Origin of the sequence: Atopobium sp. oral taxon 810 str. F0209 (assembly GCF_000466405.1) — a bacterium.
Taxonomy (GTDB): Bacteria; Actinomycetota; Coriobacteriia; order Coriobacteriales; family Atopobiaceae; genus Olegusella.
Map to the genome: position 1 here is coordinate 56,847 of NZ_KE952935.1, position 111,204 is coordinate 168,050.

The following is a 111,204-nucleotide window of genomic DNA, read 5'->3' on the forward strand; positions in this document are numbered from 1 at the left end:
TGGCAAGCAGGGCCGTGCTGCTTGAAAGAATGCGTGGCCTTTGACATGCGATTGCGGAAATAGACCGAAGATTCAAAAGCACCTCTAGTAACATATTTGTTGATGAAACATGTTTTTGGGTCAAAGGCCACAATAGCAGCTTCATAAAAAGAAAACCCCGCCGGGTAGACGGGGTGAAAGATGCTGGCGGAGGGAGAGAGATTCGAACTCTCGGGACGCGATGGCGCCCGACGGTTTTCAAGACCGTTGCATTCAACCGCTCTGCCATCCCTCCAAAGGATGTGCAATATCCTAGCGCAAGAGCTTTTTGCGTGTGGGCGACACCATAGCGGCACTGATAATTGCTGCACATAGAACGCATTAGCTACATTGGTACACATAATAAATAGCGTCATAGCAACGTAGGAGCAAAAATGAGCGAGATCGACGAATACTGGATGCACATTGCTCTTAAAGAAGCTGCTGTTGCAGCACAAGAAGGCGAGGTGCCTATCGGTGCCTGTGTCGTCGCGGATGGCAAGCTTATTTCACGCGCGCACAACCGCCGCGAGATAGATGCTGACCCTGCAGCACATGCAGAATTTCTTGCTATGAAAGAAGCAGCACGTAAACTCGGCCGTTGGCGCCTGACAGGTTGCACTGTCTATGTAACTCTAGAACCCTGCTTTATGTGTGCTGGTCTGATGATTAACTCTCGCATTGACCGTTGTGTCTATGGAGCCGCTGACCCCAAAGGCGGTGCCCTTGGCACGTTATACGATCTCAGTAATGACACACGTCTCAATCATGCTTTTGATGTAACTGCTGGTATTTGTGCTGAAGAATCGGCACAACAACTCAGAGAGTTTTTTCGAAATAGACGCAAAAAGAAATGATATGTATTGCTAAGCCAAACACCCAACTTCTGTCATATCCAATTTTTTTGCATTCGAGCACGATAAAGCTAGCATTTTGCGCTAACGGTCCAAAATCGGCGTGTACAATACCTTGTGCAAAACAATTTGCGCCGTCGTGCGCACAAATAGAAAGGTCATCGATGAAACCTCGACCTCACAGTCGATGACCCCAAGGCGTCCTTGCTGGTCGCACCTTGGGGTGCCACTCGTCGGCAGCAGCTGCTGAGCCTTGCTGCCCCAACCAGCTAAGGAGCCCTCTTATGATTTATCTCTCCCAAATGGTGGGAAACCCTGTATACGACCTCGAAGGTGAGCAGATTGGTCGCGTCAACGACCTTGGTATTGCTACTGGCGAGGTGTTTCCCCGCGTTACGAGCCTTGCAATCGTCGGACCAGGCAAGACACCTTTTATGATTTCCTGGCGCAAGTATGTTGACACCTTTAATGAATCCGAAGTGCGTCTAAGAGTTATCAAAACGGATATTCGCTTCTCGTATCTCCAGCCCAACGAGGTTCTTATTGCTCGTGATCTCTTGGACAAACAGATTGTAGACACCCGCGGCATGCGTGTTGTCCGCGTCAACGATCTTAAGTTCTCAGATACCAGCTCTTCCCAGCTACGACTGCTGGGTGCCGAGGTAGGCGCCCGCGGTATTTTGCGCACTCTCTCCCCTCACCTTGAGACTATTGCCCTCAAACTGGCAAAAACCTTTGGCAAGTCCTTACCTGAGCGCATCATCGCTTGGAACTACATGGATCTGCTTGACCGCGACTTATCTGATGTAAAGCTCTCGGTATCTCACAAGACACTCGATGATATGCACCCTGCTGATATTGCAGACATTATCGAGCGCCTGGATCCACGTCTGCGTGGTCAGGTTTTTGCCCAGCTTGATGACGAGCAGGCCGCCGACGCTATGGCAGAAATTGATGAGGACAAGGCTGCCGAGATTATGGGCGACCTCGATGAGCGTTCGGCATCGCGCATGCTATCCGAGATGGACCCCGACGACGCAGCTGAGCTTGTGAGCGAACTTGATTACGATAAGGCGGAAAAACTCCTTGCCCTGATGGGCATCAAAGAACAAAAGGCAGTGCGTCAGCTGTTAGGATATCGCGAGGATACCGCTGGACGTATCATGACTTCAGAGTTTCTCTCGCTACCTGAGGATGCAACCGTTGCCGATGCAGTAGAGGCAATGCGCAGACTTGATGAGGATTTTGAAACCATTCGCTATCTCTACGTCGAAGATGAGGAAGGTTTGGTCACAGGTGCCATCTCACTCAACGATCTCATTGTTGCAACGGATGGTACTCATCTCAAAGATCTCGCTTCCGATGAACTCATCACTGCTGGTCCCGATGATGACCAGGAAGATGTTGCCGAAGGCATTGCCAAATACAATCTTCTTGCAATGCCTGTAGTAGATGACAAAGGCAAGATGTTAGGTGTTGTCACCGTTGACGATGCACTTGATGTTATGGAAGAAGAGCATGCCGAAGACCTGCAAATTGCTGGTGCTCCGCGTAGCGACACGGGCGACCGCCCGCGCGATCTCTTTATTATTGTTGTGCGCAACCTTTGGTTTCCCTTTTGGATTGCAGGTATTGTCGCTTGTATTGCGCTCTTTGGTAAGAGCTTTGGCACCCCTGCTGCGCTTGCGTCGGCAGCCGTCTTGCCTGCAGCGCTTATACTTGCCGATGCCGCCGCTAGCTACGCAACGAACTTCTTTCTTGAATACAACTCTGATGATGAAGACAGTCCTTCTATCGCAGGCTTCTTCCTCAAAGGCATCGCAATTGGATTGCTCTTTGGCTTGGTGTTAATAATAACCAGCGGCCTTTTACTGCCCGCACTTCATCTACCTCATGAGCTTGCAATTCTTGGTGATGCAGTAGGTCATAGCTTTGCCGCAGGCGCTGGCACTGTAATAGCATCCTTTGCACTCTCGCTAGTCTGGTTGCTCATTTTGCGCCACCGTGATAACAAAAACAAAGAGACTTCGGGACTTGCGCTGAGCGTAGCTGCACTAACTGCGGCACTCATTATTTTCCTTGCCCTCATCAATCTTTGCGGCGTAGGAATCACGGGGTAGCGTATGGCAGAAGCTATCAAGCAAAACGAAAAATTACAGCACAGCCTATCTGACGAACACTCCGAGCCAAGTTCTAAGAGCAAGGTGACAAACACAAACAAAGCTGGTATTGCAGCAATTCTTGCCGCTATGGGTCCTGGCATACTTACTTCACTTGCAGGTATGGATGCGGGTGGTATCGCAACCTTTTCGACCGAAGGTGCAAGCTATGGCTTCGGAATGCTTTGGTCGATTCCTATTACCTGCCTGTTATTGATGGTGGTGCAGGAAACCTCAGCACGTATGGCATGCGTCACTGGCAAGGGTTTTGCAGCTCTTGTACGCGAGCGTTTTGGTATCCGCATCTCAGCGGTTGCTATGGCAGCAACTATCATCTCTAACTTTGCCGTTACCCTATCTGAGTTTGCAGGCATCGCCTCGGGCATGCTGCTTTTTGGCGTGCCTCTACAGTTTTCGGTACCCGTAGCCGCTGTTGCGTCTTGGCTACTTGCCATGTCAGGCTCCTACCGTCGTATCGAAAAAATCTTACTAACCATTTCCTGCGTTTTTGTAACCTATATCATCGCTGGATCCATCGCTTGTAAAGACTGGGGCGGAGCGCTTACCAGCACGGTGATTCCGCAAATGTCAGGTAATCCCGCCTATATTTCACTATTAGTTGCCAGTATTGGCACTACTATCTCTCCCTATATGATCTTTATGGTCTCAAGCAATGTGGTCGAGAAAAACCTCAATGCCAGCGATATCCCAGGTCAGCGCGCTGATAATATCTCTGGTGCCCTTGTCTCACAAATTATTGCTTGGTTTATTGTGCTCACTACCGCAAGTGTTTTGCCCCTGGGCACACCCGTTAATGATGCAGCAAGCGCTGCCGCAGCGCTGGTACCTTTTGCTGGTCGCTATGCCATGATTATGTTTGCAGCCGGCCTTGTTGGAGCATCATTTTTGGCAGCCTGCGTACTTCCTGGTATCACCGCGAGCGCTGTATGCGAGGCTTTTGGCTGGGAGCGTGGGGCCGATCGTAGCTGGGCAGAGGCTCCCACCTACCGCGGTATTATTACAGCGATTACCCTACTTTCTGCAGGTATTGTTTTGATTCCCGGTGTCAATCTTTTTGGCATTATGATGGCTGCACAAGTTATCAACGGCGTGCTATTACCTGTTTTGCTCCTTTGCATGGTAAATATTGCAAGCGACCGTCACATCATGGGCAAGCATGTTAGCAGCAAAGCATGGACAATATTGACTTGGTTCACCATTATTACTGTCATAGTTTTGACCGTGATAATGTTTGTGCTACAGGCAGCAGGCGTGTAGCATCCCAACAAAGCTAAGACAACTTACGTAGGTTTTGCTTGGCAGAAAGCTCACTAACATCGATTCGCCAGGTCTTGGTATGAGCGAGGCTTCCGCAATCCGCCGGGTCAAAAAGCTTATAGCCACAATGCTCACAAAGACGACGAAGTGCTTTGCTCTTTTCTTCAGGCTCATTTAATTCATAGGCGATACCTCGACCAATCAAACTCTGATAGCGTGCTGTTATCCCATGTTTGATCTGGTCATAGCGGATAAAGCGATCAAATTCTACACAGACATGGGGATTTGCTTTTAGCAGTTCAACCTTATATCCACTCGGCGCGCCGTGAACATAAATGCGAGGAAATTCACCTTCCCAATCCCAGCCAAACGATAGAGGCACAATATAGGGAAACTCTCCGTCACACATTGCCACGCGCACGACATCACACGCATCTAAAAACGCACGCATCTCTTTGGGATTTGTCACCTGACGGTCTTTGCGAATCATAGTCGCCCCTATTTAGATGATTTTTTATATTCGTCAGCAAAAGAGCCAAGCATCGAACCAAATTTACCTAGTTGCCGACCTACTGCACGGGCGGCTTTGTCGCTGGATTTCTTATCCGACTTACTCGTGTGAGAAGCTTTTTTCTCCTGAGAAGACTTTTCAGCAACAGCAAGTGAATCTTGCGCCACACGCTTAGTTTGACCAATCATCTTGCCTAGGGCATGCGAGCCTTTATCCACCGCCTGAGTTGCTTCTTTACCTAGGCGTTTACCCGCTTCCTGTGCAGCTAAACTTGCACGGGCTGTCGCCTCACCCGCCTGAGCAGCAAGACCACCATTAAGTCCCAAATGTGCTGCTTCCCCATCTACAATCATGAACCCCTTTTGATAGCCACGTAACATCCGAACAGGGATTTCGACGGATCCCACCAAAGAACGTGCAGTACCGCCATCGCCTACAAAAAAAGTTTTAACCGCACCGGTGTGCTCATCAAAGGCAATATCGTTGGCATAACCCAACTCACGACCCGTATCGGTCTTAACATCCATGCCTTCCCAGAGAATGCAGTTGTCCCAATCAAGACCTAAACGGCTACGCGCCTCATCATCAAAACTTTCCATTACCCGAGTGGCATAGATACCATCTGCGTAAAACTCGCAGGAGTCCAGTGCCAAAAAAACATCCTCACGTTTAAACATCATCGCCATATCGCGACGTTTCACCAAAAATCCTACCAAGCGCTTACCACCAGGCGCAAACACCGCCATATGCACCTTGCCAATACGCAAAGGTTTTTTATCGGAGGCATTTTCGGGCGTAGTCAATTTTCCGCGTTCGTCACGAGGAATATAAACTGCTGTGTTGTACAGCTTGTTTGCCTGAAGCATGGGGTCTCCGTTCAAAAGTACAAGTCAAAGCAAATGGAGAAAAGGGACACCATCGCTCGATAGTGTCCCTCAGTTATTTATGAAGCAAAACGCAAGCTAATATCCACCTATTTACTCGGCGTCATCCTCTTCGGAATCCTCATCCTCGGAAACTACCTCAATGTGAACACCTTCAGCAGCGGCCTCGGCCTCAGCAGGCATATCCGCTACGGCAGCAACCTTGTCCTGAACAGTCTGCATGACATCCTGAACCTGCTCAGAGGTACTACTTACGGCACTTGAGAGTGAGTCGCGAAGCTGGTCCATGCGCTGACGAGCCAAATCGACCTTGGCACGAAGTTCATCTGTTGCAGCCCCCGGATCAGCCTTAGTGCTTGCCATCTTCTCATTGACAATGCGAGCACCACGCTCATAGGAATCAACAGCACTATCCCACACGTCGTTGACAGCATCAGCTGCCATGGCGCGGCTTTCAGCACCCGTGCGAGGGGCCAGCAATACACCAGCAGCAAAGCCGGCAGCAGCCCCAACGAGGGTTCCGCAGAGAAGACTTGCAACGTTTTTAGCACTCATGAAAGTTCCTCCTGTCAGTAAGCCCCTTGGGACTTGTTCTCAAACTCCAGAACAAGTATACCCGCGCAGGGGTAAATCAGCAGCCTTAACGTAGAACCCGAGGTGCGGGCATTGAGTCAAGCAGATCGTCAGCAGAGGTATTTTGCTGCTCTGCAAGTTCTGCTTCCTCATCTTCCTCTGGCTCAGACTCCTCATCGTCCACAGCTTCAAGCTCTTCTTCTGCAGACTCCGACTCATCCTCAGCAGCGTACTCGTCTTCATCTGCAGTATCGAGGCTCTCAACCATATTAATCAGACCCCGAACCGTCGCTTTAACATCAGGCTTAGGATCTGCGCCATCAGTGTATGCCCATTGCAGCAACCAAGAAGCGCTCATCAAAGCTCCTGCAACCAAAACGTCATCTGTACAAGCTAGCTCGATGTCCCAACCACGCGGATCGTCAGCTACTGCAAAGGTGCGACCTGAGAGAGTATCTCCTGCAATATCGGTCTGCGCAAGCAGTTCCACTGTTGTGTGCTCCAAGAGATGCGCGAGCTCTGTTGCGCCCATCACATCCTTGAAAGTTTTGCTGCTATCACCCAAACACACATGATCAACAATGTGCGGAAGCAGGTAGTACACACGAGCAGTGCCTTCAAGGTCGTCGCTTGTCATCAGAGGAGCATCGTCAGCAAGATGCACACGCGCAGTAAGCTTGCGCGGACCTACCTCGACTCGCGTAATCTCAAAGAACTGTGACATATCGTCTCCTACCTATTTCTGATAACTCTTTGCTACTGCCTCAGCACAACCGTCTATCTCTCTCGTTATTGTAGTGCTTGGGCTGCGTTCTCATCTGCCGAGCCAGCTATCTTGCCGTCAGCGGAAGCGTCTTTTTGTGGTGCCTTAACGCGCAGCATCGAGACGCGACGACCACGCGTAGATTGCACGCGAAAGACATAGCCTTCAAGTTCGAGCTTCTCACCAGGACGAGGCAGACGATCGAATTGCTCGATAACAAAACCCGCAACGGTCTCGTACTCCTCTGAGTCTTCAATAGGCCAGCCCAAATCAGCAGCATCCTCAATGGAAAAACGACCGTCTACCAGCCATTCATTTTCACTCAATTGGGTAAGATATTTGTTATCGGGATCAAACTCGTCTTCAATCTCGCCAACCACTTCTTCAACGATGTCCTCAACAGTAATCACACCTGCTGTGCCGCCATATTCATCCACTACGATGACCATTTGATCATGACTAGACTGCATCTCGGAAAGTAGAGGAATGATGTCTTTGGTATCGGGCACAAAATCAGCCGAACGAATAAAACCCGAGATAGGGTCATCCGCAGCAGACTCATCAATAATGGGCTCAATGATATCTTTGATGTGCGCAATGCCCACAATACGGTCAACCGTATCGTGATACACGGGAATGCGAGAATAGCCTGTACGACGCATGACCTTAAGCACCTCGCGTAGGCTCGTAGTATCCTCAAGTGCTGTCATATCTACACGTGGCACCATAACCTCACGGGCAATGGTATCGCCTAAGTCGATAACCTCATGAATCATCGACTTTTCTTCTTCACTTAGCTCATCAGAATCGGTAACCATATAGCGAATCTCATCTTCAGAGACATCTAAACGGTCATCGGTAGATTTGATACCAAAAGCAGTTGCAAGCCCATTGGCAGAAGCCGAGGTAAACCATACAAGAGGTTTTGCCAGCTTGGAAAACCCGTTAAGGAACCCGACCACACTCTTGGAAACCTCTACGGCATTTGCCATTGCCATGCGCTTGGGCACCAACTCACCAACAACAATGGAAAGATAAGAAACCACCAAGGTGATAAGGATGGGCGATAAAACCTTCGCAGTAGACGCTGAAAGTCCACAACCTACCATCCAGGCTGCAAAGGGTGTAGACAAATTGGTTGCCGCAAAAGCTGAGCTCGCAAAACCTACCAACGTAATTGCCACCTGAATAGCAGCCAAAAAATCGCCTGGCTCCTCGATGGTCTTGGAAACCTCAGCAGCGCGCTTGTCACCCTCTTCTGCCTCATGGTCAAGCACAGCTTTTTTGGTAGTCGACAGTGCCATCTCTGACATCGAGAAAAACCCATTGACAAGCGTCAAAAGAATAGTGACAAAAATACTAAGCGCAATATCCATATAGGGGGCCTCTAGCTCAAAGGAACGATGTCGTCGGGGTCCTTAAAAATGTGGTTAGCAGGAACAAAGCCGCGCACGCGCGATAGTGGATAAATACGCGAATGTGCGCCAATAACCGTACCAGGATTGAGGACACTATTGCATCCCACCTCAACCCAATCACCCAACATGGCACCAAATTTGCGTAAGCTGGTTTCAATTTGCTCGTCATTTGCCTTGACTACCACGTTGCTGCGATCGCTCTTGAGATTGGAGGTAATGGCACCAGCACCCATATGAGCATGCCAGCCCAAGATCGAATCGCCAACATAATTGTAATGAGGGACTTCTGCATTATCAAAAATGATGACATTCTTGAGTTCGGAGGAATTGCCTGCCACAGAACCTTTACCCACGATGGCACTAGTTCTCACAAAGGCACATTGGCGCACCTGTGCCTCATGATCGATGATAGTTGGACCCCCAAGATACGCAGAATCAAATACTTTGGCATCGCGAGCAACCCATACCTGTTCTGCGATCTGCTCGTATTCACTACTTGGCAAAGTGGAGCCCAACTCAAGAATAAAGTCCTTGATACCAGCAAGAGCCTCCCAAGGATATTCAAACTGGGCCAGATAATCTCCCGCAATACTATGAGACAAATCGTATAGGTCCGAAATGCGAGCTTGCATTTTGGGTTCCCTCCCCTTATTCCCCTTACAAAGACCTACTGTACCCAAACCGTAAAAACATCGACTAGTCCTCAGGCTTAATAACTTCAAGTCCACCTATATAGGGGCGCAGTGCCTCGGGAATCGTAATGGAGCCATCGGGGTTTTGGTAATTTTCCATAATGGCAGCCATGGTACGACCAACAGCAAGGCCAGAGCCGTTAAGGGTATGAACAAAACGCGTACCCTTAAACTCCGCTGGATCCTTATAGCGAATGCCAGCACGGCGAGCTTGGAAATCCCAACAGTTAGAGCAGCTGGAAATCTCTTTATAGTTGTTGTAGCTCGGCAGCCACACTTCAATGTCATAGCATTTACGAGCAGAGAATCCAATATCTCCTGTGCAGAGGGTTACCACATGATAGGGCAAACCTAGCAGCCGCAAAATTTGCTCTGCTTCCTCGACCATGGACTCCAGCTGATTCATCGAATCTTCGGGACGAGCAAATTTGACCATCTCTACCTTGTCAAACTCATGCACACGAATGATGCCACGAGTGTCACGACCAGCAGAACCCGCTTCCTCACGGAAGCAAGGAGTAAAGGCCGTATACCACAGTGGTAATTTGGAACCATCCAAGATTTCACCGCGGTGAATGTTGGTAAGCATAACCTCGGCCGTAGGAATCAAATACATTCCACCTGAAACGTGAAAAAGATCCTCATCAAATTTGGGTAGCTGACCGGTACCAAAAAGAGAGTCATAGTTGGTTAGCACTGGTGGCCACCACTCTTTAAAGCCTGCCTTTGCATGAGTCTCTAGCATGAAGTTGATTAGTGCACGCTCCATGCGAGCACCCATACCGCCCAACAAATAAAAGCGCGAGCCAGCAATCTTGACGCCGCGATCAAAATCGATCATACCCAGCTCGGGACCTAAATCCCAGTGAGCCTTGGGGGTAAAATCAAACTGCCGTGGCGCGCCCCATTTGCGGAGCTCGGGATTGTCGGAGTCATCCTTACCATATGGAACGCTGGGGTCGGGAATATTGGGAATAGCAGCAACTAAGTCAAAGAGCTGCTTTTCCACATCCCCGCGCTTTTCGTCGAGCTCTGCAATGCGATCTTTGTTTGCAGCAACAGCTGCCTTGGCAGCTTCGGCCTCTTCGCGCTTTCCTTCACGCATAAGAAGACCAATTTCTTTGGAACGAGCATTGCGATCTGCTTGTAAACCCTCAACCTCAGAGATAAGAGAGCGGCGCTGCTCATCCAATTCAAAAAACTTTTCGCGGTCCCAGTGAGCATTCTGTCTATCTGCGCAAGACTTATCTACCGCGTCAGGATTCTCACGAACAAATTTGATGTCGAACATCGTGTCCCTCTCGTCCTTCTTTTCTTGCAAACTCAAAAACTGCAAGTTTGTATCTCTAGTGCTACGTTGCAGCCGACAGCCTAGCGATAAAGCCGCGCTATGCTGTCGTGGCATATTCTTTCCAAGTATATACTTGTAGACGTCCAGCACGTCTATGGGCATATATGCTAACAACGAGAACATGCGATTTATACGAGTAGATAACAGATTTTGAGCTGTTTTGACATAGGAGGTTATTCCATGGATGCCGTTTCTCATTTTTTTACGTGGCTTTTTAACGACAAAACCGGAGTAATCTGTCTGCTTTTGGGCGGCGTAGTGCTTTTCTTCATCATTGCGTGGTTCCTTGAATCCAAGACGCGCAAGCAGTATTTCAACCATGCCAAAAGCAAGGATGATTGGGATCTCTTTGACGACGACGATGACTCCGAGAGCGGTTGGTCTGCTTTTGACGAGGATAATAAATAGGCCCGTTGTGTATCTTTCTTAGATGCGTATATACGCGCATAAACAGCTGGTATATCGCATATAAGAAAACATGCATCTGGTTATGGCTCCTATCCACGCCCCAATCTATCCCAACCTCAGGTTGAAACAGCTAATTTGATAAGCCTTCTAGCTGCGTACCTGTGCAAAACATGCAGGTAGAAATCCTGCCGTTGCAACCTCAGGTTGCAACATCTTGGAGCAGGACGTGCGCGAAAAGCACATGTCCGCACTATCAACTCGCCTTGTAGCAGCGCATCGTAACCAACAGAAGCTACACCTCATTTCACACGAGATGCCAACACACCCTGTTTCATGCCAGATACCAAAAGCCACGAATCGTTTCAACCAACAAGGCTTTGCTTGCCAAACGCCACGTTCTGTTTCAGAAAAAATGTCAAAAGCCACAGATCTCTTCAATGGCCTTCACGTTTTCGCAGGTAGATTTTTTGGGCGTGAAGAGATGTGTGGCTTTTGGCTAAAAAAGTGAAGTAGAACGTGGCTTTTGGCAAGCAGGACTGTGTCATTTGAAGTAATCCGTGGCTTCTGACAAGCAGGGCCGTATCGTTTGAAATGGTATGTGGCGTTTGGCAAGCAGAACACTATGGAAGTAAGCCGATAGTATGGGCTCGTTGCATAACAAAAGACCCCTCGGAAAGGGGTCTTGGTCATTCATGGTGCGGGCGAAAGGACTTGAACCTTCATGAGATTGCTCTCATACGGACCTGAACCGTACGCGTCTGCCAATTCCGCCACGCCCGCGTGCGTAGGGATAATACTACGAATACACGCAGATAGCAAGAAACTATTTATCGAAATTCAGGCCCTACAAGGGCGGTAACCTCACCTAACACGCTTTCAAAGCTCACGCCACGCTGCTCAAAGTCTGGCTGATGGCGAGTCATGCACATGGCATCAACAACAAATTTACCCGCAAACTCAACCGCCGCGCGCAAGGACTTACCACACATAATCGCAGCTAACAAGCTTGAGGCATAGAGATCACCTGTGCCGTGAATCATAAAGGGCATCAGCTTGCTCTCAACCTCTTCGCCCTCAAAATCGCGACCACACACAAAGTTGCGAATCTTGTTGTCACCACGCACTACGCCCTTGATAACCACATTTTTTGCACCCATCTCAAGCAGAGCATCTGCCAGACGGCGAGTATAGTCAATGGAAACTTCCTGACCCTCATAGCCAATACCCGTCAATATAGATGCTTCCGTCAGATTGGGAACAAGCAAATCTGCTCCATCAACCAAACCGCGAGTGGCGTCGCACATTTCATCGGTATAGGTGGGATATTTCTTTCCCGCATCACCCATCACCGGATCAACAATGCGCAAAGCACGGGGATACTCGTTGTAAATACGCTGGATAACCGCAACTTGCTCGGCAGAACCCAGAAAACCCGAATACACTGCATCTAAATCAATGCCATGAATTTGCCAAGCATCAAGATAACCTTTAAGCATTGAGGTAGTGTCATGCATATAGAACTGAGGGAATCCCGTATGAGCAGAAAAAAGTGAGGTAGGCACTGGACACACATCACAGCCAGCTGCAGATAAAACAGGGATAGCTACTCCAAGTGAGCATTTTCCGTAACCACAAAGGTCGTGGACGGCCGCTATGCGCGGAATGTAGTCTCCAGAACGCTGATACAAAACCAAATCATTTGCGTTTGCCATAATGTGTTTCCTTTCACGTGGACTGATGGACCTACGCTGCAGGACAGAATAACCCAATAGCAGAGCCTATGGCTAGTTTTAATGAGAAAAACTTTTTACTAAAGAGTGGCGTCAGAGGTTTCGCTAGTAGCTGCAGTCTGCTCATCTGTAGGAGTGGCCGCACTATCACCTTGCCCTATGTTGGCAAAAGGCGTATAGCTCGAAGTAATCTTTTTGCGCAGCGCTTTCTGAGTCTTGGCATCCATACCCTCAATCGTGCAATTGTAGCGCACGCCATTTGAGGTGTTTTCCTTGGTCCAGATAAAAGTCATAAAGGGATGGGTCTCGCCGGTTGGCTTGATAAAGTTAAAAAACTGCGAGGTCAGCAAGTTCCCACTGTCATCCATATATACATTCACATGATAAATAACGGTATTAATATTGGGATTCAGCAGCGCATTAACCGAAAGTGCTGTGGCTTGAATCTGAGAACTAGAAAAGCAGGTCAAGACATTTTTTGAAGTGGTATCGCGTACTGACACTTCAACACGATGGGTATGTTGATCGGCTTCTTGAACGGTAAAGTCCTCAGGGAACTGCGTAAAGCCATTACCCCACTCAACGCCGCCACGAAGCGCAGACGCAACAGTTACCACACTTACATCTTGAGAAAGGTTGGCAGTATTGACACGTCTTACCACACCACAGCTCACCTGCGCCAAAATAACCACCACAAGCAAAGTCATCACAAAACCAACGGCGGTTCTGCGAATATGCAGTTCGACATCAGAGCCAGAAGGGTCGGCATCTGATAGTGGGTCGATATCTACGCCATGACCTTTTTCGTGGCGACGCTTGCGCTCACGAGCAGCGCGCTCCCTGTTGCTATGGCCCGTTTCATCTACCGTTGAAAAAAGTTGTTCCGCCTCTTCGTGGCCAAGGGTGCCTTTGGCAGGACGACGCCCCAAAACCGTACGCGGCCTATGTGCCATAACACCCTCCCCCACTCTTTTGACAAGCAAAACTTACCATCGATTATCAAAACCACGACAGCCTAAGTTACCTAGCTTAGACGATGAGCTACCGCATCACAAACCAGGGCACCAACCACAGTCTTTGCATCCTCAATGCGTCCATCAAGCACAGCATCAATAAGCTCCTGCAAAGGCACAAGATCAACGTTAATAAACTCATCAGCATCGGGGTTTGAACCACACATGTGTAAACCTGTTGCCATATAGAGATGAATGAGCTCGTCAGCAAAACCACAGGATGTAGCAATAGTTGTCAAAAAGGCAATCTTGTCAGCTTCATAGCCCGTCTCTTCCAAAAGCTCACGACGGGCACAATCCAGCGGATCCTCACCAGCACCCAACTTACCCGCAGGTACCTCCACTGTCACACGATCGAGAGCAGCGCGATACTGCCTCACAAGACAGATTCGACCATCGTCAGTGAGAGCAACAACTGCAACTGCACCAGGATGGCGCACGACATCACGGATAGCATGGCGACCATCAGCAAGAGACACTTCCATGCGGTTGACATCAAAGATACGCCCGTGCCAAGCAACATCCTCCGAAAGAATGTGCTCCTCAAGAGCGGCATCACGCTGATCTCTACCACCTAGTACCAAATCACGTGCTTCAGGTAAACCAGATCTATGAGCTGTGCCACTACGATCGCCATCATAGGTATATGCCTCGGCTGACTCTAACAAATCAGCCACGCCATTGTTGTTCGCCGTGTTGCCGTTTTTACTATCGTTCTTCTTGCTTGATGAACCCATATTTCAGTCCTTTGTTGATACAAACTTTAGAGGGCACGATGTCCAATATCGCTACGGCACTGCTTGCCTTCAAAGCGGATAAGATTGACTGCCTGATAAGCAAGTTCACGCGCAGCAGCCAAGGTTGGTGCCACCGCCGTCACATCGAGCACGCGGCCACCAGAAGTATATGTACGTCCATCTGCACCAAGGCTGGTGCCCGCCTGATAAACCGTCACACCTTCAAGTTGTTCTGCTTCTTCAATACCGTCGATGAGCTTGCCTTTTTCATAAGAGCCAGGATAGCCTGCACTAGCAAGTACAACAGTCATTGCCCAATCGTCGTTCCAAGAAACCATGGATGCATCAAGTGTACCTTTGTCGCAGGCAATAAAAACATCAACTATGTCTGCCTGCATACGCGGCAGCACTACTTGAGTCTCGGGATCGCCAAAGCGAGCATTAAACTCCAATACCTTGGGGCCTTCGGCGGTGAGCATAAAGCCACCATAGAGACAACCCGAATAGCAAATGCCATCGGTGCGTAGTTGATCGATGACCTTTTGTTCCATTTCACACATTTGGGCAAGTTGCTCGGCAGTCACATTTGGGACAGGAGAATAGGCGCCCATACCGCCTGTATTAGGACCAAGATCGCCATCATAAGCACGTTTGTGATCCTGACTAGTTGCAAGAGGTACCAAAGTTGTACCATCCGTTAGAGCCAGCAGAGAACATTCGGGGCCTTCAAACATCTCTTCGACAACAACCGTTGCGCCTGCATCACCAAACGTCCCATCAAAGCATTCTGCAACACCAGCAAGTGCTTCTTCGGTGGTTTGGGCAACAATAACCCCTTTACCCGCAGCAAGACCATCGGCTTTCACAACGACAGGCCCACCTAGTTCACGTACATAAGTTTCACACTCAATACGATCCGTAAAGGTACGGTATGCCGCAGTTGGCACGCCAGCGCGTGTCATCACGTCTTTGGCAAAACGCTTGGAACCCTCCATTTGAGCTGCTTTTTTGCTAGGACCAAAACAAGCAATACCCGCAGCTCGCACCGCATCGGCTACACCTGCCACCAATGGCGCTTCGGGTCCAATTACCACTAGACCAACCGCGTGCTCCCGAGCAAAACGAGCCACATCCTTAGGGCTGTTTTGGTTGCAATCAGCAAGTTCTGCCTCGGCAAACATGCCTCCATTTCCTGGTGTCACCCACAGTTTGCCAGCACGGGGAGACTCTGCGAGTTTGCGTAGTAAAGCGTGCTCACGGCCACCTGAACCCAACAGCAAAATATCGATCGTATTGGCTGCGCTCTCCATGTGTTGTCCTTTCAAAGGCAAATTCTGGTTTGAATAACTATCGATCCACATTACCAAGGAGGTTACTCACTTCCTCGGGTGTAATGAGCGACTGCGGAGCAAATGCAACGCCTGCCGCAGATACACCCACCATAACCACAGAAGTAGGACGTATGGGCAAAATACCCGCACACACATGCTCAAACTCATTGGTATTGAGAGGACGTTGTAACTTGGACAGCGTACCTGAGTCCGCTGACTTTGCCTCAAGAAGAGTCAGTGGCCCTTCATGCTGGGAATAGGTGCTCATCTCGCGCGCAAGAATACCCGCGAGCAAATCAACGCTTTCGCTGCGGCGCTCAACTCTGACCGTACCGCCAGGATTAATTGAGGTATAAAGCCAGCCTCCCGACACACGCATGCCCAATGTCTTGAGCGAACGGCGAAGACCACGAATATCGCCTAGTATACAAGCACGATCGAGATCAATGCCTGGGGGTAAGAGTGAAAATAAACGTGTTTTGCTTGCCATCCCAACAGCACGTTTAATAGCTTCTTCTGCAGACAAACCTGCATTGCGATCAGCTACCAAACGTAGTACCACCAAAGCCAACTGTACCGATACTGCTTTGGTATCAATAACGGTGACTTTGGTGTCCACATACTGTGTTGCTGCCTCAATAGCAGAATCATAGGTACCCACCAGTGCTGCTGAGGGCGCTGGCACCACAATTTCTTTAACACCACGATCGACAAGCTCGTCAAAAGTCGCCTCAAAACTATCGCGACCAGGAGCCGTAACACGTGCACGAGCACGTGCTGCCAATACATCTAACGCATCGTCCATCGTCATATTGCGATCAAGCAGCTCATCTCCAGACAACGACAGGCGCTGAGATACGAGTTCTACTCCCAGCCTTCGACAAAGCTCTGGCGACAGGTCGCAAGCGCTGTCACAAACAATTGCAAAATCTGGCACACTACCCTACTTCCAGTAGCGGTCAATCGACTGATCGCGATCAGGACCAACCGTGATAATCGAAACACGGACACCGGCGAGCTGCTCGAGAAAATCGATATAGTCTTTTGCCTCACGAGGCAGCTGATAGAAATTACGGACACCAGAAATATCACACTTCCAGCCAGGAAGTTCTTCATAGACCGGAGTAGCATGATAAAACACCGATTGATGTTCGGGAACGGTGGTATAGCGGACACCATCACATTCGTAGGCAACACACACCTTGATACTATCAAGGCAACCCAGTACATCAAGCTTAGTAATAGCAAGGTCAGTCAGACCGTTGATGCGTGCAGCATAGTTAACAACCACCGCATCGTACCAGCCACAACGACGCTTACGACCTGTGGTTACACCGTATTCATGACCAACCTTACCAAGCAAATCGCCTGTCTCGTCAAAAAGCTCCGTGGGGAAAGGACCAGAACCCACACGAGTAAGGTATGCCTTGGCAACACCAAGAACTCGGTTGATATTGGTGGGGCCTACGCCAGAACCTGTCACAGCTCCGCCAGCAGTACAGTTAGAAGAAGTAACAAAGGGGTAGGTACCGTGATCAATATCGAGCATGGTTGCCTGAGCACCCTCAAAAAGAATATTCTTACCAGCCTCAAGCTGCTCGTTAAGATAGAGCGATGACTCAACAATATAAGGACGAATACGTGACGCCATCGGCAGGTAGGTCTCACAAATTTGATCTACCGTATAGGTGGGCAGGTCATAGACTTTGGAGAGAATGGGGTTTGTGTAGGCAAGCGCTGCATCAAGCTTTTCGCGGAAAATCTTTTCGTCAAGCATATCTTGGATACGCAATCCTGTACGGTTCATTTTGTCCATATAGCAAGGACCAACACCGCGCTTGGTAGTACCAATGAGGTTCTTACCTAACTTCTTTTCATGAGCCCCATCAAGATCTTTGTGATAGGGCATAACAATGTGCGCATTACCTGAGATCTTAAGATCATCGCAGCTAATCTCAGACTCGGTCAGCATGTCAATCTCGGAGAGCAGAATCTCAGGATCAACAATGCAGCCATTACCAACAATGGGAGTTGTTCCTGGATACATAACACCTGAAGGCACCTGATGCAAAGCGAGTTTTTTGTCATCTGCAATTACCGTATGACCAGCGTTTGCACCACCTGCATAGCGGCAAACCACGTCAAAGTCACCTGCAACAAGATCGGTAACCTTGCCCTTACCCTCATCACCCCACTGGGTTCCTACGAGCACTGATGCGGGCATATGCCCTCCCTCTTGTTAGCGCCACTGTTTATAAAGCGGCGGCTTTCAGACCAACCTCTTTAGTATAAAGCAGGACAGGCCCAACCCTCATGGAGTGAGCCTGTCACACAGCAGCTGCAGATGCTTGCGTATTGAAACTCTTACTAATCCCCGCCACCTGCTGGGCGATACACCTCGACAAAGCGTGTTGAATTGGCAAGGAAGGTCAGGTCGACTGTAGTCAAAGGACCAGAACGGTTTTTAGCAATAATAAACTGCGTAACGCCCCAGTCTGGACGGTCACTTCGCTCTGCTTCTTCTTGGGAAGTAGAGCGGTCAAGCAGAATAACTACGTCAGCGTCCTGCTCGATAGCACCAGACTCACGCAAGTCAGAAAGCTGTGGACGTTTGCCCGTACGACCTTCAACAGTACGATTGAGCTGCGACAGGGCGATAACCGGGATGCTCAGATCTTTTGCCATAACCTTAAGACCACGGCTCATCTCGGAAACCTCAGTCGCACGACTGTCCGCACGCGTACGTCCAGGAGGGGGTGAGACCAACTGTAGGTAGTCGAGAATTACTATGCCTTTTTCTTTGTCGTGCAGCAGACGACGGGCTTTGGCACGGATCTCGGTGACCGTTGTACCTGCCGTATCATCAATTTGCACATCAAGTTTTGAAAGCTGAGCAGTTGCTTCCAAAAGAGTTGGCCACTGATTGTCTTGGATGCGCGCACCACGGATATCTGAAAGCGGAATACCAGCCGTTGCCGAAAGCAAACGTTGCGCAATCTCTATTTTGCTCATCTCAAGTGAGAAAAAGACAACTGAGGCACCATTTTTTGCCGCATTAATGCAGAGATTAAGAGCAAACGAGGTTTTACCAACACCAGGGCGAGCACCAACAACAATCATCTGACCGGCGCGCATACCCTGCAACGCGTCGTCAATACCGCGAAAGCCGGTCTTGACGCCAAAAGCTTCTTCATCGGCAGCAGCCATTTCACCAAGCTGCTCGTAAAGCTCGCCCATTATCTGAGAAAGTGTTGCTGAGTTGTCGCGCACATCCTGACCAGTCACATCAAAGATTTGCTTCTCTGCATAATCAACAACATCACGCGAGTCTTCGGGTGCATCAAATGCCATCGCCTGAATACGTGCTGAAGCAGAGATAAGACGCCTCAGAGTCGCATCGCGCTTGAGCATCTCAACATGATGCTGCCAACTTGCCAACGCAAGAGAGTTTGACCCTAATTCCACAAGGTAAGAAGGACCACCTATTTTTTCAAGTTCACCAGCACTTTTAAGATGGTCTGCCAAAGAAATTGGGTCTACCGGTTCACTATGGTCGAACATCTCGGCCATAGAAACAAAGATCTGCTTGTTAGCATGCAGATAAAAATCATCGGGTTCTAGGCTAATTAGACATTCCTGCAATACATTCTCAGAAAGAATCATTGCTGAGAGAACCGAGCGTTCTGCAGCAACATCTTGCGGCATCGATACATCGCCTGGAAGCGCAGTAAGTGAAAAATCACGTTCGCTCTCTCGACGGCGTCCCCAAGATTGTGTTTTTTCCTTCTCGGGCACGGTGTTCTCCTCTCAAGCGCGACATCCGATAAGCGTAACCACAACTGTACGTAAATTCACAGCTCAATTACCTCACTGCCTGGGCAAAGCATAGTACCTCAAGCGCTTAAGCTTTGCAGAGCCAAAAGTACACAAATAATGTTATCGATACTCTGATGTAGAAACTAATTATCCTCAAGCTGCAGCTTTGCAAGTTTTCAACGTTTTCAACATTTTTTGGACGTTTCGACGAACGGTGTTTTCAACATGTACGGAACTCTTACGGATATGCTCTGCCCACAAATCCAGTCCTGCGATTTTGCATATCTCACTCATTTAGTTTCCTATTTGCGCAGGTAGATTAAATTAAATATTCATTTAAATAAAAAATCCCTCCATTCCGCAGAGGGTTGGAGGGATTTATACGAACGTTCGTTGCATTTCGCATCTTTTTGAATTCTGGATACTACCTGCAACTTTTGTTGAAATCTGCAGGTAGTCCACTACGAACAAATAGACGCATACGGTGAACTGCTAAAACTACTCAGCGGTCTCTTCGCTCACTTCGGTTTCAGCCTCAGTTTCATCAGCTGTCTCTTCGACAACCTCCTCGGCTGCTACCTCAGCCTCAGGACCAACCTGAACGATGACCTTAGCATTGATCTCACGATAGAAGTTGACTTCAATCTCGTGAGCACCAGCGGTCTTGATGGTACCGCCGCGACTAATACGCTTGCGATCAACCTCGACTGCGAGCTGGCTCTTGAGAGCCTCGACAATCTGAGCAGAGGTGACGGAACCAAAGAGCTGGCCGTCCTCACCAATGCGAGCGTCAATGACAATCTTCTTGCCATTGAGCTGATCTTTCAGCGCATTAGCGTCAGCAATACGCTTCTGCTCACGCTTCTCGATATTGTGCCTACGCTCTTCGAGCTGCTTAATGTTGCCAGGGGTTGCGGGCTGGGCAATCTTGTTGGGGAACAGGTAGTTCTCCGCATAGCCCTGAGCGACCTCAACGATGTCGCCTTCTCCGCCCTTGCCCCTGAGCTCACCCATAAGGATGACTTTCATGGGACGCTCCTTTTCGTTGAATGCTTCCGTCCGCTTAGCCGCGGTTGCGACCACCACGGTTGGAAACCACGGGCACAGCGTACGGGAGCAGAGCCATTACGCGGGCGCGCTTGATTGCCACCGCGATATCGTGCTGATGCTGCGTGCAAGCGCCAGTAACGCGACGAGGCTTAATCTTGCCGCGATCAGTCGTAAATTTGCGGAGAAGCTGCGTGTCCTTATAGTCGATAAAATCGACGTTTTCCTTGCAGAACTGGCAGTACTTGCGATGCATGGGGCGCTGCTCTTCGCGGCGCTGCCTCTGCCTCTGCTTTGCCATTAGATACCTCTTTTCAATTCCTAGAACGGTATATCCTCGTCATAAACGTCGCTGGGAGGCGGCGTCTGGGCGGGAGTCGTTTGGGGTGTAGCTGCGGGAGCGGCATAACTACCTTGATTGTACGTCGGCTGAGGAGCCGAGTAACGCGGCGCAGGTTGAGGCTGAGCTTGGGGCTGCTGCTGTTGGTAGCCACCCTGTTGCTGAGTATTCTGGCGAGAGGAAAGGAATTCCAACTCGTCTACAATAACTTCCAGCTTGCTGCGACGCTGACCATTGGACTCCCAGGAGCTGTAGCTAAGCCTGCCTTCAATGGCAACCTTCATACCCTTGTAGAGGTAGTTTGAAAGCGACTGGGCACGATTACCAAACATAACGCAGTCGACAAAGTTGGCTTTATCTTCCCACTCGCCTTGTGCATTACGACGACGATCGTTGACAGCTACGCCAAAGGTCAAAACCTGCGTGCCACTGTTGGTGCTACGCAGCTCAGGATCACGCGTCAAGTTGCCAGTAATAATTACCCTGTTAATGCTCATTGTTCCCACCTCTCTTGCGAGTCTCCTCGTCCTTCCATGTTTGGTCGGTGCTTAGTCCTTGTCGGGACGACGCATGACCATGTGACGCTTCACGTTGTCATTGATACGCAGAACTCGATCGAGCTCAGCAATCTGCGTGGGGTCAGCATGGAAATTGATAAGGATGTAATCGCCCTCGGTGAGGCCGTCGATCTCATAGGCGAGCTTGCGCTTGCCCCAGTCCTCGACGCTGTCAATCACGCCGCCATCAGTAGTGACAGCCACCTCGATACGCTTCGAGACGCCTGCACGAATCTCCTCAGTTGCTGCGGGATCGACAAAATACAGCAGTTCATAAGCCTTCATTTCTTCACCTCCTCTGGACATATGGCCTTGGCAAGTGAAGGTGCCGCCAAGGCAGGAAAGGTCAAGGATTGATAGTATCACAGCCCCAGACGCTCTAGCAGGACAATTGTGACAAAGCACATCCCACACCTTCCCCACACACGGAAAATAAACCCGTCAACTTGGATTTAGCTTGGATAGTCTCTGCCCTCTAGCTGACTTAAACTGATGCATTCTTTAATCTGCTTGCGTTTATCCAGCTAGATCACTATGTTTTGCAACGCTAAGCGTGACTGACCCAATCTAATGGGGATAAAATACTTTTTAGGATTTTTTACACTCATAAAAGCTTCATAAGTTTTAGTTCACAGATACCCTATATCTCTGCGTTATGAGCTTTTACTACGCTAATTCTTCTCTTCAAAAATCTTGTTGCTTTCTTGCCAAGTAGGTACATCAAACTTGCGCAACCAAAGCCCTGTTGCACAGGTTTGAATCATCTGAGTGAATGAAAAGCCTAGGCTACTGATAAAGGCTGCTATCGCGCAAGGCAGAGCATTTGCGGCGACTAGACGAAGAATGTCAGCTGCGGCGTACAAAATATAGGAAGCTGTAACATCATGCAGCACATCACTATAAGCCAGCATAAGATAGCTATCGCTCAGTTGACTTGCAACAAGGATTAAAATCGCCATCCATACAATGGAAAGAATCAGACCAACTACCAGTTGAAGCACTATGTAAAGCCGGATAAGGTGCAAGGCGCCTTTGTGGTCTGCTTTAATTAATGACCAAATCCTTTTGATTTGCCACCCTGCCTTAAAGTCGTGATAGATGGTGGCATGTAACGCTGCAACAGGAACCAAAAAAGATGCGATAAAGCTCAAGAGTATGCTAAATGTGCTGGTAACAGCTCCACCCTTAAACACTGAAGTAAACAGCAGATTGAGCGCATATACCGAAAGACCTACCCAAAGGGCTCCAACAAAGGCGCGCCAACCTGCAGAGATGCACTCGCCTACACGGACTTTTCGCTGTTTTGGTGCAGCATCTACTCCCCAAGCAACCAAACGAGCCCATTCAACAGCATAGCCATTACAGCCCAGAGGCCCTGCAATAGGCACAAAATTTGCCGCTGCCATTACCAATAAAGGTTTAATCCATCCACGGTCATGGCGAAGTAGTGCGAGTGACCTTTTGTAGTAGTGTCCTTCGTCTGTCATTTCTTCTCCTTGACTCATAAATAAAAAGTCGGTCGCTACTGCGGCCGACCTGACTCGTCTGGCGGAGAGGGTGAGATTCGAACTCACGTACCCCGAAGGGTAAACGGTTTTCGAGACCGCCGCATTCGGCCACTCTGCCACCTCTCCAGATATAGACGTGGCACCCTCAGGTGCCACGAAGAATAATCTGGCGGAGAGTCAGGGATTTGAACCCTGGAGACGCTTTAGGCGCCTACACGATTTCCAATCGTGCTCCTTCGGCCACTCGGACAACTCTCCAGAAATTGTGCAACGGAAAGTATACAAGAAAGCGTTGGTCTGCGCTATCTGTATTTTTTATTTTTGCAGATAGTTTGAGCAAAGCAAAATAAAACCTTGAAAACGTAGGTCATCTTGTAGCTTTTCTCCATTTGTGCTGCTACGTTATGAGCTTGATATCTCACAAGAAAAGCTTTGCCTTCCTTGGTATTTTTGTGACTAAACCTGATAAAGTTTTTAAACCAGATGTGAAGGGAGGCGTCAGTGCTTAATTTTTTCTTTACTCCTTATGGTGGCATGGACGTCTCTACCTTGCCTTTGCCAACATGGCTGGATCTCTCTGCAGTTATCGTAGGTGCCCTTGCAGGCGTTTTTGCCGCCCGACAGCGCAAACTTGACCTTGTAGGCTATGTTGGTCTTGCTATGATTTGCGGTCTTGGCGGAGGATTAATCCGTGACACTATCCTCCAAAAAGGCAGTGTCTACATGATGGACTCTCCTTACGCTATCCCTATGGCAGTACTGACTGGTTTGATTGGGTTTTTCTTCCCTGGAGCTACCAAACGTTTTTCTCGCCTTTACGAGTGGGTCGATATTATGTCGGTATCCCTCTTTGCAGTTGCTGGCGCTGACAAGGCAATCGTGTTTCACACAAGCGGAGCTGCAGCTATCTTGCTTGGCACTATCACAGCTGTGGGCGGCGGTATGCTGCGCGATGTCTTTTTGGGGGAAGTACCCCAGATTTTCCGTCGCTCCAACCTCTATGCAATCTGCTCGGTTGTAGGAGGAGCACTCTACTACAGCATGGTTTGCATGTTTGGAGTACGCAAACTCTGGGCATTGATTATTTCCGTCTTTATTATGGTTGCAATGCGCCGTTGGTCTTTAAAATATAACGTTCTTTCCCCCGACAACATCGATCTCAGTCCTCGGGCAAGCAGAGCTATTCGTGTGGTTTATACCACTGCCAGCAATGAAGGCCGTCGTCGCGCCGAAACCATTATTAAAAAACCTGGTAGCCATAGACAGTGAGATAGTCTTGTAGTGTCTCCACTCTCCGCAGACGGTTCAAAACCGTCGTCGCAAGCCTTTCACAAACGGCCGCATCGTCCCCGACTCCCACAAACGGTTCAAAAGCGTCGCTCTGCTTCCACAAAAGTGCTGCTCAATTTTTTACTGAGGGTGCTTTATGAACCCGTTGTCTTCCATTTAATGCAGACGGTTCAAAACCGTACCAAACGACTCGAGAAACCCCAGATAAAAATTGGCGTAAGGGCACATTTTGAACCCGATGTGGGAAAAAGGGTGCTTATTGAACCGCCTGTAGGGATAAGCGTAGGCAAAAGCGCACCTTGAACCCGTTGCAAAAAACACAGATAGCAAGATGCCTCCTGAACTGCCTACAAAGTTATAAGAGCAGATTCAGGAAGCATATCTCCTAGGTGGCTATAAAGAGGTAAGCCAAGCAAAACTTACCGAGCACAACAAAGCTTACTTCTTGACCATGCCGTGACGAACAGCCCATTTACGACGGTCAGTATCGTTGAGAATGCGCTTGCGCATACGAATATGTTTGGGCGTAACCTCAACGAGTTCGTCATCCATGATGTACTCCAACGCTTCTTCCAAAGAGAAGGTCTTGGGAGGAGTGAGTTGCACGGAAATATCAGCTGTCGAGGAGCGTTGGTTGCCAAGGTTTTTAGTGCGAGCAATATTGACCACCATGTCACCCGGACGACTGCGCTCACCCACCAGCATGCCTTCATAGCATTCGGTACCTGGTTCAACGAAGAGACTGCCACGCTCCTGCAAGGTACCCAAAGCGTAAGCCACGGCCTTTTCGGTCGACATTGAAATCATGGCACCGTTGTCGCGGCTACCAATGTTGCCAACAAAGGATCCATACTCGAGGAAGGTGTGATAAAAGACCGCATCGCCATGAGTGACATTCATAATTCGGTTCTTAAGACCCATAATGCCACGCGTAGGAATGGTGAACTCCAAATGCGTCTGGGTATTACCCGCTTCCATACTGGTCATCGTGCCGCCACTGTTGCCAAACACCTCAATGACCTTACCAGCAAACTCACCTGGGCATTCAACAACTGCCTGCTCAATAGGCTCTAGACGCTCACCGTCGACGCCTTTTTTGAACAAAACACGCGGACGACCCACCTGAAACTCAAAGCCCTCGCGACGCATTGACTCCATGAGTACCGAAAGGTGAAGAATACCGCGCCCTGCAACCTCAACACCAGTTTTGTCAGGCAACTCTTCGATACGCATGGTGACATTATTTTCAGCTTCTGCCATCAAACGTTCTTTAAGCTGACGACCACCAACAATATCGCCATCGCGACCTACCAAAGGCGAGGTAGACGCTTCAAACACAATGGAAAGCGTAGGGGGATCAATTTCAATGGGATCAAGTTCAACAGGATTTTCGGGATCGGTGTACACATCACCAATATCAGTCGAATCAATACCCACTACAGCACCGATATCGCCTGCGACAACTTCATTGCATTCTTTGCGACCGAGATAGTCAAAGGTGAACAGCTGCTTGATTTGAGCCATAGCTCGCGAGCCATCATTTTTGACGACAAGTATTTTGTCACCGTCGTGAATGGTTCCGGAATACACACGACCAATGCCAATACGACCAACATACTCAGAGTGATCAATGGTAACGCATTGCATTGCTAGTGAGCCAGCAGGATCAACATCAGGTGCGGGCAAAGAGTCAACAATCATGTCCAACAGCGGCAACATATCATCATTACCATCATCAGGATCCAGACGAGCAAAGCCATTCACTGCCGAGCAGTACACCACGTGTTCCATCGCAAACTCAAGCTGATCGTCGCTTGCACCTAAATCCATCATCAAGTCGAGGCACGCATTCAAGGCATTCTCAGGATTTGCTCCATCGCGGTCAATCTTATTGATAACAACCATCACAGCAAGACCCGCATCAATGGCATGACGCAGTACAAAACGTGTCTGCGGCATAGGACCTTCTGCGGCATCAACAAGCAAGAGAGCTCCGTCTGCCATCTTGAGTACACGCTCTACTTCACCACCAAAGTCAGCATGTCCTGGAGTATCAATAACATTGATTTTGACGTCTTTGTAATCAATGGAAATATTCTTGGCCAAGATAGTGATACCGCGTTCGCGTTCCTGGTCATTGGAGTCAAGAACCCTCTCTTCTACCTGTTGGTTTTCACGAAATGCACCACTTGCTTTAAGCAGCTGGTCAACTAAGGTAGTCTTTCCGTGGTCAACGTGGGCGATAATTGCAATATTGCGGATGGATTCTTGAAGCATAACTATCCCATCTATCAGGACGGCCGCAAAGCGGCACATTACATTGGAATGTCGGGCAGATGCCCAAATAAAAGCTACAGCAAGGGTTCAACTTCACCAGCAGGAGCAGGCTCGGTCCACTGAAAACCATTGCCTTTTCCCCGCCCCTTTACGTAACTATAGGCCGAATAGCTTTTATAACCTTTTTCACCAAATTCTAGAAGTAAAGCATCTTGATAGCTGTCGTCGTCAGCAGCAATTGCGCCCTCATAGACAATGGCATAACGAACAGGCATGCCAAGTCCAGCTTCTTTATCTCCTCCATGGTGATTAATTTCTTTGACGCGCGTATAAGCCTCGTCAATTAAAGCTTCCGGGCCATCATCGGCAAGTTCATAGCTCGCAATATTGCCTTGGTCGTCTTCTATAACAAGCAGGACACCCATTTCCTCGCCTAAGGCAAGAAGATCTAGCGCATCACCAAAAAGCTCAGACGAAAGATTGTCTGTCTCAGCTGAGATGCCGTCGCGGCGATTGTTATTGTTAAAACGAGTCATGCACATCTTTTCTTTGAACCTAAAGCTTCTTTGCGATGGTAGCGCACTTGAACAAAGTACGTGCAGCTATAAACAACATGCACTTCTTGACCACAAAAAAGCGCCAGACGCATCTGATGGCTAAGTTTCTGACTTAGATTGATAAAAAGTGTTGCTTGGTTCTCCTAAATGCTTGATCTACTTCCGTGATCGCAGATCACATGTCAAACGCCACACCTTGTTTCAAGCAGCGCGGCTTTGCTTGCCAAAAGCCACGTTCTGTTTCAGAAAAAATGTCAAAAGCCACAGATCTCTTCAATGTCCTTCACGTTTGCGCAGGTAGATTTTTTGCGCATGAAGAGATATGTGGCTTTTGGCAAAAAAAGTGAAGTAGAACGTGGCGTTTGGCATCTGGTGTGAAACAGAGTGTGGCTTTTGGTACCTGACATGAAATGGAATGTGGCGTTTGGCACTCGGTGTGAAATGAAACGTGGCTTCTGGCCTAGATGGTGGATTATCTATCACTCCGTATCACTCACTTAAACAAGAAAAAAGGCCAGAGCCGAAACTCTGACCTGTTACTTGTGGTGGAGACAATGGGGTTCGAACCCACGACCTCAGGCTTGCAAAGCCCGCGCTCTCCCAGCTGAGCTATGTCCCCGGCTAATAATCGCCCCAACGGCGACTCGGCTATCATTGGGGCGATTATTGACGAAAGAGTGGTGGGCCCGACAAGGTTCGAACTTGTGACCTCCCGGTTATCAGCCGGACGCTCTGACCAACTGAGCTACGGGCCCAACGCAAGAATGTATCCTATTACAGCTACAGGCCCCTGTCAACAAGAAATTACATTTCACCTTAGATTAATTTTGAATATGAACTATTTTTGAACTTCTTCTCATGGGGTACCATAACCGGTCAATAGAAGGGAATTCGCGTGTTAATTCGTATGGACATAAAGGCAATTGTTGTCGGTGGCGGCCCCATCGCCTCGTTGGTAACTCTAGCACCACGCAAACCCTCTGAGGGTCTTGCTACTGAGCTGCCTATACGTATTGGTGTGGTTGAAGCTACTTCCATTTCTATGGGTGTTTCAGCTCATGAACAGCGTCCCAAGACCCACGACCTTATGCTTTCTGTAATTGATCGCTTAGAAGCAGAGCTGGTAGGGGTCGCTATTGTTGCCGTTCAGGGAACTACCTTTTTTGCAAATCTCATGTTGCGTGACCATAACGGCCAAACTTTTGACGTGGACAGTCGTCCTTCTGATGCAATTGCTTTGGCTGTACGTGCTGGAGTGCCTATCTATGCGGATGATTCGGTGCTTGCTACAGCAACAATACCTGATTTTGACGCAGTAGAAAAAGAAGAAAAATCTCGTGAGCTCGAAGAATTCCACGACTTTGTTGAAAGTCTCTCTGCTGACGATTTCAATGAGTAAAAACTTCTTCACTCAGTAAAAAGAAACAGCTTGAAACACTTTTGCAAATTCGTTGCTGCACGTTTGTAAATTAGCTGTCCCAAGCTGTTATTTTTTACAAAGAACCCGCCTAACGTCGCTCGTGCCCGAAAGGCGGGTTCTACCCTATATATTACAAACTATAAGAACAATAAAAAAGGGTGCCAAATTGACACCCTTCAAAGCTTATTCTTCGTCGTCAAGAAGATCCTCGTTAAGCTGCTCTTCGCCGCCAATGTCGACTGGTTCTTCATCGTCAGCATCACGTGCACCAGCTGCCGCTAAATCGAGTGTACCCTGTCCTGCTACCGCAGCACGAGCTGCCTTTTTCTTATGAGCAACCATACGGGCTACAGCAGAAATGCGATCACCTTCACTCAGGTTCATAACCTTCACGCCAGTAGTTGCACGACCCAGACGCGAAACATCTGTCGCCTTGACGCGAATCATTACGCCGGCTTCCGTCACAATCATCAGCTCGTGCTGAGGGCCTACTACACGGCAACCCACAAGGGCACCCTTCTTAGCGTTCATTGAGATGGTAAAGACACCTTGGCCACCACGGTTGTGGAGCGGGTACTCCTTGATCGGTGTACGTTTACCATAACCCTTCTCAGTGATAACAAAGAGGTCACCTTGGCCGTTGGAGATTTCCATGCCGAGTACTTTGGCTTCTCCACGCAGAGTAATACCCTTTACACCAGCGCTCGCACGACCAGTAGGACGAACTATATCCTCATCAAAAACAATGGTTTTACCAAGGTCAGAGGTAAGAATTACCAACTCACCCTTACGGACACGACGGACGCTCACCAGCTCGTCGCCATCCTTCAGGTTAATAGCAATCAGACCGTCACGTCGACTGTTGTCATAAGCACTCATGGCAGTCTTTTTGACCATACCTGACTTTGTTGCAAACATCAGATACTCATCAGAGGGGAACTCTCGACAGACCATAACAGCCGACAGACGTTCGCCCTCAGACAAAGATGTAATAACATTTGCCAAAGCAGAGCCACGTGCCTGACGCGAGCCAATAGGTAGTTCATGAACCTTAAAGCGGTACACCTTACCCTTGTTGGTAAAGAACATCACATAATCATGGGTCGAGGCAACAAACATATCCTCAACGAAGTCGCTTTCTTTGAGCGACAAACCCTGAATACCCTTACCACCACGCTTTTGACTACGATAGGTTGCTACAGGCAAACGTTTGATGTAGCTACCATGAGTAACGGTAACAACCATATCCTCTTCGGCAATAAGGTCCTCAACATCAAGATCCTGGGCGCCTACCTTAGAAATCTGAGTACGACGTTTATCAGAGAAACGATCAGAAATCTGACGTAGTTCGTCTTTGATAACGCCCAAAATCTTGTCATGATGGGCAAGCAGATCTTCAAAGTAAGCAATACGACTACGAAGCTCCTCAATCTGTGCAACAAGCTCCTCACGCGCAAGACCTGTCAGGCGGCGAAGACGCATTTGAAGAATTGCTTCTGCTTGAAGCTCATCAATACCAAAACGCTCGTGCATACGAGACTTGGCTTCTGCGTCGTCATGAGAGCTACGGATGATATGAACAATCTCATCGATATTATCAACCGCAACAAGTAGACCCTCACGAATATGCAAATCTTTGCGAGCCTTTGCAAGGTCATACTCAGTTCTGCGTGTCACCACATCAACTTGATGGTCAATATAATGACCAATAATCTGACGCAGGGTCAGTGTACGAGGTACACCATCTACCAGCGCGATGTTGATGACATTGAAGTTTGATTGCAGCTGGGTGCGCTTGTAAAGGTTATTGAGGACAACCTGAGGCACGGCACCATTTTTGAGATCAAGAACAATACGCATACCCTTGCGGTTGGACTCGTCGCGCATATCAGAAATACCCTCAATACGCTTTTCATTAACCTGCTGGGCAATACGCTCCTGAAGTGTGCCTTTGTTTACCTGATAAGGAATCTCAGTTACTACCAGGCGCTGTCGACCATTTTTGCGTTGCTCAACATGAACCTTGGCACGAACAGTAATTGTTCCTCGACCAGTTTCATATGCATCATGAATACCATCAGTGCCCATGATGGTACCGCCTGTGGGGAAGTCAGGACCTGGCAACACCGTCATGAGCTCATCAGTGCTTACATTAGGGTTATCAATCATCATGCAGACAGCATTGGTAACCTCTGCAAGATTATGAGGAGGAACATTGGTAGCCATACCAACAGCAATACCTTGACTACCGTTTACCAAAAGGTTAGGGAAACGAGCAGGCAAAACTGCAGGCTCTTGCAGTGACTCATCATAGTTAGGCTGAGAGTCAACAGTTTCCTTATCCATGTCGCGCAACATTTCCATCGCGGCATACGTAAGGCGACTCTCGGTATAACGCATTGCTGCGGGGGGATCGCCGTCAATAGAACCAAAGTTACCGTGACCATCTACCAATTGCAGACGCATAGAGAAGTCCTGAGCGAGACGCACCATTGCATCATAAATTGAGGAGTCTCCATGGGGATGATATTTACCCATAACCTCACCGACAGTCCAAGCGGACTTTTTATGAGGACGGGAAGGCACAATATGTGCTTCGTTCATAGCGTAGAGGATACGGCGCTGAACGGGCTTTAAACCATCTCGAACATCAGGAAGAGCACGAGCAACGATAACTGACATCGAATACTCAAGAAACGATGCTTTCATCTCGGTAGCCATATCAGCGGGTTTGAGTGTGCCACCATGAATATCTACTAAAGAGAGGCGTGTACCCGCCTCATCAGAGATGGTGTGATCAAGACCTGCTCCCCCACCAAGAGTTGGGGTCGCAGATGGATTGTCTTCGTCATAATCCTCTACGAGATCGACATCCTCATCGTTCTCTTCGGTTTCTTCAATATTTTCATCCTCATAAGAATCGTCGTTGGTCAAATCGACGAAGTCGTCCTCAGGAGGAGTGTTGTGATCATCTGCCATAAAACCTAGGCCTTTCTATCAGGCGTGCATGGGTGTGTGGTTCTATCAACTAGTCGTGCATTAGATGTCGAGGAACCTTACATCCTTTGCATGCGTCTGGATAAAGTCCTTACGCTTTTCTACTTGGGTACCCATAAGCTCGGCAACTGCACGCTCGGCTGCCATACCATCTTCGATAGTTACCTTCAGCAAAATGCGATTTTTAGGATCCATAGTGGTTATCCAAAGCTGCTCAGGGTCCATCTCACCTAAGCCCTTGTAGCGCTGAACAGTATATCTACTGGCATCCTCAAACTTACTTGCTTCAAGTGCTAATTCTTCATCCGTATAAATATACTTGCCGTGCTTTTTACCCTTAGGTTTAAGCTGATAGAGCGGCGGCTGAGCAACATAGATATAGCCCGCATCAATCATAGGTCGCATAAAGCGGTAGAAGAAAGTTAGCAGCAAAATACGAATATGTGCACCGTCAACATCAGCGTCCGTCATGATGACAATCTTATGATAGCGCGCCTTCGAAATATCAAACTCAGGGGGTACGCCCGTACCAATTGCAGTAATCAAAGACTGAATTGTCTCGGAACTTAAGGCACGATGCTCTTGTACACGCTCTACATTCAAAATTTTTCCGCGCAAAGGAAGAACCGCTTGAATGGAACGGTCACGCGCAGATTTGGCGGAACCACCTGCAGAATCGCCCTCGACAATAAAAAGTTCTGTCATTTCAGCATCACGCACTGAACAGTCAGCAAGTTTACCTGGCAGGCTTGCGCTTTCAAGCAGACCTTTGCGGCGTGTTGCCTGGCGTGCCTTTTGAGCGGCCATTCGACCCTTAGCAGCTGAATTGGCTTTTTTAAAGATCTCTTTTGCTTGATTTGGATGTTCTTCAAGATACTCAGCCATGCCTTGAGAAACTACTCTGTTGGTCAAGGTGCGCATGTAAGAACTACCAAGCTTTGCCTTGGTTTGGCCTTCAAATTGCGGATCGGGAAGCTTTACCGAAATAATAGCGGTCAAGCCTTCCCGAAGGTCGTTACCTTGAAGGTTGGGATCCTTCTCTTTAAGTAGCTTATGAGAGCGTGCATAGTCATTCACTACCTTTGTGAGAGCAGTTCTAAAGCCCTCAAGGTGCATACCACCCTCTTCAGTAAAAATGTCATTTGCAAAACTCATCACGTGCTCGGAATAGCCTTGATTCCACTGAATCGCAACTTCTACCTCGCCTTTTTGACTAAAAGGAGCATCTGGGTCAGATTTACCCTCGATATAAATAGGGGTTGCACATCTCTCAAGCACTTTTTGCTCGTTATTAAGGTACTTAACAAAGTCTACGATACCGCCGGCATAGCAAAACTCCTCAACACGCGGAGTTAATTCACGCTCATCTACCAAAACGATCTTGAGATTTTTATTCAAGAATGCAGTTTCTTGGAGACGGTCATGCAGGGTATCAAAGTTATACGTTGTAGTCTCAAAAATCATGTCGTCAGGCCAAAACGTAATAGTAGTACCTGTGGCCTTAGACTTACCTATTTTTTCCATCTTTTTGGTGGTCTTACCACGAGCAAATTCCATCTCAAAAATGCCACCATCGCGCTTAACCTGCGCAACAAGACGCTTAGAAAGTGCGTTAACAACAGAAATACCTACACCATGCAGACCACCGGAAACTTTGTAGGCATTGTTATCAAATTTGCCACCCGCATGCAGAATGGTCAAAACAACCTCGAGGGTTGGCATACGTTTTTTGGGATGATTGGCAACAGGAATACCACGACCATTATCTTCAACCGAAATTGAATTATCGGGATGAATGGTAACTTTAATTTTGTTACAAAAACCAGCCATTGCCTCGTCTACAGAGTTATCGACAATCTCCCAAACGAGATGGTGAAGACCAGCTGCACTTGTCGTACCAATATACATACCAGGACGCTTGCGAACAGCTTCAAGACCTTCAAGAATTTTGATGTCTGTTGCTTCGTAATTGTTGGTGGTATCGTTTTTCTTGTTCGTGGGCACAAATCCCCCTTCCAGGGTCGAAACATCCCTTTTATATTACTCCATTAATTTATGGTTTCTTCCAGGCTGGAAAGAAAATCCACTTATTTCTACCTTTAAATACTTCTTTTAGGCACTCAGATGCTCAATACTGCCATGTTTTTATTTTGTAAGGGTAAAAGGTCATAAATTGGCAGTAACTGCCCTAAATCTAGCCAGTAGCTATACCTTTATGCCCTATTTTTTATCAGGAAAGCAAGCATTGCTTGTTGCACTTGCTCTTTCAGATCAAGAGGAACTTCAGATGTCACTTCATCTACGTATGCAAGCTCAGACGGACTAGGTTCCACAGCTGATCTAGCGTTATGCACACCCTTATTCTCTCGAGAAGAATCCATTTCCGCCGAACTTCTTCCTGCCACTCTTGAAAGACGAAAATCTATATGAGAGAGTTCAAGACCCCAATTAGCGAGACGTGCAAGATAGAGTTCAGCATTGGTCTTGAAATCCGCAAGCAGAACATTTGAGTCGACATAAACTACGAGTCGTGGTGCACAAGCATGAGCGCGGGGTGGGGCCAAAAATACTGCTTTTGTGTGTGCACGTTCACGGTCGCCATTTGCTTCATGCCAAGCCTGAGCTGCTCTCTTCAACTGACTTGCGCGAGAAAATGCACTCACACCCAATACTTGCTCAAGCAGATGACTGACCTCAGTAGGCTGAAACCGTGGATCTTCAAGACGAGCATATTCTTCATAGTTGGGGTTCAAAATGAATAACCTCCGCTCGCTCAAGCAACTCGTCGTTAAAATATCCCAAGTTTGTCGTAGTTACCACCGTTTGAATATCTTTTTGGACAAAGTTAACCACTGCTAGACGACGTTTTTCATCAAGTTCACTCATCACATCATCAAGAAGCAAAAGAGGTGTCGATCCAACAATCTCTTTTGCCACTTCCACTTCAGCCATTTTCCAAGCAAGCACTACTGAACGCTGTTGTCCTTGTGATCCAAAGTTACGTGCAGAGCGTCCATTTATCTCAAACAAGACATCATCACGATGAGGACCAATAAGTGTCTGCTGACGACGAAGATCATCCGCTCGTGATTGTTGAAGCGCAAGAGTGAGCTTATCTACTAATTCATTTCGAGTGAGTTTTCCCAGTTCCAAGTCGTCATCATCTTTTTGGGAAAGTGAAGAAATATAGTAGCAGCTCAGTTTTTCTCCATCAGAGATCTGCTCATAGATGGGAATCATCTTGTTTGTAAGACGCTGAAACATACGCAGTCGTGCGTCAAGAAGTGCCGCGCCACCAAGGGCAAGCGAAGCATCCCAAGCGTCTAATAGTGAAAAATCAGGATAAGTATCTTTAAGAAGGCGATTTCTCTGCTCAACTGTACGTTGATAGGCACTAAATAAATTGGCATACCCTACCGCTGCCTGCTTACCAAAATCATCTAATTCATCGCGACGTAATCGAGCAGAACCTTTTACCAAAGACAAATCATCCGGATTAAAAAGAATAGACATTAAAGAGCGGGGCATATCCCCCGCTTTACATGCTTTGTTGTTAGTAAAAAAACTCCGCCTATTTCCTTTGACCTGACACACCACATCGATAAAACGTCCATCACCTGTAAGCTCTGCAACAATTTGTGCACTATCCATATCTTGTTTAATTAATTGTGCAGGCGTAGGCTTACGAAAAGAAAAACCTGCGGTAAGCAGTTGTAACGCCTCGATAGTATTGGTCTTTCCTACGGCATTCGGCCCCACAAGAACCGTTACCCTAGGAGAAAAAATAAGCTCCTTTTCTTTAAAACTGCGCCAATCTTGCAGTTTTAACTTATGTACCTTGAGTCCCACGCGTATCCCTTAGAGTCTGACAGGCATCAAGAGATAGAGATAGTTAATAGCGCCATAACTCTTAAAGACTCCTGGGCGCATAGAACCTTCCAGCTCCAAAGACAATGCATCATCATCACCTACAGCACTCACACAATCAGAAATAAAGCGATGATTCAAAGCAATAGCAACATTTTCACCCTCAGCTTCAACATTGAGCGTCTCATGAGCTTCACCCTGATCAGGTGCAGATGCAGTCAGCTGCAATATACCAGCAACAACATCTACATCAAAGCGAACAGAAGGATTAGTAGTAGCAACAACTGATACCCTTCGAAGAGCTGCGTTTAAGCTCTGAGTTGAAAGTTGAAGTTTGGTTGTGCAAGATGACGAAAGTAACTGCTTATAGTTGGGGAAATTACCTTCAATTCTGCGAGAAATAAAGGTAGTTGTACCAAAGACAAAAACTACTTGATTTTCAGTAGTACCAATCATTAACTTGTCAGTCATTGAGGGCAAACTTAATACTTCATGGAAGGTAGTTCCAGGAACGATAGCTGAAAACTCTTCTTCTCCTGTTTCAACGTGAGTATCACAAACCGCCAAACGGTATGAGTCAGTAGCTACCAAACGAATAGTGTTGTTATCAACTGTCAGTTGAATACCTTGTAAGATTGCGCGAGAAGTATCTTTTGAAGCCACGCGATACACCTTGTTGACCATTTGTCCCAAAGTATCACTGGGTAATTCAAGAGATTTCTGCAACTCAAATTCGGGAAATTCGGGAAAATCTGCAGGTTCAAGCGCATGAAGATTAAAACTCGAACGATTACAACTAATAGTCAAACCATGAGGGGTTGCATCAAAATTAACCGCTGCATCGGGAAGATTTTTCACAATGTTCGTGAGCATCTTACCCGAAACAACTGTTTCTCCTGGTTCCTCGACATTAGCTGGAATCTTATGACGAATCGAAATAGTGAGATCTGTTGTCTGAAGAGTTAAGGTACCTTCTTCAGCTTTGAGATAAATACCCAAAAGTACAGGGAGAGTTGAATTTGTCGCTAAACCCTTTGAGACTACTGAGAGAGCTACATCCAATGCAGACTGACTGACCGAAAACCTCATATCAAACCTCCCACGCTTGAGTACCTATATATATCTATATAAATAAGAACTAATAGAATTAGTAATGCCTGTAGAAAAGTAGAAAAACTTATAAATCACCAGTACAAAGCTATTCTTTTTTAGTTGTGACTCATAACAATCTTTCAACATCATCAACAGAAAAATACTTTGAACCCAAAGTGAGCAATTCTTTCTACTTCTTCAAACCTTTCTTCAACGTAGTTTTCTACAAAACTGCTTTTACGCCTTGTCGCTAATATCATTTTGGAGCGAGTCAACACGGTCATGAAAAAGGCGATCTTTAGCTTTTATATCTTCAACCCATGCTATGGAGTGCTTGACAGTTGCATGAGTACGATTGCCGAATTTTTTGCCAATATCTGCAAGTGTGTTGTCTGTCATCTCCCTTGTGAGCCAAATAGCAACATGACGTGGTTCCATCAACTCTTTATTTCGCTTTGAACCAACTAAATCCTCGTGAGAAATATCGTAATAGCTTTCTACAGCTTTTTGAATGTGACTTACCGTGACAATTTTTTGACCTGTAGGCCACTTTTGTTGAGAAGCACGAATAACATCTTCACGGCTTAGCGCTCCCCCACGACTCTCTTTTTGATGAGCAAGCATTAAAAGTGACTGTACAAAACCTTTAATCAGTCGAATAGACGTACCGGCACGGTCAGCCATTAAACGACGAAGGTCTTCAGAGATTGTCCCATCCATACCCCGAATATGCTCTTCTGACGCATCAGAGCGCATACTCTCATAGAAAGCGTTAACGAGGTTTAGCTTGAGCTCATAATCAGGTACCTGGATAGATACTGTGACACCTGAATCCATACGGCTTGTGTCACGCTCGTCAAACTTACTTTCGCCCATACCTAGTTGTGAGGGACTACGATCAGCTGCTAATACGATTTGTTTACCGTGGCTTACCAGTGCATTAAAGGTTTCAAAGAAAAACCTGATAGTACCTGCAGCAGTCTGCATATTTTGAATGTCATCAATGATAAGCACATCGACGTCTTGATAACTACGTGCCAAAGCAGATCGAGGGGGCGCAGAAGGATCGTTCATTGAGGTGCGGTAATCTTCCACAAACTGCGATGCCGAGCGATAAACGCACAGTCGTGTGGAATCGTTGGCAGCAATATAATTTTGGATCGCGCGGAGTAAGTGAGTTTTTCCTAAGCCACTTTTTCCGTAAATAAAAAGCGGGTTATAACTCTTATTGATGCCATTTGCGACTTGTTTTGCCGCTTCAAAGGCCAAAATATTTTCTTCACCAGCTACAAAACGATCAAAAGTGAGTTTTGAATCGGTTTCAGGTATGTCCTCCGCCAAAAAATTACTCGGGCGAGAGTTTTTCTTTGGTACATCTGGAACATATTCTGGCTGGCTTGGGGTGATAGGAAGAGGGGCTGGTTCCGGCTGAGATTGAGGAAGATTAATAGCTGAGTTTTGATGAGGGTTATTACGACCCAGACGTACATCGAGTGTCATGGGTTGAAAAGCAGCAGCACTTAAGCATTCTTCAATTAGTGGTTGTTCACGCTCGATTTTGCGACGCGCAAAAGAAAGCTCAGTTTCGATGATAAGTGAGTCTTCAGTGAGGTCTGCTGGGGTGCAACTGCGTAGCATAGCAAGAGTGGCTGCATTCATATCACGCTCCTCTAGAAGCGTGATGACATCAGCCCATAATGCCTCAGCATCAGTCATTTTTTCCTCAGTCATGAGTCCCCTGTCTTAAAAAATGTTGAAAAGTACCGCTAGTATAGGCTAAAAAAGATGACTAACCCTAATAATTGTTGAGAAGTCGGTGAGCTGCTTCAGTTAATAGTCGTTTTTGGCCACCTCGCTGTTTATAAGTCAAACCACTTTCATCAAGGGTTTGTAGTTCGCGCGACCAGGTAGAGACTGAACGACCATAGGCGTTTACCAAATCGGTAGGACCTACACTTTCATGGTTTTTAAGATATGCCAAGATGAGTTGTCCTCGATCCGAGATACGAGGACGAGGGGATGCAATATCTGGTACATCATCCGGGACGTACGTTTGCGCATAGCTAGGACTTATCGGTGCTGGGCGAACTTGTGGGCGAGAAAGATCTTCTTTGCTGATAGCTGTACCCATGGAAATGGTAACTATAGTGCCACGGCCCATATTGTCTTCTATAAGAAGAGAACCACCTTTATCCAAGAGATATTGTTGAACATAAGGCAAACCAGAACCAACGCCACGAATATATTTTTTCATCTCATCGGTAGCAGATGTGGTGCCGTATTCCATGGCCCGTTCTTTTTCCTTGATGCCAGGACCTTGATCAGAAAAACGAATAGTATTACCACCAGGCAAAATAGAGATTGCAGGTTCAATGAAGTAGGCATGAATAAGGTTTTCAACAACTTCACGAATAACCATAAACGGAATACTGCCACCTTGTTGATGAGAAAGCTGCGTCACTTCCTTTGTTATCTCTTCAAGATAGGCACGTACATCTGCAGGTTCAACAATAACTACGCGTGGTGCTGCGGCTGCATCGTCATATACTGCTATCCGTGCAGGAAAATGCACTTCAGAGGCGTTTAATACAACTTTTTCTTCAAGGTTTTGTTGGGATAGATTCGCAGGAGACTCCACGTTCTCCACGAATGGGTAGAACGCGTGTGACATGTGCTCTCCAATCCTCATATGGCAACAATCAACATTTTTTCTTCCATGGTTGAAAAGTTTCATTCAAGAAAAAATACGAAAGAAAGTTTTCATCAATTAAGAAACACTGTTGATAACCTCTTGTAATAAAAGAAATAATTGCTGAAAAATCATATCATTTTGTAGAGGTTTTTTCACCTTTTTGCACGTTTTTGGAACTTTTTTTGCAATATCAGAAAGAAACTTTTCTTAAAAAGAAATACTTAATGCAAGGAGAGCTTGTGGTTCGTTTGACACACGTGCAGGTAGACCCTACAATTTGAAAGCTCATTTAGCTTTGTCGATTTGGCCGCTTGGCCCTGGAAGGAACATCATGAAGCGTACGTATCAGCCCAACAAGCGCAAGCGCGCCAAGACTCACGGTTTTCGTGCTCGTATGGCTACCAAGGGTGGTCGTGCTGTACTAGCTCGTCGTCGTCTCAAGGGACGTAAGAAGCTCACTGTCTAATTACTGATGGATACCATCAAATCCAAGCAGGAATTTAGTACGGTGTTTTCTTCAGGTTGTCGTTATAACGGCAGACTTGTGAGAATTGCCGTCTTGAAGGGAGATGAAGGCGACCCATCTAAGGTCGCCTTTGTTGCAGCAAAACGGCTAGGAACTGCTGTTCATCGCAATAGATGCAAACGTGTATTACGAGAAGCAGCAAGGCTTTGTGGCTTGCCTCGAGCAGGCGCCAGAGTAATTTTATTTGCTACTGACGCTACTGCAGATTCTCATCCTGCAGATATATCTCACGAGCTCACGGGGCTACTCCGCAAGTCTGGAATATAGGGGATATCCCATGATGAAAAGAGCATTTCTCTTTATCATTGGATTTTATAGGCGTTTTATTTCTCCCCTTCTTCCAGATGCATGCATATATAGCCCTACCTGTTCTGAATATGCGATGGTTGCTATTGAGCGTTATGGAGTCCTAAAAGGCGGATGGCTTGCCCTGCGGCGTATTCTTCGTTGTAACCCCTTTCATAAAGGTGGATTCGATCCTGTGCCCTAAGCGATGCTCGGAGGAAATATGTGGGATTGGTTCGTTAGTTTTTTGTACCAAATCTTGGACTCACTTGCCGGACTTACTGGTGACTGGGGTATTGCAGTAATCGTATTAACGGTCATCATCCGTATTATTTTGGTGCCATTGATGACTAAATCGACTGCATCTTCTGCAAAGATGCAAGCTCTCCAGCCGCTCATGAAGGATATTCAGGAGCGCTATGCCGATGATCCTGAACGTCAGGCAAAAGAAATGCAGAAGTTTTATGCCGACAACAAGTTTAATCCGCTTGGAGGTTGTCTGCCTATTCTTCTGCAGATGCCTGTATTTTTTGCTTTATTTACTGTGGCGAAGCAGGTACCCAAGACAGCTCACTTCTTAAGTATTTTGCCGTCACTTTCTGCGTCTGCAGCTTCTATGTTGGCGTCGGGTGGCTCTGCTGCTGCGGCTGTCTATATCTTCCTTGTACTTCTCTTTGGCGTATTAACGCTTGTTCCTATGTTGATGAATGCGGGTAATACTCCCGAAGAACAACGCAATCAGATGATTATCATGGGAGTTGTTATGGCACTCATGATGGTTTGGGTTGGTTGGGGTCTGCCTGCAGCAGTTATTTTGTACTACGACACGTCTGCTATTTGGCAGGTTGTCCAGCAGAAACTAGTGATGCAACGAGTAATGGATCAAGTCAAAGCAGAAACCCAAGCAAAACTTGAAGCCCAAGGTGTCCAAAATAATATCTCGGTTGTTAGGCGAGAATATAAGCCTCGTCAGCATAAAAAATCTAAGTAGTTTGCTTTATATCTGTTGTCATTATTAGGTGTAGATTGCTGTTAGTCCAGGTATTTTATCCTGGGTTTTTGCAGGAGGATTCAATGGAAGAAGAACTTGTGCAGAGCTCAGATACTGTTGATCAGTATGCAAGTCTTAAAGAGCATTATGAAAGTGGTGTCGCTCTGACTGAATCCGAGCTGGATACTATTGCCGATATCTCAGTTGCCTATGTGCGTAGTCTTCTTTCTTTCTTTGGTGAAGACCATATTACCATCGACGAATATGAAGGTGATGAAGGCGAGCTGATTTTAGATGTCAGTGGCGGAGATTTAGCAGTATTGATTGGACGTCATGGTAGGACGCTCGAATCTTTACAATCTCTGCTTACCGCATATCTCAGCAATGTTTTACATTTTCATTACCCTGTAGTTGTTGATATTGAGGGTTATAAGTCTCGCCGTCGTGCAAAGCTGCAATCTCTTGCTCATAATGCTGCCGCCCGTGCTAAGCGGCAGCATGGACGTGCTTCTCTGCCTCCTATGTCTGCGTATGAGCGTCGTATCATACATCTCGCACTTGCTGCAGATCCTGAGGTTGCTACTCACTCTGAGGGCGATGACTTTGATCGCCACGTAGTTGTTACCTATGTAAAGAATGGAATATAAGCCCAGTACTTTATATAAAGGTAATGAGACCCTTCTTCTGGAAGGGTCTTTTTTTATGGCACAATATTTTTGTTTATGAAATAAATCGATGTTGTGACAATAATCCTTGCTACACAGATTTTTGTCATGAGATATGAGGTTTGAGATGACAGAACAAGATATTCACATGCTTATACAAGAAGCACAACAGTATGGTGTGCAGCTGAGTAATGAGAAGGCAAAGAAGCTTTTAAAACATCTTGAATTGGTTATTGAGAAAAATCAGTTTATAAATCTTACACGTATAGTGGACTGGCAGGATGGTATTGATAAACATGTTTTGGATTCTTTAACTCCCCTAACCATTCTTCAAGATTTGGGTTTAACTGAAAAGTCTCATTGTTTGGATATTGGTACAGGAGCTGGTTTTCCTGGTATTCCTCTCTCAATCTGTTCTGAAGCTCAGTTTACTCTCATTGATTCCACTGAAAAAAAAATCAAAGAAGTACAGTACTTTATTGATAGACTTGAACTTGATAATTGTTCTGCTCAGGCAGTGCGTGCTGAAGAATTGGCTAAAAAACAGTCACAAAAATTTGATTTTATTTTAGCTCGAGCGGTATCTCAGATGAGTACACTCATTGAATATGCTTCGCCTCTACTTTCTCAATCTAGCTATCTTGTTGTTATGAAAGCTGTGCCCACTGACGAGGAATTTAATATTTCACTCTACGCAGCTGATGTATGTGGAATGACCTATGTTTCACGTGAAACACTTGAACTTCCTCACAACGCAGGCACTCGTAGTATTTTTGTCTATCAAAAAACAGGAAAAGCAAAGATAAAAATGCCAAGAAATGTGGGAGTTGCTCAACATCATCCCTTATGTCCTAAGGAGAAAAAGTAAACGTTTCACGTGAAACAATCAAACAAAAAAGCTCATGCTTCTATTACTATAGTGAGTGGAAATATGTTTCACGTGAAACAGTATTACTTTAAACGAGCACTAAATACAGATTAAAGGAGGAATAGTGCCTTTTAAAGATGTAAAAAGAGCGTTTCCTGATAGAGATGCCAAAGTTCTAGCAATCATTAACCAAAAAGGTGGTGTTGGAAAATCCACTACTGCCGTTAATTTAGCAGCATCTCTTGGGGAACAAGGAAAAAAAGTATTACTTCTCGATCTAGATCCTCAAGGAAACACAACAAGTGGCTATGGTATTGAAAAAGATGACCTTACAGAAGATATCTATGATGCACTTCTGCAAGATTTTCCTATTGATAAACTCGTACTAGATACCGTCGAACCAAAAGTATTTCTCATTCCCTCAACCATTCAACTTGCTGGTGCTGAAATCGAACTTGTTTCGGCTATTGCACGTGAATCCATTCTTAAAACGATTCTTTCAGAGATAAAAGACGAATTTGACTATGTATTCATCGATTGTCCTCCATCACTTGGCTTGTTAACTATTAATGCATTAGTTGCATCGGATTCTTTGCTCATACCTATTCAGTGTGAGTTTTACGCACTTGAAGGTGTTACTAAACTTCTTGAGTCTATGAAAATGGTAAAAAGTCGTCTCAATCCTGATCTCGATGTTTTTGGTGTTGTGATGACTATGTACGATCGTCGGACAACCCTTTCAAATCAAGTAGTTGAAGAGGTACGTAAATATTTTGGGAATAAGGTATTTAAAACCATTATTCCGAGAAACGTTAAACTCTCTGAAGCTCCTAGCCATGGACTTCCAGTATCTATGTACGCTCATTTGAGCACTGGTTCCCTTGCATATTCAAAATTGGCACGAGAGGTGGTGCGTCGTGGCTAGAAAGTCAGGACTTGGTAGAGGCTTAGAGTCACTTATGGGAGAAGCAAATGCGGAAGTTGGTACGATTCCAACAACTGAGCTCTCATTGAAAGATATAAAGCCTAATAAGAATCAGCCAAGAAAGAACTTTGATGAATCTGCATTACAAGAACTTGCGGATTCGATTGAAAAAAATGGTATTCTTCAGCCACTTTTAGTACGTAAAAAAGGAAATTACTACGAGATTGTTGCTGGTGAGCGCCGTTATCAGGCTGCAAAACGCATAGGTCTTAAAAACTTACCTGTAGTTATCCGTGAGATTAGCGATGATGAGGTTTTTAAATTAGCCCTCATTGAAAATTTGCAACGCTCTGATCTAAATCCTATGGAGGAAGCACAGGGGTATCGAAAACTCATAGATAGAGATGGATTAACGCAAGAGGAATTGGGACAGATCCTCTCGAAGTCGCGCTCTGCAATTGCTAACACACTACGTCTTTTGGATTTACCAAAAGAAGTACAAGACATGATGGCAGAAGGGTCATTAACTGCAGGTCATGCTCGTGCAATTCTTGCTGTACCCAATGAAGATGGTAGGATTAGGCTTGCTGAAAAAGTTATAAAAGATAATTTGACGGTTCGCCAGACAGAAAGACTTGCTCCGCTCTTTTCTGGCAATACAGAGACAAACGTTGTGCACCGCCAACTAACACCCCAATCTTTTAAACGTGCTGCACGACAGCTACGGTTGGCACTTGATACGAGTGTCAAAGTAAAGCGTGTCCGTAATAAAAATAAAATCGAGATAGAGTTTTCTTCTGAGGATGATTTAGCACGCATTGTTGAGCAATTGAGTCGCAGTGCCATGGTGGGTGAGAATCATGAAGAAAGTTAAGTTGAGAATCTGGACCTTAGCTATTCTTGGAGTATCTAGCTTTGCTGCCTATCAATTGCTATTAACACCTGAAGCAAAATTGCAAGCAAAAAAAACCGTCAAAACGATAGTTGATAGCTTTGCGAACATAAAAAATTCAATAGAAGAACGACAGGGAATTGTTGTCGAGGAGTCTTATCCTGAAAATATAAAAAGAACCCAAGCTCAATGGGAAAAGCTAGGGTTCTAACAACAGAACATATGTTTGTATAGATGGCCTATAGAGTTTCTTTCTATAGGCTATTATTTATCGTAATTTTGGCGTAGCTGTCCACACGCTGCATCAATATCAGCACCTCTGGAATTGCGGATAGTTGCTTCGACGCCAACTTTGTTGAGGGCACGGACAAATTCTTGAGCGCGAGCCTCAGACACAGGAGAAAAACGAGATCCTTTAACCGCATTAAGCTGGATAATATTGACATGTGCGAGATTGTCACGACAAAAATCGCAAAGTGCCCCTAACTCGCCATCATTATCGTTAATACCCTTAATAAGAGCGTACTCATAAGTAGGACGGCGACCAGTACGGTCAACATACTCACCTATAGCATCATAGAGACGCAGAAGTGAGTAACGCTTCACCCCAGGCATCAACATATTGCGGGTGCTCTGGACTGCAGAGTGTAGGGAAACTGCCAAAGTAAACTGCTCAGGCTCTTTTGAAAACCTGATAATATTAGGAATGATTCCGCAGGTAGATACCGTTAAATGGCGCGCTCCTATACCGGCACCATCAGGGGAGTTAAGCTTGCGCAAAGCAGCGAGGGTTGCGTCGTAGTTTGCAAATGGTTCACCCTGACCCATCATGACTACACTGGTGACGCGGCGGCCAAAATCGTCGCGAACATGCATTACCTGCTCATAAATCTCAGATGAGCTAAGGGAGCGCGTAAGGCCTGCTGCTCCTGTTGCACAAAAAGCACAACCCATGCCACAGCCCGCCTGTGTAGAAGCACAAACAGTAAGACGACCGCGAGAAGGCATGCCCACACACTCGACGGAGACCCCATCAGGGAAGCGAAGTAGATATTTGCGACTACCATCACCTGAAAGCTGACGCGCTACAACAGAAACGCCGCCAAGTGTGCAACTCTCTTTCAGTGCTTCGCGTAAAGATTTGGGTAGATTAGTCATTTCATCAAAATCATGAGCGTTTTTCTCCCAAATCCACTCCTCGATTTGCTTTACTCGAAAAGAAGGTTGGCCTAGATCTACAAGTAATTCCTGCAACTCACTATGACTTAGGGAACGAATATTCGTCTTGGTTATGGGGTCTTGCATGTTTTCTTGCCTCACAGCTTCGCTTGGCGCCGGTCGCTGGCTTGACAGGAGTATGCTCTAAGACTAACTGCCCGTCCGCAGCGCTTGCGTACGATGGCAGTCTAATGCAAGCTGGGCAGCGTGAGGGTATATGAGGAGCTATCTTCATGGATAAGAGAGATGTTTTGGATAGTCGAGTAGCAGTTCTTGCTGGTGGCTGGTCAGACGAACGAGAGATTTCTCTGGATTCGGGTCGTGCCTGTGCAAAAGCTTTACAGCAGGCAGGTTTTGCCCGTGTTGAATTGTTGGATGTCGCCGAAGATGGATTTGTAGAGCGCCTATCACGCGGTGGTTTTGACGTTGCGTTCATCGCTATGCATGGTCATTTTGGCGAGGATGGATGTATTCAGGGACTGCTAGAGATTCTTCATATGCCGTATACCTTCTCAGGTGTTCTTGCATCTGCAGTAGGTACCGAAAAAGATATGGCAAAAGACGTATACCGTTCAGCCCATATTCCTTGTCCCGAAGGTGTCACGCTTGCACACAAACTCATTCCTACAGAAGAACAGCTTAATCAGCTGGTAGAAAAACTAGGTTTGCCGCTTTTTGTCAAACCAGCTGCCAATGGTTCGAGCTATGGCATTACTCGTGTTACCGCTGCAAATCAGCTTGCTGCAGCCATTGAGATTGCTGGCAAACAAGGTGATCGTGTGTTGGTTGAGCAATGCATTGAGGGTATAGAGATCACCGTGCCTGTTATTGGTAACACACAAGCTCGTGCACTGCCCGTAGTCGAAATCGTAACAGGTGCTGAATTTTATGATCTCAAAGTTAAATATGAGCCATCCTCAATGCACCATGTGATTCCTGCTCGTCTTGAGGCGGCTGTCTATGCACGCGCTCAAGAGTTGGCTGTTGCTGCTCATAAAGCGCTTGGTTGTCTGGGTGCATCACGCAGTGACTTTATTGTGCGTGCAGACGGTACCCCGGTCATCCTTGAGACCAATACCATTCCTGGTATGACCGAGACTAGTCTGCTGCCTGATTCCGCACGTCATGGCGGAATCGAATTCCCTGATTTGTGCCGCTATTTTATTGAATTGGCCTTTGAGGCACATACTGATATGACAAGCAGTAAGCAAGAGTAAGCAAGATACCAAAAACTTGTAAAAGAGCTGGAGCATAGTGTGTCAAAACCCCACGAAGAGCTTGTGCGAGACCTGTTAACTCCAGGCACTCCCGAGCGTATCGCGCAGAAATATCTTAGCCTTGAACAGCGTGCCAAAGAGACAAGTTTTGGTCTGCTTGAAAAGGATATGGTTGTACTCGATACCGAGACAACGGGGCTGTCTTTTCGCGATTGCGAGCTCATTCAGATTTCTGCGGCGCGTATTTCGGGGCGTGAGATAGTAGAGCGTTTTGATACCTTTGTGCATCCCAAAAAGCCAATTCCTCCCGAGATTGTAAAGCTTACGCACATCACGGCTGCTGATGTCGCTGATGCACCGAATGCAAAGCAAGCAGTGGCAGAGTTAGTGCGCTTTGTTGCGGGACAGCCTGTTTTGGCACATAACGCTGTTTTTGACCGAACTTTTATTGAGAAGGTTCAAGGCGGCTATCAGGTAAGTAATAACTGGATTGATACGCTTGCGTTGTCAAGAATCGCACTGCCACGTCTCAAGTCGCATCGTTTACAAGAAATGGCACAAGCCTTTGGTTGTGATGCGGTGACGCATAGGGCAACCGACGATGTTGACGCTCTTTGTGGACTTTGGCGTATTTTACTTTTGGCACTTTGTGATTTACCAAAGGGTTTATTAGCTCTTTTGGCAGATATGCATGAAGAGGTTGATTGGCAATATCGACCGATATTAAGACATCTATCTCTTGAGCAGGAGCAATCCTCTTTTCACCTTAAAACTGCACGCATGGATTTGCTTGATAGTGAGTATATACAGCCACATGAAGATGCTGCAGAGCTGCTTGAGCTGCACCCGCTTGATGGGGGAGAGATAGAGGATGCCTTTTCCAAAGGTGGCGTTGTGCCACGGATGTATGATGCTTATGAGCAGCGCCCCGAGCAAATAGTTATGGCAAAAGAGCTGGCAGAAGCTCTGTCAAGTTCTACTCATCGCGCTATTGAGGCTGGTACAGGCGTTGGTAAGTCTATTGCCTATCTCTTGCCTGAAGTGCTTTTTGCACAGCGCAACAATATCAGCATGGGTGTTGCTACCAAAACAAATGCCCTTACCGACCAGCTGGTTTCTCACGAACTGCCAGCACTTGCAAAGTCTCTGCCCAACGGTTTGAGCTACACCAGCCTTAAAGGTTATGAACACTATCCTTGTTTGTTGTGCCTTGACCGCGCCACAATGGGCGATTTGCCAGTAGATGCAGTTGCTCAAACTAACAAATCTACGCAGACAACCGCTTCAGAGATGCTGACAGCGCTTGCAGTGACATATAGCTACTCTTGTCAATCTCCTGAAGGAGATTTGGATTCTCTGGGTGTACGTTGGCGTTTTGTTCCTAGACAAATGCTCACAACGAGCTCATCCCGTTGTTTACGCAATCGCTGCCCTTACTATCCCAATGAGTGTTTTGTTTTTGGTGCTCGTCGTCGTGCTGCAGCGGCAGATATTGTGGTGACCAACCATTCACTGCTGTTGCGTGACGTAGAGGCAGAAGGACATATTTTGCCGCCCATTCGCCATTGGGTCATTGACGAGGCACATGGTTTTGAAGATGAGGCTCGTAAGCAGTGGGCAAAAGAAGCCTCTTACGAGGAATTACGTACTTCTTTTGAATTGTTGGGCAGCTCACGCACAGGAGTTATCAAAGCTTTATTGGCTGAAGCAGGACAAAGCGAAGACCCCACCTTGTCTATTCGCCTGCTTACAAAACTGGCAGCCACCGCATCTCGCTCTGCAGTAGCGGTGTCTGCACTTTTTGAGGCGGTTGGCACTCTTAGTCGTTCGGGAAATTCTACCGAAAGTATGTATGAGCGCACGAGTGTTTGGATTGATGAAAAGTTACGCGCGGGTAGGCTTTGGAAGGAGATTGATGCTACTGGCACAATAGCCATTGATGCACTTGATGAATGTACGCGTGCAGCAAAAGCAGTCGTAGATGTACTCACGGCATCCAATATCAAGGCAGGAGCTGAGCTTGCAGAGGCAGTGCGCTTTGTGCCCGAGCTGCTTGAAACGCTAAAGCTCATTTTGGCAGGGACTAATACCAATTATGTCTATTCAGCCGATCTGCCTAGCCGTAGACGCGATGCAGGAACCGAGCGTCTACGTGCAGAAAAGCTTGATATCGGTGCAGATTTAGCGGAGAGATGGCTTCCCGAGATGAACTCAGTGAGCTTTACTTCTGCAACAATGACCGTTGGCTCTTCTTTTGAGCATTTTGATTGTTCAGTAGGGTTTGATCGTATTCCCAAAACTGCCCATCGCGATGTTCAAATGAACTCAAGTTTTGATTTTGATCGCAACATGGCTGTTGTGGTAGCACAAGACATGCCTGCACCAAACGAGCTTGGCTATATTGATTATCTATGCGACCTGCTTTTTGATGTTCATATAGCTATGGGTGGTTCGACACTAACGCTCTTTACCAATCGTCGCGATATGGAGGCGACCTTTGACAAACTCAAGCCCCGTTTAGCGATTGAAGGTTTGGATTTGCGTTGTCAAGAACGAGGAGCTTCAACCAGGCTTTTACGAGATAGTTTCCTTGCCAATAAACAGCAGTCGTTGCTTGCCCTCAGGTCATTTTGGGAGGGTTTTGATGCGGCTGGAGATACTTTGCGTTGTGTTGTTATCCCTAAATTACCTTTTGCCAACCCCCGAGATCCTTTAGTGCAAGAGCGCGACCTTCGAGAAGAGCGCAGCTGGTGGCGACACTCTCTACCCGAAGCAGTGTTGACAGTTAAACAAGCCGCAGGACGACTGATACGCACAAAGAGTGATACAGGGGTATTGGTATTAGCGGATTCGCGTCTTGTGAGTAAGCGGTATGGCAAGCAGTTTATAAACTCTCTGCCTTCTCATAATGTGCAACGACTTTCAACCAACAACGTAGGGCGCTTCATTGAAACATGGTGCAAAACTCATTAGGACTTCTGAGTTTTTGCTTGCGCAAGCAGTTCTTTGGCACAATGTCTAATCGCAGCAATGAGCTGGGCATCATCGGTCTCAACATGCTTTCCGCAAGCAAGGAGCCTTCGAGGAAGCCAATTTGAATTTTGATACCAAGGAATACTCGCTCTTATGCGTGACCCGCGACGAGACTTAATCTTGAGTCCTGGCCATGTGAATAGATTGAGGCAGTTTTGGTCGTTAAAGACTAGTTCAACCTGTTGCGGTGTAGTCGTAGGAATAATTTCTTTGTCCCAGCTACCTTCAGTAGTGACAGGCATACTCATTCGGTCAACTCTAAACGAGCGTTTAGCTGCTTTATCTAAGTCAAAAGCATCGAGATACCAACGTTCTTGGTTGTAACGCAAAGCAAGAGGACCAACGTGGCGAGTACTCAGCATAGTGGTAGAACCACTTACTGCTTGGTAGTCAAATTCCAAAGCAACTTGAGCAACAATGGCTTCGGAGATGGCATCCAGACGTTTAGAAAGATCTTCTTTAATGTGGGTTGTTGTATGAGTACTGCTTGTTTGGGCAATCTCTTGAGGGTAGTAAGCCTTAGTAATTTCTCTGCGTATAAAATCTTGGCCACTAAGTCCAATAAGTTCAAAAGCAGTATCTAACGCCTGTGCCTCTTGATTAGTTAGACGCAAAGGGCGACCATGGACCGCACCAGAGAGAGGACTAAAAAGCTCAACATCTCCTGTCTTGGCGCTGACAAGGGGAAGTATTGTTTGGGAGTCCTCTCCACCAGCTTGCATGAGCAGCTCAAGGAGCGTTTGGGCTTGTGCAATTGATAGTCCCAAGCGTGAAGCAACTACCTGAGCATTGAGACAATCACCATGTTTTGTGAGTGCTCCTGCAAGTGTTACGAGCGAGCGCGTTTGTTCCAAGGCACCTTGGTGTTGAACAGAAGCCATTATATGAGCGCCTCCTCAAGCAGTGCTTTCCAGCAGCACACGAGTTCGGAGGGCTGCTGGGGAATAAAGCCTTCGGCTATGCTCCAGCACGCTGCAGCCTCAAGGTCAGCTGCTTCTACAGTCCACACAAGACCCCGTTCAGTTGAGGTATAGGTCCCGTAGTTTTGAGCAGCGCGCATCGCCTCTTCTCCCGCAGCAGGTCCAAGGAGCAATTGGATCTCAAAGCTTTTGTTGCCAATTTGGAAGGGGAGTTTACGCCATTGAGCTGCATTAAAGTTGCGCGGGATGTCATACGTTTTATTACGTAACTCACGAACCTTTAAAAAGCGATCATCCCGGAATGTATGTGGTTCTGTAGTTATTGGCGTTAGGTCTTCATCGAGGTCAGCAGCTACAAAGTAGATATGACCCCGCAAGCCAAATTCGCCATAGATAGCAAGAAGTCGTTCACTTTTTTCACCCAGAGCTGATACATATTGCACCTGAACTGGATGATGTTGAGTTGCGGCATGCAAAAGTATATTGAGCTGCCTGTTTTGCTTGGTGGTAGTAAGAGAAAAACGAGCCGCAGAAACTTTCGAATAATCCGAATCTATCTTTGTTAACGCATATCTCAGATCGTCGCTGTAAGGAAATGTTGAATCATTGGCGAGTTGTGACAAAGTCAAATCAAGTGCCAATAGTTCATCAGGATCCAAGCTGACTTCTGTTGCAAATGAAGTTTCATCTGCAACCCACCAACCCTTTTTGGCCTCGTGGAGTAGTAGTCCACACGTCAGCAAACGCTTACGATCTCTATGAAACTGCCGCCTAAAACTTTCAGCAGTGAGGGTAGGGTAATACTCTTTTTGTACATAAGCAGAGCTGAGGGGAGCTGACGCATTGGAAAAGGCAAGAACAAGCGAGAGTAGACGCCGCGCAAGCTCATCGTCTGCACTTAGTGCATACGAGGTGTTCTGCTCGTCCTGCTTTTGAGTATCATCGACTTCCTTCATGGGCGTACCTCCTCTCACACAAGCACCCTACCATGAGTAGAAAAGCAAATTTGTCAGAGACGTAGAAAAGCTATTTTGCTGTTTCTTTAGGGCATTTATTCCCGTCGCTAACATTTGTCAAACGCAAGGGGAGGTTTTCCTGTGTAAGACGTATAATTTGAGCATCAATGTGTATTCGTCACCCACAAAGGATGAGCAGTATGTCAACTTCGCGCGATTATCTGGAGTATCTAAACCAAAAGGTCGATATCGCCCCAGTAAACAGTGAAGAAGAGTATCAGGCCGCTAGTACTATTGAGTCTTTGATGCAAAGTCACGGCCTTGAAACACGTATGCAGGATTTTGAGGCGCCCGGCCTTGGAAAGCTGCCATACCGTGTAGTGGGTATTTTACTGTTTATCGGTGTCTTTTTGTCGGGTTTGTTGGGTACACCAGCAATGGTCGTGGGTATTCTTCTAGCTCTGGCTGCATTTGTTTTGCTTGCCCTAAATCATGCAGGTATTGTTGATTTGCTGGGTGGCTTGGGCGGCAAGATTCAAAGTCAGAACGTCATTGGTATTCACCGTGCCACAGGTCCGCTGGTAGTCAAAGGCAATCGTCCTATTGTGATTGTTGCCCACTACGATACGCCTCGTGAGAACCTACTGAGCAATGAGCCTTTTGCGCGTTGGCAGTCCTTGCTACGCAAGTATTCCCCTCAAGCAAGTTGCCTCGCGGTGTTTTTTGGCGTGGTGCAATCCTTTGGTTTTATTCCTTCTGCTGCGCGTCACATTATGTGGGTCATTGCAATTATTTGTGCATTGCCACTGTTGATGATTGGCGTTGCCGATTTGCAACAACGCTTTGCTCCTTGTACAGAAGGCAGCAATGACAACAAATCTGGTGTAGCTGCCCTTCTTGGCGTGATGTCTATGGTGCATCCTGGCGATGATGAGGCAACGGGCTATGGTGAGCAGCGCGAGCAGCGCGATCGTGAGGCTGCTGAGCGTGCACGGATCGCAGCTGAGGAAGCCGCCGCCGCAGAAGAAGCTGCTCGCAAGGCAGCCGAAGAAGAGGCGCGTCTACAAGCAGAGGCTGAGGCTGCAGAAGCCGAAGCTATGACTGCTGAGGAAGAACGTGCAACTGCTGCTCAGGAAGAAGCAGCCCAAGCCGCTGTAGCTGCTGGTGTTGTAGTTGGTACGGATGTCGCTGCTGCAGCTGATGTCGATGATGAAGATGTTGAATACGATGATGAGTACGACGAAGACGAGTACCTTGATGCCGAACCCGTAGAGGGTGAGGAACTTGAGGGCGAATCTGAATATACCAATGAGTTTGAAGAGCAGGAACCTGAAGAAGGGCCTGTGGATTTTGAGACTGAAACTACTGAGGATAATGAAGAAGCAGATTACTCTGCCGAGCCAAACGATTCTGACGAGCCAGTGTCTGTAGCGGAAGACGCAGAGGAGCTTCCCGCAAAAGAAGCCAAAGATTTTGAAGAGCCATCCATGGAGGCTCCAGAGGAACCTGCGTCTAAACCTACGTCTGCAAAGCCTGCGACTCCTATTGAGCATCTCTACGAAGAACCGATTTCGGCTGCTCGAGTTGTGACACGCAAAGCAAAGAATGAAGAAGTGCTTGGAGTCCGGCATGGTCAGGAGACTCTCGAAGCGCTGCACATTCTGCCTGCGAGTTGCGAGATTATTTATAAGCTGCCCGAGATGGTTGAGAATAACAACGATGAGGACAAGCAGGAGGAGGAAGTCGCTACCGACGCACTTTCCTATCAAGATGCGGAAGAGTCCTACGAAGAACAAGAATCCGATGCTGAGGTATATGACGACGAGTATTACGACGAAGAAGAAGATGGTTATCTCGTGCCCGATGAAGTCCAGCCGCAAGGTATGGGCGCTCGTATTCAGGGATTCTTTGCACGTATAAAGGATAGTATTTCTGCTCACAGATCTGTTGAGCCCGAGCAATATGAAGAAGAGCTGGGCTATGAGGACGCTCCTATAGATGAGGAAGAGTACATTCAGGATAGCAATGAGGCGGCTGAAGATGATTACGCTGAGGATAGCTATCCTGATGAAGACCTTGGATCAGAGGAAGATTTTGATTCTAGCGACAATGAATACTCTGATGACGAAGAACTCGAACCTGTGACAGATCAGCGTGAAGAGGACGAATACGACGAGTATCAATATCTCGATGCCATTATCGAGGAAGAAATTCCTGAAGATGAGGATGTTATTGAAGAAACAGCGCCTGAACAAGGCGACGAGGCTTCCGATGAGTCTGTTGACACTATCGATGAAGTAGATGAAGAAGCCACAGACGAGGCAAGTGAAGAAGACGCTGCTGGGGAAGAGACCGAAGAGTCTTTGTGGACAGATGCACCTGATACTTCTGCTATTCGGCCTCCCCGTGAAGTCCTAGCTGAGCTTGATGTGGAGTCTACACAGGCTTCCGAGGTGGCATCCGAATCTGAGGCTGGGTCCGAAACTGAACTCGAATCCACATCCGCTGAAGCAACTAGTTTCTCTGTAAAATCAGAGAATGCGCTGTCCTCTGCTGAGATTGAATCTACAGTAGCTGAGTTCGATGCCGAAGAGGCCTCTATGGAGACCCGCGCGATGCCGCGCATCCAAGAAGATGCTGATGGTACTCTGCCGTTTATTCCTTTAGGTCAGTTGGCAAATGGCCAAGAAGTTGACGAGCATGCTGATACCAAAGACCCGTCGGGTTTGGATACCTTAGCCACAGATGAGACCGTTGTTTCTTCCAGGTTGCCTGATGTGCAGCCCGAACCTGCAGCCCTTGATGATCCTGACTGGGGTAAATCTAATTTCAGGCCACCTGTAAGTAGTGTGGCTCGTCGTGCCGTTCTTTTTGATTTGCCTGATCCTTCGGGTGATGAGGACGATGTTGATCCTTTAGGTGATGAGCTTGAGTCCACCGCAAAGACATCTCGTCGTCGTATGAGTGAGGCTGGCCAGCAGGCTCGCGCAGCGATTGATGCTGCCGCTCAACGTACGAGTGAAGCGCACGTAGACGCGCAGGAGGAGGATGTTGCGCCTCAATCATTAACAACTCTGCATGCCCCATCACCTCAGGATGAGAAGCCTAAAAACAAGCGTCGTCGCGGCTTATTCCACCGCGGCAACAAAGCCGAAGAAGAGCCCGAATCTTTAGGTGACTGGCTAGGCGTTGGTGATGATTACGATGCCAAGAAGGATGGCCGCGCTATCGGCAGCTGGGAACATTTTGATGATGACGAAGGTGGCAAACCTCGCCCCAACAATAGTTGGAAGGGCGGCGCTACAAGGCGTGACGGCAAGCGTACCAACGAAGATGATGTTCGGGTACAAGAAGAGCTTCGCGATAGCATTTTGGCTATGGGTGATGACGAACTGCTCGCCCATGACATCTGGTTTGTGGCATTGGGTGGTTCGTATGCAGACCATGCGGGTATGAAAGCCTTCCTTGCAGAAAATCGTCGCAATGCGCGTGGTTCCTTTGTCATTAATCTCTCTTGTGTTGGTGATGGAGAGTTGACGCTGCTGACTGAAGAAGGTCAGGTAAATTCCCGCAAAGCCGATCGCCGTCTTGCGCGTCTCATTGGTCAGATTGCCGACGATCTTCACATTGAGCTTGGTCGCACCAAGCACGACTGGGAGGATACTGACGCCACGCCTGCCATGCGTGCAAGGATGCGTGCTGCAACCATTTGTGGCCTTACTCCTAATGGTGCCTTGGCACTTTCTCAGGTACCTGGTGATGATCCTGATGAGGTAGATCCCGCACAAGTCAATTCGGTTGCCGAGCTTGTTGCAGAGATTATCCGTAGATCATAAATATATGCAATTGTTAGTGTTGAGCTTTTAAGTGTTAGCGCGTTTTAACCTCCAAGCTCTTCGTTTGAGAGCTTGGAGGTTTATTAATGTCGCTAAACCTTGGAGGTTTATTAAGGTCGCCAAACAATAGGGTGCGCGCTCGACCAGCGTGTCCCACACCTAAATGTATGGCAGAGCTACACAGATCTCCTCCACGCAAGGTTGGTTTATAAAAAGGTAGACAAACTGTACTAAGTGTGCGTTTTTGTCGGCTTGATTTTCTTCTTCCACACTCGATAGCAATAAACATAGTCATTCTCCTTTTTGTTGAGGAGATGACTCTACACCTGCTAGCTTGGATTTAGCTTGGATGATAACTGCTTTCAACTGCACAAACGCTGGATAATAACTGGTGGCAGTCTGCAAACATCCAGCGCCAATCCCTGTAATTGACATGGCAATCACGTGCGTTTGGCCGAAAACTCGCGCGAGTTTCTCTCCCTGTGATAAAATCTCCACGCAATGCGGGCATCGCCAAGTGGTAAGGCAATGGCTTCCCAAGCCATCATCCGCGGGTTCGAATCCCGTTGCCCGCTCCATACATATCATCGGGCCCTTCGGGGCCTGTTTTGTGTCTAAGGTACCTAGGTTTTGGGGCACACTAGTAACGGAAAAAGAAGTATCGGAAAGCTAGTACAAGAGGGGAGAAGGAGATGCCTGATATCCCTATGACCTCGCAAGAGTGCAAGCGAGCAATCGAGGGTCTTTCGCACCAAATCGAAAATTATGCAAAACTTTTGGTTCGTGTGGGTTGTTCGATTAGGCCAGGTCAAGAGTTTGTGGTTTCTGCTCCTGTTGAGTGTGCTGACTTTGCTCGTCGTGTAGTTAAAGCGGGTTATGAGGCTGGTGCAGGTCACGTTACGGTGATTTGGGCTGATGATGCGATTACGCGTATGGAGTATGAAAACGTCGATATCTCCTGGTTTGAACACACACCCAGCTGGAAACGCGAGCAACTCAACAGCCTTGCCGAAGCGGGTGCGGCATTTCTTTTTCTTGAAGGCACTGATCCTGCAATATTGGCAGGTATAGACCCTGCAAAACCAGCCGCTGCGCACCGTTCGCGCAATCTTGAATGCAAATCATTCCGCGACGGCATGGACTTTGGTCGTAATGTGTGGTGTATTGCGGGTGTGCCTGTTGAGGCATGGGCAAAGAAGGTCTTCCCAGGGATGTCTGCTGAGGAGGCAGTCTATCACCTGTGGGTGGCAATTCTGTCCGTTGCTCGCTCTGATGGTAACGACCCTCAGGGTGCTTGGGAAACACACAACGCCACCTTTGAAAAGAACAAACGCCTGCTTAATACCGCAAAATACGATCGCCTGCGTTATCGTTCTTCTAACGGAACCAATTTAATTGTGGGCCTGAATCCAAATGGGATTTGGGAGGGCGGTGCAGGTCGCACCAAGGATGGCACGGTTTTCTTCCCCAATATTCCCACTGAGGAAGTCTTTACGACACCTGATCGCATGCGTGTTGATGGCATTGTGTACTCTGCATTGCCACTTGTCCATGCTGGCCAAATCGTGCGCGACTTCTGGTTGCGTTTTGAGACTGGTCGTGTTGTTGAGTTTGACGCTGCTGAGGGTAGAGAGGTACTTGAGCACATTATCAAGACGGATGAAGGTGCATGCCGACTGGGTGAGTGCGCGTTAATCTCCAAAAGCACGCCCATTAGGCAGTCAGGCTTGCTTTTCTATGACACGCTTTACGATGAGAACGCTAGCTGTCATCTTGCGTTGGGTATGGGCTTTCCCGAGTGTATCGAAGGTGGCCTTGAAATGGACAAAGATCAGCTTGTCGCCGCAGGCGTCAATCAAAGTGCAACTCACGTAGACTTTATGATTGGCTCTGACGACATGGATATTTGGGGTGTGAACAAAGATGGCTCTGAAACCCCCATCTTTGTTCATGGTCAATGGTCTTGGGAAAGCTAGAGTTACAACAATACTACGGAGGCGTGTTATGCGTGCCTATGAAAGGCTACTGAAATACGTAAGCTACCCCACTGGATCTAATCCTGAGGCGACTGAAGTGCCAAGCAACCCAGATGAGTTTATTTTTGCTCGCGATCTAGCCACAGAGATGGAAACCTTGGGTTTTGCACATGTTGGTGTAGATGAGCACTGTTACGTACGCGGCACTATTCCTGCGAATATCGAGAATTACGATGGTCCCGTCCTTGGTCTTGTTGTTCATATTGATGTGTCGAGTGCAGCTGCTTATACCGATATTAAGCCTCAGGTGATTCACTATACAGGTGGTGACCTCGTACAAGATGCCGAGAAAGCCTATGTGGTAAGTCGCGATGACTACCCCTTCCTGGCTCGCTATGAAGGGATGGATATTGTGACCTCCGATGGCACCACCTTACTCGGTGCCGATGATAAAGCAGGCGTGTCGGAGATCATGACTCTGGCCGAACAATTGCAGGCTGATCCCACCATTAAGCATGGCACCATTGAAGTGTGCTTTACTCCCGACGAAGAAATTGGTCGTGGCAGCGATTTCTTTAATATTGAGGGGTTTAATGCTGATGTGGCCTATACCGTTGATGGTGAGGCATTTGGTGAGGTGCAGGGCGAGACCTTCAACGCGTTGAGTGCGGTCGTGCGCATTAACGGCTTTAGCATCCATCCTGGTTCAGCGAAAAACATGATGAAGAATGCTTGTCGTATCGCCTGCGAGTTTGATGGTTTGATTCCTGATAGTGAAACCCCTGAGCATACCGAGGGTTATGAAGGTTTCTATCACCTGATCGAAATGAAGGGTGATGTTGAGCGGATGGATTTGGACTACATCATCCGCGACCATGATTTGGCTTTAGCACAGGGACGTGCTGAGCATATGCATAGAATCGCTGAGTTCCTCAATAGCAAATATGGTGAAGGCACAGTCGAGGTCAGCATTGAAGAATCCTACAGAAGTATGATTGAGATTATCAACGAACACCCACGCCTCTTAGAACTGCCTATTCAGATTTTGAAAGATATGGGAGTTGAGGCGGATACCAGTCCCATTCGTGGTGGTACTGATGGCGCAACTCTTTCCTTTAAGGGTTTGCCCTGCCCCAATCTCGGTGTTGGTGGCCATAATTTCCATGGTCGCAAAGAGTTCGCGGTTGTTCAGTCGATGGATTCTGTTGTTGAGTTGCTCGTTCGTTTGGTCCAAGCAATTGCCAATGAACCCAAGACTTTATAGTAGGTTTGCACGAAAAAAATTCATATCGAGCTACTTGTTCGTATCATAAAAGTCCGCGGCGTGGTAAAATCGCCACGCGTGGCAAAGCGCAAGGGTCGTTAGCTCAGTTGGTAGAGCAGGGGACTTTTAATCCCAAGGTCGTGGGTTCGATTCCCACACGACCCACCAGAAAGTACAAGGTCAGAGCTTCGGCTCTGACCTTTTTTATGTCCAAGTGACACGAAGTGGCAAATAGCGGCATATAGGAAAATGCGCGCCCGAGGCATATGTATAACCACTAAATGACCGATGAAAAAGACACTTTTCAGCACATGCAAGTTCACTATTTGGAGCACAGGTGGGATACCAACCACAAACACAACCACAGATGGTTCAAGTTTCGAAGTAAGCAAGCGTAAAACGCTGGTCATTTTTTTCGCAAGTCCGAAGGATGAACCATCTAGCGAAACGAACCATCTATCGAAATTTTGACAGCGCAGGAAAAGGGTCACTGTGCACCGCCCCACCCCAAAAGCCCCCTCGTTCATCGCCTACTTGGGAAAAGCCCATCGTTTATCCCACTCGCAAAGGGCTCTTATTTCATCATCCCACTTGCAAAGGGTTCCTTTTTTCACGTTTTGCTCCACAAAATGCCTGGTAAATTTTAGGTTGGTGGGGAATTATGAACCCAATTCACCGTCTGCTGATGAATTATGAACCGAATTCCGATGGAGCTGATGAATTGTGAACTCTTTTTGCATGTTGCAGGTCTGCACCGTACTACGTACCACGTTGCGAGGCTGTGCGTGGTCTGCTTCTTAACAACTTAGGGGTGTGTCAGAAGCTATCTCAGGCCCTGTGTAAGACACGTAATCAGACACACTTTTTCTATATGCCAAAACCCACTGAATTCCCTTAGAGTCTTGAGATTACAGAGGTTTGCTTCAATAAAAAGAAATGTATTCGAAAACATCCACACTATTATTGCAATATGTAACATTTGACCAGTTAATAAAATAAATAAGTGAATTGTATGCTTAATAGTGTGGATGTTTTTGCGGTCAAAAAATAAAAAATCGGTTTTCCAAGACCGTTATTTTGTCAGGTCAGGGCTGTAAGAATTAAAGCAGTTTTTAACCTTATGAGTAGAAGCACTAATAAATCTGCAGGTAAAAAGCGGTGTTTTCGAGCTAGATTTCTCTACCGTGAAGATAGGGCATTTTTCTTATTGCAGTATAAAATGTCGCAGAAGCTGCTTTGCGCCTCTTAAACGCGCTCTGAGCGCTTGGTTTTTTAGTTGGAATATCGCGTCGTACAAGCGAGATATGTATTGCCACTATATTCAAGCTGAGCTTTGCATATGGGATGTGCTGCTTTGTCTAGACTTTCCGTTTGCTGCGCTAGAATTGATACGCAGGTTACCTCGGTGAAAGGATGCAGATGATCGGTCGCTATGCCCGCCCTGAGATGGGAGACATCTTTGAACTTGAGAACAAGTATGCCATCTGGCAAGAAATCGAAGTGTTAGCCTGCGAAGCTCAGGCAGAGCTGGGCGAGACGGGTATTACACCCGAAGAAGCCGCCTATATCCGCGCCCATGCAAAATTTAATCGCGAAGAAGTAGATGCCATCGAGGCAGTTACCAACCACGATGTCATTGCATTTTTGACCAATATGGGTTCCTATATTGATGAAGAAATCCCCGAGGGTGAGCCAAAGCCTAGTCGTTGGGTTCACTTTGGAATGACAAGTTCCGATCTTGGTGATACTGCGCTTTGTTATCAGCTAACCCAAGCCACTGACCTGCTTATTGAAGACGTGCGTAAGTTGGGTGAGATTTGCCGCCACCGTGCGTTTGAAGAGCGAAATACCCTTTGCGTTGGACGTACCCACGGCATCCATGCTGAGCCAATGACTTTTGGTATGAAGTTTGGTAGCTGGGCGTGGGAACTTTATCGCGATTTACAGCGTTTGCAAGATGCGCGCGCCAACGTTGCTTTTGGTGCAATTAGCGGTGCCGTGGGTACTTACTCTTCTATTGACCCCTTCGTAGAACAGTATGTCTGTGAGCATCTTGGTCTTACCGCAGACCCCCTGTCCACTCAGGTGGTTAGTCGCGACCACCATGCATATCTTGCTGGTGTTCTTGCGACTACCGCAGCCACTTGTGAGCGCATTGCTACTGAGGTCCGAAACCTCCAAAAAACCGATACGCTTGAGGCGGAAGAGCCTTTCCGCAAGGGACAAAAAGGCAGTTCGGCTATGCCTCACAAGCGCAATCCTATTACGGTTGAGAAAGTGTGTGGTCTTAGCCGCATTGTCAAAGCAAACGCTCAGGTTGCCTTTGATAACGTTGCGCTTTGGCACGAGCGCGATATCTCACATAGCTCTGCCGAGCGTGTCGCAATGGCGGACTCTTTTATTGCGCTTGACCATATGTTCCAATGTCTCATTCGCATCATTGATGGCTTAATTTTGTATCCAGAGCAAATGAAGGCAAATCTCAACAAAACGCGTGGCCTCATCTACTCTTCCAAAGTTCTGCTTGCTTTTGTGGAGACTGGTATTACGCGCGAAGCCGCCTATGCCATTGTTCAGCGCAATGCTATGGATACGTGGCATGATGTGCAGCAGGTGCGCCAAGGCCCCAGTTTCCGCGAACGTCTTGAAGCTGATCCTGAGTGCACGTTGAGTGCGGAGCAGCTCGACTCAATCTTTGATCCAAGAGCATTTCTCAAGCGTTCAGACATCCTATTTGATCGTCTGGAAGATTTGAGCTTTTAGTTTTTCTGGTAAAAGGGGAAAGACATGCCTTTCAAAAAATGGCCTAGCATTACTCGCCGTGGCCTATTTAAAGCAACTGCGATCACAGGTGTGACTGCAGGAGCCATAAGCATTCTTGCTGGCTGTTCTCATCCCAGCGATGAGGATGCTGAAGCCCCTGTTGTCGTAGATAAAAACAAGGCTCACTATGTCATCAATCCTGAAACCAATGAAAGCGTCTACTCAGTTACTGACCTGCCAATTAGCGAGGACAAAACCTACAACCTTCCTCTAGGTAGTGTACTGCGTCCGGGCGATGGTGATTGGCTTGCGATGACTTCGGTGGGAACTACTTCAAAGCCTGCAATTTTGGGTGCAGCTCTCAGTGTATCTGCAGGTACTGTGTCCAACGTAGTTACTTCTACGGTAACAGGTGATACTCCGAGTATTGCAATTTTTGATGTGCGTTGTTCTGATTCGACATATGCTTGGGTCGAGATGGATTTGCTTACCAAGTCCTGGGCGCTCTATGCCGCGCCTTTTTCTAATGGTGAGCTTACTGGTACCAGCTCAACCTTATGGAAAGCAAACTCAAACTGGGATCCTCCTCGCATGGCGGTCGCCGGGGACAAGGTTATCTGGCAAGTTATGCCGTCCAAAACAGGCAATAAAACCACAGAGAATTCTCGCTGCTACTTATGGAAGCTCGGCTCATCTGAAGCTCGCGTGGTAGTTGAGTCTCCTGGCCGTTTTGCAACAGGCCCTGAGATTTCGGGTACTACCGTTACCATGTCGCTGCGCGTGCATGCATCCAAGGGAGTGTTTTACGGCATTACGGCATATTCCCTCGACGACAATCTCAAAACTGTCGTGGACCAGCTGGTTCTCCCTCAAAGTGTCAGTCCTATGTTTGCTGTGCGTATAGGCGAGAAATTTGTTTTCTCCATTGAGGCAAGCTATGCTGCAGGCGGTCTTCTTGCATCAATGGGTACCTATATTGGCGCAAGTGATGGACCTTTTGTCGTGTTACCGCGCGAGCCCGCTGCTGAGGTTGCGGGAAAAGACGGTCTCTACATTGTGAAGAGTCGTTCTTCTTACTTTGTTATCAATACGGAGAAGGAGCGCTACTCAACCCTATCTGCAGCGGATCGTACAGTAGACTACGGTGATTTTCCTGCTCGTGATGGAGAGTGCAAGACTTTCGTTAGCTTTGCAACGGTCAAAGATGCCACAACAGGTTATCCTGCGTCAGTTGAAGTGCGTACTTTTCAGCTTTAAATACAGCTAGCTTAAGCTGTTGCTTAGAAAAATCCGTAGGATTATCACTAAGGCATGTCTTTCCAGAAATACGCAGGCGTGCTAAAATATGTGGTGATTGTGTGGGTGTTTTGCGAAGATTGGCGCCTTGGACATGTTTATATAAACCGAGGCTTAACAAATTGAAACTAAGGAGAGCGACATGGCAGCTGATGAAAAGAGGATTCTACTCGTTGAGGATGAGAAGACCATTCGTGATGCTGTTGCGGCGTACCTTGAGCGCGAAGGCTATGCCGTACGCGGTGTTGGTGATGGTCAAAGTGCCCTTGAGGAATTTGAAAAGCATTCCTTTGATTTGATTGTGCTTGACTTGATGTTGCCCAAACTTTCAGGCGAGCGTGTTTGCCGTACCATTCGCGAGACCTCTAATGTGCCTATCATTATGTTGACGGCAAAGGGTGAGGTAGAGGACCGTATTATTGGTCTTGAGCTTGGTGCGGATGACTATCTGATTAAACCTTTCTCACCACGCGAGCTAGTTGCCCGCGTGCGCGCCTTGTTGCGTCGCGCTCATGCCGAGAATGAGCCCGCACTTGAGGTGCTTGACTTTGACGATTTAGTCATTGATATCACTGGTCACAAGGTGCTTGTTGACAATCAAGAAGTTGATCTGACGGCTTCTGAATTCAAGCTGCTTACCACACTTGCTCGCTTCCCTGGTCGCGTGTATACGCGCATGGAGCTGGTTGAAAAGGTTCTCGGCTATGATTTTGAGGGTTACGAGCGCACTATCGACTCTCATGTTAAGAATCTTCGTGCCAAGCTGGGAGACGACCCCCGCCACCCTCGTTGGCTCTACACCGTTCATGGTGTTGGATATAGGTTTGAGGCGCCAAGCAAGTCTGATGACGAGGCGGCGAACTAAGTTTTGTCCGACCTCTTTGATGTAGGCAGAGGTAATGAAAGCAGGTCCCATGAGGATTCGCGTCGTGGGACCTACAATACTATGCGTCCGGAACCACAATCACGCCCGTCAGGTTCATTTCAATTGCGCACAGCGGTCCTTTTTGCTGTCACAGCTATTATGACGGCGGTTGTGCTCTCGATGGTACTTGCCTATGTATGGGAGGATCAGTTCCAAGGTTACGCACGTAGTAATATGGAGCGCATTGTACGCTCTACAGCAGATACGCTTGGTGCCCACTATGACCAAGTGGGTGGCTGGAGTGCCGATTCAGAGAGTTTTGTCAAAACCATCGTTGGTGAATATGGGCAGATTGGTGTTTTGGTACAAGACTCTGCTGGGCGCAAAATTTATGACAGTGCTGACAAAGGCGATGGTAAAGCAGAACAAGAAAAAGTTGCCAAATCTTTGAGCGCTGTGACCGCAAAAGTGAAAGCCAGCAGTGGTCGCGAGGTGGGCACTGTTCGTATGTGGGCGAGAGACTCAAGCTCTTTGCTTACCGAGACGGACGCACGATTTCGTACAGATTCGTATAACGCAATTGTATGGGCGGCGCTGATTGCTGTGGCGATCGCCTTGGTTATGGGTGTGTTTTTCTCACGTTCGCTCGTGCGACCGATTAACCGCATTACCTCGACTGCGCGCCAAATTCGCAATGGCGATCTTACTGCGCGTACTAAGCTTTCGGGTGATGATGAGATTGGTCGCCTAGGTGAGACTTTTGATGAGATGGCAACAGGTCTTGAGCGTGATATCAAGCACGAGCGTCGTCTTACGGGAGATGTTGCCCACGAGCTGCGTACGCCTCTGATGGCAATTCAGGCTACGGTGGAGGCAATGCAAGATGGTGTGTTGCCTGCTGATGAAGAGCATCTGCAGACAGTGGATGATGAAGTGCGCCGACTGTCTCGTCTAGTTGATGCTATGCTCCATCTTTCGCGTCTTGAAAATGGTAAAACGCAATTCCATCCCGAGCACACTGATATTGTTTATCTGGTACGTAGTTTGGTATCGATGCAGGAGCGTCTCTTTGCTGGTAAGGGCCTACGTCTTGCTTTTGACGATAAGACGCCACATCACGAGCTTTATGCCGACGTAGATCCTGATGGTATTCGTGAGGCGATCACCAACCTTATGTCTAATGCTATGCGCTATACACCTGAAGGCGGTTGGGTGTTGGTGACTGTGGAATCTGACCACGATGACGTGCTGATTTCAGTGCGCGATACAGGTATTGGTATTGCCAAAGAAGAGATCCCCAGGACCTTCTCACGTTTTTGGCGTTCGGCCGCGGGGCGCGAGCGCGCCTCGGGAGGTCTAGGCGTTGGGCTTGCTATTACCAAAGGCATCATTGACCTACACAATGGCACCATTTCTGTGAAATCCGAGTTGGGGCATGGCACCACTTTTACCATGCGCATTCCCACTGATCAGTCTCGTCATGGTCGCAAGCAGGATTCCACCGAGGAATAGGAACTTCCACTAAGGAATGGGAACGCTCCACTAAGGAATAGAAACGCCACAAAAGGGTGCTTTATGAACCCGTTGTACTTCATTTGTTGCAAACGGTTCAAAACCGTACTAAACGGCTGAAGAATGCCCAGGTAAAAATTGTCGCAAGGGTGCTTTCTGAACCGTCTGTGAGCTCTTTTATGCAGAGGGTTCAAAAGCGTCGTTTTGCTCGCGTATTTTCGCAGATAAATTTTCTTCTGAGGGTGCATATTGAACCGTCTGTGGGCAAAAGGGTGCATATTGAACCCGATGCAAGTAAAAGGATGCGTTGCGGGCGCATTGTGAACCGCCTGCAGAGCAAGGTGTGCATTACAAGAAAAAGCAGGCCAGACGCGTTGTCTGACCTGCTGTATGTGCTGGTGACCCCGGGCGGATTCGAACCGTCGACACCAGGTTTAGGAAACCTGTGCTCTATCCCCTGAGCTACGGGGCCGTGCGTAAGGGTCATTTTATCACCTGTTGGCAAGCAATGCCGCCACGGCTTTGACCCAAATGAGAACTACTTTGCGTCTTTATCCTTCTTGTCACGCGTAGACTTCTTGGGAGTGTCCTCATCAAGATGTGTAGCAGCATACTGCAAAACGCGCTTGTCTGACATGCGCGCGACTTCTGCATCGGCGGCATTGCGCATAGGACGTACAGAACGCCAGTCATAGATAAAGCCAGCAATAATCAGCGCGTAAGCAGATACCAGCGTAATCACACTTAGCGTGGCACCAAAACTACTTTTTTCGGCAGGGAAGAAGCGGCTCAACACCAAAGATAATATGGTCATGCCCATGCCGCCGCCAAGCAGAACCCACCAAATATGCTGACTACGCTTATAAGAAGCGTGACCATTCAAGATGGATCGAGCAACACGCGTGCGAGCATCAGCGATGTTGCGCTGACGGCGACGCTCGGCCTTTTGCTCTTCTTTGGTCATCTCGGACTGAGCTTTTCCAGTTTTACCGAGTTTGTAATCCTCAGAAGATACAACGCGGACTGTGGCGGCAGCCTCGCGGCTGGGCTTAGCACGAGCAGCTGAACTCTTGTATTGACCAACGCTGCTTTTCTTTACCGCGGGATCATCTTCTTGCTGATCTGCTTTTGTGTCGGTTGCGGTCTTGGCGAAGGGATTGCCGTTGAGTGCAGCTTCTTCGCGCGCGCCGGCTAAAGTATCACGCAGTGACATGAGTCTCCTTCATGGGGGTAAAACTTTCGCCAGTAATAATCTGGTATGCCTCTTGATAACGCTTAGAGGTGCCCTCAATCACCTTAGCGGGGAGGTGAGGGGGCTCACCAGTCATATCCCAGTTGGCACGCAGCCAATCACGGACGTACTGCTTGTCATAGCTTGGCTGAATACTACCAGCAGCATAACCCTCAGCAAGCCAGAAGCGACTAGAGTCAGGGGTAAGGCATTCATCAATTAATGTAAGTTGGCCATCAATCAGACCAAACTCAAACTTGGTATCAGCAATAATGATGCCGCGTGTTAAAGCATATTCGGCAGCAGCACGATACAGCGCCAATGAAGCATCACGAAGCTGGGTTGCCATCTCTTTGCCGACGATTTCTGCGCAGCGTTCAAACGAGATATTTTCGTCATGGTCGCCAATGGCGGCTTTGGTAGAGGGGGTAAAGATAGGCTCAGGTAGTTGAGAAGCTTCGACAAGACCTTCGGGTAACTTAATACCGCAAACTGTGCAGTCCTGATCGTAGGTCTTTTTACCAGAACCCGTGAGATAGCCACGTACGATGCACTCAATAGGCAAAGGCTGTGCTTTTTGAACAAGCATAGAACGGCCAGCAAGATAATCTATATACCCCGCATATTCATCGGGCAGCGCAACAGGATCAATCGAAACCATGTGATTGGGAACCAAATCCTGAAAACGCTTAAACCAAAATGCCGAAATGCGGGTAAGAATTTCACCTTTGTAAGGAATCTCGTCAGGCAAGATAAAGTCATAAGCACTGATGCGGTCACTTGCGACCATGAGTAACTTATCACCGCAATCATAGATGTCGCGTACTTTACCTTGGGAGTCGGGACGCATATCCATCGATTCCATGTGAAGGTCTCCTTAATGCTTCAGGCGTAAGTCATCGTAATTTACGCACCGCATGTCGCACAAACGCGCTGATTATACGAGAAAAGAGCGCAGAGTTTGTGAGTCATTTATCTACTGTGAAGAGTTATCACTTTGAGCTGGTCCGGTAGAAACGGTGATGGTGATGGTAGAGCCTACAGAAGCACTACGGCCACCTCCCGGACTCTGTGATATAACCGTACCCTTCTCTACGTTTGAGCTAGATGCGGTCTCTACACTGACCTCAAACCCCACATCGCTCAGAGCACTCTGAGCTTCTTCTTGAGTAAAGCCTACGACAGATGGAACATCGATAGAGGAGGGGCCAGAGGAAATAGTAATAACAATCGTTGAACCCTTATCAGCTTTTCCGGTGGCAGACTGACGGAAAACAACACCCTTAGTAACCTCGTCAGAAGCTTCTTCGCGCACGTCTACCTTAAAGCCCGCGTTGTTTAAAGTTGCAGTTGCATTGTCTTGATCCATACCAGTTACATCAGGCACTTTGACCGATTCGACACCCAAAGAAAGCTGGTAGGTAACACTATCGCCGGCTTTTGCAGCAGTGCCTGGTTTGGGATCTTGAGAGACAACTTTGCCTGCTTCCACGTCGGGGGTGTACACGCCCTCACCAGCCTTTGCAATGAGACCCCTGCTAAGCAGAGCATCTTCGGCTTCCTTGGCAGTCATATTGCTAAGATCGGGAACAGAGACATCTTCAGCTGGCTTTTCGCCCTTAGAGATAGTGATATTAATTTCGGTATCTTTGGCAAATTGCTTGTTTGCGGCAGGATCTTGGCTCATGACGCGACCAGACTCGACAGTGTCGCTGTAGCCCTCACGAACCTCACCTACCTTAAACCAATTTGTGGACTCAATTGTCTCAATAGCATCTTTGCGCGAGAGGTTTGAGAGGTTGGGTACCGCCTTGGTTCCACCACCAGCAAAGATTGTGGTCCAAAGAATCGCGATAACAGCAATAACAAGTGCAATAGCACCCAGTACACCAAAGATAGTACGATGACTCTTTCGGCGCTCTTCGGCTTCTTGTTGTTCGCGTGCCAGCTCGGTGGCTGAGGTCTGGCGCGCACGCGCAGATGTGGTGCGTACAGGAGTTACACGTTGGGTAGCCGTAGCCGAAGGAGCACCAATCTGTGCAGTAGCTGCAGCGAGTGGTAATACAGCGGTTGCATTGTTGACTTCCTGAAGCCTACCTGCAAGATAGTCGTGCAATACACGTACCAACTCGTCGGCGCTCTGGAAACGCGCATCAGGATTTTTTTGCATGCACTTGAGAATGATGCCCTCAAGCGAAGGGTCAATCGCAGGATTGCGTTGGCTTGGTGGCTGAGGAGTTTCATTGACCTGCTTGAGTGCAACAGAAATCGCATCGTCTCCATCAAAAGGCACGCTACCTGTTGCGGCTTCGTACATAACAACGCCAAGTGAGTAGATATCCGTGGTGGGACCCAAAGGTTTGCCCTGGGTTTGTTCGGGCGATACGTAGTGAGCTGTGCCAAGAACAGAGTTATCGGTTGTAAGATGGCTGTTTTTTGCACGTGCAATACCAAAGTCCATGACCTTGATATTGCCATCAGGTTGCACCATGATATTTTGCGGCTTGATGTCGCGGTGAATGATATCGTGACGATGGGCTACAGAGAGAGCCTGTGCAATCTGTGAGCCAATCTGAGCAACCTTCTTGCCATCAAGGGCACCATGTCTACGGATACCGCTCTTGAGGTCAGTACCGCGTAAATACTCCATCACGATGTAATAGGTGTCGTTATCTTTACCCCAGTCGTACACCGAGACAATATAGGGGCTCTGCAAAGCTGCCGCAGCCTGAGCCTCCTGCTTAAAGCGAGCAGCAAAGGACGAGTCATTGGCATACTGCGGGAGCATTGTTTTGATAGCGACAGTACGGCCTAACACGCGGTCGAGACCGCGGTAAACAACCGCCATTCCACCTGCCCCAACCTTGTCCTGAACTTCATATCGTCCGCCGAGTGTCCTACCTGGCATTTGCAGCTCCTATCTTGCTCGCAGCACGTTTACTGCGTTCTTACATAATCTCATAAGCTTCGCTCGTTGAGTGCGAAGCTACGCTACTCACATAGATCAACTGGCACCCGCCGCTTGTACATTGAGACAAGCGGCAAGTACTTCTCCTGCCACAGTAGTGGCAACGCCGTGAACAGAATTATCATCGACCTGCTCAATGACTACCGAGATAGCAACAGTGGGATTTTTATAAGGAGCAAAACCGATAAACAGTGAGTTGGACCATTTGCCATTATTGGTTTCGGCGGTACCTGTTTTGCCGGCCACTTGGACTCCACGGATGGCAGCTCCGCCACCCGTACCTGACTCAACTACGCTTAACATTGCTTCTTTGAGCTGGTCGGCTGTAGAAGTAGAAAAGACCTTGCCGAGGGAAACCTGCTGAGTTTCAGAGGTGGTTGTGCCCTCGTTAGAAACAATGTGGTCAATAACATAGGGTTTCATAGCTTCGCCACCATTTGCAACTGCTGCTGCAAGCACAGCATTTTGCATCACGGTAGTGTAGGGGCCATTGTTGCCCTTGTGTTGTCCAACAGGCTGGCCTGCTGCTGCCCAAGCAGTTTCCCACTCAGACATATCGTCGACTGTGGGCATCGTAGAGGGCAAAGCCGAGAAGTCCTGACCAATAGAGCTGCCATAGCCAGCCGCCTGAGCATAGGAGATAAGATTTTTAGCCCCAATCTGGCTACCTATCTGTGCAAAGACAGTATTGGCAGAGTTTGCAAAGGCATCCTTCGCACTGAGAGACTCCCAGGAATTGTTTTCAAAGTTGGTTACTGCGGCTCCGCCAAAATCCATTGAAGCGGGAGCGGGATAGGAGGTTTCAAGCGTAGTGCGCTTGAGGTCAAGAGCGGCTCCCAGAGTGAGTGTTTTGAAAGTAGATCCTGGTGCATATAGTGCACAAGTGGTCCTGTCGACAAGAGGTGAATTCTTATCATCAGCTACGATATAACCACTTTGATCATACGAGTAGGTGGGTGAAGAAGCCTTTGCTAATACAGCGCCTGTTGAGGGATCGAGGACAACAATAGCACCCACATATCCGTCGAGTGCGCGTTCAGCTGCACGCTGCATTTGCGAATTAAGGGTAAGCACAACAGACGAGCCTGAGTTGGGTACTCCTGCCAACGAAAGCAGAGCGTTATGCAGGTTTGAAAAGTCCGCATCACCCTTGAGTGCATCATTTGCTGCTAGTTCGACACCAGTAATCTCTCCGGTGGAAACAAAGCCAACTGTATGTACCGCAAGAGAACCCTGAGGATGGTTGCGTTGGTAGCTACCATCGCCCTGCAAGACTGACTCTGCGAGTGTGACTCCATCGGAAGTCACAATAGAGCCACGTTGGACGCGGCGAGCTTTAAGTGCGGTATGGGTGTTGTATTGGTCGTGCTGTAGAGCTTCAGCATGAATGACTTGCACATAGGTGAGGTTTGCAATGAGTGCAGCAAACATCAGGGAAAACACGGAGACAATCACGGTAAGTCGCTTACCCAGCGCTACACGGCCAAGCACGCCAGATTCAGGTGTGAGCATGCCATAGCGTCCACGGGCGTGTGCACCATGCACTACTGCAGAGGCGGTGCGGGCACCGGTGAGGGCAGGATTTTTGCTGGTATTAAATTTAATTGAGTCAGAAGTTTCTACCTGGACACCATGTCCCGTACCTTCATCTCCTGCACGGAGCAAAAGACCAATAATGATAAAGCTGGCCAACAACGAGCTGCCGCCCTGGCTCATAAAAGGTAGGGTGACACCCGTAAGTGGCAACATTTTGGTGACGCCACCCACGATAACAAAGGCCTGAACAGCAATAGCGGCGGTAAGTCCTGCCGCGGTAAATGCGGAGACATCAGAGCGTGCACGCGCTGCGGTGGCAAGACCACGCACCGCCAGCAGCAAATAACAAATCAGCACAGCAGAGGCGCCCAGCAACCCCATCTCTTCTCCGATAGCGGAGAAAATAAAGTCAGATTGAACAAAAGTAACAGTCTTGGCTGCCAAGCCCTTGCCAATGCCTGTGCCTACCATGCCACCGTCTGCCAACGAGTAGAGCGATTGCAAAATTTGCATGCCGCTACCCCAGCGATCTTGGGTGGGGTCAAGCCACATATGTACACGAGTTTGTACGTGACCAAAAAACTTAAAGCAAAAGACACCGCCAATGGCGAGCAGTAGAAAGAAGAAAATGACGTAGCTTGGGCGTCCTGTGCAAACATAAAGCATGAGTACAAAGAAACTAAAGAAAAGCAAAGCGCTACCCAGATCGCGTTCAAAGACCACTACCAACAGCGAGATGCCCCACATGACCAACATAGGCGCCAACATGCGTGGGCGGGGAAGCGCAAGCGGTCCGATATGGCGCGTGGAAGCAGAGAGCATTTCTCGATTTTCTGCGAGATAAGCTGCAAGGAACAAGATGATGAGAATTTTTGCAAGCTCACCTGGTTGAAATGATAGAGGCCCCAAACGTAGCCAGAGGCGTGAGCCGTTGATTTCAGTACCAAAGATCATTGGAATAAGTAGCAGCACAATGCCTGCAATACCCAGCGTAAATTTGTATCCCGCCAGTTGATCGAGACTGGGTACAAAATAGAGCGTGGCTACCATTGCTGCAACCGAGACAAATAGCCATATAACTTGGCTGTTTGTTTGTCCTCCCGTGAGCCGCGACACAAAGGTGATACCAATGCCTGAAAGCACAAATACCAAAGGTAAAATTACGGGGTCTGCTGCAGGGGCAAGTCTGCGCACAGCAAGATGTGCGCCGGTAAAAGCAATAAGAAGCCCTAGCGGTACCGCAAATGCTGAGACACTCAGAGTAACCTTGTCAGAGACCAAATACATGGCATAAAGCAGACCTACAGGTACGGCAGCAAGTAGCAGTAATAGCAACTCTGTATTGCGCCTACCGTTGATTTTTTGTTCCCGCACCCTTATTCACCTGCCCCAGAAGTATTTGTATTGCTTGTCTTATTTCCCTCACCCAGAGGCACCGCGGGATTGTTGGGAGAAATACCTTCTTGTTCGACTTTCTCCTTGGTTTCCGCTGTTTGGTCGAGAGTCTTTGTAGTGCTTTCCATATAAGCATTTATCTTGGCGTAGGCATCTTTGTAACTTTCTGCTGCAACGCCCTCATGTTCCAAGCGAGTGCGCGTTGCCTCATCAGTAATTTCGGAGGTTTGTACATCTGAGGTTTCCACCCATTCATTGAGTGGGAAGCCAAAGACGTAGTCATTCCAACCTCGGTAAATAGCGATACGCCCATTATGATCTTTAAGGAAGTAAGACGAACGGATTATCAAAGTCATTGACGCTAACATCAACAGGACAAAGCCAAGAATAAAAGCAGCCACACGTAAGGCATGGCGTTTCTTTTTTGTCCAGCGCGCCTCTTCTAAACCATCGTCTTCGATATCTACTACCAAAACAGTAACGTTGTCATGGCCACCTGCAGAAAGCGCCTCAGCAACCAAGCTATCTGCAGCAGACTGAGGGGTGGCACAGGATACGGCAACCGCTTCAATTTTTGAATCTTCGATCATGGATGAAAGACCATCAGAACACAAAATCAGGCGGTCTCCCGTAGAAACATTGATGGTGAAGTGGTCGGCATACATATCAGGGTCAGAACCCAGCGCACGCGTGATAACCGAGCGCGAGGGGTGAACTCGTGCTTCGTCAGCAGTAATCTCACCCGCATCAACTAGCTCCTCAACGTAGGAGTGGTCGTGCGTGAGACGTACGAGTGTACCTGCATGCAAAAGATAAAGGCGCGAATCTCCCACATGTGCGATTGCCATTTTGTCACCAATAATAATGACGGAGGTGCAGGTAGAACCCATGCCAGGTTTGCCTTTACCCTCTTTGGCGCCATTGATAACAGCAAGATTTGCTGCTTCAACAGCAGCACCTAGGTACACATCATCCGCTTCAAGAGGCGCTTGTTCGGCAAGTGTCTGAGCAGCAATGGAGCTAGCCACCTCACCTGCGGCATGCCCGCCCATACCATCACAAACGGCAAACAATGGCGCACGAACAAGAAAAGAATCCTCATTATGGTCACGTACGAGACCAACGTCAGAGCGTACACCCCAAGACAAACGCGTTGTCGAGCCGGTGGCAGTTTGTGAATCTTCCCGCGAATCTAGGCAAAGCGTATCATGCCCTGGACTCATCACGGGAGCTTTTTTCTCTTTGGTGCTCCGGTGGAGTGAGGGTCGCTTTACCGAATTTTTTAGCAAGGATAGATTCATGAGGATATCTCGCTAGCGTCGGCTAATACGCATGATGGCATCGCCCACCTGTACCTCATCTTCGTCCCTGAGCGTAACGGGCTGGTCGACGGGGTGTCCATTTACAAGGGTGCCATTGGTTGATTGCAAATCTTCAAGTACCAAGGCAGGACCCTGGAGGGTATAACGCGCATGTGTAGCTGAAACAAATGGCTCATCAATTACGATATCGGATGAAGGTGAGCGCCCCATTACGACGGGTCCCAAGATATCCACACTGAGACCGCGTAGATTAGAAGGACCCTTCTCGACACTCACTGTCCAAATCGCAGCATCCTTGCGTTGTCCGCGTACAAGACCAATACCTGTCTTCATCGTGGTAAAGAGGAACAGGTAAAGGAAGGCGACAAGCAAAAGCCTGCCAACGAAAAGGGCAAGATCGATCATCTTTAGTTCTCCCGGAACTCGAGATTCATCAAGCCAACGGTAATAAGATCACCGTCGTGCAGAGCGCATTCTGTGATGTCTACATCGTTTACCAGCGTGCCGTTGGTAGAGTGCAAATCTTTAATACGCCAGCCGCGACCATCCCAGGAAATCTGGGCATGGCGGCGAGAAACATTGGGGTCACGCAAAACCACAGCACCCTCACTACGCTCACGGCCAATGATGGCGCTGGGAGCAGAGGCAATATAGCTACGTCCCGATTGATGGTCAATCAGAGTGCATGTGTAGTTAACTTCAGGTTGAGAAACGGGCGCAGCTGCAGGTGTTGCCACGGGAGCAGGCTGTGCCTGAGGACGCCTTTGAGTCACAGGCATAGAAATAGGCTGAGCCGTAGGTGCAGGGCTAGGGGCTAGCGCATCGGCGTACTGGCTATCGACATAGTCTGTAGGGATAACACCCAAGCCAATAGAGTCATCAGTCAAAGGGGAGCCTGATACGGGGATTGCCACAGGATTGGGCACAGGAATAGCGCGCATATGCTCGGAGGCAATGCCAGGCACACGAGAGACAAGCGGTGAGGCAGGCTCTGCTGCGGGTTCAGGCTCGGATACAGCAACAGGTACAGGAGCGGCAACGGGAGTGGGTATTACTGTCGGAGCAGGTTCAACTGCGGGAGCCGGTGTAATGACATCATTATCTTGCTCTTGAGGCTCGGGAACAGCCATCGGAGCCTCTACGGGCTGTTTGAGGACAGCGCGCTTTTGGCGCTTGCTGCTGCGAGGAATCTCGACAGCTGGTGCAGCTGCAGAAGCAGCGCCACCCAAGGTAGAAGCACCCGAAAGGAAAGCTTCTTCCTCAATACGTAGACGGTTGAGTGTGCGCGCATCGACATTTTCTGCAAAGACGGCAAACTTTCCACTGCGTAAAGAGGGGTCAACCATAAAGCGCGCCAGCGGCTTACCAACAAATACATAGTTGCGACGTTTGCCCTCTTGTTCAACCAAGTCGGACAGCTCAGCGGTGAACTGAGGATACAAAGCACGCATCGTTGCATCATCTGCAGAAGATACAAGAATGGTATAGAGAGCGGGGGCAGTATTGACCCCGTCGACTACAAAAGTCTCTGCTTCCATCTCGCGGGCAGCGCGACGGGCGAGCTTGCGAAGAGATATGGGGGCTGTAAAGCCCTGAGGAGCAGCGCCAAACACATCATTCATACGCTGCTCGAAAGTCTTGAAGACGTTCATCTGGACTCCTCGTCCTCGAAATGTCGTGACTCTTGCAAAGCACTGACAAGGGACACAAATATAGTTAAGAGTACCGCAACACCTACCGTTTCCCACGTGGGGGCCGGCCATATGCCACCATTCTCCATTCGAGCTGCTACAAGCTGAGTGAAGCACACTATGCCACAGCAGCTAATCTGGCCAATTGCGAAGCGCGTACGAGAGGCTTCGGGACGTCCGATGATGCTTGCGAGGCAAGCTGCAAGCATGCAGCCGCCCAGGCGAATGAGTGAGGGGATAGAAATGAGTGATGGTAGGTTTGTTGCAGCTTTTGTGAGCTGAAAACCTGCAGGTATTAATAGGAGTTTGAGCTGAGCGAGCAGCCAAGCCATACCAGCACTTATAGCTGCCATGGGGACATCCGAGTTACAACCTGCAACTGCAGCAGCAGCAGCGTTTTGGCCTAAAGCAGGAGCGATGAGTAGTGCAAGCGATGCTGTCTTGGTATGGATCTGCTTGAACCACAGTGTGCCAAAACAGGCAATGATTGCGACGGCTAATAAAATAGACGGTCCGTCGGCTGCAGGCAAAAGAGCAAGCGCAAAGAGTAGTGGTATAAGCAGCCCTGCAAGCGGAGTCCAGCATGCTATCGCAGCAGCTACGGCCAAAGCTCCTGGCACTATAGGAACGCTTTGAGTGAGTGGGACATGAGGTAGAAGCTCGGTGGCAAGCGTTGCACCTGCGATTGCCGTGAGTCCACGCACAACTGCCGACGCCAACCAAGGAAACCGTACCGCCAGTGGAATACGTTCACCTTCCCACTCGTCATCATCTAGTCCATCTTCCTGAGAGGTGAGAGAGGCGATAGATGCAGCGCCTTCCTCAGGATCACCTAAACCAAAGGCAATATCGTCGGCTACCTGATCGGCATTAGTGGGACGCATGGCGGGGTCTGCTTCAAGACAAGCAATAATGGTCTGCTCGGTAATCCCTGCAAGGGCAGGATCTTTTTTGGAGAGACGAGGACGAATACCGCGGCGAATGGCAAGGGCGGATTGTTCGGCAGTATCTGCGGCAAAAGGATTGCTGCCCGTAAGTGCCTGCACCAAGACAACTACCATCGAAAAAATGTCAGCTCGTTCGTCGACGGTACCGCCCTCGATTTGCTCGGGTGGCATGTAACCTACGGTTCCACCGCGCGCATCCGCAAAACCAGTAGCAGAAGAAAGAGCAGCCATACCAAAGTCACATAGTTTAATTTTGCCCTCGTGGGTCAGCATGATATTGGATGGTTTTATGTCTAGGTGGAGTACCCCCGCATGATGTGCAAACGCCAACGCTGCACCAAGCTCTCGTGCAAGGTAGGCCACCTCATCGTGGGTGAGTGTGCCGCCCTCAACGCGGGAGAGCAGTTCGGACAAAGTCATACCATCAACGTATTCCATAACGAGATAGGCAATTTGACTCTCAACCGCAAAATCATGTACTGCGACGATGCCTGGATGTTCTAGGCGGCTGGCCGTACGAGCTTCAGAAAGTGCTTCTTCTATGGTGGCATCAGCTTGCGCAATTGTGGCACCAGGAATTTGAGCGGTTTGATTGATGAGCGGTGCCAAACGCATCCGCTTGATGGCCACGCGACGTTGCAGGCGAGTATCCCAACAGGCAAGAACCGTGCCAAAACCACCAGTACCACAACTGCCCATCACGCGATAGCGGCGCAAGATCATGGTCTCGGGCGTATCGTTTTGCTCGACCTGATTTTGAGCTGCTGGATAGCGCAAATGTGTATGAGTGTCAGCTATAGGCACTTTCGCGCAGTCCTTTCTTTGTTTGAGCTGCATTTGAATAAGGCGCGTGCATGCGTCATGAGTATACTGTAAGGCGCAAATGACCATGAAAGGAGACCAACTCACATGACTCAGACGGAAAAGCCGTTGGTGGGCATCATTATGGGTTCGAAATCTGATATGGCCGTAATGGAGGGCTGCACCCAGCAGCTTGAGGAGCTCGGGGTGCCTTATGAGCTCATTATTGCTTCAGCGCATCGCACCCCTGCAAAAGTGCATGAATGGGCATCTACTGCAGCTGATCGCGGTATTCGTGTCATCATCGCAGCAGCTGGTAAAGCAGCTCATCTTGGTGGTGTTGTTGCAGCGTATACGCCGCTGCCTGTGGTGGGCGTACCTATGAAAACTTCTGATTTGGGCGGCATGGACTCCTTGCTGTCTATGGTACAGATGCCAACCGGCGTACCTGTGGCCTGCGTGGCAATCGGCGGTGCCAAAAATGCAGCTATCTATGCAACGCAAATTCTAGGTGCCGCTATGCCTGAATGGCGTGAAAAGATAGTGGTATTCAAGACGGCAATGGCGGAGGCATAGCGTGGCGCGTCATATGGGCAGCTCTGCTTCTGCCAACAACAAAACAGTGCGTACGGCTGCGCCAGTGGAGGAGCCATTGAGCAACCATGCGGTAAGTCCCCTGCCTTCTCATGCAGGTGCTGCAAATGGTTTAAATTCACGAAAGCCAAACCGTGGATCTAAGGGTAGGCGTATTTTTTCAACCCTATTGCTTGCGGTGGGTATTATTTTGCTGCTGGTAGCGGCTAGCATGTTTGCTGTGCAACGTTGGGGTTACTACCAACAAGATAAGGTAAATAGCGATCTGGCTTCGCACGTCAAGATTGACGATACGCCCAGTCAAGGTTCTGAAGCTGAAAAATGTCCCGTGACGGTAGACTGGGCCGCTCTCAAGAAGGTCAATGATGAGGTTGTAGGCTGGCTTTATGTGCCTGATACCACCATCAATTACCCCATCTACCAGCACTCTGACAACGAGTATTACTTACACAATAATGCCGAGGGCACCTGGACTGTCGGTGGCCAGCTCTTTATGGATTATGAAAACGCTAAGCCAGGTCTTGTGGACAACCAAACCATGATCTATGGCCATCACCTGCTTAACGGTACTATGTTTGAGCAAATTGCTGCCCTTGATGACCAAAAGAAGTTTGATGAGATGGGCACCATTTGGTATGTCACCGAGCAAGGCGCACATCGCTTGAAGCCTATCTTTATGTATGACACTGCGCGTGAGGATATGGATGCGCGCACGATTAATTTTGCTAGTGCTGATGAGCTGCATGAGTTCTTGGCAAAGCGTCTTGATAAAGCGTTGACGCGACGTGCTGATGCAGACAAGATTGTCTCCAAGGTAGATCATGTGATGACTTTGTCTACCTGTGTCTATTACTCCAAGTACGAAAAGGGGCAAGGCCGTGGCTTGTTGGTGTGTGCTCCTGTAGAAGAAATCGATGCAGCACTTGCTACAGCGAAATAAGGTGTAACGAAATAAGGCAGGCGGTCACGTTTTCCAAACGGAAGGGTCTCGACATGAGCGATGAGAAGCACATCACCTATGCAGATGCCGGAGTCGATGTCGATGAGGGAGCGCGGGCAGTCGAGCTAATCAAGCCTGCGGTTGCGGCAACTATGCGCCCCGAAGTTATCGGTGGGCTTGGCGGATTTGGCTCATTGTTTTCGATGGCGGGTTTTAAGGATATGCAGGATCCCGTGCTGGTTTCTGGCACCGATGGTGTGGGTACTAAGCTTGCTATTGCGCAGTTGCTGGGACGGCATAATACGGTGGGTCAGGATTTGGTGGCAATGTGCGCCGATGATGTGGTGGTTGCTGGTGCCGAGCCGCTCTTCTTCCTGGATTATGTCAGTGTGGGCAAGCTTTCAGCTGAGGCGATGGCCGAGGTTGTAGGTGGAATTGCTGAGGGTTGTCGCTTAGCAGGCTGTGCGCTGGTGGGCGGCGAGATGGCCGAGCACCCTGGCGTGATGAATCCTGATGACTACGATCTTGCTGGGTTTGTTGTTGGTGTGGTTGATCGCCCCAATATGCTTGGTCCTGACCGCGTAAAAGAAGGCGATGTTATCATCGGTTTGCCTTCGAGCGGCATTCATTCAAATGGCTATTCTTTGGTGCGTAAGGTGGTTATTGAGGGCAACACGGTTGACGAACTCAATACACCGCTTGATGAGTTGGGTGGCAAAAGTTTAGCTGATCTTGTGATGGAACCCACAACCATTTATGCAGGTCCTCTCACACGCATCCTTAAGGCAGGTGCACCCATACATGCCATGGCTCATATTACCGGCGGAGGCATTACCGAAAACCTCAATCGCGCATTGCCCAGCAACATTGATGCATTAGTTGATCGCGGGGCCGATTACGGTTGCAGTTGGGAAGAGATGGGCGAAAGTTCCGCTTGGAGCGTTCCGCCCGTTATTGATTATGTAGTGCATGAAGCAGGGCTTACTCCCGATGAAGCATACAAAACGTTCAATATGGGTGTAGGAATGTCACTCATTTGCGATCCCAATGATGTGGATGAGCTGTGTGAGGTATTGGTTTCTGAAGGCTTTGAGCCTTTTGTGATGGGTGAATGTATTGCTGGCACGGGAAAGGTTGCTTACCGATGACCATCAAAATTGGTGTTCTCATTAGTGGTTCTGGTACCAATCTGCAAGCAATTATTGACCGCATCGCAGCGGGTACACTCGATGCGGAGATTGTGCTTGTTGTATCTTCTCGGCCCTCGGCATTGGGTCTCAAGCGTGCTGAGGCTGCTGGTATCCAAACGCTTACTCTCAGCAAGGATATCTATGCTGAACCCATTGTTGCTGATGAGGTGATTGCTTCTAGTCTCAAAAAGGTAGGGGCAGAGTATGTGGTCATGGCAGGCTACATGCGCATGGTGCATGGACCGATTTTGGCGTCATTTCCCAATCGCGTAATCAACCTCCATCCAGCACTGCTTCCCAGCTTTCCTGGTGCACACGCAATTCAAGATGCCTATGAGCGTGGGGTAAAAGTTACGGGCGTAACCGTGCATTTTGCCAATGAGGATTATGATGCCGGTCCTATCATTGCTCAACGCGCGCTTGTGGTGCAGGAGGGCTGGAGTGTCGACGAACTCGAGGAGCATATTCACGAGATTGAGCACGAGCTCTATCCCGATGTGCTGCAGATGATTGCTGAAGGTCGTGTCAGCGTGCGTTCTAATCTTACGGTGGAGGTTGTTGCTACAAACTAGATGCATCTGTGGTGGCGACACAACGCTGGCGGCACGACGTCTGTCGAGCCTGCTCGACTTACCCGATTCATCCGTCATATGAAAAGGGTTCATTTTTCCCGCTCAATTTGATAACTCGGCAGGTATCAATTTGAGAATTTGAGAAAAATGAACCCTTTACGATACTTTTCCAACGTTTATATATGCAATCCGGTCAAAACACTCATCGCCTCAAGGTTTCGTTTGACGGGAATAAGTCTGAAATCCCATCGCCTCAACCCTGCTGCCGGAAGCGATACTTCCCTTTACCATGCCCGGAGACCGGTTCGATGATCCGGTGTTCTGCCATTTCACGAAGTAATGCGGAACTTCTCGTAGCTCCCAATCCAAGTATGCTCTGAACATCTGACCTGCCGAACACAGCCTTCTGTCCAAGTTTCTCTCTCAATACCTGAATATGCGAAGCGGTCTTTGCTGTGAACACATCTTCAATGTTCGCCTTTTCTTTTTCAATGTTCGCTTTTTTTCCTTCAATGTTCACTTTTTCAGGCTCGGTAAACGCTCCGCTGATATGCAATGTTCGGTTATGTAGCGGATGATTTTCATTCAGCAGTAGATTACGGAGGAAGGTTTCAAGATATTCTGTTGTCTCATGGATTCCGTTTTTCAGATCGTTGTAGTTTGCCCTTACCAGCGAATTACGGAAATACCACGCGTTCTCGGCAAAAATATCGTTTGTCACATCAAATCCCAGCGTACGCAGATACTTGATAAAAAATACCGCTGTCGTTCTGGTATTGCCCTCGCCGAAGACGTGGATCTGCCACAGTCTGGAAACGAAAAAAGCAAGATGATGTATGATCTCGTCCATCGACAGATTCTTATAAGAGAATTTCTTCTCTTCGGAAAAATCATAATCCAATGTTGCCTGGAGCTCTGTTGCGCTGCCGTAGAGCACGGTCGCACCATCCAGCACCCATTCCTTTTTCGTGATGTTATAATCCCGAATCCGGCCTGCGTGAGAATAAATCCCAGTAAACAGCTTTCTATGGATGGAAAGATACTCGTTCGGCGTAAAACTGAAAGCCTGTTCAGAGAGAAACGCTGCTATCCTTGCGGAAACCTTGTCCGCCTCTTCAGTGCGGTCAGATGCATCACGGGCAGGATTTTCCTTATAATAGGACTGAAGGAGTTCATTCGCTTCTTCAAAAGTTATCTCGCCCTCAATATTTCGGACGGCCGTCTGCACCAGATATTCTGAAGTCTTAAGCCCGTCAACCGCCTGCAGACCAATGGCCGTATGCCAAGCATAGCCTTTGTCCCGCTTATCCGGTTCGGACTCCTTGATATATTCCTTAAATGGATCTTTGTCCATGTGAACTCACTTCGCTATTTCTTAATTTGAACACGCATGAAATCCACCGCTTCCGCATGCGTCGTCTAACAAGACTCTATCTTTGATACAATGCACTTTTCCCGAATATGTAGTCCGATGTCCGTAGAAAGCCTTATTCTGCGGGCTTTGCGCATTTCAAAAGGCACAAACCGGCCTGTGAAATACAGCTGATATGCTCTTGCTGTCGCTGTACTCATTCCGGCCGCGCATCCTTTCCGAAACCTCTAACAGGCTATCCTTAAAAAGTGTGCAATCCTTAAATTGTGTAGGAAACCTTAAAAGGTTTAACCTTCATCTTACTGATAGACCTTAACACCCAATTCATAAACCTACTTCGTCGTCTCCGGGAACACGGTTTATCTATCCTCTTGCTTATTCGCGTCGATCAACTCTTTCAGCTTCACATCGGGATTTCTCCAACGCTTGTCGCTCTTCTCACCCTTGATGTGAATGGCAGTCTTCGGGCAAGCATGGATACAGGCAAAGCAGCTGTAACACCGATTATCGAAAGCCATCCTGCCCTGAATGTCAATATTCCCGGCAGGACATACCTTGGCACAGGTGCCACACTTGATACAATTATTGTTTACTGTAAAGTCACGAGCTGCTTGTCCGCTGTTCGTCTTTTTGAGCATAGGCTTTTCAAAGAATGCACCGATGCTCTTGATCATCGTGTTCTTCGTCAGCTCATGCTTGCGGGCAGCAATATCTGATGCAATTCGGAGCAGGTTCTCTTCCACCTTTTTCGACGGGAGTTTTGCAATTTCCTTCTCAACGTCAAAGAGCGGAAGATAGTTGTCCACCATCAGCAGTTCTGCAGAATAGTCCAGCTTGATTCCGTGTTCTGAAGCGAGTTTTTGGAATGCGTACAAACTGTTTCCGGGAAAGAAGCCATAAGTAGCCACTGCAAAATAATAATCTGCTTCAAATTTCTTTTTATCCAAAAGCTCTTTCATAATACGCGGGTAGGTACCGTCAAACACAGGGAAAACAAATCCTATCGCATCATCCTTGTAATTGGATTTTTCCTCATGAATTGCCTGCGGAACTGAGATCGCCTCACCTCCGATGTTCTTTGCCACTGCAAGGCAATTTCCCGTTGCAGAAAAATAAAACACTTTCATGAACCGGTCTCCTTTCTATGAATTCTTTACCTTCCTCTTTCTCACAGCTACTTCTCAATCGTCGCTTTTGAGTTCTTCACCTGAGAACCCTGATGGCGAGCCCGTTCTCATTCATGATGGCTCCCTTGCAGTTCTTCTTAACATCTCGCACCATGCTGGCCAGTCCGGAGCCTTCATGCGTACTGATGACGCGCACCGTTTTCCCGGAAGAGTCCAGCCTTTTGATTGCCGTTTCAAGCTCCGGAGCATAGGTTCCCCAGTAGATCGGACTCATGATGTAAATTTTTGGCCCTTATTTATCTTTCCTAGACATCAAACTAACCGTCTCGACGTGTTTGGTGTGGGGAAACATATCAACAGCAGTTAGTCGATCGAGATGATATCCAAGATCACGAAGTATAAGCAGGTCTCGCACCTGTGTCTCGGGATTGCAGGAAATGTAGACGATACGCTTAGGCTGTGCTTGGGCGAGCGCGGTTAGAAACTCCAAAGTAGATCCCGCGCGTGGTGGATCTAGCAAGGCGACATCAAAATCATTCTGTTGAGGCTTGCGTGCAGTGAGCCAAGCCGTTGCATCTGCTGCATAAAAGCGGCAGTTGTTTCCTAGATGGTTGGCCTCAGCATTGCGTTTGGCGCAGCTGACTGCCTCACGCACCGCTTCCACGCCAGTGATTTTAATATCTACGTTATACTTGCGCGCTTGAGCTGCGGCGCAGATGCCAATAGTGCCTGTGCCACAATAGGCATCGAGTACATACGCTCCCTCGTCAAGTTGTGCCGCATCAATCGCTAATTGATACAAAACTTCGGTCTGTGCAGGATTAGTTTGGTAAAAGCTCGTAGGACCAATTTCAAAGTGACAGTCGAGCAGCTCGTCATACATAACACCACTGCCCCACAGCACGTGATTTTCTCGGCCAAGCATTGCGTTGGTGTGGCGTGTGTTGACATTTTGAACGCAAGAGCTGACTTCGGGGTAAAGACGTTTTAATTCGTTGGCAAAACGACCGAGTCCACGCACTTCTCGTCCATTCGTTACCACGGTAAGCAGTGCGTCATTGCTCTTCCAGCCCATGCGAACAATGGCATGGCGGAGGACTCCCCGCCCCGTATCTTCGTTGTAGGCAGGAATACGCAGACGTGTTGCCACACGGGCAACTTCTTGCAGAATATGCCGCGCATGAGGTTCTTCGACTAGACAGGCATTGCAAGCAACAACGTGGTGGGTTCCCGCTGCATAAAATCCCGAGCGGATGCGTCCTTTGGCTGCTGGCGCAAAAGGGGTTGCTGCTTTATGTCTGTAGGCAAGAGGTTCTCCACGTATGCCGACAATAGGTAGAATTTTAGTCTCGTCCTGCTTGGTAAAGTCGGCGAAAAGCTGTTCAATCCACTCCTGCTTGCGGCGCAGTTGTACAGGATAGGGGACCGCGAGCCATTCGCAGCCTCCGCATGAGCGAGCTATTGGACAGGTGTATGTCTTGTATCCCATGCCACCAGTGTAGAGCACGTGCCCGCAGTAATTGAGCTCAATACGTACCTCAGAAAAAAAGTTGCTAGTCATCACGAATGAGCGGAAGCGCATGGTCCCCAAAAGCGCGTCTCCATTCGCGAGACATGTCATAGTACCGCATGCAAACCGACGTCAGGCAATATTGCTGCACAGCGTGTCATTGGGGACAAAAATATGCTGTTGGTGACATTGATAAACACATATAGATAATTTCTCGCGACCATAAAGCATATAAAGGGATTTTTATTCGTTGAGTCGCGCATTACCTGTCTTGAGACCTGCTTTGCGTTCTTGCGCGGCGTGCTCACGGGACGGAGGCCACGGTGGTTGTTGCGGTCTGCGATCCACATAGAGATGAGTGCGCTCAGATTGTAGATCTGTTGGCAGAGATGGGGCGCGCGAGCAACTCAGGTATTTTAGCGAGGGTAATGCCAAGCACGACGGCACTGTTACAGATCACCTGCGATTCATTGATGCCACCAGACTTGGTGTTAATTGATAGAGATTTGCCAGATGAGAGTGGAATTAAATTAACAGAAAGTCTGCGTCAAAAAGGCTATCGTGGACCAATATTTGTTACTGCTTCAGACACCAATTCGGTTTTTGATGCACTGGATGCTGGAGCTACCAATTATCTGGTTAAAGGAAGCAACGATTTTGCAGAGCGCCTTGGCAAAGCAGTGCATACTACACGAGCATATATGCTTGAAGATTTGCAAGGACGCAGTATTCGGCTGAAGGGGAGCGAAGGCACTCATCAAGTACCGCTATCTCAGGTGAGATATTTCTCGGTTGACCGTCACACAATTTGTGGTCACTGGGGGCATGTGGTTGAGAGCCTAGAATACCGTTCGACACTCGATAATGTTCAAGAGCAGTTTGCAAATTTAGGCTTTGTGCGCTGCCACCGCGGTTATGTGGTCAATACAGCCTATGTTGCGGATGCGCATCAGCATGAGCTGACATTGTTGAGTGGCGAGCAGCTACCCGTGGGTCGTCGTTATCGGGCAGCCTTGGAGCGGCTCAAGACATTTCCAAGTGCAAACTTTGCCTGAGTCGATGTGCCCATGACACCTTGATATCTATCGCTGGAGATTTTGGCACGCTTATAACCCGCGATTTTCTACAGCTTTAGATTTTGGCTTTAGAGAGAAAGGTAATAAGGTGCGTGCGCTTGTAGCTGACAAAGACAGCGTAATGCGCAGGCGAACGGTAGAACTGTTGCGCGCAATTTCTGCAGAGCAGATGCTAGGTGCGCGTGTTTTCGTGGTGAGCGGTTCTGAGGCTCTATATCAATCGGTATTTAAACGAGGACCAGCAGACATTCTCTTTTTGGATACCAATTTGCCGTTAGGTGGAGGCATTAAGATAAGCCAAGATCTGCGCCGTTTAGGTTATCAAGGGTTTATTGTTGTCAGTTCATGCGACGCTGAGGAAGAGTATCCAGCTTATTTGGCTGGTGCATCTGCTTTTCTGTACAAGCTTGATCCAAAATATCCCGTACGCTTGGGGATGTGTTTACGCGCTGCGGCGCAGGTAAAATTGCAGCTTCAGCGTGAATTCCTACATATGCGCTCGGGCGCAGAGAGCTTTATTCTTGCTATTCAGGAGATTCGCTACTTCTCGGTCGAAAGTCATCATGTGACCTGCCATTGGGGACCTGAACTGCACGCAACTAGGTATGCCAGTTCGCTCAGACAAATTCAGTGTGATCTGGCTGAATATAACTTTGTGCGCTGTCATCGAAACTATCTCATCAACTGCGATTTTGTAGAAAAGATTGACAAGCAAAGCGTGACTTTAGAAGGTGGGATTTGCTTGCCTGTGAGTCGTAGATACGTAAAAGAACTGCGCTTTGCTTGTCAAGAACTGGCTGGGTTAAACAGTGCATCTTCCATAGAAGATGATTCGACAGGCGACGATCTTTCTGAGTTGCTCTCTTAGCTAGATGGTGTGCGTGCGTTATGACAGAATTCTCGCTTTCTTTGCAAAAAAGATAAAAAAACTTACGTCTGCCGCGTTGCTGCAGCACTTGCCCGAGGAGTTGTTTATACAACTCCGCGAGTAGGCTATTGTGTGCCCAATGGCGCTTTTGCGCCCTTTCTTCGCCACCACTTCAATAGAAGGAGGAACCATGGGCACAGATTCAGGAAAGGTCAGGAATGTGGTCCTTGTGGGCCAAGGCGGCGTGGGAAAGACCATGCTGGCCGAGGCCATGCTTCACTTGACGGGCAAGACGAGCCGTCTAGGCGGACATGCTGGTACCAAACCCACGCTAGATTACGACACCGAAGAAGGTTCGCGTGGTTTTTCGATTTCCACGACGATTGCCCCGGTCGAGTGGAATGGCATGCGGATCAATGTCCTCGATGCCCCTTGCTATCCCGACTTTGTTGGTGATGCATATACGGCGATGAGTGCTTGCGAAACCGCTGCGTTTGTAGTGGACGCAGCCTCTGGTGCTGGTGCAATTACTACTCGTCTATGGTTTGCTGCTGAAGAGTTGAGTCTTGCCCGCGCGTTATTTGTTAATCGATTGGATCGAGCAGAAACCGATTTTGACACCGCTCTTGAAGAGCTCCGTGAGCATTTTGGCAATAACCTCGCTGCGGTAACCATTCCCATGGGTACTGGCAACGATTTTGCGGGCATTATTGACGTTATTCGCATGGAAGCGCGTCATCTTGAGAATGGCAAGCCTGTTACAAGCGAGATTCCAGCCGAGTACCTCGAAGAGGCCCAGAAGGCTCATGAAACCTTGGCAGAGCTGGTTGTCGAGGCTGATGACGAACTTATGATGAAGTACCTCGAGGGTGAACCCATCACCATTGAGGAAATTGAGGGTTTGCTTGATAAAGCATTGCGTGAGCGTGTATTTGTTCCCGTATTTGCGGGCTCTTGTGTCCGCGAAGAGGGTGTCATTTCCTTTATGAATGCTGCTACCAGCTGGTTCCCTGCAATGGCTGACTTTGGTCGTGTCCCCCTCGTTAATGGTGAGGAACTTGATATTTCGCCTGATGACGACCGCCCTGTTGCTTTTGTGTTTAAGAGTCTCAATGATCCGCAAAATGGCCGTCTTTCTTTCCTCAAGGTGTTGGCTGGCACACTTACGCCAGGTCTCGAGCTTAACAACGCTCGTACGCGCAAGAGTGAGCGCCTAGGCCACCTTTATCTCATGACCGGCAAGGAGACGACCGACGTTAAGTCTGTGGCTGCAGGCGACATTTGTGTTGTGCCCAAGTTGGATGCCATGACCGGCGATACTCTTTCTGCAACAGGCAAAGTTGAAGCTGCATCGTTCCGCTTCCCCAACTCACTGTATCGCATTGCTATTGAGCCTGATGCTCGCGGCAACGAGGGCAAGCTCTTTGCCTTCCTTGAAAAGAGCGCTGATGCGGACCCCACATTGCGCGTCGACCGTGATGAGGAGACTGGTCAAACCGTTATCTCTGCTATAGGTGAGGCACAGGTCAGCGTGTTGCTTGATCGTCTTGAAGACCGTGCAGGTGTTACGGCTCATACAGTCAAGCTGCGTATTCCATATCGCGAGACTATTCGTCGTGTTGCCTCTGCTCAGGGTCGCCATAAGAAGCAGACCGGTGGCGCAGGTCAGTTTGGCGACTGCTGGTTGCGCGTTGAGCCCAATCCTGGTGCCGGCTATGAGTTTGTCGATGAGGTTGTTGGCGGGCATATTCCGCGTGGCTTTATCCCTGCTATCGACAAAGGCGTTCAGGAGACCATGCGTGACGGTGTTCTTGCAGGTTATCCGATGATTGATGTTAAGGTCGCCGTGTACGATGGTTCATATCACCCCGTCGACTCTAATGAGATGGCCTTCAAGACCGCTGCACGAATTGGTTTCCAAAAGGCTATTGAGCAGGCTGAACCTGTCATTCTCGAACCTATGGCGCATCTGACAATTACAGTACCCGAGAGTTACGCCGGCTCTATCATGGGCGATGTATCGGCTAGTCGTGGCCGCGTTGAAGGCATGGAGGCGGGCTCTGGCAATCAGTTGGGTTCCACCATCGTGGAGGCTACGGTGCCATATGCCGAGGTTACTGACTATGCGACGCGTCTGCGTTCACTGTCTCGCGGTACTGGTGAGTTTGAGATGGAAATTACTAGTTATGAGCAGGTGCCCCATGATGTCCAAGAGCGTTTGGCTCAAGAATATCGTGATCGTCGCGCTGAAGGTCGCTAGCTCGTAGCAGAGATATCTACCTAAGCATGTGAAACAAGGAGGGGTTGCGTTGGCGGCCCCTCTTTTTTGTTCCGCGCCTAAAAGTAGTTGAAATACAGAACATACGTACTATTTGTTGATGTTATATGGTACAGTTGTTCTATATTTCAATTAAGGAGGGCGCCATGTTAAGGAAAAAGAGTCAATGTATTCATAAGACCAATATGGGTGGTGGTGAGTATCGCGAGCTTGGCTATACGCAAACTGAAGACTGGCTAGAGATATATGAAACTTCCTGGGGTCCAGATACACAGGCGCTTTTTGGCGATCCTTCTCATACACAAAAACTTATTTTGAAAAGCTCCCATCAGGAAGTGTGTACAGAATTTGAAGAGCAGAATTTTTTAACCAGCCTCTTTTTTGCTTGCGAGTCAGGGGCTATTGAGTGGCTCTCCGAAGTGCAGGATCGTCTCGACGTGGCGGAGATCCCCTATGTTTATGTGGCATTTGCTCACGATGGCCATCTTTATCGGCCTTTTTGTGAGGCGTAATTTATGGCGTGAGTTTTTCTAGGCTGGGCTTTGAGGATTGAGTGGCAATCTTTTCCAATATGTTACGAGCGGGATTGATTTCAAGTTTTTCTTGACATCATTTGGATGGGATGTCATAGTACTTCTTGCACGCGGCGTTACCTCAGCTGGATAGAGGGTCTGACTACGAATCAGAACGTCACAGGTTCGAATCCTGTACGCCGCACCAGTGAATGTTACAGGCACCTTCGGGTGCCTGTTTTGTTATGTGGACAACATGCATCGTGCTCGCGTAGCAAAATGGGCACGTTTTGAAAGATGGTTCATCTTTCGAGTTTTTGGAAAATCTGAGCTGGGCTTTTACGCCTGCTTACCTCGAAGCTTGAACCATCTGTGGTTTGTATTTGTGGTTTGCATTCCACCTGTGCTCCAGATAGCGCAGCTTACATGTGCTAAAAGGTGTCTTTTTCATCTGACATTTATCTGCCAAACGCATGCGTTTCTATGCGGATATATGCGGATTGTACACAATTCCTACACATATGAATTACATAAAACAAGACTCCTACCAGCGGAAACACTGATAGGAGTCTGTAATGTTCTGGCGGAGAGCTGGGGATTTGAACCCCAGATAGGGTTAAGCCCTATACACGCTTAGCAGGCGTGCGCCTTCAGCCACTCGGCCAGCTCTCCATGTGCTAGAGCATGTTACCGCATTTTTGGCTTTTGCATAGTGTGACAATACGCAAATTATCGATAAATGCCCAAGCTCTGCAGGACTTCGTCATCTACAACAATATCTTTACGGTGTTCTCGAAGCGTATTCCAATCAAAATATTGACATAGATCCGCAGGTAAAGCCTCAGTTCCCGGTGATACAAGGCCAACGAGTGTCGCCAACCCACCTATCAGGCGAGCAGGGTTCACTCCTTTTGCCCGCAAAACACCCAAATCCAAATCTCGTTCACGTTTTGAAAGACGCCGTCCATCGGGGGCAATCAACAAGGGAATATGTGCGTAACGGGGGATTGGCAGCTCCAAAAGCTCAGCAAGATATATTTGCCGCGCTGCCGAGCCAAGCAAATCTCGACCACGTACAACCAAATTCACTCCTGCAGCCCCATCATCTACAACAACTGCCAGTTGGTAGGCAAAAACTCCATCACTGCGCCGAATAAGAAAATCGCCACAGTCTTGGGCAAGATGTTTCTCTTGATGGCCCCAAATCAGATCATCAAAGCCGACTAGCTCTTTTGGCTTACCTAACTCAGGTACGCGTAGGCGATACGCAGGACTCCTGAGACGAGATTTTTCTGCAATTTCAGCAGGGGAAAGATTGCGGCAGGTCCCCCGATAGATATAGGTACCATCAGAAGCGTGAGGAGCTTTTGCAGCATGCAGCTCTGCTCGACTGCAAAAGCAGGGATAGACTAGCTTGCGATTTTTGAGTAACTCAAGGGCGTTTTCATAAATCTGCTTGCGTTCACTTTGATAAACAGGACCTTCATCCCAGTCTAGACCTAGCCATTGCAAATCATCCATTAACAGCCTTGCGAGCCCAGGATGTTGTGCACGAGGATCGAGATCCTCAATGCGCAATACCATTTTGCCGCCAGCGCTACGCACGGCAAGCCATCCAAGTAAGGCAGAAAACACATTGCCTAAGTGCATGCGTCCTGAAGGCGTTGGCGCAAACCTTCCGACGAGTTTGGGTGTCATAGTCGCTGTTGCGCCAACGGCATGTGCATTTCCCGCTGTGGGGGCAAATTTGAGGTTTTGAAGAGAAGAAAAACAGGTCATTTTTGCACCTTAGTTTTATTGAACAAAACATTTTTGCATAGACTCGTGTATAGGTGCACGAAATATTTCTGTAACATTTATTAAAATGCATGATTATCCATATATATCCATTCAATAATTCAGTCGTATACCCAACTACCATTAAGATTGCAAAATATACCGTTTAGGGAATGCGATATTATCGCCACATATCTTTATGGATTGCGCGCTACGATTGCGCAGTCTGTTAAGGTCTGCAGCAATTATTGCTGTTGTCTACACGCGCTAGAAGGAGAGAACATGAGCGAGAAGTACGGCAAGCCCAACCGCGTTGTTATCGCCCTTGGTGGCAACGCTCTTGGCGATACCCCCGAAGAGCAGATTCGTCGTGTCCGCGAGGCAGCTCCCACTCTGCTCAAGGTTATTGAGCAAGGCAATGAGATCATCATTACTCATGGCAATGGTCCTCAGGTTGGCATGATTCAGAAGGCATTCACCTTTGCAAATCAGACTGACCCCAAGATCCCAACCATGGACCTTCCTGAGTGCGGTGCTATGTCTCAGGGCTACATCGGATATCACCTGCAGCAGGCCATTGGTGCTTCCATGCACAAGGCTTACAAGCGTTGGCACGTCGCTTCTGTTGTGACCCAGATCGAGGTTGATCCCGACGACCCCGCATTCCAGAACCCCACCAAGCCCATTGGCGCTTTCCTTACCAAAGAGCAGGCAGAGGCCGAGAAGGCAGCTCACCCCGAGATGGTTTTTGTTGAGGACTCTGGTCGCGGTTATCGCCGTGTTGTCGCATCTCCTGAGCCCAAGAAGATTGTTGAGTACGAGAGCATCTTGAACCTCCTGGATAACGGCTTCATTGTCATCGCCTGCGGTGGCGGCGGCATCCCTGTTGTCCGCGACTACAGCGACAAGGGTGCCTACAAGGGTCAGGCTGCTGTTATTGACAAGGATATGGGCGGCGAGCTCCTCGGTGAGGACTGCTCTGCTGACGTCCTCGTATTGTTGACCGCCGTTGATCATGTTGCCATTAACTTTGGCAAGCCCGATCAGAAGGATCTCACCGACATTACGGTTGAAGAGGCCAAGAAGTACGTCGAGGAGGGTCAGTTTGGTAAGGGCTCTATGGAGCCCAAGGTCAAGGCTGGCATCAAGTTTGCAGAGAGCCGTCCTGGCCGCGTCTGCATCATTGGCTCCCTCGAGAAGGCAGCCGAGGCCATGGCTGGTCTTTCCGGTACTCGCATTCACGCATAAGCTCGCGGTCTAGTACCTCTCCACGCCCCGTCGCCTCCCCCGCGGCGGGGCCTTTTCTCATTTTGTGTGGTTTTTTTCGTTACAGCGAATGTAGATACAGCGAAAGCGACGGGGATGGCAGAGATACACACCACTCAAAGCTAGCGACCATCGTCTTCAAAGTTGTAGCCATACAAGAAGTACCCGTCTGATTGCAGGGCTGTAGGCGAGTCATTATGTCGTTCAGCTAAGCGCGTAAGCCCTAAATGGTCGTAGAAGCTCCAGTCACAATCGGTGTCTGTGACAAGATGAGCACTTTTTGCCCCCGCCGCGCGCAAGTAGTCAAGCGCTCCAGTAAAGAGCTTCTTTCCAAGACCCAGTCCACGTGCCGCAGGATTGACTGCAAGCAAGAGCACGCTGTCGTCCTCTTTGAGTTGCGTTTGAGTGAGCATCTGACGATAGGCATCAATCTCACTTTGGTAGCCTTCATCTGCGGGAATGCTTGCTAACACTTCACCGTATTGCTGATTTACAAGCGTTCGTGCCCTATTCCAATTTGCCTGTTGGACAACACTCGGTAGACCATGGCGGGCAAAAGTAAAGCCGAGCAGATCTTCATCACGCCACGCGCTCACCGCGAATGTTGCTCTCACGAGATAAAAACAGATTTCATCGCCCGAGAGGGCTGCGGCAATTTTTGGATCTACGTCACGGTACCAGGTAGATTTCATAAGATTCCAAGCCGCATCAAAGTCATGCTCTACATCAAAGGCGCGAATTACAACGTCCTGTTGCGTGTTCATGAATAATCCTCTTGAGAAACTCGCTCTTGTTTTTGTCACATAATGCTCTCATCTTAGCTGAGAGCAAAGAAGTCTCCAAAATTACAGTCCGACAGAAAACAGGGTGCCAACCTGAGATTGAAAGACTCAGCCCTGCAGCCAAATGTAATGGCAGGTTAGACGGCATTTTCAAACCCTAGGACCTGCTTTTGCCTTGGAATCCTCTGAGGAGGAGCATTTTGGGGACATTCGTGGAGAATCTGCAACAGGTGCGAGAACCTTAAACTTTGAATCCTCCACCTGCATGCTTGTAAGGAGTGGGATCACTTCTTCTGAATGAGAAGATGCAGGTGGCTTGCGAGAAGCAGGAGTGTACGGACTTTCTCGACACGTTCTTCTCTTCTAATAACTTCATGAGTCAGGCACAGGCAACTGTTGTGAGGATATTCGGGCTTGGGATTGGCGCCTTCGCTATGGATTGACCTAGGGCGCAAGCAGGTCAAGGTCAAGCATTACGACGCTCGCATGGTCATTTCGCTGACGTGGGACGTGGATGGTGTTGTCGAATGCGCCTTCTGCACGCAGGTATATTACAAGAACAAGCCTGTCGACTGGCTGCAGATGTATGTGGTCGGCGAGCTGGACGTTCTTCTCTCCCACGATCTTCTCGCCTAAAGCACGGGCACGTATCACATTAGGACAGTATCGTTCGACGAAGAGGGCAATGTGCTCGAGTCCGAGGGTGTGATGAGCGACTTCGACACGAGTTTCTCTTTTCCCACCTTCGCCATAGCTAAGCCCGGCATTACTAACACGCGCGTGGACATATCGCCGTACAGGCAGAATGTGTTCGTAGATGCAGTGGATGTTATCTAGAGCGCCGACTTGGCGTTTGATGTGCTCATCAACGAGGTGGGCGTCTCCAGGATGAGGGAGTATCTCTCCGACATGATGTTCGACTATGACGGAGATGATGCGCAGGGCTTTCAGGCGGGCCGCTGTGCCAGGTTGCGAGCATTGTGCGTTAGCCAGGGAGTAACTTCGCGCGGCTACAGACTCCGTATGGCGCGTTGCGGACTCCGAGGTGTTTGCTGCTTGAGCGAGCGCATGAGAGCTATTGATGGGCTGCTGGGAGACGGCTGCAACTGGTATCGCGGGCAGGTTTGGTTGGGCAGGTGGCGCACACCCGCAGCAGCGATACCTGCGAGTGGAAGCTAGCGCACGGCAGTGGCTGGATCCACCGCGGCAGATAAATTTGAGGACTCGCAGGTACATGGGACTTTCTACCTCGTATGACGTCGCAGGTCCTTCTCTCCTGGGCAGATTATTTGAAATGCTGCCTCACGTAAGTATCTGTGGATAAACTGATTCATGTACGTCCAGCATTTCTGGTACTGTCGTATGTGACGCATTGCATAGGCAGTCTATAGAGCTTTGCTTATCTGTATTTTTTGGCTAATATGTATGTTTACCTTGGTACTTGTTGTAATTAACTATTAGCAGCCCCTGTTTCTCAACACTCTGTTAGAATGTGAACCGCTGGAAGCTAACATCCAATGGTTTATCGTGAGTGGAGAAGGGGCCGTGTATTGTTCTAAGTGCAACCGTTTTACGGACAACAGCATATGTCCTGAATGCGGATGCGAAACACTTGAGGAGGCTCCTCATGTTGTCTATTGGTGTGGTTCCTGCAATACACCCCTAATTCACATTCCTGAAGGAAACAGAATTAAGTGTCCTACCTGCGGAAACGATGCGCGATATCTTTGTACTGACTTGCGCCCCGTTTTTCCCGAAGAGCGACTTGTATTCGAAATTATGGTCGCAGAACCTCTCGCTTATAAGGATGACTCCGTATGGGCGGTTGGCAGCAAGTATTACGTCAATGGAAAGCCTTTCAACATCCCTATTGCTGAAATTCTTGCGACCGACCCTCTAGAAATCCGCGAGAAACTTGCGAAATACGCTAATGAAAATGATAATTCAGGTTTTCAGAGTCATATCAAAGATTTCATTGAAGTAAACCGATTGCACAAAGATGAGATTGTGCGCGAAGCATGTGACTTCATCGTTGATGCCGCAAAGGGTTATGCCGAGGAAAACCTTGTCGTTTCCTTTTCTGGTGGTAAGGACTCTACGGTCACTGCCGATTTGGCTGTTCGCGCGCTGAGCAACCCGTACCTGGTTCACATTTTCGGAGACACTACTCTCGAATTTCCGAGCACTATCGAGTATGCGAAACGCTTTAGGGACTCTCATCCGCTAGCCATATTCAAGATAGCCCGCAACAACGATCAGGTTTTCTACGATGTCGCTGAGGAAATCGGCCCGCCAGCGCGCATGATGCGCTGGTGCTGCTCTATGTTCAAGACGGGCCCCATCTCAAGAGCGTTCAAGGGGCTGTACGGAGATCAGCCGATACTCACGTTCTATGGAATAAGGAAAGGCGAGTCTGTCTCTCGCAGCAAATACAATCGCATAGAGGACAATGCGGAATCGGTGAAAATCCAGCAGCAGAAGGTGGCAGCACCCATCTTCCATTGGAACGACATCGATGTATGGCTCTACATCCTAGCCGAGGGCATTGACTTCAACGACGCTTACAGGCTGGGCTATGAGCGAGTGGGGTGTTGGTGCTGTCCGAACAACAACCCCCGGGCCCAGTTCCTCTCCCAAATCTACATGCCCGAGGAGTCAAAGAAGTGGCATGACTTCCTCGTGGACTTCGCGCGACGCATTGGCAAGCCAGACCCAGAGGTATATGTGGACACTGGCAAGTGGAAGGCGCGCCAAGGTGGGAACGGTGTAGCTGCCGCCAGATCCGTTTTGGTGGAGGCAAGCCACTGCGCAACCGAAGACGACGCAATGATCTTCTCTCTAGAGAGGCCGTTCTCGGATGAGTTCGTTGGCCTTTTCACCCCTATCGGAGACTATGCGCCTGGTTTGGGCAGGAAGCTTTTGGACGAGCGAGTTTTCGTCGACCACAGGACGAACGAGCCAGTCGTCGCGGTGATGCCTTTCACTCAGCCTGGCTACGAGTATGCGGCAAAGATTCGAATACTGCGCCAAAGTGATGCCGAGTCATTGCTACGCATGGCAAAGTACCAGGTCGTTAAGTACAACGCATGCAGGCAGTGTTTGAAGTGCGAATCACTCTGTAGGTTCGGAGCCATCTCTATCTCGGGCGATGGCTACCGTATCGACCCTGCGAAATGCGTTCATTGCCGGCAGTGCGTTACCGATAAATACCTAGAGGGTGGTTGCCTGATGCGCAAGTACCTAAAGACGAAGGAAGAGTAGCCGATGCAAATGAAATTCAAAGCCCACCAGTCATTCTTCATTCGCAAAGGCTGGCTAAGCAAGGGCCTTAGAGGCGTGCAGCGCAACTCGGCACTCTTGATGCCTAGCAACAGCAAAGAGGCGATGAACGAACTAGGCCTTGGCGCGAACCAAGTTGTCGCTCTGCGGTACTGGTTGCAGTCAACCGGTCTTATTGAGATGGGCTTCAGGAACCGTGAACACTCGATAACCGACCTTGGCGAGCTCATTTTGGAGAAGGACCCCTACATCGAAGAAACGGGCACCTTGTGGGCTCTGCATTGCAACCTTGCTTCAGCGCAGGAGGAGGCAGCGTCTTGGTACTTCTTCTTCAATGAGTTCAAGATGAATGTCTTCGGAAAGGGCGACTTCACCCATGCAATCGAGCGATACATCTTTCTCTATAACGACAAGAAGAAGGTCGCGCTCACCTCTTTGGACGCTGATTTCAGCTGCATCCTGAATACCTATATCCCACATGATAGAACGAACGGCAGAGCAAGCTCGCCCGAGAGCGTCATTGATAGCCCGCTCGGCGAACTAGGACTCATTGACGTCGAGAGCAAAGCGGCGAAGACGTATCGGAAGAAACCGGCGAATCTTGTATCCCTCCCCAGCCTTCTCGTGCTCTATGCCATTTGCGAAATGAGGGACGACGGCCCGGATGGGCGGAATGAGGCTGCGGAAGTCAAGCTTGAGACGCTTCTAGACGGGCCGCGTTCGCCCGGGCGAGTTTTCAACCTTGATTCCGTTGGTCTTTTGACAAAGCTCTACGAGCTCGAAAACGATGGTTGGCTTCGAATAAACCGGACCGCTGGACTCGACGTCATACGACTCACCAGTCCCGATATGGACGGTGTGAGCTGTCTTGGGAACTACTACGAGATGATTTGATAGGAGGTGCCGACATGAGACTCAGCGAAATGATAGTCCCCAACAAGGACTTCCAGACGTCAATCAATATTGACTTCGATTTCGGATCTCGCTCGAAGATTGAGGAGCTGATACCTACCAACTCGGTATGCCGGTATCTCGAAGAAATTATTCGCGACGTCGTAGCGCCTTCGAGCCAGAGGGCGAAGCTGCTTGTCGGAGCCTACGGCAAGGGAAAATCCCACGTCGTGCTTGCTGCGCTAACGTCAATGTGGTTGAAGAACCCTACGTATTTCACCAAAATCGTCGCAGCTTACAACGAGCGCGGACTCGGATTTGGCGATACGTTCGAGCGATTTGTCGAGGAGGGCAAACGTCTACTGCCGGTCGTCATCTCTGGTAGCACCGCAGACCTTAGGCACTCCCTGCTGTATGCGCTGCGCAACGCTCTGAGGCTTGCCGATCTCGAATCCCTCATGCCACAGACGAATTATGACGGCGCAATAATGGTTCTCGAACGCTGGCGGAAGAACTATCCCGACACCTATAGGCGGTTCGAGGAGCTGACTGGGACGAGTGGAACTACCATCGCTTCGCGGCTCAGGAACATGGATACCGTAGCATACGAAACGATAGTCGATGTATATCCGGAACTAACAGCTGGCGGCACGTTCGACGTGCTTGATGGAGTCGAGGTCATCGATGTCTACGAGCATGTGCTGGCTGGTCTGCAAGCGCAGGGTATCGACGGCATATACGTGGTATACGACGAGTTCAGCAAGTACCTCGAAACGAGCATCGAGCAGGCAGACACGAAGCTGCTACAAGATTTCGCCGAAGCGTGCAACCGCAGCGGTGGTGATCGGCAATTGCATCTACTGCTCATCAGCCACAAGAGTCTCTCCAACTATATCGACTCAAATCTACCTAAGGAAAGGGTCGACGGGTGGCGTGGCGTCTCGGGCAGGTTCCGCGAGATTGAAATGGTTGACGACGCCAACCAGTACTATGAGCTCATAGGCAAGGCCATCGTCAAGGATGGCGTATTATGGGACAAGTGGCTGAACGAGAATGGAGGCGCCCGTCGCAGCAGACTATCGCGCATAGGACGGAGATATGAACAACAAGGACTGCTCGAAGCGGACGTCGTAGAGCGCGTGACTTTTGGATGTTACCCGCTCCATCCACTTACAACCTATCTTCTGGCTTGCATGTCGGAAAAAGTCGCCCAAAACGAACGAACCCTCTTTACGTTCATCTGCTCAAACGAAGAGGGTGCTCTGAACACCGTGCTAGACCGCATCAGTGGGTTCATTTCCCCCGATTACGTATACGACTATTTTGAGCCGCTGCTTCGCAAGGAGTACTACACCACCCCGCTTCACAGAACCTACGAGCTGGCACGAATATCGCTCGAGCGAGTCAAGGCGGATAGCCTAGAGGCACAAATCATCAAGACCATCGCGGCCATCGATATCGTCGCCCAATACGACAAAGTCGCGCCGACAAGGGAAACGATCGTCGACCTCTACGACGACTGCGGATACGAGACGATGCAGATCGACTCAGCACTCGATCATCTCGTCGAAAGCGACTCCGTCGTATACCTGCGTCGTAGCAATGCGTTCCTCAAGTTGAAGGAATCATCTGGTGTAAGGATTGACAGCGAGATTAGCGACCGCGCGGAAACTCTGCGCAGTAGCCGCACCTGCGCCGAACTTCTCAATGCCGTACTACGTGGCAGCGCTCTCTATCCCTCTCGCTACAACGAGGAGCGCGGCATGGTTCGGTATTTCGATTGCAGCTTCGTTGACGCAAAAGATTTAGGCCGATGGAAGCCGGGAGACAGGTTGCTCGATGGCTGTGGCGACGGGAAGGTCGTAGCAGTATATCTTGAGGATGCAAATCAGCTGGCAGAGACGAAGGACATTGCCAAGGAGACGGTGTCACGCGAACCCATGACCGTAATCGTATATCCTAGAGCGTTTGTGGACGTGTCCGATACGGTCTATCGGCTAGAAGCCGCCAAGCAGCTCAAGGAGGAGGTATCTGAAGACAAGGTGCTTTCTGAGGAGTACGAGATTGTCATCGAGGACTACGCAGAAGTAGTAGACGATTACATCGCCGGCTTCTTCCAGCCAGAGCTTGGCCGTTCACTCTACTATATCGGTGGAAAACGTCGTAACGTGGTGACGAGACGTCGCAAACTTTCCGAAGAATTGTCGTGGCTCTGCGACGAAACCTACGGTAAGACTCCTCGAATTACCAGCGAGTCCTTGAACAAGAACAACTTGACCGGGACGGCATTCAGTAGTAGGAGCAAAATACTCAAGGCCCTGTGCGGCAAGAGCCTCGATGCGAACTTCGGCTTCTACGGCAACGGTCAGGAAACATCGATGGCGCGTAGTGCCTTCGAGAAGACCGGGATAATCAATGACCTAGCTGAGTCTGCTACCGTGCTCGGGGACGCTGACCCCCTCATCACGAACGTGCTCGATGAAATTCGCACTTTCATCGAAGCCGCCCAGGATACACCGTTCTCCTATCTTTACGACAGGCTGACTGGTCGCGAGCTGGGCATTGGCCTGCGCAAAGGCCCGATTCCGCTCTATCTTGCATATGTGCTGAGGGATTATCGTGACGAGATCAAGATCACTCATAGAGGCGAAGAGCGAGCCTTGAGTGAAGTGGTCCTAGACGATATCTCCCGCGATCCCTCGGCATACGAGCTTACAAGACTTAACTGGTCGCCCGAAATGGCGGAATATGTGTGCGAACTTGCGCGATTGTTCGGGTGCGGTGACGATGCCACAAGAGCCGATGTTGCCGAGGCGATACGGTTGTGGTACGTCGAGTTGCCGCAGGCAACCCGTAATTGCAAGTACGACCATGCGCACGGCGGAGAGGCGACAGCCATAACAAAGACCCGGTCTGCGTTTTTCCGAGCGATACGGCACATCGAAACAGACTCGAATGTGTTCCTCTTTGAAGAACTGCCGGAGGTATTCGGGCACAGCGTGGCCTCCCACGAGCTTTTGCAGGCCGTAAAGGATGAGAAGGACGCTTGTGATTCCTACCTCGATAGTTGCATGCAAACGCTTATCAGCTCGCTAACTGCTATGTTCGACGAGTTCGCACATGACGACGCAACGCTTGGCTCGGTGCTTCGTGATTGGGTCGAGCGGCACCCTGCCACAACCACTCACGTATTCACTGGCGTGAATAACCAGGTGCTCAGTGCCATCATGTCAGCAAATGGCAATGATAAGGTTACTGTCAGCAGACTAGCCAAAGCAGCAACATCCCTGCGTGTCGAAGATTGGAGCGATGCTCGCTTCGAGGACTTCTTGCGAATCGTTCTGGGTACGAAGGCTGCCGTTGAAGGTTTTTCTGAGCAAGCCGGCTACGAGGAAGGCGGGCAGAAGCTTGGCATTGTCTTCATCGATGAGGCTGGGACGCCACGGCAGAAGACCTTTGACAAGGTCGAATGCAGCGGCAGGTCGCGTCTCCTGAAGAACAGCCTCCTTGCATGCCTGAGCGAAATGGGTGGTGCTCTCCGGCCCGAAGAAAAGCGGCAGATAGTCTTTGAGGTTTTGGAAGGACTCTGCTGATGGAAGATAGGATTGCGTACTTCGACAACGCAGCCACCACATTTCCCAAGCCTGATTGCGTGTATGACTATGCTGACGCCTTCTATCGGAGCAGCGGCGGCAACATTGGACGCGGCGGAAACGCTTTGGCCGCACGAGCGGGCGATGTTGCCAAACAGACCAAGGAAAATATTCGCCAGCTGTATAGCTGCGGGGCAAAAAAGGTTGTGTTCACTGCTTCTGCGACTGACGCGCTCAACCGGATTCTGTTCGGGCTTGAAATAAGCGCCAGCGACTCCATCTATGTTTCGCCTTTCGAGCACAACGCTGTCACACGCCCTGTGCATAATCTTGAGGTGGCACACGGCGTAACAGTCAACGTTCTCCCATTTGATGTCAAGTCCTGTCTGCCCGACATGTCGGCAATACAGGAAGCATTTGAACGTAAGGTTCCCAGGCTGCTCGTGCTCACACACGCAAGCAACGTCTGTGGCGCTGTGCTGCCTGTGATGGAGCTTTGTACTCTTGCTAAACGGTATGGTGCAACGACGGTGCTCGACATGAGTCAGACCGCGGGGCTTCTGCCTCTCGACCTTGGGAGCGACCTCTTTGACTACGCCGTTTTTGCTGGTCACAAGACACTCTATGCCCCATTCGGGATTGGAGGTTTCGTATGTCGGCGCGAGGCCAGGCTTGCTCCGGTTCTTTTCGGAGGGAACGGCATCAACTCCATCGAACAGGATATGCCTGATGACATTGTTCAGATGGTTGAAGTCGGCAGTCAGAACACCTATGCCATTGCGGGGCTCAAGGCGTCTACAGACTGGCTCCTCAACGAAGGTATGGATGTAGTTAGAGCCCGCGAGGCTACGGCCAAAGACAGGCTACTCGCTTTGTTGAGAGAACGCGACTGTCTCACGGTTGTAGGTGACGGGATGGGGTGTGAACAAATCGGTGTCGTGTCTACGCTGTTCGATGGTTATACCCCCGATGAGATTGAGATGATCCTGGGAAAGTACGGCGTTGCCGTCCGCTCCGGCATCCAATGCGCTCCCTATGCACACAGATTTTTAGGAACGTTGCCGGGGGGCACTGTGCGCTTCAGCGTAAGTGCAATGACCAGTGATCAGGATTTCAGGCAACTCGAAGCTGCTCTTGAAGCTATCTGTGATGAAGGCTAGAAGATGGTGACGATATGAGCCTGAGAGATCTTGACATCAAATCTGAATATCGCACTAAGATGGGCGATATAGCCAAAGAATTCATCGTACCCGTACTTTCTGAGGCCATCAGCTACAAGCGTGCTGTAGGGTTCTTCTCGTCGAGCTCGCTTGCGGAGATGGCAAAGGGCATCGGACGTATCGCGCAGCGTGGTGGCACAATACAGCTCATCGCCTCTCCGAATCTCTCGGAGGAAGACACTGACGCCATACAGAGGGGCTACGAAAAACGCGAAGAAATACGGCGCAAGGTGGTAGAGGAACACCTTATTGGCGCTCTAGCCGATATTGACATAATGAGCATCGCTGACCAGAATCGACTCAACATGCTTGCCAACCTCATCGCATCTGGCCTTCTTGATATTAGGATTGCTTTTGCCGAAAGCAAGACTGGTTATGGTATTTACCACGAGAAGGTTGCCATCGTAACGGATGGTGCTGGTGACAAGATTGCCTTCTCAGGTTCGATGAACGAGTCGGCCACAGCGATGAAAGAGAACTACGAGGCGGTCGACGTCTTTCGCTCGTGGGATGACCCTGAGCACAGAGTGCAAACCAAAGAAGGGGCCTTCGATGCCATCTGGGAAAACAGAGAACAGGGCGTTGTGTCGTACGATTTTCCCGAGGTGAAGGATGAGATCGTACGACGATACAAGACTAAGGCTCCGAACTACGACGACGACATGATCGACACTTCGAATGAGTCTCCATCTTCCAAACCTGCAAAGAGTCAGTGGAATTATCCAGAGATACCCGACGCGTATACCCTGCGCGGTTATCAAGAAGAGGCAATCGCCGAATGGGAAAGGCAGGGTTACCGTGGCATTTATGACATGGCGACGGGCACTGGTAAGACTGTGACGGCACTTGCTTCTGTCGAAAGATTGAGCAAGTGGCTCGGAAATCATCTTGCGGTGGTCATAGTTTGTTCTTACCAGCACCTTGTCGACCAGTGGGTTGAGGATATCGAGCTGTTTAACATCAAACCTATTATCGGCTACAGCGCATCACCTCAGAAGGATTGGGAGAGTCGACTTGACCGAGCGATAAGGAATCAGAGATTCCACGTAAAAGGATCTGAGTTCTTCTGTTTCATCTGCACTAACGGAACGTATGCCACTGAGCGCGTGCAGCATTATCTGGATAGAATAAGAGGGGCGAAACTATTAGTAATTGATGAGGCACACAATATGGGTGCGGAATACCTTCGATCTCTACTTCGAGAAGATTTTCAATACAGGCTAGGATTGTCAGCGACTATTGAAAGGCATAGTGATACAGAAGGTACTAAGGCAATCTTCTCGTATTTTGGCAACAGGTGTATTGAATACACACTTGAAGAAGCCATAAGGGGCAGAAATGATGAACCGCCATGTCTCACGCCGTATCATTACCATCCAATAATCGTCTACCTAAATCCCGATGAGCTTGCTCAGTATAGTGCCTTTTCGGCGGAAATAGCCAAGGCTATGCGAAAAGGTAAGGATGGCAAACGCAGGCTTACTGAACAGGGGAAGATGTTAACCCTAAAGAGAGCGCGGTTAGTAGCCGCCGCTCGGCAAAAGCTCCCAGCTCTTAAGAAGGCAATCGAACCATACCGGCATGATGATTACATGCTTGTATATTGCGGTGCAACAAAAGTCGAGATAGATGCTGATGTCATTAGTGGCGTCGACGAGTACGAGTCAAGGCAGATTGATGCCGTTACACATATCCTCGGTGACGAACTGGGGATGAAAGTGAGACAATTTACTTCACGTGAAAATAGCGCCGAAAGAGAAGAGATAAAGGAGATGTTCAGCAACGCTGACTTACAGGCTCTTATTGCTATTAAGTGTCTCGACGAGGGCGTGAATATTCCCATGATTAAAACGGCCTTTATTTTAGCAAGCACTACAAATCCCAGAGAGTATGTTCAACGGCGTGGGCGTCTATTACGCAAAGACAAATCTGGAAGAAAGATGCGCGCCGAAATCTACGACTTTATAACCCTACCAAGACCTACTGAGGAGGCCGCCGTCCTTCCAGATGAGGATACTAGGGGTGAAAAGAGGCTTGTCTACAACGAACTAATACGCGCGAAAGAGTTTGCCGAACTTGCTGAAAACCATGCAAGGATCGCTTGGAAGCTAGACGAAATCGAGGAGAGTTTCTTTGGTCTAACGGGGCTCGCTATGTATGAGAAAAACCTTGAGGAGGTCGAATAAGCATGGTTAACCTTGCCGACTTGGAAATACCTGAGGGTGTTGACGCGGCCAAAGCGCAACGCCTTATTCAGTGGATCGTAAAGCTTGAGGCCGAAAACGAGAAAACACATAAGCTAAACGACAGCGAGATGATTCACAAAATAATGACTCGGATTCAGGGAGAAGCTAAATGTATATAAGATCGATAACGGTTGAAGATTTTCTCCCATTTCAGGGCAGGCAGCGCGTTGATTTTTCTACTGATCCAGATCATAACGTTACTCTCATTATGGGTGACAATGGATCAGGCAAAACCTCACTCGCTCAGGCATTCGAGTGGTGCCTTTACGGTCGAGCACCAAAAGACTCGGTCCAAGTTATCAACGCCTATGTACGGGATCGAATCCGCCCTGGAGCATATCACTACGTGATGGTCGAGATTGAACTCATCAAGGATAGCATAGGGTATACGGTTACGCGTAAGCAAAAGTACAGCAGAAGCGCCAATGGCAGGACCGTAAAGGGCGAGCAGCAAGAGTTTGGAATCTTTTATAAAGAAGCGGGACAAACCAGGCAGGCTCCGCAAAATGAACTTCGTTCAACAATCAATCGGCTGTTGGCCGACGAGTTGTCACACTACTTCTTCTTTGATGGTGAGCATGTTAAAAACATGCGAGCGGAAATCGAGCATGGTAAGAGTAGCGATTTTGCTGAAGCGGTTAAAACCATATTGGGCTTGCGCCCTATAGCTTCAGCTATTGAGCATCTACGAGCACCAGGTAACCGCATCAGCGTCGAGCGTCGCTTCAGAAACCAGCTTGACTTGTCGGGAAATAGAGAGCTTGAGGCGAAACGATCGAAAATCAAGCTTAACGAGAGTAAGATAGCCCGACTTGGAAGTGAAATCGAAGATGCTGAACTCGATGTACAAACCGCCAGGGAATCTGTCGCTAGGTGGAATGATTTACTGCTAGAGAATGAGGAAAGTGAAAAGGCAGCGCGTGCCGTACAGACGGCGGAACATGATGTCAAACGTGCACACGCAGTCTTGGCAACGAAGCTCGAGACCTTGTTCGAAGTGTTCAGGAGAGGGCAATACCGTTTCTTTACCACTCGTCTCATTCATGACGCGAGGGCCGAGCTTAAAGATGCTGATAAGCTCAGCAAAGGCGTGCCAAGTGTGAATGACAAAACAATAAAATTCTTGCTTGAAAGGCACGAGTGTATCTGCGGTACGCGTTTTGAGGATGGCGATACCATCGCTCAGCATCTTTATGAGCTGTTGTCATATGTGCCCCCGAAAGACCTTGGTACTTATATTGCAGAATTCGATAAGGAGTGTCGTACACGTTCTGAGGGGCAATTCGACCTCCATGATGACATAGTACGGGCATATAACGAGTATGCCGAGGCAGAGAACGCGGTTATAGCAGCAGATCGAGAGCTTTCAACAGCACGTGCTCACCTCGACAGTATTAATCACGTCGATGTTGGCGTACTCAGGGCAAATTTGAAGCGCGCACAGCAAGATGTAAAACGATACGAAGATAAGATCGCTGTTGCAAGGCGTGATATCACGCGAGCAAGGTCTGAGAACAAGCAGCTGGAAAGCGAAATTGAAAAGGCATCATTCCAGGATGAGAAGAACAAACTCGTTCAGCAATGCCTCGCTTACGTGGAGTACATCTACAATTATCTCGACGGCTACTATAGCATCCACGAGGCAGAAACTCGCGAAGAGCTAGGTTGCACTGTAAACAAGTTCTTTACTGCGATGTATGACGGAGAGCTTCATATTGAGCTTGACGAGAACTACGGCGTAACGGTTGTAGTTGACGACATCAATACATCCGAAGAGACCTGGAAGACATCCTCTGGTCAAACGCTAGCTATCATCCTTGCCTTCATTCTTGGCATTCTTGATATTGCAAAAGGAAACATACGCAGTGGTGAAGAGCTTCTGCAAGGAGACACGTATCCTCTCGTTATGGATGCGCCTCTTTCTGATTTCGACAAGACCAGAATCGGTACGATCTGCAAATTACTCCCGGATGTTGCTGAGCAAGTCATCATTGTGATCAAGGATACCGACGGTGACCTGGCGGAACAGCACATGGCGAGCAGGATTGGCTCCCGTTATACCATCATAAAAAATAGGGACTACGACTCTCGCATCAAGAAGGATTAGGACAATGGCTGAACTCTTTCGATCACAAGTCAGATTCTATGGAAAGCATGGGCTTTACCTCGAGGCATTGACTCCTGACGCCCAAGATGCAAAAGATGAGAGCCTCTCAGAAATCGCCCGCAAGAAGTATCTCTTCAAGGCTGTTGTTGATATCTATTCAATCGCGCCACTCGTCGGATATCTATACCAGCGTAAAGCGCCAAGAGACGGCAGTGAACAGACGAAGAACATTTTCGAAGGCGCGCTTTCAAATCACTATGACCGTCTCTTGTTCTCTTATCAACTCTTGATGATATTGGACAAAGCAAGCGAGCCTGACCTAAATGAGCGTTTAAGAAGAGCATTCCAAGCCGATGATGATGTAGCTAAGATCGGGTCTGACCTATTCAATGATTATGCTCGTGGCGGTATTGAAGTGCTGTACGAAAACCTTATTGAAGGCGTTGACTCACCAGAAACCATGCTCATGAAGCTGGTTGACTTCGTCGATGATTTTGACTCGCACTTCATAAAAGGGGTCGAGGTTGTCGACTTATCCTCACTTTTGTTCTAGCTATCAAATACATAACCGAGCCATTTTGTGATGCCCGCCTAATCTGCTCCCGTACGAGTAATCGAGGCGGGTGTTTTGTGTCTCCGCCTCCCGAGCGGAAAGGCGGTTCTCTCATGAAAAGGGACGCCGACGACGGGCAGGCAGTAGAGACACAGCAGCACATGCAAGGGCACGCGGACCAAGAAGCGCAGCACTAGGCGGAAGAAGTGGCCGCTAGCGCCGAAGACGTTGCTAACGAGTTCAAGGCGCTCCTCGCCAAGCAGGAAACCCACATCAAGAAGTTGGGAGTGGAGAGTTTTTTCGTCACATTGCGTCACGTTTGCTGGCACACACGGGGCTGCTGTCCCCGAAAATGATGAAGACGCGCCTATATGGCCTATCATAAGATCGCCTGCGGCGCAGGCGAGGTGTTTGTCGAGCATGAGTGAGGCAATGTGGGTAGCTACCATTGGCGGCTCCAGGATGGTTAACTATCAGCACGAGAGCGCGAGCGGCACCATGCAGGCCACCGCTGCGCACTCTCATGGACCCTTCTCGACCTAAATCTCGCGTTGCCCGCCACGGTGAACATGAACTACTGGTTCTACAGCTGCACTCACATTCACGTTCATTCATGAACTCAGGAGCCTGCCGAACATATCGGAGACGAGCTACACATACATAATTATCGACACAGCGAACGAGCTGGGGTATCTGATGAGATAATAGGACATCTAATGGACGATGATGGGACATGTCCCAATGATATTGAGTCATGTCCCATCATGGCGTTCAATATCATCAATGCTTGGAAGAAGTCATGACATAGTGCGCCATACCGCCTTCTCCGACGAGTTCTAGATCTCCGCTCTTCACGAGTTTCTGAATCTGTCGGTATGCCTGCTTCCTGCTCAGGTGTAACAGCTCCATGACGTCCCTGTTGGCTATGCTGCCGCCTTTCTGTCTGGCGAGCTTCATTATCAATTCAGGATATCTGACCTTGTCGATGTCAGATTGGCGGACGAAGTCAGTCTCCTTACCTGCTGCGCTGTAGACCTTGCCGCTGAGGATGTACGAGCGCGCCGTTGACGAGCCGTGAGCCTCGACAAGACCTGCCTCAACGAGCGTCTCGACCGTCGACCTCGTGACGGCATCAGTGAGATGGAGCTGCTCGGCGAGCTCGGATACTTTGAGACGGCGCTGGCGCTTGAGCGTGTCAAGGACGAGTAGGGCTCGCAACGACAACGGCTTACCCATCCGCTCCGCTTCCTCGTTGAGCATCTTCATGAACAGCTTGTCAGGGGCACTGCGGGCGATGTAAACGCTGACGTTCGTTGAGGTTGTCCCCGAGTAGTCGGGGGCTGGTCGCCCATAGCGCAATGACCCTTCGAAGATACGGTCTACGCCGCGTCCCGTTTTCTCGGCAAGTCCGACCCTCTTCAGCGCGTTCATGAGACACTGGTTGCGCCCGCGCGGCTCGACGTCGAGCAGGTTGTCTATCGTGACGCCTTCAATGAACCCGCCTGGATTCGATATGGTGAGCCCCTCGTCGTTCACGAGGACTCTGACCGCACCGAGCGCGGCGTAGTCCCGGTGTCCAAATGCATTGACGAGTGCCTCGCGAAACGCTCTTCCGTCGAACTCCGGCACCGATATCCTGAAGAGGCCATCCTCGACTTCGCGTTCCGGGTTCCAGGGTTCGAGCATTTCGCGCATCTTCTCAATGGTGTAGAGGAGCGGTTGGTCGAAGTCCTGGTTGACCCTTACCTCCGTACCCTCAAGCACCTGGAATGCGGCGGAGGAGGCGGGTACCGTCCTCTTGATAACGTCGCGTTTGCCCGCGAGTAGCACGCCAGTCACCGTCGGAACCTGTTTGCCGTCAACGTTCGTGGTCATCTGGAGAGCCGAGAGCAGCTCGTTATCAGAGAGCTCGAGGAGGGTCTGGTCGGCGTTGGAGCTTCGCTTGAGTATGTCCCTAAGACGTCTCAGTTCCTCTGGGCTGAAGTCACCCACGCTTGTGTTGGGTACAGGGAAGGCGGAGTAGTCGAGCTTTCCCAGGGTTGAAAGTCTCGTGATGATTTCGTACGGGTAGAGAGGGACACACTCCGGTGTCCCATCTTCCTTGATACGCCGGCGCATGATCTTGCCGCTCTTCGTGGCGATGATGGCCCGGGATTTGGGTATCTCGACCATGGTCACCTGTATGCCGCTCTCGGCGTAGGTTCCATCTTCGCTCAGGTACAGCGTCGTGACGCGTGCGGATACAGGTGGCATGGTCTTATTGGCGATCAGAGCTGCGAGCTGCGTCACGTCCCTGTGTTCCTTGTGTACACCTGTGGGCGTACCATCATCCTCGACGCCGAGATAGATGTGCCCCCCGTCAGTGTTGCTCAGGGCGACAACGGCATCCATGAGCTCATTGTCCGGAAGCTTCTTGAGATCGCTCTTAAACTCAACTGTTAGCGTTTCTTTTTCTGGGATCCTGTTCATGCCATCTCGTTTCACTCCGAATGTCGTTAGACACATTATAGAGTAAGGATGGGACATGTCCCAACGTTGATGGGACATGTCCCAACATGGCCCAATGAACGACCCATCAAAGAAGGCTCCATGATGTACAGGCGTTATTTCTGCTCTTAGGAAGCCAATCAGCCTTATTCGGTGTATCTTTATTTTGTCGCTGTAAGCACCAAAACTGGGGAGGGTCTATGTCAGAACGTCCCATCAAAAGGGCGCTTGTATCGGTAACCGACAAGACGGGTGTGGTTGAGTTTGTCAAAACGCTCGCCGATGAGTTTGGCGTTGAGGTAATCTCCACGGGAGGTACCGCAAAAGCGCTGGTGGATGGTGATGTAAAAGTTACTGCCATCGATGACTACACGGGCTTTCCCGAGATGATGGGAGGCCGTGTCAAGACGCTGCATCCTCGTGTCCATGGTGGCCTACTTTGCCGCCGAGACGACGAGCAGCACATGGCAGATGCCAAAGCCAACGGCATCGAAATGATTGATATGGTCGTCGTTAACCTCTATGAGTTTGAGAAAACTGTTGCCCAACCCGATGTTACCTTTGCAGACGCTATCGAGCACATTGATATCGGTGGCCCTTCTATGCTGCGTTCTGCTGCAAAAAATAATGACTTTGTGACGGTGGTATCTGACCCTGCCGATTACGATCGAATTCTTGCTGAGATGCGTGCAAATGATGGCGCTACCACACTTGAGACCCGCCGTCAGTTGGCCCTCAAGGTCTTTCAGACGACCTCGCGTTACGACAGCGCCATCTCAGAATATTTAGCAAGCCAGGTGTCTAACGACAACAAAGTTGCAAGTTTTGATAGCTCAATTGAATTTGATTTCCCCCAGATGTTGACTGTGACTGCCATCAAGCAGCAAAGCCTGCGCTATGGCGAGAACCCCCAGCAGTCTGCAGCGGTTTATCATCTGCCTGACGCTCCAGCCCACTCCCTAGGTATGGCTCGTCAGATTCAGGGTAAAGAGTTGAGCTACAACAACTTCTTGGATACCGATGCTGCCTGGGCTGCTGTGCGTGAGTTTGAGGAGCCTGCCGTCATCATTCTCAAGCACCAAAATCCCTGCGGCTCTGCTGTGGCAGCTGACGTAACTACGGCTTACGATCGTGCCTTTGCCTGTGATCCCAAGAGCGCCTTTGGTGGCATTATTGCGGTCAATCGCGAGGTGCCTCTGTCATTAGTTGAGCATTTTGCCGATGTGAACAAGCAGTTCGTTGAGGTGTTGATTGCTCCTAGTTATAGTCCCGAAGCCCTTGAGCGTCTGTCCAAGCGCAAGAACCTTCGCGTGCTTGAGACAGGTGGCGTTGATGCGGGCGTCTCTCTGGAGATGCGTACGATTGACGGTGCTTTGCTTGTCCAAGAGACTGACCGTGTTGATGAGGATCCTGCGACCTTCGAAGTGCCTACCAAGCGCAAACCGACTGACGCCGAGCGGGAAGATTTGCTCTTTGCTTGGAAGGTATGCAAGACCGTTAAGTCCAACGCGATTCTAGTTGCCAAAGATCACGCTGGTATTGGTATGGGGCCAGGCCAGCCCAACCGCTCTGACTCGGCACTGATGGCTTGTGAGCGCGCCGGGGCAGCTTGTGAGCGCATGGGTGTTGTCCCCGAAAATCTCGTAGCTGCTTCCGATGCTTTCTTCCCCTTTAGGGATAGTGTCGATTTGCTTGCTAAGCATGGGGTTACGGCGATTATTCAGCCAGGTGGCTCCATTCGTGACGATGAATCCATCGCTGCCTGTGATGAATATGGCATCACGATGGTTTTTACGGGCAGGCGTCACTTTAGGCACTAGGCTTTACCAAGAAATGCAGGGCGGGGCCGTGGCGTGTGGCCCCGCCCTTTTGGTGCGCCGAGCATG

Annotated in this window: 91 protein-coding genes and 11 tRNA genes; 49 read left to right on the forward strand and 53 right to left on the reverse strand. The window is 48.8% G+C overall.

All coding sequences use genetic code 11. The features are described 5' to 3' along the window. Positions 1–184 precede the first annotated feature (184 nt). A tRNA-Ser gene (locus HMPREF9069_RS00880) sits at positions 185–274 on the reverse strand. 139 nt (positions 275–413) lie between these two features. Between HMPREF9069_RS00880 and tadA the strand changes: the two genes are divergently transcribed. The 3 genes from tadA (at position 414) to HMPREF9069_RS00895 (ending at position 4,309) form a co-directional block, all read left to right on the forward strand. Next, positions 414–875, forward strand: coding sequence for a tRNA adenosine(34) deaminase TadA (gene tadA, locus HMPREF9069_RS00885; protein WP_021625206.1), 462 nt, complete (start codon positions 414–416; stop codon positions 873–875). Between the two features lie 281 nt (positions 876–1,156). Further along, positions 1,157–2,992 (forward strand): magnesium transporter, encoded by a 1,836-nt coding sequence (locus HMPREF9069_RS00890; protein ID WP_021625207.1) that lies wholly within the window; start codon positions 1,157–1,159, stop codon positions 2,990–2,992. 3 nt (positions 2,993–2,995) lie between these two features. After that, positions 2,996–4,309, forward strand: a complete 1,314-nt coding sequence (locus HMPREF9069_RS00895) for an Nramp family divalent metal transporter (protein WP_021625208.1) — start codon at positions 2,996–2,998, stop codon at positions 4,307–4,309. Positions 4,310–4,322: 13 nt separating this feature from the next. Here HMPREF9069_RS00895 and HMPREF9069_RS00900 read toward each other — a convergent pair whose 3' ends face one another. The 7 genes from HMPREF9069_RS00900 to serS form a co-directional block, all read right to left on the reverse strand. Further along, a complete protein-coding gene (locus HMPREF9069_RS00900) occupies positions 4,323–4,799 on the reverse strand; it encodes a pyridoxamine 5'-phosphate oxidase family protein (RefSeq protein ID WP_021625209.1) in 477 nt (158 codons plus the stop codon). A gap of 8 nt (positions 4,800–4,807) precedes the next feature. Further along, on the reverse strand, positions 4,808–5,686 hold the full coding sequence (locus tag HMPREF9069_RS00905) for a PRC-barrel domain-containing protein (RefSeq protein WP_021625210.1): 879 nt from the start codon (positions 5,684–5,686) through the stop codon (positions 4,808–4,810). Positions 5,687–5,797: 111 nt separating this feature from the next. Further along, positions 5,798–6,259 (reverse strand): YtxH domain-containing protein, encoded by a 462-nt coding sequence (locus HMPREF9069_RS00910; protein WP_021625211.1) that lies wholly within the window; start codon positions 6,257–6,259, stop codon positions 5,798–5,800. Positions 6,260–6,344: 85 nt separating this feature from the next. Beyond that, positions 6,345–7,001, reverse strand: a complete 657-nt coding sequence (locus HMPREF9069_RS00915; RefSeq protein WP_021625212.1) for a hypothetical protein — start codon at positions 6,999–7,001, stop codon at positions 6,345–6,347. Between the two features lie 65 nt (positions 7,002–7,066). After that, a complete protein-coding gene (locus HMPREF9069_RS00920) occupies positions 7,067–8,416 on the reverse strand; it encodes a hemolysin family protein (protein WP_021625213.1) in 1,350 nt (449 codons plus the stop codon). 11 nt (positions 8,417–8,427) lie between these two features. Continuing rightward, a complete protein-coding gene (locus HMPREF9069_RS00925; protein ID WP_021625214.1) occupies positions 8,428–9,090 on the reverse strand; it encodes an LbetaH domain-containing protein in 663 nt (220 codons plus the stop codon). 64 nt (positions 9,091–9,154) lie between these two features. Then, complete coding sequence (gene serS / locus HMPREF9069_RS00930; RefSeq protein WP_035437901.1) at positions 9,155–10,441, reverse strand: serine--tRNA ligase; 1,287 nt, start codon at positions 10,439–10,441, stop codon at positions 9,155–9,157. A 240-nt stretch (positions 10,442–10,681) separates the two neighbouring features. Between serS and HMPREF9069_RS00935 the strand changes: the two genes are divergently transcribed. Next, positions 10,682–10,909: a DUF6724 family protein gene (locus HMPREF9069_RS00935; protein WP_021625216.1), complete on the forward strand. Its 228-nt coding sequence runs from the start codon at positions 10,682–10,684 to the stop codon at positions 10,907–10,909. Positions 10,910–11,602: 693 nt separating this feature from the next. On the opposite strand, the gene HMPREF9069_RS00945 is transcribed toward HMPREF9069_RS00935, so the two are convergent. From HMPREF9069_RS00945 to HMPREF9069_RS01015, 15 genes are all read right to left on the reverse strand, one after another. Beyond that, positions 11,603–11,689 (reverse strand) — tRNA-Leu (locus tag HMPREF9069_RS00945). 47 nt (positions 11,690–11,736) lie between these two features. After that, positions 11,737–12,621: a bifunctional hydroxymethylpyrimidine kinase/phosphomethylpyrimidine kinase gene (locus tag HMPREF9069_RS00950; RefSeq protein WP_035437905.1), complete on the reverse strand. Its 885-nt coding sequence runs from the start codon at positions 12,619–12,621 to the stop codon at positions 11,737–11,739. A 98-nt stretch (positions 12,622–12,719) separates the two neighbouring features. Then, positions 12,720–13,592: a hypothetical protein gene (locus HMPREF9069_RS00955; RefSeq protein WP_021625220.1), complete on the reverse strand. Its 873-nt coding sequence runs from the start codon at positions 13,590–13,592 to the stop codon at positions 12,720–12,722. A 71-nt stretch (positions 13,593–13,663) separates the two neighbouring features. Beyond that, positions 13,664–14,389, reverse strand: a complete 726-nt coding sequence (locus HMPREF9069_RS00960) for an NUDIX domain-containing protein (protein ID WP_021625221.1) — start codon at positions 14,387–14,389, stop codon at positions 13,664–13,666. A gap of 26 nt (positions 14,390–14,415) precedes the next feature. Continuing rightward, on the reverse strand, positions 14,416–15,699 hold the full coding sequence (purD, locus tag HMPREF9069_RS00965) for a phosphoribosylamine--glycine ligase (protein WP_035437907.1): 1,284 nt from the start codon (positions 15,697–15,699) through the stop codon (positions 14,416–14,418). A 37-nt stretch (positions 15,700–15,736) separates the two neighbouring features. Further along, positions 15,737–16,657 (reverse strand): DegV family protein, encoded by a 921-nt coding sequence (locus HMPREF9069_RS00970; protein WP_035437909.1) that lies wholly within the window; start codon positions 16,655–16,657, stop codon positions 15,737–15,739. A gap of 6 nt (positions 16,658–16,663) precedes the next feature. Next, positions 16,664–17,944 carry an adenylosuccinate synthase gene (locus tag HMPREF9069_RS00975; RefSeq protein ID WP_021625224.1) on the reverse strand — a complete coding sequence of 427 codons (1,281 nt, stop codon included), beginning with the start codon at positions 17,942–17,944 and terminating at the stop codon, positions 16,664–16,666. A 143-nt stretch (positions 17,945–18,087) separates the two neighbouring features. Next, on the reverse strand, positions 18,088–19,515 hold the full coding sequence (dnaB, locus tag HMPREF9069_RS00980; protein WP_035437911.1) for a replicative DNA helicase: 1,428 nt from the start codon (positions 19,513–19,515) through the stop codon (positions 18,088–18,090). 519 nt (positions 19,516–20,034) lie between these two features. After that, a complete protein-coding gene (gene rplI / locus HMPREF9069_RS00985) occupies positions 20,035–20,565 on the reverse strand; it encodes a 50S ribosomal protein L9 (RefSeq protein WP_021625226.1) in 531 nt (176 codons plus the stop codon). Positions 20,566–20,599: 34 nt separating this feature from the next. After that, a complete protein-coding gene (rpsR, locus tag HMPREF9069_RS00990; RefSeq protein WP_021625227.1) occupies positions 20,600–20,884 on the reverse strand; it encodes a 30S ribosomal protein S18 in 285 nt (94 codons plus the stop codon). A 20-nt stretch (positions 20,885–20,904) separates the two neighbouring features. Continuing rightward, positions 20,905–21,420 (reverse strand): single-stranded DNA-binding protein, encoded by a 516-nt coding sequence (locus HMPREF9069_RS00995; protein WP_021625228.1) that lies wholly within the window; start codon positions 21,418–21,420, stop codon positions 20,905–20,907. Positions 21,421–21,471: 51 nt separating this feature from the next. After that, positions 21,472–21,765 (reverse strand): 30S ribosomal protein S6, encoded by a 294-nt coding sequence (rpsF, locus tag HMPREF9069_RS01000; protein ID WP_035437913.1) that lies wholly within the window; start codon positions 21,763–21,765, stop codon positions 21,472–21,474. A 386-nt stretch (positions 21,766–22,151) separates the two neighbouring features. Continuing rightward, the gene (locus tag HMPREF9069_RS01005; protein ID WP_021625230.1) at positions 22,152–22,967 is read right to left on the reverse strand and encodes a DUF4013 domain-containing protein; all 816 of its coding nucleotides are present in this window, start codon (positions 22,965–22,967) and stop codon (positions 22,152–22,154) included. Between the two features lie 59 nt (positions 22,968–23,026). Further along, a tRNA-Ser gene (locus HMPREF9069_RS01010) sits at positions 23,027–23,114 on the reverse strand. A 41-nt stretch (positions 23,115–23,155) separates the two neighbouring features. Continuing rightward, positions 23,156–23,246: transfer RNA gene (locus tag HMPREF9069_RS01015), tRNA-Ser, on the reverse strand. 243 nt (positions 23,247–23,489) lie between these two features. Here HMPREF9069_RS01015 and HMPREF9069_RS01020 point away from each other — a divergent pair. Next, positions 23,490–24,257: a trimeric intracellular cation channel family protein gene (locus tag HMPREF9069_RS01020; protein ID WP_232204012.1), complete on the forward strand. Its 768-nt coding sequence runs from the start codon at positions 23,490–23,492 to the stop codon at positions 24,255–24,257. 459 nt (positions 24,258–24,716) lie between these two features. Here HMPREF9069_RS01020 and typA read toward each other — a convergent pair whose 3' ends face one another. The 4 genes from typA to HMPREF9069_RS01040 form a co-directional block, all read right to left on the reverse strand. Further along, complete coding sequence (gene typA / locus HMPREF9069_RS01025) at positions 24,717–26,555, reverse strand: translational GTPase TypA (RefSeq protein ID WP_035437915.1); 1,839 nt, start codon at positions 26,553–26,555, stop codon at positions 24,717–24,719. 74 nt (positions 26,556–26,629) lie between these two features. After that, on the reverse strand, positions 26,630–27,091 hold the full coding sequence (locus tag HMPREF9069_RS01030; RefSeq protein WP_021625235.1) for a hypothetical protein: 462 nt from the start codon (positions 27,089–27,091) through the stop codon (positions 26,630–26,632). Positions 27,092–27,655: 564 nt separating this feature from the next. Beyond that, a tRNA-Ala gene (locus HMPREF9069_RS01035) sits at positions 27,656–27,731 on the reverse strand. Positions 27,732–27,790: 59 nt separating this feature from the next. Continuing rightward, a tRNA-Ile gene (locus HMPREF9069_RS01040) sits at positions 27,791–27,867 on the reverse strand. A gap of 140 nt (positions 27,868–28,007) precedes the next feature. On the opposite strand from HMPREF9069_RS01040, the gene HMPREF9069_RS01045 reads away from it, so the two are divergent. Beyond that, entirely contained in the window at positions 28,008–28,511 is a 504-nt protein-coding gene (locus HMPREF9069_RS01045; RefSeq protein ID WP_232204013.1) for a bifunctional nuclease family protein, read from the forward strand. A gap of 204 nt (positions 28,512–28,715) precedes the next feature. On the opposite strand, the gene gyrA is transcribed toward HMPREF9069_RS01045, so the two are convergent. The 7 genes from gyrA to HMPREF9069_RS01080 all read right to left on the reverse strand — a co-directional run bounded on the left by gyrA (position 28,716) and on the right by HMPREF9069_RS01080 (position 39,159). Beyond that, entirely contained in the window at positions 28,716–31,511 is a 2,796-nt protein-coding gene (gene gyrA / locus HMPREF9069_RS01050) for a DNA gyrase subunit A (RefSeq protein ID WP_021625238.1), read from the reverse strand. A gap of 60 nt (positions 31,512–31,571) precedes the next feature. After that, positions 31,572–33,533 carry a DNA topoisomerase (ATP-hydrolyzing) subunit B gene (gene gyrB, locus HMPREF9069_RS01055; protein ID WP_021625239.1) on the reverse strand — a complete coding sequence of 654 codons (1,962 nt, stop codon included), beginning with the start codon at positions 33,531–33,533 and terminating at the stop codon, positions 31,572–31,574. 209 nt (positions 33,534–33,742) lie between these two features. Beyond that, positions 33,743–34,282, reverse strand: a complete 540-nt coding sequence (locus HMPREF9069_RS08740; protein WP_021625240.1) for a hypothetical protein — start codon at positions 34,280–34,282, stop codon at positions 33,743–33,745. After that, positions 34,266–35,378: a DNA replication/repair protein RecF gene (gene recF, locus HMPREF9069_RS01065; RefSeq protein ID WP_021625241.1), complete on the reverse strand. Its 1,113-nt coding sequence runs from the start codon at positions 35,376–35,378 to the stop codon at positions 34,266–34,268. Before recF ends, HMPREF9069_RS08740 begins: the two co-directional genes overlap by 17 nt. A 9-nt stretch (positions 35,379–35,387) precedes the next feature. Beyond that, on the reverse strand, positions 35,388–36,485 hold the full coding sequence (gene dnaN / locus HMPREF9069_RS01070; protein ID WP_021625242.1) for a DNA polymerase III subunit beta: 1,098 nt from the start codon (positions 36,483–36,485) through the stop codon (positions 35,388–35,390). A gap of 240 nt (positions 36,486–36,725) precedes the next feature. Next, positions 36,726–38,219 carry a DnaA ATPase domain-containing protein gene (locus tag HMPREF9069_RS01075; RefSeq protein ID WP_021625245.1) on the reverse strand — a complete coding sequence of 498 codons (1,494 nt, stop codon included), beginning with the start codon at positions 38,217–38,219 and terminating at the stop codon, positions 36,726–36,728. A 64-nt stretch (positions 38,220–38,283) separates the two neighbouring features. Further along, on the reverse strand, positions 38,284–39,159 hold the full coding sequence (locus HMPREF9069_RS01080) for an ATP-binding protein (RefSeq protein WP_035437920.1): 876 nt from the start codon (positions 39,157–39,159) through the stop codon (positions 38,284–38,286). 352 nt (positions 39,160–39,511) lie between these two features. Here HMPREF9069_RS01080 and rpmH point away from each other — a divergent pair, with 352 nt between their 5' ends. The 9 genes from rpmH (at position 39,512) to HMPREF9069_RS01120 (ending at position 44,543) form a co-directional block, all read left to right on the forward strand. Then, positions 39,512–39,646, forward strand: coding sequence for a 50S ribosomal protein L34 (gene rpmH / locus HMPREF9069_RS01085; protein WP_021625248.1), 135 nt, complete (start codon positions 39,512–39,514; stop codon positions 39,644–39,646). 6 nt (positions 39,647–39,652) lie between these two features. Beyond that, positions 39,653–39,973, forward strand: coding sequence for a ribonuclease P protein component (rnpA, locus tag HMPREF9069_RS01090; RefSeq protein ID WP_021625249.1), 321 nt, complete (start codon positions 39,653–39,655; stop codon positions 39,971–39,973). 10 nt (positions 39,974–39,983) lie between these two features. Continuing rightward, positions 39,984–40,196, forward strand: coding sequence for a membrane protein insertion efficiency factor YidD (gene yidD, locus HMPREF9069_RS08960; RefSeq protein ID WP_198009682.1), 213 nt, complete (start codon positions 39,984–39,986; stop codon positions 40,194–40,196). A gap of 18 nt (positions 40,197–40,214) precedes the next feature. Beyond that, entirely contained in the window at positions 40,215–40,982 is a 768-nt protein-coding gene (locus HMPREF9069_RS01095; RefSeq protein ID WP_035437922.1) for a YidC/Oxa1 family membrane protein insertase, read from the forward strand. Between the two features lie 83 nt (positions 40,983–41,065). Beyond that, positions 41,066–41,629, forward strand: a complete 564-nt coding sequence (locus HMPREF9069_RS01100) for a Jag family protein (protein ID WP_021625252.1) — start codon at positions 41,066–41,068, stop codon at positions 41,627–41,629. Between the two features lie 145 nt (positions 41,630–41,774). Then, positions 41,775–42,515 (forward strand): 16S rRNA (guanine(527)-N(7))-methyltransferase RsmG, encoded by a 741-nt coding sequence (rsmG, locus tag HMPREF9069_RS01105; protein WP_035437924.1) that lies wholly within the window; start codon positions 41,775–41,777, stop codon positions 42,513–42,515. A 124-nt stretch (positions 42,516–42,639) separates the two neighbouring features. Then, on the forward strand, positions 42,640–43,440 hold the full coding sequence (locus tag HMPREF9069_RS01110; protein WP_021625254.1) for a ParA family protein: 801 nt from the start codon (positions 42,640–42,642) through the stop codon (positions 43,438–43,440). Then, positions 43,433–44,314, forward strand: coding sequence for a ParB/RepB/Spo0J family partition protein (locus HMPREF9069_RS01115; protein WP_035437926.1), 882 nt, complete (start codon positions 43,433–43,435; stop codon positions 44,312–44,314). Before HMPREF9069_RS01110 ends, HMPREF9069_RS01115 begins: the two co-directional genes overlap by 8 nt. Beyond that, positions 44,301–44,543 carry a hypothetical protein gene (locus tag HMPREF9069_RS01120; protein WP_021625256.1) on the forward strand — a complete coding sequence of 81 codons (243 nt, stop codon included), beginning with the start codon at positions 44,301–44,303 and terminating at the stop codon, positions 44,541–44,543. The genes HMPREF9069_RS01115 and HMPREF9069_RS01120 overlap by 14 nt, the downstream gene beginning before the upstream one ends. A 53-nt stretch (positions 44,544–44,596) precedes the next feature. On the opposite strand, the gene rlmN is transcribed toward HMPREF9069_RS01120, so the two are convergent. After that, positions 44,597–45,637, reverse strand: coding sequence for a dual-specificity RNA methyltransferase RlmN (gene rlmN, locus HMPREF9069_RS01125; RefSeq protein ID WP_021625257.1), 1,041 nt, complete (start codon positions 45,635–45,637; stop codon positions 44,597–44,599). A gap of 146 nt (positions 45,638–45,783) precedes the next feature. Here rlmN and HMPREF9069_RS01130 point away from each other — a divergent pair, with 146 nt between their 5' ends. Together HMPREF9069_RS01130 and HMPREF9069_RS01135 are read left to right on the forward strand one after the other, a co-directional pair. Beyond that, positions 45,784–46,767, forward strand: coding sequence for a D-alanine--D-alanine ligase family protein (locus HMPREF9069_RS01130; RefSeq protein WP_021625258.1), 984 nt, complete (start codon positions 45,784–45,786; stop codon positions 46,765–46,767). Between the two features lie 39 nt (positions 46,768–46,806). Further along, a complete protein-coding gene (locus HMPREF9069_RS01135) occupies positions 46,807–49,740 on the forward strand; it encodes a helicase C-terminal domain-containing protein (protein ID WP_021625259.1) in 2,934 nt (977 codons plus the stop codon). Here the strand turns inward: HMPREF9069_RS01135 and HMPREF9069_RS01140 are convergent. Together HMPREF9069_RS01140 and HMPREF9069_RS01145 are read right to left on the reverse strand one after the other, a co-directional pair. Continuing rightward, positions 49,737–50,681, reverse strand: coding sequence for a helix-turn-helix transcriptional regulator (locus HMPREF9069_RS01140; RefSeq protein WP_021625260.1), 945 nt, complete (start codon positions 50,679–50,681; stop codon positions 49,737–49,739). The two genes, HMPREF9069_RS01135 and HMPREF9069_RS01140, sit on opposite strands and share 4 nt — an antisense overlap. Then, positions 50,681–51,676: a helix-turn-helix transcriptional regulator gene (locus tag HMPREF9069_RS01145; RefSeq protein WP_021625261.1), complete on the reverse strand. Its 996-nt coding sequence runs from the start codon at positions 51,674–51,676 to the stop codon at positions 50,681–50,683. The genes HMPREF9069_RS01140 and HMPREF9069_RS01145 overlap by 1 nt, the downstream gene beginning before the upstream one ends. 200 nt (positions 51,677–51,876) lie before the next feature. Between HMPREF9069_RS01145 and HMPREF9069_RS08745 the strand changes: the two genes are divergently transcribed. The 9 genes from HMPREF9069_RS08745 to HMPREF9069_RS01195 all read left to right on the forward strand — a co-directional run bounded on the left by HMPREF9069_RS08745 (position 51,877) and on the right by HMPREF9069_RS01195 (position 65,188). Further along, positions 51,877–55,512, forward strand: a complete 3,636-nt coding sequence (locus HMPREF9069_RS08745) for a midas domain-containing protein (RefSeq protein WP_021625262.1) — start codon at positions 51,877–51,879, stop codon at positions 55,510–55,512. 503 nt (positions 55,513–56,015) lie between these two features. Continuing rightward, a tRNA-Gly gene (locus HMPREF9069_RS01160) sits at positions 56,016–56,090 on the forward strand. 114 nt (positions 56,091–56,204) lie between these two features. Next, positions 56,205–57,488, forward strand: a complete 1,284-nt coding sequence (locus HMPREF9069_RS01165) for an aminopeptidase (RefSeq protein WP_021625264.1) — start codon at positions 56,205–56,207, stop codon at positions 57,486–57,488. Between the two features lie 28 nt (positions 57,489–57,516). Then, positions 57,517–58,752 (forward strand): peptidase T, encoded by a 1,236-nt coding sequence (pepT, locus tag HMPREF9069_RS01170; protein WP_035437931.1) that lies wholly within the window; start codon positions 57,517–57,519, stop codon positions 58,750–58,752. A gap of 92 nt (positions 58,753–58,844) precedes the next feature. After that, positions 58,845–58,920, forward strand: a tRNA-Lys gene (locus HMPREF9069_RS01175). A 1,251-nt stretch (positions 58,921–60,171) separates the two neighbouring features. Next, positions 60,172–61,515, forward strand: a complete 1,344-nt coding sequence (gene purB / locus HMPREF9069_RS01180; protein WP_035437933.1) for an adenylosuccinate lyase — start codon at positions 60,172–60,174, stop codon at positions 61,513–61,515. Between the two features lie 24 nt (positions 61,516–61,539). Next, a complete protein-coding gene (locus HMPREF9069_RS01185; protein WP_021625267.1) occupies positions 61,540–62,772 on the forward strand; it encodes a hypothetical protein in 1,233 nt (410 codons plus the stop codon). A 181-nt stretch (positions 62,773–62,953) separates the two neighbouring features. After that, positions 62,954–63,676, forward strand: coding sequence for a response regulator transcription factor (locus HMPREF9069_RS01190; RefSeq protein ID WP_021625268.1), 723 nt, complete (start codon positions 62,954–62,956; stop codon positions 63,674–63,676). Between the two features lie 159 nt (positions 63,677–63,835). Further along, a complete protein-coding gene (locus tag HMPREF9069_RS01195; protein ID WP_021625269.1) occupies positions 63,836–65,188 on the forward strand; it encodes a sensor histidine kinase in 1,353 nt (450 codons plus the stop codon). Positions 65,189–65,584: 396 nt separating this feature from the next. Here HMPREF9069_RS01195 and HMPREF9069_RS01200 read toward each other — a convergent pair. The 9 genes from HMPREF9069_RS01200 to HMPREF9069_RS01240 all read right to left on the reverse strand — a co-directional run bounded on the left by HMPREF9069_RS01200 (position 65,585) and on the right by HMPREF9069_RS01240 (position 77,082). Beyond that, a tRNA-Arg gene (locus HMPREF9069_RS01200) sits at positions 65,585–65,660 on the reverse strand. 66 nt (positions 65,661–65,726) lie between these two features. Beyond that, positions 65,727–66,401 (reverse strand): hypothetical protein, encoded by a 675-nt coding sequence (locus HMPREF9069_RS01205; protein WP_021625270.1) that lies wholly within the window; start codon positions 66,399–66,401, stop codon positions 65,727–65,729. Then, positions 66,388–67,284, reverse strand: coding sequence for a phosphoribosylaminoimidazolesuccinocarboxamide synthase (locus HMPREF9069_RS01210; protein ID WP_021625271.1), 897 nt, complete (start codon positions 67,282–67,284; stop codon positions 66,388–66,390). Before HMPREF9069_RS01210 ends, HMPREF9069_RS01205 begins: the two co-directional genes overlap by 14 nt. A 111-nt stretch (positions 67,285–67,395) precedes the next feature. Beyond that, positions 67,396–69,327, reverse strand: coding sequence for a Stk1 family PASTA domain-containing Ser/Thr kinase (gene pknB / locus HMPREF9069_RS01215; RefSeq protein ID WP_021625272.1), 1,932 nt, complete (start codon positions 69,325–69,327; stop codon positions 67,396–67,398). Between the two features lie 96 nt (positions 69,328–69,423). Continuing rightward, the gene (locus HMPREF9069_RS01220) at positions 69,424–72,297 is read right to left on the reverse strand and encodes an FtsW/RodA/SpoVE family cell cycle protein (RefSeq protein WP_021625273.1); all 2,874 of its coding nucleotides are present in this window, start codon (positions 72,295–72,297) and stop codon (positions 69,424–69,426) included. 2 nt (positions 72,298–72,299) lie between these two features. Further along, positions 72,300–73,541 carry a Stp1/IreP family PP2C-type Ser/Thr phosphatase gene (locus HMPREF9069_RS01225; protein WP_232204014.1) on the reverse strand — a complete coding sequence of 414 codons (1,242 nt, stop codon included), beginning with the start codon at positions 73,539–73,541 and terminating at the stop codon, positions 72,300–72,302. Between the two features lie 90 nt (positions 73,542–73,631). Next, positions 73,632–74,045 (reverse strand): FHA domain-containing protein, encoded by a 414-nt coding sequence (locus tag HMPREF9069_RS01230; protein WP_021625275.1) that lies wholly within the window; start codon positions 74,043–74,045, stop codon positions 73,632–73,634. A 2-nt stretch (positions 74,046–74,047) separates the two neighbouring features. Continuing rightward, the gene (locus HMPREF9069_RS01235; RefSeq protein ID WP_021625276.1) at positions 74,048–75,292 is read right to left on the reverse strand and encodes an FHA domain-containing protein; all 1,245 of its coding nucleotides are present in this window, start codon (positions 75,290–75,292) and stop codon (positions 74,048–74,050) included. Beyond that, positions 75,289–77,082 carry a serine/threonine-protein kinase gene (locus HMPREF9069_RS01240; RefSeq protein ID WP_051317745.1) on the reverse strand — a complete coding sequence of 598 codons (1,794 nt, stop codon included), beginning with the start codon at positions 77,080–77,082 and terminating at the stop codon, positions 75,289–75,291. The genes HMPREF9069_RS01235 and HMPREF9069_RS01240 overlap by 4 nt, the downstream gene beginning before the upstream one ends. A 105-nt stretch (positions 77,083–77,187) precedes the next feature. Between HMPREF9069_RS01240 and purE the strand changes: the two genes are divergently transcribed. Genes purE through purN form a run of 4 tightly spaced genes read left to right on the forward strand, consistent with a single transcriptional unit; the run spans position 77,188 to position 80,375 of the window. After that, positions 77,188–77,655, forward strand: coding sequence for a 5-(carboxyamino)imidazole ribonucleotide mutase (gene purE, locus HMPREF9069_RS01245; RefSeq protein WP_021625278.1), 468 nt, complete (start codon positions 77,188–77,190; stop codon positions 77,653–77,655). Position 77,656: 1 nt separating this feature from the next. After that, positions 77,657–78,613: a class B sortase gene (locus tag HMPREF9069_RS01250; RefSeq protein ID WP_051317746.1), complete on the forward strand. Its 957-nt coding sequence runs from the start codon at positions 77,657–77,659 to the stop codon at positions 78,611–78,613. 53 nt (positions 78,614–78,666) lie between these two features. Further along, entirely contained in the window at positions 78,667–79,761 is a 1,095-nt protein-coding gene (gene purM, locus HMPREF9069_RS01255; protein WP_021625280.1) for a phosphoribosylformylglycinamidine cyclo-ligase, read from the forward strand. Next, positions 79,758–80,375: a phosphoribosylglycinamide formyltransferase gene (purN, locus tag HMPREF9069_RS01260; protein WP_021625281.1), complete on the forward strand. Its 618-nt coding sequence runs from the start codon at positions 79,758–79,760 to the stop codon at positions 80,373–80,375. Before purM ends, purN begins: the two co-directional genes overlap by 4 nt. A gap of 253 nt (positions 80,376–80,628) precedes the next feature. On the opposite strand, the gene HMPREF9069_RS01265 is transcribed toward purN, so the two are convergent. The 3 genes from HMPREF9069_RS01265 to rlmD form a co-directional block, all read right to left on the reverse strand. After that, positions 80,629–81,729, reverse strand: coding sequence for a Fic family protein (locus HMPREF9069_RS01265; protein ID WP_021625282.1), 1,101 nt, complete (start codon positions 81,727–81,729; stop codon positions 80,629–80,631). Positions 81,730–82,106: 377 nt separating this feature from the next. Continuing rightward, positions 82,107–82,874 carry an EFR1 family ferrodoxin gene (locus HMPREF9069_RS01270; RefSeq protein ID WP_021625283.1) on the reverse strand — a complete coding sequence of 256 codons (768 nt, stop codon included), beginning with the start codon at positions 82,872–82,874 and terminating at the stop codon, positions 82,107–82,109. A 292-nt stretch (positions 82,875–83,166) separates the two neighbouring features. Next, positions 83,167–84,456, reverse strand: a complete 1,290-nt coding sequence (gene rlmD, locus HMPREF9069_RS01280; RefSeq protein WP_353640728.1) for a 23S rRNA (uracil(1939)-C(5))-methyltransferase RlmD — start codon at positions 84,454–84,456, stop codon at positions 83,167–83,169. A gap of 251 nt (positions 84,457–84,707) precedes the next feature. Here rlmD and HMPREF9069_RS01285 point away from each other — a divergent pair, with 251 nt between their 5' ends. From HMPREF9069_RS01285 to HMPREF9069_RS01305, 5 genes are all read left to right on the forward strand, one after another. Continuing rightward, positions 84,708–85,439 (forward strand): LytR/AlgR family response regulator transcription factor, encoded by a 732-nt coding sequence (locus HMPREF9069_RS01285; RefSeq protein ID WP_021625286.1) that lies wholly within the window; start codon positions 84,708–84,710, stop codon positions 85,437–85,439. Positions 85,440–85,548: 109 nt separating this feature from the next. Further along, positions 85,549–86,328, forward strand: coding sequence for a LytR/AlgR family response regulator transcription factor (locus tag HMPREF9069_RS01290; RefSeq protein ID WP_021625287.1), 780 nt, complete (start codon positions 85,549–85,551; stop codon positions 86,326–86,328). Positions 86,329–86,518: 190 nt separating this feature from the next. Beyond that, on the forward strand, positions 86,519–88,588 hold the full coding sequence (gene fusA, locus HMPREF9069_RS01295; RefSeq protein ID WP_035437935.1) for an elongation factor G: 2,070 nt from the start codon (positions 86,519–86,521) through the stop codon (positions 88,586–88,588). A gap of 164 nt (positions 88,589–88,752) precedes the next feature. Next, a complete protein-coding gene (locus HMPREF9069_RS01300; RefSeq protein ID WP_035437937.1) occupies positions 88,753–89,118 on the forward strand; it encodes a metallophosphoesterase family protein in 366 nt (121 codons plus the stop codon). Positions 89,119–89,249: 131 nt separating this feature from the next. After that, positions 89,250–89,326: transfer RNA gene (locus HMPREF9069_RS01305), tRNA-Arg, on the forward strand. Between the two features lie 373 nt (positions 89,327–89,699). Here the strand turns inward: HMPREF9069_RS01305 and HMPREF9069_RS01310 are convergent. Next, a tRNA-Ser gene (locus HMPREF9069_RS01310) sits at positions 89,700–89,790 on the reverse strand. 57 nt (positions 89,791–89,847) lie between these two features. Next, a complete protein-coding gene (gluQRS, locus tag HMPREF9069_RS01315) occupies positions 89,848–90,897 on the reverse strand; it encodes a tRNA glutamyl-Q(34) synthetase GluQRS (RefSeq protein WP_021625292.1) in 1,050 nt (349 codons plus the stop codon). 279 nt (positions 90,898–91,176) lie between these two features. Between gluQRS and arcC the strand changes: the two genes are divergently transcribed. Continuing rightward, positions 91,177–92,142, forward strand: a complete 966-nt coding sequence (gene arcC / locus HMPREF9069_RS01320; RefSeq protein WP_021625293.1) for a carbamate kinase — start codon at positions 91,177–91,179, stop codon at positions 92,140–92,142. 140 nt (positions 92,143–92,282) lie between these two features. Here arcC and HMPREF9069_RS08750 read toward each other — a convergent pair whose 3' ends face one another. Next, complete coding sequence (locus tag HMPREF9069_RS08750) at positions 92,283–92,924, reverse strand: GNAT family N-acetyltransferase (RefSeq protein ID WP_021625294.1); 642 nt, start codon at positions 92,922–92,924, stop codon at positions 92,283–92,285. A 432-nt stretch (positions 92,925–93,356) separates the two neighbouring features. Here HMPREF9069_RS08750 and HMPREF9069_RS09155 point away from each other — a divergent pair, with 432 nt between their 5' ends. The 12 genes from HMPREF9069_RS09155 (at position 93,357) to HMPREF9069_RS09695 (ending at position 107,374) form a co-directional block, all read left to right on the forward strand. Continuing rightward, positions 93,357–93,578, forward strand: a complete 222-nt coding sequence (locus tag HMPREF9069_RS09155) for a hypothetical protein (protein ID WP_156894131.1) — start codon at positions 93,357–93,359, stop codon at positions 93,576–93,578. A gap of 51 nt (positions 93,579–93,629) precedes the next feature. Continuing rightward, complete coding sequence (locus HMPREF9069_RS09500) at positions 93,630–93,779, forward strand: hypothetical protein (protein WP_232204015.1); 150 nt, start codon at positions 93,630–93,632, stop codon at positions 93,777–93,779. A 9-nt stretch (positions 93,780–93,788) separates the two neighbouring features. Further along, entirely contained in the window at positions 93,789–94,121 is a 333-nt protein-coding gene (locus HMPREF9069_RS09160) for a hypothetical protein (RefSeq protein ID WP_232204016.1), read from the forward strand. Between the two features lie 600 nt (positions 94,122–94,721). After that, complete coding sequence (locus HMPREF9069_RS01340; protein WP_021625297.1) at positions 94,722–96,203, forward strand: phosphoadenosine phosphosulfate reductase domain-containing protein; 1,482 nt, start codon at positions 94,722–94,724, stop codon at positions 96,201–96,203. 9 nt (positions 96,204–96,212) lie between these two features. Continuing rightward, positions 96,213–97,115 (forward strand): DUF4007 family protein, encoded by a 903-nt coding sequence (locus HMPREF9069_RS01345; protein ID WP_035438014.1) that lies wholly within the window; start codon positions 96,213–96,215, stop codon positions 97,113–97,115. A 14-nt stretch (positions 97,116–97,129) separates the two neighbouring features. Next, complete coding sequence (locus HMPREF9069_RS01350) at positions 97,130–100,705, forward strand: hypothetical protein (protein WP_035437944.1); 3,576 nt, start codon at positions 97,130–97,132, stop codon at positions 100,703–100,705. Continuing rightward, positions 100,705–101,865, forward strand: coding sequence for an aminotransferase class V-fold PLP-dependent enzyme (locus tag HMPREF9069_RS01355; protein WP_021625300.1), 1,161 nt, complete (start codon positions 100,705–100,707; stop codon positions 101,863–101,865). Before HMPREF9069_RS01350 ends, HMPREF9069_RS01355 begins: the two co-directional genes overlap by 1 nt. Before the next feature lie 14 nt (positions 101,866–101,879). Continuing rightward, a complete protein-coding gene (locus HMPREF9069_RS01360; RefSeq protein ID WP_021625301.1) occupies positions 101,880–104,111 on the forward strand; it encodes a DEAD/DEAH box helicase family protein in 2,232 nt (743 codons plus the stop codon). Positions 104,112–104,113: 2 nt separating this feature from the next. Continuing rightward, the gene (locus HMPREF9069_RS09505; protein WP_021625302.1) at positions 104,114–104,290 is read left to right on the forward strand and encodes a hypothetical protein; all 177 of its coding nucleotides are present in this window, start codon (positions 104,114–104,116) and stop codon (positions 104,288–104,290) included. Beyond that, positions 104,281–106,278 (forward strand): AAA family ATPase, encoded by a 1,998-nt coding sequence (locus HMPREF9069_RS01365; protein WP_021625303.1) that lies wholly within the window; start codon positions 104,281–104,283, stop codon positions 106,276–106,278. Before HMPREF9069_RS09505 ends, HMPREF9069_RS01365 begins: the two co-directional genes overlap by 10 nt. 4 nt (positions 106,279–106,282) lie before the next feature. Continuing rightward, positions 106,283–106,831, forward strand: a complete 549-nt coding sequence (locus HMPREF9069_RS01370) for a hypothetical protein (protein ID WP_021625304.1) — start codon at positions 106,283–106,285, stop codon at positions 106,829–106,831. A 420-nt stretch (positions 106,832–107,251) separates the two neighbouring features. Further along, entirely contained in the window at positions 107,252–107,374 is a 123-nt protein-coding gene (locus HMPREF9069_RS09695) for a hypothetical protein (RefSeq protein ID WP_286127396.1), read from the forward strand. Positions 107,375–107,611: 237 nt separating this feature from the next. On the opposite strand, the gene HMPREF9069_RS01380 is transcribed toward HMPREF9069_RS09695, so the two are convergent. Continuing rightward, positions 107,612–109,300, reverse strand: a complete 1,689-nt coding sequence (locus HMPREF9069_RS01380) for an RNA-binding domain-containing protein (RefSeq protein WP_035437946.1) — start codon at positions 109,298–109,300, stop codon at positions 107,612–107,614. Between the two features lie 218 nt (positions 109,301–109,518). Here HMPREF9069_RS01380 and purH point away from each other — a divergent pair, with 218 nt between their 5' ends. Beyond that, positions 109,519–111,138: a bifunctional phosphoribosylaminoimidazolecarboxamide formyltransferase/IMP cyclohydrolase gene (gene purH / locus HMPREF9069_RS01385; protein WP_021625307.1), complete on the forward strand. Its 1,620-nt coding sequence runs from the start codon at positions 109,519–109,521 to the stop codon at positions 111,136–111,138. The last annotated feature ends 66 nt before the right edge of the window (positions 111,139–111,204 follow it).

Excerpts from the sequence above, each read along its gene's own strand:
- gluQRS (WP_021625292.1), bottom strand. The coding sequence starts at position 90,897 with ATGACCTGTTTTTCTTCTCTTCAAAACCTCAAATTTGCCCCCACAGCG.
- HMPREF9069_RS00890 (WP_021625207.1), top strand. The coding sequence starts at position 1,157 with ATGATTTATCTCTCCCAAATGGTGGGAAACCCTGTATACGACCTCGAA.
- HMPREF9069_RS01080 (WP_035437920.1), bottom strand. The coding sequence starts at position 39,159 with ATGTCACACGCGTTCTACCCATTCGTGGAGAACGTGGAGTCTCCTGCG.
- arcC (WP_021625293.1), top strand. The coding sequence starts at position 91,177 with ATGAGCGAGAAGTACGGCAAGCCCAACCGCGTTGTTATCGCCCTTGGT.
- HMPREF9069_RS00915 (WP_021625212.1), bottom strand. The coding sequence starts at position 7,001 with ATGTCACAGTTCTTTGAGATTACGCGAGTCGAGGTAGGTCCGCGCAAG.
- rsmG (WP_035437924.1), top strand. The coding sequence starts at position 41,775 with ATGACAGAACAAGATATTCACATGCTTATACAAGAAGCACAACAGTAT.
- HMPREF9069_RS01005 (WP_021625230.1), bottom strand. The coding sequence starts at position 22,967 with ATGACAGACGAAGGACACTACTACAAAAGGTCACTCGCACTACTTCGC.
- HMPREF9069_RS01130 (WP_021625258.1), top strand. The coding sequence starts at position 45,784 with ATGGATAAGAGAGATGTTTTGGATAGTCGAGTAGCAGTTCTTGCTGGT.
- HMPREF9069_RS00905 (WP_021625210.1), bottom strand. The coding sequence starts at position 5,686 with ATGCTTCAGGCAAACAAGCTGTACAACACAGCAGTTTATATTCCTCGT.
- rpsR (WP_021625227.1), bottom strand. The coding sequence starts at position 20,884 with ATGGCAAAGCAGAGGCAGAGGCAGCGCCGCGAAGAGCAGCGCCCCATG.
- HMPREF9069_RS01120 (WP_021625256.1), top strand. The coding sequence starts at position 44,301 with ATGAAGAAAGTTAAGTTGAGAATCTGGACCTTAGCTATTCTTGGAGTA.
- serS (WP_035437901.1), bottom strand. The coding sequence starts at position 10,441 with ATGTTCGACATCAAATTTGTTCGTGAGAATCCTGACGCGGTAGATAAG.
- HMPREF9069_RS01345 (WP_035438014.1), top strand. The coding sequence starts at position 96,213 with ATGAAATTCAAAGCCCACCAGTCATTCTTCATTCGCAAAGGCTGGCTA.
- HMPREF9069_RS01100 (WP_021625252.1), top strand. The coding sequence starts at position 41,066 with ATGGAAGAAGAACTTGTGCAGAGCTCAGATACTGTTGATCAGTATGCA.
- HMPREF9069_RS00895 (WP_021625208.1), top strand. The coding sequence starts at position 2,996 with ATGGCAGAAGCTATCAAGCAAAACGAAAAATTACAGCACAGCCTATCT.
- HMPREF9069_RS01190 (WP_021625268.1), top strand. The coding sequence starts at position 62,954 with ATGGCAGCTGATGAAAAGAGGATTCTACTCGTTGAGGATGAGAAGACC.
- HMPREF9069_RS01140 (WP_021625260.1), bottom strand. The coding sequence starts at position 50,681 with ATGGCTTCTGTTCAACACCAAGGTGCCTTGGAACAAACGCGCTCGCTC.
- HMPREF9069_RS01165 (WP_021625264.1), top strand. The coding sequence starts at position 56,205 with ATGCCTGATATCCCTATGACCTCGCAAGAGTGCAAGCGAGCAATCGAG.
- HMPREF9069_RS01340 (WP_021625297.1), top strand. The coding sequence starts at position 94,722 with ATGGTCGCAGAACCTCTCGCTTATAAGGATGACTCCGTATGGGCGGTT.
- HMPREF9069_RS01270 (WP_021625283.1), bottom strand. The coding sequence starts at position 82,874 with ATGAAAGTGTTTTATTTTTCTGCAACGGGAAATTGCCTTGCAGTGGCA.
- rpmH (WP_021625248.1), top strand. The coding sequence starts at position 39,512 with ATGAAGCGTACGTATCAGCCCAACAAGCGCAAGCGCGCCAAGACTCAC.
- HMPREF9069_RS01210 (WP_021625271.1), bottom strand. The coding sequence starts at position 67,284 with ATGGAATCGATGGATATGCGTCCCGACTCCCAAGGTAAAGTACGCGAC.
- gyrA (WP_021625238.1), bottom strand. The coding sequence starts at position 31,511 with ATGGCAGATGATCACAACACTCCTCCTGAGGACGACTTCGTCGATTTG.
- pknB (WP_021625272.1), bottom strand. The coding sequence starts at position 69,327 with ATGCCAGGTAGGACACTCGGCGGACGATATGAAGTTCAGGACAAGGTT.
- HMPREF9069_RS01355 (WP_021625300.1), top strand. The coding sequence starts at position 100,705 with ATGGAAGATAGGATTGCGTACTTCGACAACGCAGCCACCACATTTCCC.
- tadA (WP_021625206.1), top strand. The coding sequence starts at position 414 with ATGAGCGAGATCGACGAATACTGGATGCACATTGCTCTTAAAGAAGCT.
- HMPREF9069_RS01030 (WP_021625235.1), bottom strand. The coding sequence starts at position 27,091 with ATGACTCGTTTTAACAATAACAATCGCCGCGACGGCATCTCAGCTGAG.
- rnpA (WP_021625249.1), top strand. The coding sequence starts at position 39,653 with ATGGATACCATCAAATCCAAGCAGGAATTTAGTACGGTGTTTTCTTCA.
- yidD (WP_198009682.1), top strand. The coding sequence starts at position 39,984 with ATGATGAAAAGAGCATTTCTCTTTATCATTGGATTTTATAGGCGTTTT.
- purE (WP_021625278.1), top strand. The coding sequence starts at position 77,188 with ATGACTCAGACGGAAAAGCCGTTGGTGGGCATCATTATGGGTTCGAAA.
- HMPREF9069_RS01235 (WP_021625276.1), bottom strand. The coding sequence starts at position 75,292 with ATGAACGTCTTCAAGACTTTCGAGCAGCGTATGAATGATGTGTTTGGC.
- typA (WP_035437915.1), bottom strand. The coding sequence starts at position 26,555 with ATGCTTCAAGAATCCATCCGCAATATTGCAATTATCGCCCACGTTGAC.
- HMPREF9069_RS01380 (WP_035437946.1), bottom strand. The coding sequence starts at position 109,300 with ATGAACAGGATCCCAGAAAAAGAAACGCTAACAGTTGAGTTTAAGAGC.
- HMPREF9069_RS01265 (WP_021625282.1), bottom strand. The coding sequence starts at position 81,729 with ATGGACAAAGATCCATTTAAGGAATATATCAAGGAGTCCGAACCGGAT.
- HMPREF9069_RS01185 (WP_021625267.1), top strand. The coding sequence starts at position 61,540 with ATGCCTTTCAAAAAATGGCCTAGCATTACTCGCCGTGGCCTATTTAAA.
- HMPREF9069_RS01075 (WP_021625245.1), bottom strand. The coding sequence starts at position 38,219 with ATGACTGAGGAAAAAATGACTGATGCTGAGGCATTATGGGCTGATGTC.
- HMPREF9069_RS01195 (WP_021625269.1), top strand. The coding sequence starts at position 63,836 with ATGACGGCGGTTGTGCTCTCGATGGTACTTGCCTATGTATGGGAGGAT.
- HMPREF9069_RS01365 (WP_021625303.1), top strand. The coding sequence starts at position 104,281 with ATGTATATAAGATCGATAACGGTTGAAGATTTTCTCCCATTTCAGGGC.
- HMPREF9069_RS01300 (WP_035437937.1), top strand. The coding sequence starts at position 88,753 with ATGTTAAGGAAAAAGAGTCAATGTATTCATAAGACCAATATGGGTGGT.
- purB (WP_035437933.1), top strand. The coding sequence starts at position 60,172 with ATGATCGGTCGCTATGCCCGCCCTGAGATGGGAGACATCTTTGAACTT.
- HMPREF9069_RS08750 (WP_021625294.1), bottom strand. The coding sequence starts at position 92,924 with ATGAACACGCAACAGGACGTTGTAATTCGCGCCTTTGATGTAGAGCAT.
- fusA (WP_035437935.1), top strand. The coding sequence starts at position 86,519 with ATGGGCACAGATTCAGGAAAGGTCAGGAATGTGGTCCTTGTGGGCCAA.
- dnaN (WP_021625242.1), bottom strand. The coding sequence starts at position 36,485 with ATGAGGTTTTCGGTCAGTCAGTCTGCATTGGATGTAGCTCTCTCAGTA.
- HMPREF9069_RS00935 (WP_021625216.1), top strand. The coding sequence starts at position 10,682 with ATGGATGCCGTTTCTCATTTTTTTACGTGGCTTTTTAACGACAAAACC.
- HMPREF9069_RS00920 (WP_021625213.1), bottom strand. The coding sequence starts at position 8,416 with ATGGATATTGCGCTTAGTATTTTTGTCACTATTCTTTTGACGCTTGTC.
- rlmD (WP_353640728.1), bottom strand. The coding sequence starts at position 84,456 with ATGCGCTTCCGCTCATTCGTGATGACTAGCAACTTTTTTTCTGAGGTA.
- rplI (WP_021625226.1), bottom strand. The coding sequence starts at position 20,565 with ATGAAAGTCATCCTTATGGGTGAGCTCAGGGGCAAGGGCGGAGAAGGC.
- pepT (WP_035437931.1), top strand. The coding sequence starts at position 57,517 with ATGCGTGCCTATGAAAGGCTACTGAAATACGTAAGCTACCCCACTGGA.
- HMPREF9069_RS01095 (WP_035437922.1), top strand. The coding sequence starts at position 40,215 with ATGTGGGATTGGTTCGTTAGTTTTTTGTACCAAATCTTGGACTCACTT.
- HMPREF9069_RS00900 (WP_021625209.1), bottom strand. The coding sequence starts at position 4,799 with ATGATTCGCAAAGACCGTCAGGTGACAAATCCCAAAGAGATGCGTGCG.
- rlmN (WP_021625257.1), bottom strand. The coding sequence starts at position 45,637 with ATGCAAGACCCCATAACCAAGACGAATATTCGTTCCCTAAGTCATAGT.
- HMPREF9069_RS08745 (WP_021625262.1), top strand. The coding sequence starts at position 51,877 with ATGTCAACTTCGCGCGATTATCTGGAGTATCTAAACCAAAAGGTCGAT.
- HMPREF9069_RS00955 (WP_021625220.1), bottom strand. The coding sequence starts at position 13,592 with ATGGCACATAGGCCGCGTACGGTTTTGGGGCGTCGTCCTGCCAAAGGC.
- purN (WP_021625281.1), top strand. The coding sequence starts at position 79,758 with ATGACCATCAAAATTGGTGTTCTCATTAGTGGTTCTGGTACCAATCTG.
- HMPREF9069_RS00960 (WP_021625221.1), bottom strand. The coding sequence starts at position 14,389 with ATGGGTTCATCAAGCAAGAAGAACGATAGTAAAAACGGCAACACGGCG.
- HMPREF9069_RS01370 (WP_021625304.1), top strand. The coding sequence starts at position 106,283 with ATGGCTGAACTCTTTCGATCACAAGTCAGATTCTATGGAAAGCATGGG.
- HMPREF9069_RS01145 (WP_021625261.1), bottom strand. The coding sequence starts at position 51,676 with ATGAAGGAAGTCGATGATACTCAAAAGCAGGACGAGCAGAACACCTCG.
- HMPREF9069_RS09505 (WP_021625302.1), top strand. The coding sequence starts at position 104,114 with ATGGTTAACCTTGCCGACTTGGAAATACCTGAGGGTGTTGACGCGGCC.
- HMPREF9069_RS00995 (WP_021625228.1), bottom strand. The coding sequence starts at position 21,420 with ATGAGCATTAACAGGGTAATTATTACTGGCAACTTGACGCGTGATCCT.
- rpsF (WP_035437913.1), bottom strand. The coding sequence starts at position 21,765 with ATGAAGGCTTATGAACTGCTGTATTTTGTCGATCCCGCAGCAACTGAG.
- purM (WP_021625280.1), top strand. The coding sequence starts at position 78,667 with ATGAGCGATGAGAAGCACATCACCTATGCAGATGCCGGAGTCGATGTC.
- HMPREF9069_RS00975 (WP_021625224.1), bottom strand. The coding sequence starts at position 17,944 with ATGCCCGCATCAGTGCTCGTAGGAACCCAGTGGGGTGATGAGGGTAAG.
- purH (WP_021625307.1), top strand. The coding sequence starts at position 109,519 with ATGTCAGAACGTCCCATCAAAAGGGCGCTTGTATCGGTAACCGACAAG.
- HMPREF9069_RS01225 (WP_232204014.1), bottom strand. The coding sequence starts at position 73,541 with ATGAGTCCAGGGCATGATACGCTTTGCCTAGATTCGCGGGAAGATTCA.
- HMPREF9069_RS01350 (WP_035437944.1), top strand. The coding sequence starts at position 97,130 with ATGAGACTCAGCGAAATGATAGTCCCCAACAAGGACTTCCAGACGTCA.
- purD (WP_035437907.1), bottom strand. The coding sequence starts at position 15,699 with ATGGAGAGCGCAGCCAATACGATCGATATTTTGCTGTTGGGTTCAGGT.
- HMPREF9069_RS00950 (WP_035437905.1), bottom strand. The coding sequence starts at position 12,621 with ATGGCAAACGCAAATGATTTGGTTTTGTATCAGCGTTCTGGAGACTAC.
- HMPREF9069_RS00910 (WP_021625211.1), bottom strand. The coding sequence starts at position 6,259 with ATGAGTGCTAAAAACGTTGCAAGTCTTCTCTGCGGAACCCTCGTTGGG.
- HMPREF9069_RS00925 (WP_021625214.1), bottom strand. The coding sequence starts at position 9,090 with ATGCAAGCTCGCATTTCGGACCTATACGATTTGTCTCATAGTATTGCG.
- HMPREF9069_RS01360 (WP_021625301.1), top strand. The coding sequence starts at position 101,880 with ATGAGCCTGAGAGATCTTGACATCAAATCTGAATATCGCACTAAGATG.
- HMPREF9069_RS01205 (WP_021625270.1), bottom strand. The coding sequence starts at position 66,401 with ATGTCACTGCGTGATACTTTAGCCGGCGCGCGCGAAGAAGCTGCACTC.
- HMPREF9069_RS09695 (WP_286127396.1), top strand. The coding sequence starts at position 107,252 with ATGAGTGAGGCAATGTGGGTAGCTACCATTGGCGGCTCCAGGATGGTT.
- HMPREF9069_RS01230 (WP_021625275.1), bottom strand. The coding sequence starts at position 74,045 with ATGATCGATCTTGCCCTTTTCGTTGGCAGGCTTTTGCTTGTCGCCTTC.